Below are 115,343 nucleotides of genomic sequence, written 5' to 3'. Positions count from 1 at the left end.
AAGTTTAGCAAATTCATTTTTCAAATCATTCAGAAGATCCTGCTGTTGTATATTGATTTCCTTTTCTTTACTAAGATTCTGAGCCAATTCCTGAATTTTTGTATTTGAATTCTCCAGATCTGATTTGTTTTTGATATGTAAGAAATTGAGTTCATCATAAGAGCTTCTTGAAACTGTTGAAGATTTCAAAGCAAAATATAAAATAATGGCTCCAATGGCTCCACCAACAATACATCCAATAATTAAATAGGTCATCTCCATTCCTCAAAATTAGGAAAAAAGGCTGGAAGTTAATGCTGAGTGATTAATTTCTACAAACAGTTTCGAATCATTGTTAATGACTCCTCTCATCCTTGGAAAAGTCTTTGCTTCCTTCTTCTGGCTTCCTTTCTTCAATCATAATTCCTATATTTATAGGAAATTTCAGAAATAGTATGAATATCTTATTGGTAGAAGACGATCAAAGAATTAGCAGTTTCCTATTGAAAGGGCTTTCTGAAGCTGGGCATAATATGACGCTTGCAGATTCCGGTGAAAAAGCAAGAGAAATTCTTCATACCTATGATTTTGATATTATATTAATGGATATTATGCTTCCGGGATTGGACGGAATGCAGCTTACCCAGATCATAAGATTTAAAGGAAACTATACTCCCATTTTGGTTTTGAGTGCTTTAAACAGTCCTGATGATAAAATTAAGATGCTGGATCTAGGGGCAGATGATTATTTATCCAAACCATTTCACTTTGAAGAATTGATCTCAAGGATCAAAGCATTAACCAGAAGAAATAAGCTAAGTTACCAGAAAGAAGATCACCAATTGTCTTGTGGCAATATTACGGTTGATACAGATCTTCATAAGGTAACTCAAAATGATAAAGAGATCGAATTTTCTCCTACAGAATATAAACTTTTTACTTTTCTGATGGAGAATAAAAATAAGGTATTGAGCAGAACTCAGATCTTGCACAATGTCTGGGGAATTGATTTTGACAGTGCAACCAATGTAGTAGACGTCTACATTTCGTATGTTCGTAACAAGATTGATGAATCGGAGCAGAAAATTATTCACACCGTAAAAGGGACAGGGTACTTAATTAAAGATTAAAATGACGCTTAGGAACAGGTTTACCCTTATTTCCAGCCTTTCGTTCGGCATCGTTTCTATCATCACATCTGCGGTGATATTTTTTGCTTATTATGACAGTACCAAAATCTTTTATTTTGAGAAACTCAGGAATACAGCTTTGATTTCTGCCATCTATTATCTTGAAAAAGATGAATTACCCAAAGACAGACATGCCCAGATTAAACAGGAATATAAACACCTTATTCAAAATAATCAAGTAGCAGTTTATAATAAGAATAATGAAGTGACGTTTGGGCAGAATCTAAATGATGAGAATATTAAGCCTTCTCATTTACAGGCTGCGAGAAACAATAAAGGCACACAGTTTATGTCTGGTAATCAATTCTACTATGGAATTTTTTATCCGGATAACCAGGGAGACTTTGTGGTTTTTGTAAAATCCCCAAATGACTCATTCCAATCACAGATCTGGAGGCTTTCTATCATCATGCTTTCTGTACTGATTATTGGGCTGCTGGCTATCTATTTCTTGAGCCGTTATCTTTCAAAGGTTGTTTATAAGCCTATTTCAAATGTGGTAGAACGAATTAATAAGGTAGATTATAATAATATTTCTACAGCAATTACCTCCACCAATACCAATGATGAAATTGAAGATCTGATTAAATCTTATAATAAACTATTGGGCAGAATCTCTGAAAATGTTCTGTTGCAGCAAAACTTTATCAACTATGTTTCTCACGAATTTAAAACTCCGTTAGCAGCTATTTCCGGAAATCTTGAAGTTTTTGCTCAAAAAGACCGTACTCCCGAAGAATATAAAAAGGTAGCTAAAGAATCTCTGGATAATGTCTATGAGATTGAAAATATTCTCAACAATCTTTTGCTGATGTCCGGAATGACCAAACTTGAATCTTCCCATCAACAAGTAAGAATAGATGAACTCATCTGGAAGATTTATGAAAAACTGGAACCTAAAGCAAAGGAAAATCAATCCAATATTAAAATCCAGCTTCAGGTCACAAAACCTTCTTTATTAGAATTTCCAGGAAATGAAACACTTCTTTATTTGGCATTATATAATATTGTAGAAAATGCAATCAAATACTCTCATGGGCATCCTGTAGAGATTATTTTATCAGAAAAGAACAATCAACTGAATATTGAAGTGAAAGACCAGGGAAAAGGAATTCCCATAGATGATCTGGCTAAGATTACAGAAACTTTTTACAGAGGAAAGAATGTAGACGGCATTAAAGGAAGTGGTATTGGTCTTTCATTATCAAGAAGTATTTTTGACCATCATCATATTATCATGGATATTGATTCTAAAGTAGATGTGGGGACTAATGTTCTGCTTGTTTTTCCTTCTGTTATTTAATTTCCGGCAGACTTCTCAGATTTTCACAGATGTTTATGGGTAAGTTTTTTACGAAATATAATTGTGTCATTTGTGAAAAGTATTTATGCAATTTGTGTTAAAAAAGATCTGCGTAATCTCCATGATCTACGAGAATCATAGGCAAATCCTAACCTATTCTAATCAAACTCTAATGTTGGCCTAATTGAATTTTAATTTCATTCGAAATTGGCTCTAATATTAGACGGATAGCTTTGTGGTCTTAAAATAAGAGGACCTTGAAGAAGATTTTTTTTACACTATTTTATATTCATTGTTTCAGTTTCTTTTCAGCCCAGATTTCAGATACTCTGAAGATCGGAAGAAAGGAAGCTGAAACCATTTTTCTTGCCAATAATCTTGATCTTATTGCTCAAAAATTAGAAATTTCTCAGGCTGAGGCGAGAGCACTTCAGGCTAAATACTGGCCTAATCCTAAATTAAGCATCAGTGAAGTCAATTTCTGGAGGACTTATGATATTGAAGAGCAGCCTGCACTGATTGGAAACTGGGGGAAGAATACCCAGATTTCTGCTGAAATAGAGCAGGTAATTCAAACCGCAGGAAAGAGAAGAAAAAATATTGAGCTGCAAAAAATAGAAGTAGAGGGAGAAAAATATGAATTACAGGAAGTATTGCGTGAGCTCAAAAAGACTTTAAGGAATTCGATTACTGAAATTCAATACAATCAGGAACAGCAGAAGATTTATCAAGGACAAATTGCATCTATCGAAAAATTAACACGATCCTATAATAATCAATTAATCTTGGGGAATATCAGTAAGGCTGAATATATTCGTTTGAAGGCTCAGGAAATTGAATTCAAGAAAAAGCTTGTTTCTCTGAAGCAGGAAATTGAAGACCAGCAGGCAGAGTTAAAGGCTTTATTGATGATTCCGTCTCACTCTTATCTCGTTATTTCAGATCCCTTTACCATGCCAGAAAAACAGCTCTCAGAAATAGAACTGACGCAATGGATGGAAAAAGCAAAAGAAAACCGTCCGGATATCCTGATCTCTAAAAATAAAGAGAAACAAGCCGCCAAGAATCTGGAAATTCAAAATGCGATGAAAACTCCCGATGTAGCGGTCTCCATTGGCTATGATCGTGGCGGAAATATTATGAAAGACTTTATTGGATTAGGAGTTTCTGTTGATCTTCCCATCTTCGACAGGAATAAAGGAAATATTCAGGAAGCCAGGCTTGAAATTGAAAAGAGCAAAAATGAAACCCGGAAAAATCAGTTGAAATCCGAGAATGAAATTGTTTCCGTTTTCAGGAACTATATCCGTACCCAACAGGTCTCAGAAGAAATTGATGATACCTACGAATCCACACTGGATGGTTTATTGGTGAGTCATGAAAAGAACTTTAGGTTAAGGAATATCAGCATGTTGGAGTATATGGATTTTCTGGATACCTATATCGGCAATAAAATGATTATCCTGGATACTAAAAAAGAGCTTAACCAATACTATGAGAACCTGCAATATGTTGTAGGGCAGGATTTATAGATAACCATTCAGCATAGTCTTAAAAATATATGAACATCTATTTATGAAAATGAACACTACCAAATATATCGCTGCAATTTATGTATCCGCACTGGTAATACTTATAGGCTGCAAAAATGAGAAGCCTGCTAATGAAGCTGACAAAACGTATTGCATCAGCCAAGAATTAAAAAAAGATATTAAACTGGCTAAGGCTGAAATGCTTCCTATTGAAGAAAGCATTACTCTTACCGGAGAGGTGGAAAGCAATTCTGATAAAACAGTTCCTTTTGTAAGCCTTGTGGATGGAGTAGTTACTGATACTTATTTCTCACTTGGAGATTACGTGAGAAAGGGACAGGTGTTGGCTACTGTAAAAAGTACAGCCGTCAATGAAATGCAGGATGATACTCAAACATTACAGGCTCAGCTTGCAGTTGCTAAACGAAAACTATCCTCAGTGGAAGCCATGTATAAAGATGATATTGCCTCTCAGAAAGATCTTCAGGAAGCAAGAGCAGAAGTAACGATTTTACAATCCAATATTTCTAAGACCCAAAAGAATATGCAATTGTATTCTGCGGGTGGAAGTACTCTTCAAATTAAAGCTCCTGCCGACGGATATGTTATCAACAAGAATATTTCTAAAGGGATGCCGGTAACCGCCGGTGGTGACCAGCTTTTTACGATTTCCAACCTGGATAAAGTATGGGTGATGGCCAATGTGTATGCTACCAACATGAGACATGTTTATGTAGATCAGCCTGTAGTCGTGAAAACTTTGGCTTATCCGGATGACAGTTTTTCCGGAAAGATCAATAATATATCCCAGGTTTTTAATGAAAATGAAAGAGTACTGAAAGCCAAGATTATCATGGATAATAATGGAATGAAACTAAGGCCGGGAATGTCCGCTGATGTAGTTTTACCTGTTAATCCGCAAAATAAAAAGGCGTTGGCAATTCCTGCGAAGGCTTTGATCTTCGACAATAATCAAAGCTATGTAGTGGTATACAAAAAAGACTGTGAACTGGAAATAAGACCGGTAACGGAGATTGCTTCAAACAGTCAATATATTTATGTAGAAGGAAATCTGAAACAAGGTGAAAATGTGATTGCTTCCAATGGATTGTTAATTTATGAGAACCTGAAAAACCAATTAAATAATTCTAAGAAGTAATGCGAAAATTTGTACAGAATATAGTTTCCTTCTCTTTGAAAAACTCACTGATTGTTCTTTTAGGAACTTTCATGTTGTTGCTTGGAGGAATCTATTCCTATATACACACTCCAATTGAAGCATTCCCGGATGTTACCAACACAAGGGTAAGGGTAATTACCCAATGGCCGGGAAGAAGTGCAGAAGAAATAGAAAAGTTTGTCACATTGCCGATCTCAAAAGAGATGAATGCTATTCCGAATAAAACTTCGGTACGATCTATTTCTCTTTTCGGATTATCAGTGGTTACCGTGATTTTTGATGATCATGTCAATGATTTTTATGCACAGCAATATGCCTCCAATAAACTGGGAAATGTAAACCTTCCCACCGGAGCAGAATATAGTATAGAACCTCCATCAGGAGCTACCGGTGAGATTTACCGATATATTATCAAGAGTAAATTACCAATAAAAGAAGTGACGGCGATTCAGGATTGGGTGGTTGAAAGAGAATTGCTGGCTGTTCCCGGAGTTGCTGATGTGGTAAGCTTTGGAGGTGAAGAAAAAACATATGAAATTAAAATTAATCCTACGGAATTACACAATTACGACCTTTCCCCCCTGGATGTGTATGAAGCAGTTTCGAAGAGTAATATCAATGTAGGAGGAGATGTTGTAGCAAAAGGAGATCAGGCTTATGTGGTGCGGGGGATTGGTCTTTTAGAGAAGAAGGAGGATATTGAAAATATTCAGATTGAAGTAAAAGGTTCTACCCCTATCCTGGTGAAACACGTTGCTGAAGTTAAAGTGTCGGCAAAACCAAGATTAGGACAAGTAGGATATAACAAAGAGAATGATGTAGTAGAAGGAATTGTTATAATGCTTCGTGGAGAAAATCCAAGTGAAGTAATTGCAAAGCTTAAGGATAGAATAGAACAGTTAAATGGAGGTGAATTACCGGGAGATGTTCAGATTGTTCCGATCATTGACCGCACAGAATTAGTCAATACAACTGTTCATACAGTTTCCAAAAACCTGGTTGAAGGAGTTATTCTGGTTTCCATTATTGTATTTATCTTCCTTTATAACTGGCGAACGACCTTTATTGTGGCATCAGTGATTCCGCTGGCTTTCCTTTTTGCGATTATTATGCTGAAAATTCAGGGACTTCCGGCCAATCTGATTTCCATGGGAGCGCTGGATTTCGGATTACTTCTGGAGGGAACACTCGTCATTGTTGAACATGTATTTGTTGCCCTCGAGCTGAAAGCGAAGAAGATTGGGTTAAAGAGGTTTAATAAAATTTCCAAGCTGGGAATTATCAAAAAAAGCGCAGGAAGTGTGGCAAGTTATATTTTCTTTGCCCTATTAATCCTTATTGTAGCTTTGATGCCGATCTTCTCTTTCCAGAAAGTGGAAGGGAAAATGTTCTCTCCTTTAGCATTTACCTTAGGGTATGCTCTGTTAGGTTCATTGATTCTAAGTTTGACCTATGTTCCGGCAATGTGTAAACTTTTATTAACCAAAAATATTGAGGAGAAAGAAAACTTTATTTCAAGATTCTTCAGGGTGAATATCTATAGAATTTATGAATTCAGTGTTCGTTATAAAAAAGGGTTTATAGTTGGCTTTGTTGCTTTGCTTGCACTTTGTGGATGGAGGTTTTCAAACTATGGTTCAGAATTTTTACCTAAGCTGAATGAAGGAGCCATTTATGTACGTGCCACTCTTCCGAATAGTGTGAATCTGGATGAATCTGTACGTTTGACCAAAGAAATGAAAGAGATTCTCATGAAGTATGATGAAGTGAAATTTGTGATGACCCAAACAGGCCGTCCGAATGACGGAACAGATCCTACCGGATTCTTTAATATTGAATTTAATATCCAGCTGAAACCGGAAAATGAATGGAAGAAAAAAATATCCAAAGATGAACTTCTTGAAGAAATGAGAGTTTCCCTTGAAAAATATCCGGGAATTAATTTTGGATTCAGCCAGCCGATTCAGGATAATGTGGAAGAATATGTGGCAGGAGTGAAAGCTCCGTTGGTTATTAAAATATTCGGGAATGATTTATTTCAACTTGAAAATTATGCCAACCAGGTAGCCAATTCTATTAGAACGGTTCCTGGGATTTCTGATGTGAATGTTTTTAAAAATATTGGTCTCCCAGAACTCAGAATACAGCTTCACGATTCTAAAATGGCAAAATACGGAGTTTCTACAGCAGATGCCCAGGCGGTTATTGAAATGACAATCGGAGGACAGGCCGCTACCAAGTTTTATGAAGAAGAAAGAATGTTTGATGTGATGCTCAGGTTCGAAAAAGAATACCGTGACACTCCGGAAAAGATGGGAAATATCCTGATCCCGACTCAGGATAATAAGAAAGTACCATTGAAGGAAATTGCCACCATTGATTATCATACCGGTCCATCATTTATTTATCGTGAAGGAAATAGCAGATATATTGGTGTAGGATTTAATATTGAAGGTAGAGACCTGGGAAGTACCATTAAAGAAGCAAAAGAAAAAGTAGACAAAGAAGTAAAGCTTCCTAAGAATCATAAAATGACATGGGCTGGTGAATTTGAAAGCAAAGAAAGAGCAGCAAAGCAATTGGCGATGGTGGTTCCTATTTCGCTGGTGCTTATTCTGATGCTCTTATATTTCAACTTTGGAAACGTAAAAGATACCCTGATCTCTTCCATTACCTTAGCTTTTGCATTCATTGGTGGTTTTTTATCCCTGTGGTTTACGGGAACAATCTTTGGAATCTCGGCAGGAATTGGTTTTATTATCCTTTTTGGGGTGGCTACTATTGATGGGATTGTGTTAATTGGAGTGATGAAAGAAAACCTCCAGAACAGAATGTCCCTGAAAGAATCTATTTCAGAAGGAGTAAAAAGCAGAATTCGTCCGGTAGTGATGATTGCATTGATGGGATCTATGGGACTTCTTCCGGCAGCTATGTCTAACGGGATGGGATCTGAAATTCAAAAACCATTAGCGATTATGATTGTAGGCGGATTGATCATCTGTATGCTGCTGTCATTTACCATATTACCAATTGTGTTCTATTATGCTTATCGTAAAAAGCATAAGGAAACAATGTAGTTTCTTTTTATTTGTTCATTATGAGGCCGGGATCCGTGAGGAAGATCCCGGCCTTTTTATTTTGACCTTAAACCGTTTTCGTTGATTCCAGAATTTCAATATTCTTCAAAACATCATTGCTTTCACATTTCTTGAGTTCTTTAAGTAGAGTAGGAGTAAGAATCTTTGGATTCAAGATTTGGGTAGCAACTTTAGCAGCAGCATAATCTACAATATTGATAACAGATTCCTTTAAGAAATTAGGAGTATTTGAAGAAATAACTGCAGTAGCCCAAGAAGTATCTCTGGCTCTGGATATAGCGAAATCCAATACAGTATTGTCTTTCCCATTAGAAAGTTGATCGATGAGGTTCACAGGATAACATATTTTATTCAGAGAATCCTGAACTTTCTGATTAATGGAAGCAATCACATTATTGATATTCTCAAAGTCTTTTTTTAACGGATTAATCTTCCGGTAGGGCATAATGGAAGCTGCGGAAATTCCCAGATCCAGATTGATGTGGGCATTCATCCCTAGAAAAATATGCTGTAGGATAAGAAGATTTTTATTTTTGGAGGCTTCAAAAGCAATATACCAGGAGTTGGTACATTTTTTCCCGTTGCTGTAGTTTTCCCATGCTGTAAGATACCGTTCTGCAAAAGCTAAATCAAGCACAACCATTCTGGGATTATCCTCAAACTTCTTTTGTTGGATTCCTTTTAAAACCTGTGCCGTCATAATCCGGTAAGTACAGGCAAAATATCCGGCTGAGCTTTTGTTTTCTTTGCACCAAAGGATAATTTCATCAAGTTTTTTCAAGACTTCTTCAATGGTTTTCATGGTAGGTTTTATTTACTTAAAGATACAAAAAAAGTGAGCCGGAATGACTCACTGTATACTTTAAACACTAAGGTATTAAAATGGGTTCAGGATCAATAGGATCAATTGGACCAATCACTATAGGCTTGCATCTTGCAGCGGGTTCACATCTTCCTCCCATACATACAAAATTAGTCATAGTAGTTGAGCCATCAGGGCATCTGATCATACCTTCACCAGGGCAGCCCCCAGGACACTCTGGTAGATGTAAATATCCTCCGAATACATCTTTCAGTTCAATTCTTGAAAGTTTTGATACGTTCATTTTTTTCATGGAATTATTTTTTTTGTTAATGGTAAGTTTTTTCTTTTTATTTGACTAAAATAATGAAAATATTTCTTTTTTTTAATCATAGTTGTTTGAGATGTAAATATTTAAGCAAATAAATTGTATATTTATTTCCAATTAATGAGAAATAAAGAGGGATCCGAAAATCTTAAAGAGTAGGAAATTAAAACTAAACTAAATAACTATGAAAAATTTAAAAAACTTAAACAGAAATGAGTTGAAAACTGTTTTAGGAGGCGCAGCAGCTGCGTGCCTAGTACCAGTGGACGGTGGTGGCTGCCCGGCTGGCTATACATTCTGTAGCAATCCTTATTGTTGCTATCCACCAAGAAAACCATTTATTTGTTTCGACTAACAATAAAAAATCCCTCAACTGAGGGATTTTGCTTTATTCTTTAAGGGTTTTCTTTTGAAATTTCATCATGATGTTTCAGGTATAGTGGTAAGGCTGCTGAGCCATACCATGGGAATATCTCATAACTGAAAATTCCTGCCTGAACTGCAGGATCCGTTTTTACCCATTGTTCCGCTTCTTCCTTAGATTTTGTATTGAAAATAAACATTCCACGGTAATTTTCTTTATTCTTTTCCAGGAAAGGACCTGCTACCACAATTTTACCATTATTGGCCAGTTTAGCAATATTTTCCATATGCCCTTTCATTAGAGAGCTCATCTTGGTTTTGTCTTCAATTTTTGCAGTACCTGTTGTTAGCATAACGATGGTATAAGCTTTCATGCCATATTGATCTGCTCCTAATGACATTGCAAGTTCCTGATTGTATTTAGGTTTTTCTGCTTTCTTTTCCTGAGCAGTAGAAAATGCAAAGGCAATTAGAGAGATTATGAATAATGCTTTAGATCCCATAATATTTATTTTTATAAAGATATTAAAACCATAGAATTTTGGGTCAAAAAAATAAAAGCGGCAGTAAAACTGCCGCTTTATTCAAATATTTTGAGAGGTATTACTTCTTAACTGCTTTCAAAGTTTTTACACTTCCATCTTCCATTTGAAGACCAATCAGGTAAAGACCTGAACCTAGATCAGAAAGATTAATTTCATTGCTTGCTTTAAGTGTTTTCAATTGTCTGCCCGCAACATCCGTTACAGTAATTGATTTCACTCCTTTTATGTCAGAAATTTGTAAAATATCTTTAAATGGATTAGGATAGATAGAAATTTCTGCTTTCTTGTTTGCCCCTACTTCAGAAGTTGCTAATGAAGCATCAGTCACAGTAATAGTATAATCTTCTACCTGCCCCTCACTTACGTCAGCACAAGGGTTTGATAATTCTGTCCTTACAGAAGTAGTTGAACTGTTAAATTGATATTTAACCCTCATTCTGGTATTGCCTAAAGCAGCAGTAGCGGGTACAGGAATGTTTTTATTGACCGTAATAGTGCCACCTGTTGCAGCTGCACCCCCTGCAAAATCTGAAGTTACAAAATAAGCTTCTCCCGCATCAGTAAAGCTTCCGTTCTGATTCCAATCTATAAATACCGTAAATCCAAAACGGTTATTGGTTCCTAAACCAGCTCCCTGAAGGGTAATTGGATAAGAAGTTCCTCTGTTAACCGTGGCTACTTTATTGGTGAAATCCTCATGAGCAACTGTTGTTGATGTAGATGCATTGGTCATATTACTTAGTTGAATATTGGATATTGAATATACTCCCATTTTAGCAGCAAGAGGACCACAGTATGGTGCAATAGGATTACTTCCTGTAGTAAAAGATATTTCCTGGCATCCTGTAGCATCACCTAAAGTATTAGTTGGAGTAACTGATGCATAAAGAGTAGTATTTATTGGTAAAAGACTCGAAGATGTTGGCATGAAGGAAGTATTAGCAACAGTTCCTGAATAGATATTTGAACTTCCTGGTGTAGTGCCAATTTTTATTTTATACGATTCAGCACCTGCAACAGCACCCCATGTAATTTGTGGACGAACGGAAACACCTGTTGCCCCGTTTGTAGGGCTACTTATTGTGGTACAGGCTGGAGCCGCAGTTACTTCTTGTTTAATACGTATATTATCTATAAAGCTGAAAAAATCAACAGTACTTCCAGTACTTCCTATAGTTTGTATCCTTAGCATAAAGTTTCCATTTACATTGGCGCTCTCAGGAATTGTTCCGGAAAATGTTGCGCATGTTACTGGAGTGCTGCTAAGTGTAATTGTACTCCCCACAGGAGTGTAAGTGGAACCTCCATCTGTAGAATAAGCTACGGCAATAGTACCTCCTACTGTGCTTGTATTATCATAAGGATCAGTAGTATATGAAAAATCAATATCAATTTTTTTACCATTAGCAGTTATACTGGCTGGTTTAGTGTATACTAAATTAATGGTTCTGCCTGCAAGAGAGGAACCATTCCATGCTTCAGCTCCCATAAATGCTGTGCCATCACATGCCGCTGTGCCTGTATAAACACCTGCTGTACCGGTATACCCTCCAGTAATTGCAAACCCCGGGTAAGTGGGATTTTCAAAGCTTTCCGTAACTAAAATCTGAGCGCTGCCCATTATTGACAATGCTGTGAAACTCAAGAATAGTAATTTTTTCATAAAATAAAGTTTTTGTTTTTCCGAATGTAACAATATTTTATGTAATTAACAAATAATTAAGGATTTTAATAATTGATAATCAGTTGTTTGTTAAATTTGTGCTTTTGTTTAAGAGTTTTTAATACTTTATGTGTAGTTGTGAAAGTATCAAAAATAGTAATAGTGCAGGTGCTTTTTGCTTTACCTGCACTAATGTAATCGAGAGATTATATTTTATTTTTGTATAAGTATCAGAGAAATAGAATGATGATGAGATTTATTCACTATTTTATTTGTATGCTAATCTTTTATTCTTAAAAATTCTTTAGCCAGCTCAATCATCTTGGGATCACCTGTGTATTTTCCATGCTCATCAGAAAGTTTTACGGTTGGGATCCATTCCTTATTAGGAGCTTGTACACCAATCAATTTCATCACAATGTTCATTGGCTTTAATCCTACATCATTGGTCAGATTGGTACCTATTCCAAAAGAGATTCCTATTTTTCCCCTGCAGTAGTTTGTAATTTCCTCTACCTTTTCAAGATTTAAAGCGTCAGAGAAAATAATATATTTAAACATAGGATTGATACCGTTTTTCTGATAATGAGCAATGGTTTTATCTGCAAATTCCAAAGCATCACCACTGTCATGACGTACGCCGTCAAAAAGCTTTGCAAATTTTTTATCAAATTGCTGGAAGAAAACATCTGTTGTATAAGTATCGGAAAGAGCTACTCCAAGGTCTCCTCTGTATACATCCACCCAATGCTCCAACGCCAGTTCATTAGCCATTTTGAAACCGTATTCAGCCGCATGAAACATAAACCATTCGTGAGCATGGGTTCCTATAGGTTTTACACCATACTTCATAGCAAAATGTACATTAGAACTTCCAATAAATGTAGAATCTTTTTTCTGTGTTAAAGCTTCCATAACCAGATTTTGTACCTTATAAGAATGTCTTCTTCTGGTTCCGAACTCTGCAAATGTTACCCCTAATCTGCCTAAAGAATCTGCTTTCTCAAGGGTTTTACTCATCACTACTTCATTAGAGTCTCTTTCCATGTGGTTCATTTCATAATGCAGCTCACTGATTAATGCCAATAAAGGAACCTCCCAAAGGATCGTTCTGTACCAAAGTCCTTCAACAGTCACTGAAAGATCTCCACCTTCCTGACGAATTTTTACTTCAGACGGGTCATAATGATATCCTTCCAGGAAATCCAGATAAGGAAGATCAATATAAGGACATGTTCTAGCCATGAATTTCTTTTCATCCTTAGTAAGCTTTAGTTCAGCCATTTTATTAACAGCCTCTCTTAATGCTGTATCAAAACCTTCCGGGAAATGATGCTTCCCTCTATTGATGAATTCATATTTTACAATAGAACTTGGAAAAAGTTTTACCACAGCATTTTGCATGGTTATTTTATAGAAGTCATTATCCAGAATAGAGTTTAGTCTTACGTCGTTCATAATATGTGTAATTTTAACGCAAATATAAAAATTAAAAATAAAATCGCCTAAATGTAAGGCGATTTTTTTGAAATATTTTGATGATTGTATCCGTTATTTCCCTAAATAGGAATTGTACATCCAAACTTCTTTCTCCTGTTCGGTGATGTAGTCGCTCATCTGAGAGTTGGTACCTTCATCACCAGCCTTATCCGTAATGTCTAAAAGTTCTCTCTGAAGATCAATCACTACTTTGAATGAACTTAGAATTTGTTCAACACTTTTAGTTCCGTCGGTTACTTCTTTGCTTTCTTTGATAGTAGCTACTTTTAAATAGTCCGAGTAGTTGTGTGCAGGTGTTGCACCTAATGTAAGAATCCTCTCTGCAATTTCATCAATTTTTAAAACTAAGCTATTATAAAGCTCTTCAAACTTTGGATGAAGTGTAAAAAACTGATCTCCTTTAATATTCCAGTGAGAACCTCTTGTGTTCTGATAGAATACAGAATAGTTAGCTAAAAGTACATTTAATTTTTCTGCGATTTTCTTACAGTCGGCTTCTTTTAGCCCTATAATACTAGCGTTTTTCATAAATTTATCTTTTTATATATCTCAAAGTTACGAAATATCGTGCCGAAAAGTCCGGGATATCAATAGATGATAACTATAAGAAAATTATTTAAAATAGTTTGGAAGTATCAATATGGGTTATTGTAAAATGATCACAATAATAAAGAGGTAAAGATAATTTTCTGGTTAGATTATTTCATATACTCTATACTTTTTTCAGATCATCGTTTTATGGCAGAGGATGCTTATCTTTGGCACTTTATATTTATTTAAGATGGAAGGGGTCCGAAATATAAGTTTGCGTAGTTTTTTGCTGTCTTCAGCTTTTTTCTTTTCGGTTTGTTTGTTCTATTATATCAATTCCGTTTTGAAAACAGATGGACACTATGTTTATCTCCTGGATGATGCCTATATCCATCTTGCAATGGCCAAGAATTTTGCCTTGTATGATGTCTGGGGAATGACAAGATATCAGTTTTCTTCTACGTCCTCTTCTCCATTGTTCACTTATATATTGAGTGTATTGATTAAGATTTTTGGGAATGATGATCAGATTCCATTGTATTTTAATAGTATTTTTGCTGTCGGAATTCTTTATATTTTCTCCACCTATTATGCTGGTATTTTTAAAGAAGTTAAAAAAACAGTCTTAGCGGTACTTTTTACTGTATTCTTTATTGTACTCCCTATAAATATTCTTTCAGGAATGGAACATGTTTTCCAGATCTTCCTGTTTGCTGTTAATATTTTTTGCTTTTCCCGTTTTAATCAGAATAAACTTGCTGTCTTTGGCTTCTATTTCAGTCTACTGTTAATGGGGGTCGTCCGTTTTGAAAGTATGTTTTATTTTGTAATTCTGGCCTTTATGTTTACCCTTATCAGAAAATGGAAAGAAACATTTTTTGTTTTATTATTGGGTTTCATCCCTATCATAGCATTTTGTATTTTTAATTATCAGCAGGACGGCTATTTTTTTCCTAACTCAGTAGTGGTAAAAGGAACAAAATTGAGTCTTGATTCTCATATTTTAGGACAGCTTAAAGTTATTTTACTGGATAATCTTCTGTTGAATATCAGTTTTTATAAAATAGGAATTTTTCCTATTTTACTATGCATAGTGTTTATTTGCAGAGATCTGAGAACGAAAACGTTAAAAGAAGTATTAAATAGTAATTTCCTGTTAATTGTATTTTCCTTGGTAATGCTGTGTCATGCTATGTTCGCTGATTTAAAAGGACATTTACGATATGAAGCTTATATTCTTACAGGCTTTTGTATGGTGTTAATACCTAGATGTAAAGAGTTGTTCTATAATTTTACGGATTATATTAAAAAAGAAAAGTTAGTGAGTCTATTAATTACTGCTAATGTTTTTCTGATGATCTATAAATGTTGGGCCGCTCATCCTATTATGAACAATGGGGGTAAGAATATTTATGAACAGCAGGTACAGTCTGCGAAATTTTTGAATCAGTTTTATAATACTTCCAAAGTAGTAGCCAATGATATTGGAGCGGTTTGTTATTATACGGATATTCATTTACTGGATATCGCTGGTCTTGGATCTGTAGAAACCATCCAATTTAATGAAAATAAAAGATCGTTTGACCAAAAGTTTGGTGACTTTTTGAGTAAATATTGTCTTGATCACCAATATGATATTGCTGTTGTATATGAAGGATGGCTGCAAGGCTATGTTCCTTCTTATTGGAAAAAAGCAGGGACTTTAAAGATTGAAGATAAGGTAACAGTTGCAAGACTGGAGGTTTCTATATATTCTATCAATGGGAAAAACCTGGAAGAATTGAAACAAAATATTAAAAAGTTTAATTGGAATAAAAATGTTACTGTTACAGTTATAGAATAGGTGTTGTTATGATATTTTTACAATAGTTTTATTTCCCGTTTTATTGATTTCTGTTTCAGATTATTAAAAAATAGATAACAATTTGTTAATGAATCCGGAGATTGCGTTTTCTAGCTTTGCACTCGAAATATAATCTAAAGTAAAAAGCGATGAAGAAGTTTTTCCTGTATTCTATGCTGTTATTATGTATGTTTTCATGCAATAATAATGATGTGGATGCACAAACACAGACACCAACCCTTCCCACAAAACCTGATGCAAAGTACCAAACAAAAAATGTTGTACTTCTGGTAGTTGATGGTCCACGTATTTCTGAAACCTGGGAAGCCGCAAATAAAGAAAATATTCCTAACAGAGTAAGTTTACTGAATCAAGGTGTTTTTATCAGCAATTTTAAAAACAATGGAACTACCAATACAAACCCGGGACATAGTGCGATGTGCTCAGGAGTATATGAGAATATTAAAAACAATGGAACCGAATTACCAGGATTTCCATCCATAATGCAGCAGTGGCTGAAATTCACAGGAGCAGATAAGACAAAAGCATGGGTCATAGCTTCTAAAGATAAACTTGAAGTTTTAAATGATTGTAAACTGGCAGATTGGAAAGGAAAGTTCCAGCCAAGTGTTGACTGTGGAGTAAGCGGAAACGGATCCGGATATCGTGATGATCTTGTTACCATGACGAAAACCAAAGAGGTAATGGCAAAATACAGCCCGAATGTTATGGTCATCAATCTTAAAGATGTAGATTCTTATGGCCATGCTAATAAGTGGACTGAATACATCAAAGCCATTAAAACTACAGACGCTTCCATTAAAGAAATCTGGGATTATATCCAGTCGCTTCCTGCTTATAAAGATAAAACAACATTAATAGTTTCTAACGACCACGGCAGACATATAGATGCTAACGGAGGTTTTGCAGAACATGGAGACGACTGTGCAGGATGCAGACATATTGAGTTCTTTGCAATAGGACCGGATTTTAAAAAGAATGCAATCATCAGCACAGGAAATTATGAGCAAATTGATATTGCAAGTACGATGGCGGAACTTTTAGGAGTTCCTGCACAGTACATGAAAGGAAAAATAATAAAGGATGCCTTTAAATAAAACTTTGATTTTTTGATCCTAACCTCCATTACTTAAAATGTTTCAATAACATAAAAGTAATGGAGGTTTTCGGTGGTTTTGAATGTAAATGAAGAAAAATTCTTGTAAAATAAAATATCATAACTGCTTGTCAATTAAAAAAATATTATTATTTTTGCACCCTAAAATAAAAAGCAATTAAATGCCTACTATTCAACAATTAGTAAGAAAAGGAAGAGCCACGCTTGCCAAGAAGAGCAAATCGGCTGCCCTTGATTCTTGTCCACAAAGACGTGGAGTATGTACGAGAGTATATACTACTACACCTAAGAAACCTAACTCTGCACTTAGAAAAGTAGCAAGGGTAAGACTTTCTAACGGTAAAGAAGTTAACGCCTATATCCCGGGCGAAGGACATAATCTTCAAGAGCACTCGATAGTATTGGTTAGAGGCGGAAGGGTGAAAGACCTACCGGGAGTACGTTACCACATCGTAAGAGGTGCATTAGACACAGCTGGTGTAAATGGAAGAACACAGAGAAGATCTAAGTACGGAGCTAAGAGACCTAAACCAGGACAAGCAGCTGCTGCTCCTGCAAAAGGAAAGAAAAAATAATCATTAAATAAGGTACAGAAGCAATGAGAAAGACAAAAGCGAAAAAAAGACCGTTGTTACCAGATCCGAAATTTAATGATCAATTGGTAACGAGATTCGTAAACAATTTAATGCTAGACGGTAAGAAGTCTATCGCATTCAAAATTTTCTATGATGCATTAGATATCGTAGAAACTAAAAAAGGAGAAACTGAGAAAACAGCCCTTGAAATCTGGAAAGATGCATTAACAAACGTTATGCCTCACGTAGAAGTACGTTCTAGAAGAGTAGGTGGAGCTAACTTCCAGATTCCTATGCCAATCAGAGCTGATAGAAAAATTTCTATGGCAATGAAATGGTTAATTAGCTACTCTAAAAAGAGAAATGATAAGTCTATGGCTTTGAAATTAGCTAATGAAGTGGTAGCTGCTTCAAGAGAAGAAGGTGCTGCTTTCAAAAAGAAATCTGATACTCACAAAATGGCGGAAGCTAACAAAGCTTTCTCACACTTTAAATTCTAATCTGAAATGGGTAGAGATCTTAAATTTACAAGAAACATTGGTATTGCTGCTCACATTGATGCGGGTAAGACTACCACTACTGAAAGGATTTTATTCTATACAGGTGTAAACCACAAAATTGGAGAGGTTCACGATGGTGCTTCTACAATGGACTGGATGGAGCAGGAAGCAGAAAGAGGTATTACTATTACTTCTGCTGCAACTACTTGTTCTTGGAACTTTCCAACAGACCAAGGAAAGCCTCTTGCAGATACTAAGCCTTACCACTTCAACATCATTGATACACCGGGACACGTTGACTTCACTGTAGAAGTAAACAGATCTTTAAGAGTATTAGATGGATTGGTATTCTTATTCTCAGCAGTAGATGGAGTAGAGCCTCAGTCTGAAACAAACTGGAGACTTGCTGACAACTACAAAGTTGCTAGAATGGGATTCGTAAACAAAATGGACAGACAAGGTGCTGACTTCCTTAACGTGGTAAACCAGGTTAAAGAAATGTTAGGATCTAACGCAGTTCCAATCGTTTTACCAATCGGTGCTGAAGAAGATTTCAAAGGAGTTGTAGACTTAATTAAAAACAGAGCGATCATCTGGGATGAAGCTGGACAAGGTGCTACTTTCGAGGTAGTTCCAATTCCTGAAGACATGAAAGATGAAGTTCTTGAATATAGAGAGAAATTAGTAGAAGCTGTTTCTGAATATGACGAAACTTTGATGGAGAAATTCTTCGAAGATCCGGATTCAATTACAGAAGAAGAAATCAATGCTGCATTGAGAGCTGCTACTATCGATTTATCTATTATCCCAATGACTTGTGGTTCTTCATTCAAGAATAAAGGAGTACAGTTTATGTTGGATGCAGTATGTAAATACTTGCCTTCTCCATTGGATAAAGATGATATCAAAGGTACTGACCCAAGAACAGACGCTGAAATTACAAGAAAGCCATCTGTAGATGAGCCTTTCTCTGCTCTAGCATTTAAGATTGCTACTGACCCATTCGTGGGAAGATTAGCATTCTTCAGAGCATACTCTGGAAGACTAGATGCTGGTTCTTATATCTTGAACACTCGTTCAGGAGATAAAGAAAGAATCTCTAGAATCTATCAGATGCACGCTAACAAGCAAAACCCAGTAGAATATATTGAAGCTGGTGATATTGGTGCAGCGGTAGGATTCAAGTCTATCAAAACTGGTGATACAATGTGTGACGAGAAAAACCCAATCGTTCTTGAATCGATGGTTTTCCCTGATCCGGTAATTGGTATCGCTGTTGAGCCTAAAACTAAAGCTGACCAGGATAAAATGGGTAACGCTCTAGCTAAATTGGCTGAAGAAGATCCAACGTTTACAGTAAGAACTGACGAGGCTTCTGGACAAACGATCATCTCTGGTATGGGTGAGCTTCACTTAGATATCATTGTAGACCGTATGAAGAGAGAGTTCAAAGTTGAAGTAAACCAAGGACAACCTCAGGTAGAGTACAAAGAAAACTTAACAAAAGTTGCTCAACACAGAGAAGTTTACAAAAAACAATCTGGTGGTAAAGGTAAATTTGCTGACATTGTATTTGAACTAGGACCTGCAGACGAAGGTAAAGTTGGTTTAGAATTCATCAATGAGATCAAAGGTGGTAACGTTCCTAGAGAATTTGTTCCTGCTATTGAAAAAGGATTTAAAGCTGCAATGAAGAACGGTCCATTGGCTGGTTTCGAAGTTGAAGGTATTAAAGTTACTCTTAAAGATGGATCTTTCCACGCAGTGGATTCTGATGCTCTTTCATTTGAAATGGCTGCTAAATTAGGATTTAAAGAAGCGGGACGTGCTGCTAAGCCAGTAATTATGGAGCCTATTATGAAACTGGAAGTTGTAACTCCGGAAGAATATATGGGTAACATCATTGGTGACCTTAACAAAAGAAGAGGTACAATCAGTGGTCAGGAAGAAAAGAACGGTGCTGTTGTAATCAAAGGTTCAGTTCCACTTTCTGAAATGTTTGGATATGTTACTACTCTAAGAACACTTTCATCAGGAAGAGCTACTTCTTCTATGGAATTAGAGAAGTACCAAGCTACTCCACAAAACGTTGCTGAAGAAATCATAGCTAAAGCAAAAGGTTAATTTTTAAATTAAAGAAATGTCACAAAGAATCAGAATAAAACTAAAATCTTACGATTACAACTTGGTAGACAAGTCTGCTGAGAAAATCGTAAAAACGGTAAAGGCTACTGGTGCTGTTGTAAACGGTCCAATTCCATTACCAACGAATAAGAGAATCTTCACAGTGTTGAGATCTCCGCACGTAAACAAGAAAGCAAGAGAGCAGTTCCAATTATCAGCTCACAAGAGACTAATGGATATCTACTCTTCTTCTTCTAAAACTGTTGATGCTCTAATGAAATTAGAACTTCCTTCAGGTGTAGACGTTGAAATTAAAGTGTGATAACTGCATACTTTGCAATGATTATACAATCCGTTCCTTTTTAGGAACGGATTTTTTTATTTCTATTAATCAATCCTTTCTAATATACATTTGATGTTTGCTTTTTATTATTGATAATGATAGGATAACCGTAAGAACCTATCCTCAATAATCGTATAGCTGTGTTGGAATATTTTTATCAGAATTATAATGATATTGTTGATCTCACATCAAGGGTATTTATAAGGTGACATATCTCACCTTAGTTTATTTATTTAGAATTATTAAAAATAATAATTTTGCAAAAAATTCTTGATGTTTAGAACAGTATCTTTTTCCTTGCTTGTTTTAGGATCAGCTTTCATGAGCGGTCAGAAAACTAAGGACACGTTAAAAAGTAACCATATTAGTGAAGTAGTAATAACGGGTTCCGGGTATGCTCAGAAAATCAAAGACACACCAGCTACGATTTCTGTAATTTCTCAGGCTGATCTTAAAAAAAGAGCGTATAGAGACATTACCGATGCATTGCAGGATGTTCCGGGTGTTTTTGTTACAGGAGGAGGAAGTACAAGTGATTTCTCAATAAGAGGTGCAGAATCTGGCCAGACATTGATCTTAATTGACGGAAAAAGAATCAATACAAGAGAAACAAGACCCAATTCTGACGGTCCAGGTATCGAACAAGGATGGATGCCGCCATTGGAAACTATTGAAAGAATTGAAGTTGTAAAAGGACCCATGTCTTCATTATATGGTTCTGATGCGATGGGTGGCGTAATCAATATTATCACAAAAAAACTTAGTAACGGCTGGAGAGGATCTGTTGGAACAAGTTTAATACAACAGGTACATAAAGAATCTGGAAATACCTACCAGATTGATGGATATGCTGCCGGCTCTTTAGTAAAAAACCTTCTTCAGATGAAAGTGACCGGAAGCTATTCCGACAGAAATGAAGATAAGTTTGTAGGTGGATTTACAGAAAGAGTTATTAAAGCTTTTGGTACAGAATTCAGCCTTACTCCCAACACAAAAAATACCTTTAAGCTAAGCTATGATTATAACCGCCAGGAAAGAAATCAGAATCCTGGTTATTCATTAGGCCCTACAGCAAAAAGTTCACGCAATAATTACGAAAGAAATGTATTGGCATTAAGCCACAAAGGAGATTATTCAAACTTCCATACAAATTCTTATATCCAGTATGATAATACCAACAACCCGAACAGGGATATGAGGTATGAGACTTTAGCAGCGTACAGTCTTAATAATTTCAATATTAAAGAACATGTGATCAGCTTTGGAGCAGAATATAGATATGAGAGACTGAATGATTTGGGTAACAAAATGAAGTCTGAAAATGGAGAAGTGGTAACCCAACTTACCCGTTGGAACTGGTCTGCTTTTGCAGAAGGAAACTGGAGGTTAGTCAATAAACTACATCTGGTTACAGGAGCACGTCTGGATAATGATGAGAATTATGGTTCCAACTTTACACCAAGAGGTTACTTGGTATGGAGTGCTACTGATAACTTTACCTTTAAAGGAGGGGCTTCTTGGGGATATAAAGCTCCAGGTCTAAGAGCTGTAAATCCAGGATGGGGACAGGTAACAGGTGGTGGAACTCAGGATGGAGTAATCATTGGAAATAAAGATCTTAAACCAGAGAAAAGCTTTAACCAGGAGCTAACCGTAATGTTTGAAGATAATAAGAAAGTGATTAACGTAAGTGTAACAGGGTTCAATACAGACTTTAAAAACAAGCTGGTTGAAGTTAGAAAATGTAACAATACCGAAGAATGTAAACAGTTTGAAGCCCTATACAATCATATTTACGATTTTATCTCAACACGAGAAAATCTTGGTAAGGCAAACAGCATGGGGCTCGAAGCCAACCTTGGGGTAAATGTAACAAAGGATATTGTATTAAAAGGTAACTATACCTATACCGATACAAAGATTAAATCTGATGAAATTCCTGCACTTTACAATAAACCCTACGCTAGAATCCCTAAGCATATGGCCAATGTAAACCTATCATGGAAAGCTAATGACAGCTTCGAATTCTGGTCCAGAGGTAACTACAGAAGTGAAAGCCAGCCGGGAGTAAACAGAGGAAAAGCACAGGAATATCCAATTCCATCTTATTTCCTATTAGATTTAGGAACTGTATACAGACTGAATAAACATGTTCGTTTCACATTTGGAGTATATAACCTATTAGATAAAGATATCCGTAATGATACCAGTGATCCTGCTACCAATTTTGGTTTCAGAATTGATGGAATCAGATATCAGTTCGGAGCAAACTATTTCTTTTAAATTCCATGGAAGAGTAAAAAAATGTTGATGAAATATAATAAAGAATGTTCTTACTAAAGAATATGGGAAATGATTTTAGATTTGCAGAGAAAAGCACCTAAGGAGTATTTGTTCAGATTCAAAGTAAGAAATAACGATATTAATACTGGTTTAGAAAGGAGGAATTACTACAGATTCCTTTCTCAAATTTGTATTAACTTTTAATTTATTCATATCAAATTAATTTTGTAAACATTAAGATGGATCAATCATCTTAATGTTTTTTTGTAATATACTCTTCTATCTTTATTTCAATATTTCTTTCCCATGTTCAGGTTAATTTTATACATTTAATATAAAATAATCTGGACTATGGATCATAAGAATAATAATCTCTTTGAAAAATTTTCAAACTGGGCAGTAAAATTTACAGGAAGTCAATATGCTTTTATTGGAGCAACATTTGTAGTAGTGGCTTGGGCAGTGACAGGACCTTTCTTTGATTATTCAGAAACCTGGCAGCTGGTCATTAATACCGGAACTACCATTATTACCTTTCTTATGGTTTTCCTCATTCAAAAAGCTCAGAATAAAGATTCAAAAGCTATACAGATCAAGTTAAATGAAATTATCGCTGCTCATGAGAAAGCCAGCAACAGGATTGTAGATATTGAAGATCTTACGGAGGCAGAATTGGATCAGCTTCACCATTATTATGAAAACCTGGCTCTGTTTGCGAAGAAAGATACAGACATCCATACTTCCCACTCCATAGATGCAGCACAAAGAAATCAGGATTACAAATATGAGTTCTTCAAAAGAAAACATGAAGAATGGCTGCAAAGGCAGGGACAACAAAAAAAGGAATCATAGCGATTCCTTTTTTATTTGAAGTTAATAACATTTTATATAGCTGTTATCTCATAAAATAGCTAAAGTAACTACAGCTTCCCATCAGGCCTTTAGTAGTTTCAGCATCTGAATACTGTGCCTTTAGCTGAGCAAAATAGGTCCTGTATTTTTGATTTTTAAGATTGTCCATCTGCTTTTGGCGGGTATCTTCTTTTTCAGACCATTTCGGATCAGAATAATCAAAATCTTTCGGAGCTTTAGCTTCATACTGGTAATATTTACCTTGCTCGGCACTTGCCATCTGGAACAGGATTCTTGCTTTCTGTTCTTTGTTGTTGGAAAGCGTAAGTGCTTTTTGATAATAATTGATTGCCAGATCAAAATTATCAGGTTCAATATAAGACGTATCTAGGAAGTTTTTATAATAATACTTGTAAGGATTCCCTTTATCATTATTCCAGAAGTAGTATTTCCCACCATTACTATTGTCAATATCCATCACAAACAGCTGGCGGTAATATCCTAGAATGGAAGTATTATACAACAGATTCCCGATAAGCTGGTTTGCTTTTGCTGCCTTTTCATCTTTACCATTTCCAATCTTCTTAAGTTGGATCAGAGCATCAGCTAAGTCCAGTTTATTCATATTGTCTTTGATGAAAGGAAACTCGGTATAGCCCTCAGACTTCATAGATTCAGCATCCGGACTTTGGTAACTTTCCCAAACATTGTGGCCGAAAACTAGACTTGAAATATTATTAAAGCCATTATATTCAGAAGAGGCATATTGTTTTTGGGTAATGGTTTGGCCGCTTTTTTCATTCCAGTCATAGTTTTCTCTTGGAATTCCACCAAACTTCTGTGCCTTTTCATAATATGATTTAGCTTTTTCGAAATCAGCAAGCCTCATGGCTCTATCTCCATAGATGGTACTGAAGAACGCATCAATGTTTCCTACACTATCCATATTTTTGGAAATGATCTGCTGTTCAAACTGAGTTTTATTGGGCTTTCTGTAGAACTCTTCAACACTTTTTACCAGACTTGAGTTTGGATTATATTGAAGGTCAGAAAGCTTATTATTCATCAGGAATGATTTTCCGTCTTCTCCCTGAAGGAAATAGCGGTTGGCCATTACATCTTTTAAGAAATCTGCAGTGGAAGGTGCACTGCCATAATAATCATAATCATTATTGACATTGGCAGTATCTTTTTTTACTTCTTTTTCCACAAAATATTCAGCATAATCCTTCATGAGATGATCTTCAAAAGCGGCATCAACTTTTGGCTGGGAAACAATGTCATTAAGAACTTTCATCCTTTTGATTTCTTCCAAATATTCCGGATTGGTTGTCTTAATGTCATTCAGAATTTCAGTACTTTCCTTATAATCTTTCTTTAAAAACTTAAGATAAGCATCTGCAATCTGCCAGTATTCGTCTTTAGATTTTTCTTTTGCCTTCGAAGTAAATTTTTCAAGGTCATCAAGATAATCTTTGGTATTATCATCATACCCGCTATATCCGGTAGTATAAAAAGGGATTCTATTCGGATTGTTCAGCAGTTCATCATCACTCTGATTAGCTTTTCCATTGCCGGATGCTTCAGATTTTGAACCTCCGAAAAGATTTTTGAAGAACCTTACAATTTTCTGCCAGAAAGATATCTTTTCTTCTTTTACCTCTGTTGTTTGTGTTGCAGATTTATCTTTGGTAGCATCCTTTGAAGTATGGGTTTCAGTATTTCCTCTGTAGACAGATACTCTGCCATAGGCATCAGAAGTGTAATAATAGATAGGAAGGTAGCTTCTTTCCAGTTCATTGATACTTCTTACTGCCATTACTTTTAAGATTTCAGAATCCGGGTTGATGTCAAACATCTTTTCCATAATGGGAATCGGGTTGTTGAAATCTTCATATCCTAAAAGGAAATAGGCCATGTTTTTTTCTTCATTCGTGTTGGCTCTTTTCATAATATTACTGAAAGAAGCAGTATCTGAAAGTTTCATAGAAACAAAAGAAGATTCTTTACGATCTTTACTGTTCATGAATACCTGAAAGAAATTCCAGTTGGCATCACTATTCATTTCCAATCCTCGTTGAGCACCTGCCAATTGGTCTAAAGCCATATAATATACAGTACCCTTTAATTTGATAGGTTCAATATAGCTTTTGAAAGCCTGAAGTGCAGAATCATAGTTTCTGGTATAGTGATTCAAGCGAACCAGTTGGTATCCATAGCGTTGTTTGATCTCAGGATTTCTGGCTGCATTATACAAAGATGTTAAAGCTGCAATTGTTTTATTATAATCAAGAGATGTAGCATTTTTTCTGTTTTCATCCCTATTATAGTAAAACGAATTTTCATTTTCAATATAATTGATACTCATGAAAGGTTCCAGGTACTTAGCCTCAATCAAATAATCAATTCCTTCTTTATATTTCTGGTAAAATCCTGTTCCTAGCTTTTGTAAAAGAGGATGGGTAGGTGATCCATTTTTAAGAGCGTTGAGATCATTCATGCTTAGTTTATAGACTAAGTTTTGAGTTTCGGCATAATTAAGCTGATTATTAAAATATTTCTTCCATGTTTCAATATTATCATCAGGAATCAGTGAGGGATTGTATTCACCGTAGAATCTTGAAGAATAGGTGTGAAGGAAAGGAAGGTAAGACTTGTCCTTAATGATGCTCTGCGTAAAAAGATTGAAGTATTCATAATCCGGATCCGACCACGCACAGGCGTTGGAATTCGTATAGAAAAGAGATACAACCGCAAGTGAAAGAATATACTTTTTCATAGGGTTTGTAGTGTGTTTGAGTTTTTATAGAGTTGTTTTTGTAATTAATGGTGCTGACAGAAAATAGCATAAGTGATTGAATAACTATTCTTTGTCCTAATCTATAGTAGATTTAAAATTTTCGATCTAACACAAATTTACTATCTAATTGATAATAAATGATATTAAAATGCGGTATTTTTTTCTGAAGGAAAACAACCACATCAGTTAATTGTTCTTCCGAGATTTCTTCCACTTTTATTTTGAAACCTTTGTTGAGATAGCTGCCAAAGTAGAACCCGTCTTTCAGTACTTCAGCTTCATGATCGGAGATCTTTTTAAAGTTGGGATTTTCAAGGTCTTTCTTAGACAAAGCATTGATGAGTTTATGCTTGCCGAGATGATTCGTTATAATTCCCCATGAATAGATAGGCAGGGCAACTTCTATTTTCTTAATAGGATAGTCTTCCAGTTTCGAAAGATAGCTTTTCAGAATATTCACATCCAGGATAGAATTTTTGTCTGACTTTTCCAATGGAGAAGAGGTGGAGTAGCACATTAGATACACCTTATTTACAGGTGGAATACCTGTTTGCTTTTTATCCTTGACCTGATGAAGCCGTAAAGTACAGGTAACTTCCTTTCCTGAAATTCTTTTGAGTTCTTTTAAAAATTTAAAATAATCATCCCTTGTGCCAGAAGTCCAGTCACAGTCAATTTGAATTTCATTGTTGATTTTTAAATGATATTCCTCTGCTTTTTTCTGAACCAAATGATGGATGCTCTCCGCGAGGAACTTGATTTCTTCCTGAGTAATCCCAAGTAAAGTTGAATTTGTGATAAAAACCGTAGGGACAATTTGCTTATCGGTCTGAAAACTCTGGTCTTTTGTAATGGCAGCAACAGGCAGAAATTTTTCCCCCGTTTTATCTACATCAAAAAATCTTGTATATAAGTAAGGAACAGTTGCCTGATCTAAAGTTTTCTTCTCTTCCTGATCCAGTTTTAGATTTGTTTTCCAGTAATAAAAGGTGTAAGGGTGGTTCTCTCTCTTACTGCATGAGACAATGAAAAGGAAAACCCATAATATATTTAGTACTTTCATACTTTGGTGCTGTATAATTGATTCATCAAAAGTAAAGATATTTACAGAAAACATTCATCGCGAAATCCCGGGATTTTTTATCCATAAACAAAAACCATTCCCAAAGGAATGGCTGTATTAATATCGTGTTATTCATAGAACTCACTTTCACAAGAACAGGTCTCTTTATCTATACTCTCTCTGGCAGAACAGCAGCCTTCAAGATTTTGAACATTTCCCTTTTCATCTGTAAGGTAGATTTTATTTTTATCAAATTTCACAAAGAAAGTTTCATCATATTTTTTGAACTGTACCTTCATTACCTTATTTGGGGCATATTTCCCAGCATTAATTTCTTCTGTAGTTTCTTTTCCGTTCGCTTGGTTTACCTGAACATACCCAAAGAATACATCACCATTCTTTTTAACATCCAAGTAATAATGAGGAGTACCCGTACCGCTGTATCCCTCCAGAATATCAAAACTTCTATGCCCGGTAAAAGGAACCTTTGCCTGGGCAAGAGTGAAAATGCTGATACATAAGACCACTAAACTGAAAATGTTTTTCATATTTTTTTTCTTCAAATTTAAAAATATATCCTCAATCCTTAAACCGTAAAATCCCGGTAATCGAGTAAGCAATCATCATTAGAATTATCCAACCTTTTTTACTCCTCATTCGTATAGCCATTCCCCTCCACTGGAGGGGTGTCGAAAATTCAAACAATTTTTGACGGGGAGGCTTATTCAATAAACGAAAAACCACTCCAAAAGGAGTGGCTTATCTATAATTTAGGTAATTATTAGCATTAGAAAACAGTAGCAGCCAACTGAATTCTTGCATATTTATTGGAAGGATTCCACATAGCCATCATAGAAACAGGTAAACTGTAATGTTCTGTAATCTTAAGAACTTTTCCTGCTTTTACACCTACGTTGACAATATCGAAGTTGTTTTTTCCATTCCCATACAAAAAGGTGTTGCCATTCAATGAGAATCCTGCCCCTACAAAAGCATCCAGATTTACTTTCTGTCCGCTGATTACTGGGTAACTAGCCTGAATATAGGTAGAGTATCTGTTCTTTTTATAAGTTCCATCAGGTTCCAGAATCACTTCCCCTGCATTAGCCCCTCCATATAACATGATGTCTGCTTCAATATTGATCGGAAATGCGGGTCCAAAAGTATAATTAGTTCTTAAATCAATAATATGAGCTGTTCTTCTTTGTGAATAACTGAAGATGTCATCCGCAGCAACAGCAGTATTGATGTTTCTTGAATTATAAAGATCCCATAATCCAATATAAAAACGTCCGTTAGAATACTGAACGTAATAATTGATCTCTTTGTAATGGGTGTTGTCTTTATCATCTGCAAGAGCAGAGGCTCCCCAGATACCCACCTTCCATTTCTTTTCCGCATCCAAAGCATAAGAAAGATTTCCCATCACAACAGGTTTGTCTGTAATAATCAATCCTCTCCACAAGTGGTTGTTTTGAATGTTTGCGGTAAAATCCAGCCTTCCTTCTTTGGTTTCCTTAGCCTCACTGCTTTCCTGAGAAAATAACCTTCCTGTACCTAATGTAAGCAGGAGGATTCCTTTTAGTATTTTCATCATCTGTATTTTTATTTTAATGTTATGAATAATAACGCAGCAATAACAGCACCTATCACAGGGCCTATCACAGGAATCCACGTATAACTCCAATCACTGCTTCCTTTTACCGGAAGAATAGCATGCATAATTCTTGGAGCAAGATCTCTGGCAGGATTGATGGCATAACCGGTAGTTCCTCCTAGCGAAAGTCCGATTACCCATACTAGGAAAGTTACAGGAATAGCTCCTACGGAACCTAATCCTACTTTTGCACCAGGATCTGCCTGTAGATTAATGCTTGGATCTGAAAAGTGGAAAATAACAAATACCAGTACAAATGTTCCGATAATTTCACTGATAAGGTTCGATGAAACTTTTCGGATAGCAGGACCTGTACTGAAACAAGCCAGTTTTGCTCCTTCGTCTTCCGTAATAGCAAAATGATCCTTATGAAAAAGCCAAACTAAGAATGCTCCCAACATACCTCCAATCATCTGAGCCGCAATATAAGACGGAACCAGATCCCAGGAAAATTTTCCTGCAACAGCTAACCCAATGGTAACAGCCGGATTCAAATGAGCGCCACTTACAGGCCCCGCAACAGTTACCCCTACAAAAACGGCTAATGCCCAGGCAGTGGTAATAACAATCCAACCGGAATTATTTCCTTTGGTATCCTTCAAGACAACATTGGCTACAACACCGTTGCCTAACAAAATTAGAAGCATCGTTCCGATCACTTCTGCGATAAATGGAGTCATATGTGTATTTTTAAGGTCAGTGAATTAATCTTCTATCCAGCTTTGAGCACGGGATACCGCTTTGTTCCATGAATGAACCATGGCGTCTACTTTTTCCTTTTCCAATTGAGGATGGAAATCTTTGTCTACAATCCATTGTTCCTGGATTTCGTCAATATTTTTCCAATATCCTACAGCAAGGCCTGCTAAATAAGCTGCTCCTAATGCTGTTGTTTCTAGTGTTTTTGGTCTTGTGATTTTAAATCCGAAAAGGTCAGACTGTATCTGCATCAACAAGTTGCTTGCTGAAGCACCACCATCTACTCTCAGCTCAAGACTCGCTCTTCCGGAATCTGCTTCCATAGATTTTACAATATCATATACCTGGAATGCAATGCCTTCCAAAGTAGCTCTTGCAATATGGGCGTCAGTCGTACCACGGGTAATTCCTACGATAGTTCCACGAGCGTATTGATCCCAGTGTGGAGCACCTAAACCTGTAAGGGCAGGTACAAAGTAAACACCGCCGTTATCTTCAACAGATGCAGCCAGATTATTCACTTCATCAGAAGAATGAATAAGTTTAAGGCCGTCTCTCAGCCATTGAATAGCAGCACCTCCTACAAATACACTTCCTTCTAAGGCATAGTTAACCTCTCCATTGATTTTCCAGGCAACAGTTGTTAAAAGATTGTTCTTTGAAGAAACAGCTTCTTTACCTGTATTCATTAATAGGAAGCATCCTGTTCCGTAAGTATTTTTTACCATTCCCGGATTGATACACATTTGCCCGAATAAGGCTGCCTGCTGATCTCCTGCAATTCCCGCAATCGGAATTTTGGTAGAAAATAAGGTAGTAGCTGTTTCACCATACACTTCACTGCTTTGCTTTACTTCAGGAAGAATAGCTTTTGGAATATTGAAAAGTTCCAACAGGTCATGATCCCATTCCAATGTATGGATATTCAACAGCATGGTTCTGCTGGCATTTGAAACATCCGTGATAAACATTTTTCCACGGGTTAACTTCCATACAAGCCATGTGTCAACTGTTCCAAAACATAGTTTTCCAGCTTCTGCTTTTTCTCTTGCTCCGTCTACATTGTCAAGAATCCATTTTAATTTGGTTGCAGAGAAATAAGCATCTAATACAAGACCTGTTTTTTCTCTGATGATTTCAGCGTGACCTTGTTCTTTCAGTTCGTCACAATATTTGGAGGTCCTTCTGTCCTGCCATACAATAGCATTATAAATAGGTTCTCCGGTTTCTTTATCCCAAACAATGGTGGTTTCACGTTGGTTGGTAATCCCGATAGCGGCTACTTCCAGACCAGAAATACCTGCTTTAGCAATAATTTCTGCAGCCACGGAGATTTGTGATGACCAAATTTCGTTCGGATCATGTTCTACCCAGCCTGGAATAGGGAAGATCTGTCTGAAGTCTTTTTGAGATAGATATTTGATCTCTCCGCTATGGTTGAATAGAATCGCTCTGGAGGAAGTAGTTCCTTGATCCAAAGCGAGGATTAACTTTTCATTCATATGGTGATTAATTAAGGTTGATAACTTTAGGTGAATAAGGCGTTAGTAAATATCCTTTTGCTAATTCGATGAATTCATTTTCCTGTTGCTGAGCCCATTCTTCAGTATATCCTTTCTCTTCAGCAATAATTCTTGCTACATTATGGGCGCTGTCTATAGCTGCTCTTGCATCCAGGAATAACAGGCGTGCTCTTCTTGCCAGTACATCTTCAATGGTTTCCGCCATTTCGTTTCTCGCTGCCCAAACCACTTCCGCTACGGTGAATGGATGGTCTGGATGTATTTTCTGCGAAAAACGTGGATTGCTTTCTTGTAAAGCTTTTATAGCCGGGATGTCAGATCCGTATACATATAAATGATTGGTTCTGTCTACTTGCTCTGGTTTTACATTTCCATGAATAGACATATTTTCTGTCTTAGAAGTGGTATTGCCCAGTTTGTGCACCTGCATAGCTTTGTCAATAGTATCTTCAGCCATTTTACGGTAAGTAGTCCACTTTCCGCCAATGATGGAAACCAATCCTGTATCGGAAGCAATCACTTTATGGCTTCGGGAAACTTCCTTGGTGTTCTTACTTCCATCCTTCGGAGCAGCAAGAGGACGGAGCCCGGCAAAAACAGATTTTACATCTTCGCGGGTTGGTTTTTTAGACAAGTATTGTCTTGCTGTATTTAAAACGAAACTGATTTCCTCTTCTAAAGCACGAGGTTCAAAGCTCTCACTTTCCAAAAGAGTGTCTGTAGTTCCTACCAATGCTCTGTCATGCCAAGGCACAACAAATAAAACCCTTCCATCAGAAGTTTTTGGGATCATAATAGCATCATCACTTTTCAGGAACGATTTATCTAATACAAGGTGAATTCCCTGGCTTGGTACTACCATTTTGCCATGTTTAGGATTGTTCATGTTAAGGATGTCATTTGTGAAAACACCGGTTGCATTGATGACTACTTTTCCATGAATTTGGTATTGCTGCTTAGTGAACTGATCTTCAGCGACTACACCAATGATTTTATTCTTACCATCTTTTAGAAGATTAACAACCTTTACATAGTTGACAGCACTTCCTCCTTTTTCAATAATGGTCTGGGTTAAGTTGATCGCAAGTCTCGCGTCATCAAACTGTCCGTCTTGGTAAACAACTCCACTTGCTAAGCGATTTTGTTCAATAGTAGGAAGTTTTTCAATGGTTTTTGACTTACTGATATATTTCGTTTTACCCAAACTTAATTTTCCGGCAAGGAAATCATATACCGATAAACCTATTTTATAATAGATTCCGCCCCACCAGGTATAATTAGGGATGATGAAAGATTGATTTTTTACAATATGTGCTGCATTTTTGGCCAACAGACCTCTTTCCTTTAATGCTTCTTTCACTAAGCCTACATCTCCTTGTGCTAAATATCTTACTCCGCCATGTACCAGTTTGGTACTTCTGCTGGAAGTTGCTTTCGCGAAGTCATGAGATTCAAGTAATAAAGTTTTGAATCCTCTGCTTACTGCGTCTAATGCTGAACCTAAACCACTGGCTCCTCCTCCTATGACTATAAAGTCCCATTCTTTTACATTGGTTAATTTACTGAGTTCTTCGTTTCGTTTCATAAATGTTTCGTTTATGTTTCGTTTTCAAATATATAAATTAAAAATGAAAGCAAAAAGAAAATAAATGAAATTTTATAATATCGTATTATTATGATTTATAAGTACCTTTGTTCTTGAAGATGAAATAATTGTATATAGCCTTCTAACAACAATAAAGACCCATATGTGAAAAAAAATCGGTAATTTTGATGAAACCTCTGTGGTAAAAATATAATCTTATATTTAACAGTGATGGAGGGTGCTGGAAGCAATAAAGAAAAAATAAGAAAACAATTGAAGAAACGAATAAAATGGAGAAGCTAATTCCAAGGCAGGATGAAATATTGAAAGAACTGGACGAAAAAGGACATGTTCTTGTTCAGGATCTATGCGAAAAACTGAATGTTTCTTCAGTTACGATACGAAAGGATTTGAACTATCTCGAAAGTTTAGGTCTTCTCTTTAGAAATCACGGAGGAGCAAGTAAGCAGGTAAGGTATGCTTATGAAAAAAATGTGGGAGAGAAAGAAAATATTAATGTAGAAGCAAAACAGGCTATTGCTAAAGCAGCACTTTCATTGATTCAGGAAAACGATTGTATTATTTTGGCATCCGGAACTACCATGCACTACCTGGCAAGAATGTTGCAGAACTTCGGTCCGCTTACGGTCTTAACTTCCTCTTTGAGGGTAGCTATTGAACTTTGTAATAATCCTAATATTAATGTAATTCAGTTAGGAGGTGAGGTGAGAAAAAGCTCAACTTCAATTGTAGGATCTATTTCAGAAGGGATCCTTAAGCAATTTTCCTGTAATAAACTTTTTCTTGGAGTGGATGGCATAGATCCTGAATTTGGGATCAGTACTTCCAATGCTGCAGAAGCCCATCTTAACCAGGTGATGATTGAATGCGCTGATCAGACTGTTATCCTTGCGGATTCATCAAAGCTTAACAAGAAGGGGTTTGGTAAAATAGCTCCATTGGATAAGATAGATTACCTCATAACTGATAATGCTATAACGGATGAAGATAAAACTATATTAGAAGAAGCAGGAGTTAGGGTGCTTAATGGTTGATTATTGTTTCTCAGGCTCATTCATTTCAAGTTCTTTTGCTTTTTTCATATCAGTATTTGCGAGACTGTCTTTTTTTAATACTTTATACAATTCTGCTCTGCTATAATAAGCTTTTTTATATTCCGGGTCAATTTCTATGGCCTTGTTGAAATCTGCTAATGCCTCTTTATGCATTTTTAATTTCATATAAGAACTTCCGCGAAAAAAATAGCTTCCAGTGTTTTGACTATTATCAGCAAGATCCTTATTGAAATCCTGAATTGCCTTTTTGTATTCTCCATTGTGATAATAAAGACCTCCTCTGTTGTTATAAATTCCCGGATCTTTTGGATTCATCTCTATAACTTTGGAAATATCACTAATAGCGTTGCTTAAATCCTTTTTAAGAAAATAAAGATAGCCTCTTACTTTATAGGCTTCTACGTTATCATTATGTGGATTCAATTCTATGGATTTGGATAGGTCTTTAAAAGCTTCATCAAAACGGTTCAGTGCTGTATAAATAGTTCCGCGTCCATAATAGGCTGAGCTATCCTTACCGTTGAGTTCAATTGCTTTATTAATGTCTGCTAGAGCATTCTCTGGTTGGTTTATGGTCATATAATAAGTGCTCCTGTCAATATAGGCTTCTGTATATTGTGGGTTTGCTTCTATAGCCTTCGAAAAATTTTTAAATACTTCTTCCTGATTTTGTTTTTTTTGTATAAACCAGGCCTTTTCCACGGTATGCACTGGCGTATTTGGGATTCATTTCAATGGCTTTGTCATAAGCAATTATACTCTTGTCATATTCTTCATTGTAAGCATAGGCAGTTCCTAAAAGATTATAAATACTATCCGTTGGCTTTAATTGTGTTGCTTCTATCAAACTTTTTATGGAGGCTTTGTAATCCTGTTTCTGAAATGTTTGCCATGCAGATAAGAAAAGCTGTCTTTCTTTTTCATCTTTTGTATCTCCCTGTCCATACATGAATGGAGTAAGGAGAATGTATCCAATAATGATTAATAATTTTTTATTCATGTTTTTGTTTTTTAGGTTGAATATTAAAAAGATTTATACATTCTTTTCATTTTAAAAATATAAAAAAATAATAGATTGAGAATAAAAAATGATAAGTGTTTTCTTTATTTTGAAAATATGAAAATGTCTAAATGATTAAAAATCAAAATATTTTACTCAAAATATTTGTCGGTTACAAAATTATTCATAAATTTGCACACTCATTTTAGGAGCGTAGTGTGCCTATATCAAAAGTAGAAATCACTTCAGACTTCCGGAAAATGAAAAAAAATAAAGGATAAATTTTATTATAATATAAACAATGTCAGGTATTATTGGTAAAAAAATCGGTATGACATCTTTGTTTAACGAAGAAGGGAAAAATATTCCTTGTACAGTTATTCAAGCTGGTCCATGCTCGATTTTACAGGTCAGAACCTTAGAAAACGACGGTTATACAGCTGTGCAGTTAGGTTTCGATGACAAGAGTGAGAAGAACGTTGGTAAAGCGTTAGCTGGCCATTTTAAAAAGGCTGGTTCTGCTCCTAAAGCTAAATTGGTAGAATTCCACGATGGATTCACAGATGCTAAAGTAGGAGAGGAAGTAAATGTTCAACTATTCATCGAAGGTGAATATGTAGACGTAACAGGAACTTCAAAAGGTAAAGGTTTCCAAGGTGTTGTTAAAAGACACGGATTTGGAGGTGTAATGCAGGCAACTCATGGTCAGCACAACAGACTTAGAGCTCCAGGTTCTATCGGTGCTGGATCTGACCCTTCAAGAGTATTCAAAGGGATGAGAATGGCTGGAAGAATGGGAGGTAAGCAGGTAACTGTTCAAAACCTTCAAGTGTTAAAAGTTGATCAAGAACAAAATCTTTTAGTAGTAAAAGGTGCTGTTCCGGGAGCTAAAAATTCTTATGTAATTATCAGAAAATGGAACTAGTAGTATTAAATACATCAGGAAAAGAGACCGGAAGAAAAGTAACTCTAGACGAAACAGTATTCGGAATTGAGCCAAATCAGCACGCGGTTTACTTAGAAGTTAAACAGTACCTTGCTGCACAAAGACAAGGAACTCATAAAGCAAAAGAAAGAAGCGAAATTACTGCTTCTACTAAAAAGCTTAAGAAGCAAAAAGGATCTGGATCTGCTAGATATGGTGATATTAAATCTCCAACTTTCAGAGGTGGAGGTAGAGTATTCGGACCAAAACCAAGAGACTACAGATTCAAATTGAACAAAGCTCTTAAGAGATTAGCTAAAAAATCTGTTTTATCTCAGAAAATGAGAGACAACAGCATCAAAGTTTTAGAAGATATGAGCTTCGCAGCTCCTAAGACTAAAGATTTTATCAATGTATTAAACGCATTGGAACTTAACGGTAAAAAATCTTTATTCGTTCTTCCTGAAGCTAACAAGAATGTGTATTTATCTTCAAGAAACTTACCTAAAGCTAAAGTAATGAACTTCAACGAAATTAGTTCTTACGATTTAGTGAATGCTGGTGAGATCATTTTCTTCGAAGGTGCAGTTGAAAAATTCCAGGAAAATTTAAAGAAATAAGTCATGTCAGTTATTATTAAACCAGTTATTTCAGAAAAGGCTAACTACCTTACAGATTTAAGAGGTACTTATTCTTTCTTAGTGAACCCTAAGGCGAATAAGATCGAGATCAAAAAGGCTGTTGAAGCAGCTTACGGTGTAAAAGTAGCAGACGTTAATACAATGATTTATGCTCCGAAGGTTTCTTCAAAGTACACTAAAAAAGGTCTTCAAGTAGGAAAGACAAACAAATTGAAAAAAGCGGTAATCAAACTTGCTGAAGGTGAGGTTATCGATATTTTTGCTGTAAATTAATTATTAATTATAAATAATAGTAATGTCTGTTAGAAAATTAAAACCTATCACCCCGGGACAGAGATTCAGAATTGTAAACAATTTTGAGGAAATTACTACCAACAAACCAGAGAAGTCTCTAACAGTTGGTATTAAAAAGTCAGGTGGACGTAACCAAACAGGTAAAATGACCATGCGTTACACCGGAGGTGGACACAAAAAGAAATACAGAATTATTGACTTCAAAAGAAACAAAGCAAACGTTGAAGCAACTGTAAAATCTGTAGAATACGATCCAAACAGAACTGCATTTATCGCATTACTTGAGTATGCTGACGGAGAGAAGAGATATATCATCGCTCCAAACGGTATCAAAGTTGATCAGAAAGTAATTTCTGGTGAAAGCGTAGAACCAAATGTAGGGAACGCAATGAAGTTGAAAAACATTCCTTTAGGTACTGTTATTTCTTGTGTTGAAATGAAGCCTGGTCAAGGTGCAATTTTAGCAAGAAGTGCTGGTTCTTCAGCTCAATTAACTTCTAGAGATGGAAAATATGCAATCATCAAATTGCCTTCAGGAGAATCAAGAATGATCCTTACTGAATGTTATGCAATGATTGGATCAGTTTCTAACTCAGACCACCAGTTAACTGTATCAGGTAAGGCTGGTAGAAGCAGATGGTTAGGTAGAAGACCAAGAACAAGAGCGGTTGTAATGAACCCAGTAGATCACCCAATGGGTGGTGGTGAAGGACGTTCTTCAGGAGGTCACCCAAGATCTAGAAACGGTAAACCAGCTAAAGGTTACAAAACTAGAAAGAAAAACAAAGTGTCTAACCGTTACATCGTATCTAAAAGAAAATAATTATGGCAAGATCACTTAAAAAAGGACCGTTCATTCATCATACTTTAGATAAGAAGGTTCAGGCAAATATAGAGTCTGGTAAGAAGACAGTTATCAAAACTTGGTCTAGAGCATCGATGATCTCTCCGGACTTCGTAGGACAAACTATTGCAGTACACAACGGGAAATCTTTTATCCCAGTTTATGTTACAGAAAACATGGTTGGTCACAAGTTAGGCGAATTTTCTCCAACAAGATCTTTCAGAGGTCATGGTGGTAACAAAAACAAAGGAAGCAGATAATCATGGGATCAAGAAAACAAGATAGTTCAATCGCAAGAAAAGAAGCTAACAAAGACGTTGTAAAAGCTTCATTAAATAATTGCCCGTCTTCTCCAAGAAAAATGAGATTAGTTGCTGATATCATTAGAGGAGAGCAGGTAGATAAAGCTCTTTATATCCTAAAATATTCTAAGAAGGATGCATCTAACAAGTTAGAGAAATTACTTCTTTCTGCTATGGCAAACTGGCAGACTAAAAACGAAGGTGCGGATATTGAAGAAGCTAACCTTATCGTTAAAGAAATCTTCGTGGATAGCGCAAGACAATTGAAGAGACTAAGACCAGCTCCACAAGGTAGAGGGTATAGAATCAGAAAAAGATCTAACCACGTTACATTAATCTTAGGTAATAAAGAAAATTAATCAAGGTATGGGACAGAAGACAAATCCAATTGGTAATAGATTAGGTATCATCAGAGGATGGGATTCTAACTGGTTTGGTGGAAACGATTATGGAGACAGAATCGCTGAAGACTACAAAATCAGAAGATACCTTGAGGCTAGATTATCTAAAGGTGGTATTTCAAAAATCTATATTGAAAGAACCCTTAAATTAGTAACAGTTACAATCACTACTGCTAGACCGGGACTTATCATCGGTAAAGGAGGTCAGGAAGTTGATAAATTGAAAGAAGAATTGAAGAAACTTACAGGTAAGGATATTCAAATCAACATCTTCGAAATCAAAAGACCTGAATTAGATGCTGTACTAGTTGCTGATAGTATTTCTAAGCAAATTGAAAACAGAATTTCTTACAGAAGAGCTGTTAAAATGGCAATGGCAAGTACTATGAGAATGGGTGCTGAAGGTATCAAAGTTCAAATCTCTGGTAGATTGAACGGAGCTGAAATGGCAAGATCAGAATCTTTCAAAGAAGGAAGAATTCCATTGTCAACTTTCAGAGCTGATATCGATTACCACTGGGCAGAAGCTCACACTACTTACGGTAGATTAGGAGTGAAAGTTTGGATCATGAAAGGTGAAGTTTACGGTAAAAGAGAACTTTCTCCACTAGTGGGACAACAGAAAAAAGGAGGTCAGTCAGACAGAGGAAACAGAGGAGGAGACAGAGACAACAGAAGACCTAGAAAAAACAACAACAATAACAATAATAATTAAAATTTTAGATTAGAAATTTTGAATTTTAAATTACCGTTACTTTTTTAAAATTAAAAAAAATCTAAAATCTAAAATCTAAAATCTAAAATTTAGAGATTATGTTACAACCAAAAAGAACCAAATTCCGTAGAGTTCACAAGATGAAGATGAAGGGGAATGCCCAAAGAGGTAGTCAACTTGCTTACGGAACTTTTGGGATCAAAGCAACTGAGGGTGCTTGGATCACTGCAAGACAAATTGAAGCTGCTCGTATTGCTGCGACAAGATATATGAAGAGAGAAGGTCAACTATGGATCAAAATCTTCCCAGATAAGCCAATTACTAAGAAACCAGCGGAAGTACGTATGGGTAAAGGTAAAGGTGCTGTTGAATACTGGGTAGCTGTAGTAAAACCAGGTAAAATTATGTTTGAAGTAGGTGGAGTTCCTTACGAAGTTGCGAAAGAAGCTCTTAGACTTGCTGCACAAAAATTACCAGTAGTTACTAAATTCATCGTTGCTAACGATTTTGTTAAACCTTTATAATCTTTGAGTACAATGAAAAATGCTGATATTAAAAATTTAAGCGCGGGTGATATTCAAGCTCAATTAACTGAAGCAAAAGCTCAATATTCTAAATTGAAATTGGCTCATGCAATCAGCCCAATTGAAAACCCGATTCAAATCAAAGATTTGAGAAGAACAATCGCTAGACTAAATACTGAGTTAACTAACAAACAATAATTTCATTTTACAATGGATAGAAATTTAAGAAAAGAAAGAATCGGAGTGGTTTCCAGCAATAAAATGGAAAAAACTATTGTTGTTAGCGAAACTACAAGAGTAAAGCACCCGATGTACGGTAAATTCGTTTTGAAAACGAAAAAATATACTGCACACGACGAGAACAACGAATGCACAGAAGGTGATACAGTTTTGATCCAAGAAACTAGACCTTTGAGCAAAAGCAAGAGATGGAGATTAGTAAGAATCATTGAAAAAGCTAAGTAATAATGTTACAAACAGAATCAAGATTAAAAGTTGCTGATAACACAGGTGCTAAAGAAGTACTAGTTATTAGAGTTCTGGGAGGAACCAGAAGAAGATATGCTTCAGTTGGTGATAAAATCGTTGTTACGATCAAAGATTCTACACCATCAGGAAACGCAAAAAAAGGTCAGGTATCTAAAGCTGTAGTAGTAAGAACTAAAAAAGCAGTAAGAAGAAAAGATGGTTCATACATCAAATTCGACGATAATGCTTGTGTATTACTAAACGCAGCGGGAGAAATGAGAGGAACACGTGTTTTCGGACCGGTTGCTCGTGAGTTGAGAGACAAAGAATATATGAAAATCATTTCATTAGCTCCTGAAGTACTTTAATTTTTAAAATTTTTTAAAGAAATGTCAAAGTTAAAAATAAAAAGAGGAGATAACGTAATCATTACTACTGGTAAGAAAGATATCAAAGGTAAGACTGGTGAAGTTATTGAAGTGATCAAAAAAGAAGGAAGAGACCCAAGAGTAATTGTTGCAGGACTTAACATCATCAAAAAGCACGTTAAGCCTTCAGCTTCAAACCCTCAAGGAGGAATCGTTGAAAGAGAAGCTTCTATCCACATCTCAAACGTAGCTTTAGTTGGTAAAGACGGAAAAGCTATCAAAATCGGTTACAAAATCGAAGGAGATAAGAAAGTAAGAATCAACAAAAAAACGGGTGAAACTTTATAATTTTAAATAACACATGGAATATATAGCAAGACCCAAAAAAGCATATAAAGAGACAATTGTTCCTGCAATGATGGAAGAATTCGGGTATAAGTCAGTAATGCAAGTACCTAAATTAGAGAAAATCGTTGTATCACAAGGTTTAGGTGATGCTACTGCAGACAAAAAAATCATTGATTATGCTGTAGAAGAGCTTACGAATATCACAGGTCAAAAAGCTGTTGGTACGATCTCTAAGAAAGACGAAGCTGCTTTCAAATTGAGAAAAGGTATGCCTGTAGGTGCGAAAGTTACCCTAAGAGGAAACCAAATGTATGAATTCTTAGACAGACTTACTGCTTCTGCTTTGCCTCGTATCAGAGATTTCTCTGGAATCAAAGCTGATGGTTTCGATGGTAGAGGTAACTACAACTTAGGTATTACTGAGCAAATTATCTTCCCTGAAATCGTAATCGACAAAGTGAAAAAAATCCAAGGGATGGACATCACTTTCGTAACTACTGCGAAAACAGATAAAGAAGCTAAAGCATTATTAACTCACTTCGGTTTACCATTTAAAAAGAACTAAGAAATGGCTAAAGAATCAATGAAAGCGCGTGAGCGCAAAAGAGAAGCACTAGTTGCTAAATACGCTGCTAAAAGACAAGCTCTTAAAGAAGCTGGTGATTACGAAGGACTTCAAAAATTGCCTAAAAATGCTTCTCCTGTAAGATTACACAACAGATGTAAATTAACAGGTAGACCAAGAGGATACATGAGAACGTTTGGTATTTCCAGAGTAACTTTCAGAGAAATGGCTAACAACGGTCTTATCCCAGGTGTAAGAAAAGCTAGCTGGTAATAATCACTAGATAAAAAATCGGGACAATTAAGTTGTCAAGATACTAAAGAATAAATATCAGACCGAAGTTTTCTGAAGTCTGATATTTTTCTCTTCAAGTCTTTTCAAAACTGATTGTTCTTTAACCAATAATTTATAAAAGAAAAATGGTAACAGATCCAATTTCAGATTTCCTAACAAGAGTAAGGAACGCACAAAGCGCAGGCCACAAAGTGGTGGAAATTCCTGCATCGAAAATCAAAAAGGAGATTACTAAGATCCTATTTGATCAAGGGTATATCTTAAACTACAAGTTTGAAGATAACGCTGTTCAAGGAGTGATCAAAATCGCTTTAAAGTACGATAAGCAAACTAACAAACCTGCTATTAAGTCTATCCAAAGAGCTTCAAGACCAGGTTTAAGACAGTACAAAGGTTCTACTGAACTTCCAAGAGTACTAAACGGTTTGGGTATTTCTATCATCTCTACTTCTAAAGGAGTAATGACTGACAAGAAAGCTAGAGAAGAGAAAGTAGGCGGTGAAGTAATCTGCTATGTTTATTAATTTTTAATCAGAGGAAAATGTCAAGAATTGGTAAAGCAATTATAACAATTCCAGCTGGAGTTACAATCACTGAAAACAACGGTGTAGTAACTGTAAAAGGAGCAAAAGGAGAACTTTCTCAGGAGCTTACAGCAGGAATTACTATAGAACAAAAAGATGGGGAACTGAACGTAAACAGACCATCTGATACTAAACAACACAAAGCGCTTCACGGTTTATACAGAGCGTTAATCAACAACATGATTGTTGGTGTTAGTGCAGGTTTCGAAAAGAAACTAGAACTAGTAGGGGTAGGATATAGAGCTTCACACGCAGGTCAAAAACTTGAGTTAGCTTTAGGATTCTCTCACGGTATCGTATTAGAACTTCCTAGCGAAGTAAAAGTTGATACATTGACTGAAAAAGGTAAAAACCCAATTATTACTTTAACGTCTCACGACAACCAACTTCTAGGAATGGTAGCTGCAAAGATCCGTTCTTTCAGAAAGCCTGAGCCATACAAAGGAAAAGGTGTAAGATTCGTAGGAGAAATTGTTAGACGTAAAGCTGGTAAATCTGCTTAATAAATTATAAGTATTATGGCATTAAGTAAATTAGAAAAAAGAATAAGAATCAAAAGAAGAGTAAGAGGGAAAATCTCTGGATCTTCTGAATTGCCAAGATTATCTGTATACAAAAGTAATAAGGAAATTTACGCTCAGTTAATCGACGATAAAAATGGTAAAACTTTAGCATCAGCTTCTTCAAGAGAGAAAGGTGTAGACGCTAAAGGTACTAAGACTGAAGTTTCTGCTGCTGTTGGTAAAGCTATTGCTGCTAAAGCTATCGCTGCAGGAATCGAAAGTATTGTATTTGACAGAAACGGTTTCGTTTATCACGGTAGAGTAAAAGCTCTAGCTGATGGAGCGAGAGAAGGTGGACTTAAATTCTAATCATTAAATTTCGGAAAATATGTTAGGACTAGATAATATAGAAAGAGTAAAACCGGGAGGATTAGAATTAAAAGATCGTCTCGTAGCTGTTAACAGAGTAACAAAAGTAACTAAAGGAGGTAGAGCTTTCGGATTTTCTGCTATTGTTGTAGTAGGAAACGAAGAAGGTGTTATCGGTTTTGGTTTAGGAAAATCTAAAGAGGTTGCTTCTGCAATTGCTAAAGCAGTGGAAGACGCTAAGAAAAACCTTGTTAAAGTTCCAGTAATGAACCACACAATTCCTCACCAAACTACTGCTAGATACGGTGGTGCAGATATCTTCTTAAGACCTGCTTCTCACGGTACAGGACTTATTGCAGGTGGTGCGGTAAGAGCGGTATTGGAATCAGCTGGTATTCACGATATCCTTTCAAAATCTAAAGGATCTTCTAACCCTCACAACGTGGTGAAAGCTACTTTCAAAGCGTTATTGGATATCAGAAGACCTGAAGAAATTGCTAGAATGAGAGGAATTTCTCTAAGTAAAGTGTTTAACGGTTAATAATTAAAACAATGGCAACAATTAAAGTAAAGCAAGTAAGAAGCGCTATTGGTAGAACAAAAACCCAAAAGAGAACGCTTGAAGCATTAGGATTAAAAAAACTTCACCAAGTTGTAGAGCACGAAGCTACTCCTTCTATCTTAGGAATGATCGCTGCTGTAGGTCACTTACTTGAAGTTCAAAAATAATTTTATAAAAGAGAAATTAAAATGAATTTAAATAACATACAACCAGCTGCAGGATCTACTTTCAACTCAAAAAGAATTGGTAGAGGTCAGGGTTCTGGAAAAGGAGGTACTTCAACAAAAGGACACAAAGGTCAAAAAGCTAGAGCTGGTTATTCTCAGAAAATCGGTTTCGAAGGTGGACAGATGCCTTTACAAAGAAGACTACCTAAATTCGGATTCAAAAACGTAAACAGAAAAGAGTTTAGAGGTGTGAACCTTGATACTATCCAAACTTTAATCGAGAACAAATCCATCACTGGAGAAATCACGAAAGAAGTTTTAGTAGCAAACGGTATCGTTTCTAAAAACGAATTAGTGAAAATTATGGGTAGAGGAGAATTGAAATCTGCGGTTTCAATCTCTGCTGATAAATTCACGAAATCTGCTGAAGAGCTTATTGCTAAAGCAGGTGGAAAAGCAATTACCTTATAATACTTACTAATGAAAGAATTTATACAAACACTTAAAAATATTTGGAGTCTTAAAGAATTAAGAGATAAAATTCTCTTCACTTTAGGGATTATCCTTGTGTATAGATTCGCATCTTATATCTCACTTCCCGCAATTAACCTTGCAGAGGTGGGAGATCTCTTAGAGCATTATAAAAATCAAGGCGGTAACAAGCAAGGAGCAGGTCTCCTTGGCTTGCTTTCGTCGTTTACGGGGGGGGCTTTCAGCCACGCTTCCGTAATGGCGTTGGGAATCATGCCTTACATTTCTGCTTCTATTATTGTTCAGTTGATGGGGATGGCTATTCCTTATCTTCAGAAGCTTCAGAAAGATGGAGAGTCAGGTAGAAATACATTGAACCAAATTACAAGATGGTTAACGATCGGGGTTTGTCTGGTACAGGCACCTTCTTACTTAACTTCTATTACTCAATTATTCTTACCATATGCTCAGTTCCAATCTGCATATTTTGTAGAACCAAATTCAATCATGTTCTGGTTGCCAAGTATTGTGATCTTGGTAGGTGGTTCAGTGTTTGCAATGTGGTTAGGTGAAAAGATTACCGATAAGGGAATCGGAAATGGTATCTCTATTCTTATTATGGTGGGGATTCTTTCAAGATTACCTGAGGCATTCGTACAGGAGATGGCCGTGCAGAACGGAAAAGGAGGAATGGGATCTATCATGATCCTTATCGAAGTATTATTCTGGATGTTGGTAGTTCTTTTAGCAGTGATTTTATCAGTTGCTGTTAGAAAAATTCCTATTCAGTATGTAAGCAGAGCTCAAGCAAGAGGAGGTGTAAACAAGAATCTTATGCAGGGCGCAAGACAATGGATTCCATTGAAAGTAAATGCTGCTGGTGTAATGCCAATTATCTTTGCTCAGGCATTGATGTTCGTACCAGGATTATTAACAAAATTCGATGAGTCCAACACTTTTCTTGCAGGTTTCAAGAATGTTTTTAGCTGGCAGTACAATGTATTGTTTGCGCTATTAATTATTATCTTCTCGTTTTTCTATACTGCAATTACAATTCCGGTAAACCAAATGGCTGATGATCTAAAGAGAAATGGAGGTTTAGTACCGAAAGTAAGACCCGGAAAAGAGACAGCAGATTACTTAGATGATATTTTATCAAAAATTACCTTGCCAGGTGCAATTTTTTTATCTATCTTTGCAGTCCTTCCAGCAATTGTGCATGGAAGCTTTGTTCAGACAGATGCGTTTGCCCTATTTTTCGGGGGAACGTCACTATTAATTATGGTAGGTGTAATTTTAGATACAGTTCAACAGATTAATACATATCTGCTGAATCATCATTATGATGGCTTAATGCAGTCTAAACTGTCTAGAACGACTGGATATTAATTTATGGCAAAACAAAAACATATTGAACAAGACGGCGTTATAACGGAAGCACTTTCGAACGCTCAGTTCCGCGTAGAACTTGAAAATGGGCATATTCTTATTGCTCATATTTCTGGTAAAATGCGAATGCACTATATTAAACTTTTACCTGGTGATAAGGTAAAACTAGAAATGTCTCCCTATGATTTAACGAAAGGGAGAATCACATTTAGATATTAAAAACATTTAGCCAAATGGAATTCTCATTCCATTTGGCATTTGTAAAAAATAAATACTATCAAAATGAAAGTAAGAGCATCAATTAAAAAAAGAAGCGCTGATTGCAAAATCGTACGCAGAAAAGGTGTACTGTTCGTAATCAACAAGAAGAACCCAAAATTTAAACAAAGACAAGGTTAATTAAATTATGGCGAGAATTGCAGGTATTGATTTACCAAAAAACAAAAGAGGAGTTATCGGTTTAACTTACATCTACGGAGTTGGAAGAAGTACTTCTTCTGAAATCCTTAAAGCTGCCGGTATCAGCGAAGACAAAAAAGTCAACGAATGGAATGACGATGAATTGGCTGCCATCAGAACTTATATCTTAGAAAACGTAAAAGTTGAAGGAGAATTAAGATCTGAAGTGCAATTGAACATCAAGAGATTGATGGACATAGGATGCCAACGAGGAATACGTCACAGACTTGGATTACCTTTAAGAGGCCAGAGAACGAAAAACAACTCTAGAACCCGAAAAGGAAAGAGAAAAACTGTTGCTAACAAGAAAAAAGCTAGTAAATAATCGTTAGGAATTATGGCAAAACAAACTAAAGTAGTTAAGAAAAGAAAAGTAAAAGTTGAAGCTATTGGTGAAGCACATATTCAAGCTTCTTTCAATAACATCATCATTTCTTTAACAAATAAAAACGGAGAGGTTATCTCTTGGGCTTCTGCCGGTAAAATGGGTTTCAGAGGTTCTAAAAAGAATACTCCATTTGCTGCTCAGATGGCAGCTGAAAATTGCTCTGCTGTAGCTCACGAAGCTGGTTTAAGAAGAGTAAAGGTGTTTGTGAAAGGTCCAGGTGCAGGTAGAGAATCTGCTATCAGATCTATCCACAATTCAGGAATTGAAGTTTCAGAAATCGTTGACGTGACGCCTATGCCACACAACGGATGTAGACCACCAAAAAGAAGAAGAGTTTAATTTTTAGAATTTACCCATTATGGCAAGATATATTGGACCTAAAACTAAGATTGCTAGAAAGTTTGGTGCTGCAATCTACGGAGATGATAAGAACTTCGAAAAAAGAAAAAACCAACCGCCAGGACAACACGGTCCTAACAAAAGAAGAGGTGCTAAAAAATCAGAATACGCAGTTCAGTTAGCTGAAAAACAAAAAGCTAAATATACTTACGGTATCTTAGAAAGACAGTTTGCTAACTTATTTGAAAAAGCACACAGAAGCAAAGGAGTAACAGGTGAAGTTCTATTACAACTTTGTGAATCAAGATTGGATAACGTTGTTTTCAGATTAGGTTTTGCTAAAACTAGATCTGGAGCAAGACAATTAGTTTCTCACAGACACATCACTGTGAACGGAGAAATTCTTAATATCCCTTCTTACTTGGTAAAAGCTGGTGATGTAATCGCTGTAAGAGAAAAGTCTAAGTCTCTTGAAGTTGTTACCAATGCATTGGCTTCTAAGTCAAACTATGAGTGGTTACAATTCAACGATGAGAAGAAAGAAGGTACCTTCATTTCTGCTCCTGAAAGAATCCAAATTCCGGAGGACATTAAGGAGAACCTTATCGTCGAACTTTACTCTAAATAATTTTTTAATCAAATTTTTGCTCAACCCAATAATATGGCAATTTTACAATTCATAAAACCCGATAAAGTAATTTTACTTAACTCTGATGAATTTAAAGGTCAATTTGAATTCAGACCTTTAGAACCAGGTTTCGGGCTTACAATCGGTAATGCTTTGAGAAGAGTGTTGCTTTCTTCTCTGGAAGGATACGCTATTTCATCTATCAAAATAGAAGGTGTAGAGCACGAATTTTCAACTATTCCAGGAGTAATCGAAGACGTTACCGAAATTATTCTTAACCTAAAGCAGGTTAGATTAAAAGCTGCAGCAGAAGGCCAGGCTAACGAGCAGGTTGTTGCTAAAGTTTCAGGTCAAACGATTATTACTGCTGGTGATTTAGGAAAATCGATCAACGGATTCGAGGTTTTAAACCCGGATTTAGTGATTTGTAACCTAAATACTGATGTAACTTTCGAAATTACTTTCAATATTGAAAAAGGTAGAGGATATGTTCCTTCAGAACAAAATAAGTCAAACAATGCACCTGTAGGTACTATTGCAATTGACTCTATTTTCACGCCGATCAAGAAAGTACAGTATAGCATTGAAAATTATCGTGTAGAGCAAAAAACAGACTACGAAAAACTTGTATTAGATATAGAAACTGATGGGTCTATCAGCCCTCAGAATGCTTTAACAGAAGCTTCTAAGATATTAATTTATCACTTCATGTTATTCTCTGATGAGAGAATCACTCTTGAAACTGAAGCTGTAAAAGCATCTATCCAATATGACGAAGAGACACTTCATACAAGACAACTACTTAAGTCTAAATTAGCAGATATGGATCTTTCTGTAAGAGCCCTTAACTGTCTGAAAGCAGCTGAAGTAGAAACTCTTGGAGAGCTTGTTTCTTACAGTAAGTCTGATTTGATGAAATTCAGAAATTTTGGTAAAAAATCTTTGACAGAACTAGAAGAATTAGTGCATTCAAAAGGTCTTAACTTCGGTTTCGACGTTGCAAAATATAAGTTAGACGCTGATAAATAATTAATAATGAGACACGGTAAAAAATTCAATCACTTAGGAAGAACAGCTTCTCACAGAAGTGCTTTACTTTCTAATATGGCTTGTTCTCTAATTGAGCATAAAAGAATCAACACTACTGTAGCTAAAGCTAAAGCTTTAAGAGTATATGTTGAGCCTCTATTAACAAAAGCAAAAGAAGATACTACACATAACAGAAGAGTAGTATTCTCTTACCTTCAAAATAAATTTGCGGTTGCTGAATTATTCAGAACTGTAGCTCCTAAAATCGCTGAAAGAAACGGTGGTTATACAAGAATCATTAAGACAGGTTTCAGACCAGGTGATGCTGCTGATATGGCTCTTATCGAATTGGTAGATTTCAACGAGCTTTACAACCCGAATGCAGAGGAGAAAAAAGCTACAAGAAGAAGCAGAAGATCAACTGCTGCACCTAAAAAAGCTGAAGCTGTAGTAGCTGATGCTCCTGCAGTAGAAGAGAAAGTAGAAGAAGCTAAAGCTGACACTACTGAAGAAAAAACTGAAGAATAATATTCATTCAGATATAAATGAAAGCCATCCGGATACGGGTGGCTTTTTTATTGTTTAAAAGCGGATATTAGGTGAAATGAAAACCCTCATTCAAGTTGAGGGTTTTATTGTTTTAGATTTTAGTTCTTTTGAGCGGAATGATATTATTTCCTTGTTCCAGGTGAAGGCTGTCACCTTTTACTTTTGCAGTCATATCATCTTTCTTATAAACAGTTTCATCTCCTTTGGTCTCTGCCTTAGTAAGAACAAATGTTTTTTTATTGCTGGTAATGGTTAGAGTATTTTCTTTCGGATCGTTTTTAAATACTACTTTTACCAATGTTCCATCCATTGCTTTATAGACGAAATCGGTTTTTGCAGTTTTCTGTCCATTAACGTCAACTGTTGATGAACTTTGGCTTACAGAATCAATCTTTCCGCTATGATCAGTAACTACTGTTTCTGTACTATCTGTTTTAATGATACTTTTGTTCCCGCTTTCACTTTTTTTGCAGCTGATTACCGTTAATGTAAGGACAGCGCCAAGGGCTAAAAGACTTTTTTTCATGATTATATTATTTGATATTCAATATGATTTTTACTCTTTAATTTTACAAAAATCATGCCTTACAATATGGTGAATTTTTGTTGTTTTTTACAAAATTAAACCCATTTCTCATTTAATTATACAGAAATTATTTCCGGTTATTAGTAACGGAATCATTACCAATGTACTGCCTGCTTAGATTTGTTAAAATTTATTAAAAAAATAAGGTTTTGAAATAGAAAAATAATTAATTTTAATAGGAATAAAAAACTAACCATAACTCTAAATTCAAACTTTTAATATTACACAAAGGTGTAATTGATTCTCATTTGTTTTCTGTTGAAATTTGTTTCAAATAAAAAAGACATGAGCATTTCTATCGCCATAGTAGAAGACGAAAAGAACTACAACAATGCGTTGAAGAAGGTGATCAATTATCAGCAGGATATGAAAGTTGTTGCTCAGTTCTTTGATGGTAATGATGCCTTAAAAAACCTTCCAGATATTTCTCCCAATGTTGTTATGATGGATATCCAGCTGCAGGATATGCTGGGTATTGAAATCATTGAAAAGCTCAAAAAAGATATGCCCGAAACCCAGTTCATCATGTGTACCAGTTTTGAAGATGATGAAAAGATCTTTAATTCTTTAAAAGCCGGTGCAATGGGATATCTTGTGAAAGGAGAAAGCATGGATAAAATACTTTCTTCTATCAGGGATGTGTATAACGGTGGTGCTCCTATGAGTTTTTCCATTGCCCGGAGAGTCCTTCAGCACTTTGAAAAAAAACTTCCTGAAATTAAAGGCTTCGATGAACTTACATACCGGGAAAAGGAAATTCTTGAATTGCTTTCACAAGGGCTTCTTTACAAAGAAATTGCTGATAAAAAATGTATCAGCATAGATACTGTAAAAAAACATGTTGGAAATATTTACAGAAAACTCCATGTCAATAATAAAGTGGAGGCTATTAATAAATTTAACCATTTTAAAAACTAAGAAATCATGGAAAAGAAACTATTTATTACTCCAAAAATTGGAGAGATATTTAATCAATTTTTAACCAGCTCATTAGAAAGCGACTTTTTTCAAAAGTATGGATTGTTAGACATATTCTTTAATTTTCAAATAGATGAAGAGACAAAAGGAGTGCAAGCAACTAATATTTCAAAATTTGCAGGTTACCCTAGGGATTTTGTCATTAGCAACCTTGATGAAATTGTTAGGAAGAACTTATGGACTTTCAAATTTTTACATATCTATTTCATTTATGAGAATGGAAAAATATCATTGTTATTCATCTTCAATTTTAATGAGAAAAATAAAGTTCCTTTGCAACAAGGTGAAAAAGTTTACGTACTTAGAAATAATATGCTTGAGCCAGTGAAGGATTCAGACTTTGAACAATATAGAAAATGTATTTTAGAGTATTATGTATACTTTAATCAAACTTTTTCTAAACAGGAAATAACAACTTATATTACCTATTCAATGGAAAGAATTTATAAAAATTTTTCAAGTTTAGTTGGTGGAGTACTTCTTATTGGTGGAAGTTCTGATGATGAAATTTTTTATCGCCCTAACATTATGCTAAAAATTGATAAAGCTTGCTGTAAAACAACACTCCAATATTCACCTGATGATCAAGATATGGTTTATTTTGATATAGGAAATATGCATCCATAATGTATTCTTTTCTCTCATTGTTATATCTGATTGTATTATCTCTTGTTGCTTTTTTTTCAATTCTACTATTAATAAAGAAAGGAGGAAAGCAACAGGATTTTCTGTATGCATATCTTTGTATTAGCTTTTCCCTTGAATGTTTGATGTTTTTGATACAGGAATTCTTGAATGATAATTCTGATTTTGGTGTTTTATATAATATTTATATTCTCTTTTGCTGTTACTTTTTTCTGAAGTATTTTAATATGATGCAGAAAAAAGAGTTTATTATATTGAACAAAATCATTTTCTTCTCTTTCCTCATTATTTACATTGTTTTCTTTTACAAAAGTTATAAAGAGGTTAACCAGGTCATAGGGATTTCGTTTGCTTTGGCTTATATTGTATATAGCTTAATATGGCTGTATGGAAAACTAAAATATCCAGATTCAAAAAGTATAACCAGTGATCCCAAATTTTGGATTTCTTGTGCTTTATTATTTTGGGGAGTATTTTTTCTTTTAAGAATTATTCCAAGATATTTATTTGATAAGATGGATGAACAAGTGCTTATTATTTCCCAATCATTTTTTTTTGTAATAAATATTCTTTTTTATTTACTATTTTTTATTAGCCTTATTAAATATTCAAAAAAGCATGAATGAATTACATGAAATAAGACTTACCTACATTATCATCACCATTGTCATGTTGGTATTTGTGATCTTTATTGTTTTTGTTGTTCTTATGTATAATAGAAAGCAACTTTTATATATTAAAGAGCAGCAACTCAAAGAAGCTGAACACCAAAATCAACTGCTCCAAAAAGAACTCGAACAGCAAAGATCTATTGAAAAAGAACGTGAACGTATTTCCCATGATATGCACGACGATCTGGGTGCAGGTATTTCGGCACTGAAACTTCAAGCTGAATTTCTAAAATATAAAATTGAAGACAATGAACTTCAGAATGACATAGATGAATTACTGAAGACCTCAGAGGAAATGAATATTTCTATGCGGGAAATGCTCTGGAGTCTGAACTCGGGAAATGATACATTGGGAAGCTTCACTGATTATGCCATACAGTATACCAGTAATTTTTTAAAGAAAACAAAAATTGTCCTTCATTCAGAATGTGAAGATATTCTTTCTGATACTCCCATTTCTACAGAGTTGAGACGTAATCTTTTTTTATGCTTAAAAGAAGCGGTTAATAATGTGTATAAGCATAGTCAGGCAAATAATTTAAAACTTTCATTTTCTCAAAATCAGAATAATTTTTTTATGAAGATTCAGGATAATGGAATCGGTATTCCCGATAATCAATCAGAAGGAAACGGACTCCGGAATATGAAACGAAGAATGAATGAAGCAGAAGGAGTATGTAAAATTCTATCTAAAAGCTCAGGAACTTGCCTGACTTTTGAAGTAAGACTTTAATTATTATCCAATTTTTATAAACAGCACCATTTTTAATGGTGCTGTTTTGCTTGTATAATCACCCTTTTGTGTAATTGACACATGTGTTTTTTTAGAGTGAACTTTGATGTAATAAAACTTGACTGATATGAAAACTTTAATTAACGACAGTATTGAAGATTTACAGGAAGCTTTAAAGAACAATGCAGATCTTCAGGAGAAGTTTAGAAGCAATCCTGTGGAGGCCATTAAAAATGTAGAAATAAGAAATCCAAAAGAAACAGACTATTGGATTTACAGGATTATTGTGATTATGCTTGGATTGGCTATTATAGCCATTATTGCAGGGCTCATCCTTCTTTCCTTTTGGAGTGACAAACCAGACAGTCAGCTGGTAACCATCTTTGCTACCATTTCATTAGGAGCCATTGGTGCTTTAGCAGGTCTTTTATCTCCTTCCCTTAGAAAATAACCATTAAAAATAATTATCATGCAAACCATTATTGAATATTACATTTTAGATTGGAATATTACATCCTCAAGAGGTAAGATTGTTTTAAAACTCGAAGATGGAGAGCCTAAAGTTTTGGAAAACTTAAATTTTAACGCTTTTACAGCGATTGCACTTGTATTGGCTCATGGGAGCTCAAAATTCGATTCAACTAACCTATCAGTATTTAATTATAAAACATCATGAAAACAATTATTTACCTACTCATTTTAAGTTTGCTTACTTCTTGTAATATCAAGCACCGAGCAACAGTGAAAGAGCTAAAGACCTCAAATTCTAATTATCAAATGTCATATGACGCGATGAGAAGAGGAGCTGTTTTAAATATTGACGAAAAAGGGAAAATTAATAAAATTTTATCTGAAGTACAGCCTGATGCAGCTATAGCAACCACTACTGACCTTACTAATAAACTAGCTGCTCAGATGCCGTCAGGGCAGAGTGTTTCTCTAGAGCAAATCACTAAAATTACAGAAACTCTATCTAAACTTGGCGAAAGAACAGCATCTGTTAATATGCTCAGAGATGCTTTATATAGAATGGAAGAACATTGTATCAATTTTGAGTCACAATGTAAAGGGGAATTGTATTGGCAAAGTTTCCAAGTTGTTGTAAAAGCTATCACAGAGTTACAGAAAGAAGCCGCGAAAACAGCCGAAAGTGAAGCTAAAGAAGAGATGGCAAAAACGCTAAGGGTTCTCACTCCAGAGGAAAGAGCAAAGTATAATATTAATAAATAGTTATTGAGAAATATAAGCTCCAGTATTTTATAGTACTTGGAGCTTTTTATATCATTTTTTTTATGGGAAATATTCAAAGGAGAAGAAAGAAAGTTCTCGGTTTATCATAATATAAATTAACTAAAATTTAACGGCGAATTACTTCAAAAAAATCCAATGAAATACCCCTAAAAGTTAAATTTTGATTAAATTTGTCTAAACTAAAAAAAATAAAAAATGAGTGCAATTTCTTACATAGAAGCAAGACAAATTTTAGATTCCAGAGGTAATCCTACCATTGAAGTGGATGTATTTACAGAAAACGGTGCGATGGGTCGTGCAGCTGTTCCTTCAGGAGCATCTACAGGGGAACATGAAGCTGTAGAATTACGTGACGGAGGTTCAGAATACCAAGGGAAAGGAGTTTTGAAAGCTGTTGAAAATGTAAAAGAAGTAATTGCAGAGAATTTAGTTGGACAGCCTGTTTTTGAACAAAACTATATCGATCAGATTATGATTGAGCTGGATGGTACACCTAACAAAGGAAATTTAGGAGCTAATGCAATTCTAGGAGTTTCTTTAGCTGTAGCAAGAGCTGCTGCTGCTGAGCTTGGAATGCCTCTATACAAATATGTAGGTGGAGTAAATGCAAACACTCTTCCAGTTCCAATGATGAATGTAATTAATGGTGGGTCTCACTCAGATGCTCCTATCGCATTCCAGGAATTCATGATTATGCCGGTAAAAGCAGATTCTTTCTCTCACGCTTTGAGAAAAGGAACAGAAATTTTCCACAATCTTAAATCAATCCTTAAAGGAAGAGGTCTTTCTACTGCAGTAGGAGACGAAGGTGGTTTTGCTCCAACATTCAACGGAACTGAAGATGCGTTGGATACTTTGCTTCAGGCAATCGAAAAAGCAGGTTATAAGCCTGGTGACGACATTATGTTGGCATTAGACTGTGCTGCTTCAGAATTCTACAAAGACGGAACTTACGATTACAGAAAATTCGAAGGAGATAAAGGAGCTCACAGATCAAGAGAAGAGCAGGTTTCTTACCTTGCTGAATTAGCAGCTAAATATCCAATCATCTCTATCGAAGATGGTATGCAGGAAGATGACTGGGAAGGATGGAAAATGTTAACAGATAAAATCGGTGACAGAGTACAGTTAGTAGGAGATGATTTATTTGTAACCAACGTTGACAGATTATCAAGAGGAGTAAAAGAAGGAATTGCCAATTCAATCCTTGTAAAAGTAAACCAGATTGGTTCTCTTTCTGAAACAATGGCTGCTGTACAGATGGCTCAGAACAACAAGTTCACTTCAGTAATGTCTCACAGATCGGGAGAAACTGAAGATTCTACTATTGCTGATCTAGCTGTTGCTATGAACTGTGGTCAGATCAAAACAGGTTCTGCTTCAAGATCAGACAGAATGGCAAAATACAACCAATTGTTGAGAATTGAAGAAGCTCTTGGTGAAACTGCAATTTTCCCAGGATTAGAAGCATTTAAAATAAAAAGATAATTGAATTTATAAATAACGGCAAGCGATAATTTTTGTTTGCCGTATTTTATGGAAAGTGGTATATTTAAAAAAAATAAATAAATAATGTCAGACAACAAAGTAATATTGAATTACGACGGTAATTCATATGAATATCCAATCGTGGATAGTACTATCGGAGACAGAGGGATTGATATTTCGAAATTAAGAGACCAGACAGGTTTGATCACTCTGGATTTAGGTTACAAAAATACAGGAGCTACTATTAGCGACATCACTTACTTAGACGGAGATAAAGGAGAATTATTCTACAGAGGTTATCCAATCGAGCAGATTGCTGAGAAATCTAACTTCACAGAAGTAATGTATCTTTTATTACATGGAGAATTACCTACTCAGGATCAATTTACTTCTTTCGACAATAATATTAAAAAATATAACTTCATCGCAGATGAGATGAAAAAAATCATTGATGTTTTTCCTCGTTCTGCTCACCCTATGGGAGTTTTATCTTCTTTAACTTCTGCTTTGACAGCTTTCAACCCGAAAGCCGTTAACGTAAACTCTAAAGAAGAAATGGATCACGCTGCAGAGTTAATGATTGCTAAGTTCTCTCACCTTTGTGCTTGGACTTACAGAAAAACTCAAGGTTTACCATTAAACCATGGTGATAACAATCTAAACTACGTAGAGAACTTCTACAAAATGGCATTCAGATTACCAAACGCTGATTTCGAAATTGATCCAGTAGTAGTAAATGCTTTAGATAAATTATTAATTCTTCACGCTGACCACGAGCAAAACTGTTCTACTTCTACAGTAAGAATGGTGGGTTCTGCTCACACAGGTCTTTTTGCTTCTATCTCTGCTGGGGTATCTGCACTTTGGGGACCACTTCACGGTGGAGCCAACCAGGCTGTAATCGAAATGCTTGAGCTTATTGAAAAAGATGGTGGTGATGTATCTAAGTATGTTGCTAAGGCTAAAGATAAAGCTGATAACTTCCGTCTAATGGGATTCGGACACAGAGTGTACAAAAACTTCGATCCAAGAGCAAAAATCATCAAGAAAGCTGCTGACGATATCCTTAAAGCATTAGGTATCCAGGATAAAGCTCTAGACATTGCAATGCAGTTAGAAAGAGTAGCCCTTGAAGATGAGTACTTCGTAGAAAGAAAACTATATCCAAACGTAGATTTCTATTCAGGAATCATCTACAGAGCGTTAGGAATTCCTACAGAAATGTTTACAGTAATGTTCGCATTAGGAAGACTTCCAGGATGGATCTCTCAATGGAAAGAAATGAGATTGAAAGGAGACCCAATCGGAAGACCAAGACAGGTTTACCAAGGTGCTCAGGAAAGAAACTATATCGATATCGCAAGCAGATAATATTTGCTTATACAATATCAAAATCCCAAGGCTTGCTTTGGGATTTTTTGTTTTTTGTGATGAGGAGCTATTTCCCGCTATCCACTTTTACTCCTCGCGCCCATGCTGTCCAAAACTTGCTGCGGGGTAACCGTTTCTATCGGGGCTAAGGATATGGGGTATTATAATTACCCGAACAACGTTATCCACAATATTATCCACAACGCTTATTATTCAATAGAAACGGGCTTTAGCCCGTTTAGAAATAAAAGAAATCCATTGGCTTTAGCCAAAACCTAAAAAAAACATTCCATCTGTCTGAAATTCAATCCAATAATTTATTAAATTTACTCTTGTAAAAAGATAAGTTTCGGCTAAAGCCAAATGAATAATATTGATCGATTAAATGGACTTTAGTCGGTTTCTATTGATAGAACAATTGATATTAGAAAAATAAATAAGCCATGACCTTCGGACAACAGTTGCTTTTTTTCTTCAGTGCAGTAGGTGCCTTTAATGGGCTGTTGCTAGGTATTTATCTGCTGTTTGTTAAAAAACTGAAATATCTGCCCAACTTTTTCCTTGGGCTTCTTCTCCTTATGCTAAGTATAAGAGTAGGGATCTCGGTATGTATTTACTTTTATCCGGAATTGCCAAGGATCATTCCACATTTAGGACTCTCTGCATTATTTTTTGCTGGCCCGGCTTTATATTATTACATTAAATCTTCATTTCAGCAGGGAAATTTTGAGTTTAAGAATTGTCGTAAATTATTTGGAATCCTTACATTGATATTAGGAGGTGTTGGCCTATTATACCTATTCTTTCCTTTGACCTGGGATCATTATTTTGGAACCTTTATTTATGCTATCTGGTCTATATTTGTATTTCTTACTGTATACCAGTTTTATTTATATACAAAACATCATATCAGGAGTCCTAACAAATTTGTTCTCCCAGTTCTCATCAGTAATGTAATTATCTTTTTAACCTATCAGTTGGTTTCTACAGGTTGGTTACCGATCTATTGTGCAGGAGGAAGCCTGGTTTTTTCATTCGTTCTGTATGCTAACTTTTTAATTTTATTCAATAAAAAATATTATCAGCTTCCCGTAAAAGACAATAATGGGAGATATTCCAATAAGAAAATTTCAGAAGTGCAGGCGGATAACTTTGTGTCTAGATTAGAAAGATTGATGAATACTGAAGAACTTTATAAAAATCCGAATCTTAAGCTGAGTGATCTTGCCTTCAGAATGAATATTTCTGCCCATCAGCTTTCTCAACTGCTGAATGATAATTTGGGGAAAAGTTTTTCTATTTACATCAATGAGTACAGGATCAGCGAAGCCTGTGAAAAAATAGAAAATGGATCTTACCTGAAAATTGAAGAGATCGGTTATGAAGTAGGATTCAATTCTAAATCTACATTCTTTTCAACATTCAAGAAAATAAAGAATACTACCCCTCTTCTATACAAACAGTCGCAAACCCTTACTGAGCCTAGATTACAGAGTTCAAATTTATAATTTAGTACTGCGGAATTTTAATTCTAAAACCTGATTTTTATAACACGCTAATAATTTTGATCTCATAAAATTTAAAAATTATGATGATCAAATTATGGTTTTTCCTGCTGCTGTTTCTATCAGTTTTTGGAAAAGCACAGGAAGCCACAACGCAGAATGGATCTGATTCTTTAACTCAACAAAAATCTCCAACGACAAATATTTCAGAAGTTGTTATCCAATCTGCACCACGCAGTATTAAATTGAATGATGGAAATTTGACAATGGCTGTTTCTGGAAACAAAGACTTTAAAACTTCAACCCATCTCCTCGACGTATTGAGAAAAACATCTGGAGTTACAGTTGATCTGGAAGGTGGGATTTTTATTGGAGGAAGAGTGTCCCCTGCAATATTCATTGATGGTAAACCTATTGTAATGAGTAATCAGGAGCTGCAAGCTTATTTGAGGTCTTTATCACCGGAAATGGTAGAATCTATTGACGTAAATACCAATCCATCTTCAAAATATGATGCTGAATTTAAAGGGATTATTGATATTAGGCTGAAAAAGAATACCAATTTGGGTTGGAAAGGCAGTTATAATGGAAATTTGTATGCATATAAGTTTAGTTACCGGGAGAATACACTTAACCTTACTTATAACACAGAAAAAGCAGCATACAGCTTGCAGGCAGGATATAACGATGGGATCTCAGTTTACCGATACAATGCATTACAACAGTTGGCTAATACCAATGTTATGAGGACCAGAACGTATCAGGAGGACCAAACAAAGGTCTACAACATTCAGACAGGAGTAGATTTCAGATTGAATGATAAAAATAGGATTGGTCTGAACCTCAGAGGGAATTTCAGAGATTCCGAGCGGATGCGCTCAGGTTCATTATATACTACTGATAAAAGTGAAACGCAGCTTGTTTTTAATACAGAAAATGAAAACCCAACGGATTATTATCAAAACAATTACGGGATTACCACTGATTATTCTTTTCAGGACAAAGGGTTTAAAATAAGTTATCTAGGCAATTATCTCTCAGTAAAAAACAAACAACAAGACGATTTTATTGATAGAGACAAGCCTTCTTCAAAGGTTTTGTCTTATTGGAAATCTGATCTGGTTAACGAGATCAATATTTATGCAGGACAGATTGATGCCTCCCAAAAAATAGGAGATGCGGAGGTAGAAGCGGGGCTTAAATATAGTCATTCAGAAACCCATAACAATATCCGGTATGATACTTTATCTGTGAATAACCAGTTTGTATTTGATCCCGAGAGAAGTAATCTGTTTTCCTACAAAGAGAAAATAATTGCAGGTTATCTGGCGTATAGAAAGAAATTTGGAAAGCTTCAGATCAATGCAGGACTAAGGCTTGAAAATACAAATAGTATTTCTGATGCTGTTACTATAGATTCTATTGTTTCAAGAAATTATCTGGAATGGTTACCATCCTTCAGTGCAAACTATACATTTAATAAATCTAATGAACTTTCGCTCTCCTATAGCAGAAAAATTACAAGACCTATTTTTTCACAGCTTAATCCGTTCCGGTATTACTTCAGTCCTTTGAATTATTGGATAGGTAATCCTTATCTGCAACCCTCTTTTACAAGTCAAATCAAGGCAACTTACCGGTATAAAAACTGGATCACAAGTTTTACGATAGGAAAAGAAAAAGATGTCATGACCCGCTATCCCCTATATAACCCAAAAACCAATGTGCTGGAATATCTGGGAACCAATCTTCCTTACCGTAATTTTGCTGTGCTGGAAACAAGTTTTCCTGTGAAAATTACAAAATGGTGGAGTATGACCAGCCAGATTACGGGGTATTACAATTATGAGTTCAGACCTTACCTTGATCAGGTTTTTACACTGGGTATTTATAACTATGAAATCAGGTCAAATCATGTGTTTACTTTGCCCAAAGGATATACTGTTAATCTATTTGCTAATTATGAATCTAAAACTGGTAACAGTCTTTATATTATCAAACCACGTTATAACATAGATCTATCCATTCAAAAATCCTGGCTGGATAATAAACTGAACACAAAGATCGGCTATAATAATATTTTTGATAGTTATGATCAGAAGTTAGAGTTCAGATATAAACAGATTATCGACAACCAGTTTAGGCATTGGTGGGATAATAGTCGGTTCTTTTTTTCATTAAGCTATAATTTTGGCAGCTCAAAATATCAGGTAAAAGAAGTACAGAGAACAGAAGAGGAGAGTAGAGCAAGATAAGAAAAACCTGCTTGGAAAAGCAGGTTTATTATTTTGATTAAGGACAAACGCAGTTACCACATGTCCAAATTCTGCAGCTTCCATCGTCATTCCACTCACAGCAGTATCTTGGTCTGTTGATACCAATTCCTCCGGTTACTGATTTTTGTTGCTCTCTTCCTAATTTCTGTGCGTTTTTAAGCACTGGATTGTTTTTGTTCATGATTTTGATTTTTTGATGTTAATAGTTAAGTTTTAAACAATATAATTTCATGGAAATTATATCACTAATATAGGAATTTATTTTATTCTAAAAAGAAATTTTTATCATTATGTGTGTGAAATATAATAAGTTGTGCTAAAATCCATTAAGACATATGAATGTTTTTAAATAGAATATGAAGAATCTATCATAGTTCTGTAGTATTAAAATGAAAAATTTTTAAACTGAATTAATTCGTGATCGCATAATAAAAAAAGCCGTTTCAAAATTCATAAAACGGCTTTCTTATTACTTTATGGGCAGCCACATTTGTTACACACCCAAAGGAAACAGGATCCGGTTACATCATCCCACTCACAACATTTTCTGGGGCCGGTAAATTCACCACCAATAATTGATTTTTGTTGGTCTCTTTCTAATTTTCGTGCGTTTTTCAGCACAGATTTTTTCTTGTCCATGACTTTGTTTTTTGATGTTAATAATAAAGTTTTAGCCTATATAATTTCGCGAAAATTATATCACTAATGTAGGATATTAAATTGTAAAAAAATCTATTTTTTTGTCCTTATGTAGATGAAATATAGTAGGTTGTAGACGTTTTTGTGTGCTTTATACTACGGTTTGTTGGATAGGGGGAGAATTTCGCTAAAAGAGGGTACCTAATATGGTTAAATTTGAGACATAAAATAATTCAAAAATTTTCTAGATAGAGACCTTTACTTATATTTGTAGTATTGCATAAATCTTTATGAGACTAAACATTAAAAACGAAACGGGTAGGCTGAAGTCAGTAGTTCTAGGCCAGCCTAATTCATTGGGAGCCATTCCCACGCTAGAGGAAAGTTATGACGCTAAGTCATATTACTCAATCGAACACAACATTTATCCTAAAGAAGAGGATATTATTAATGAAATGAACGCCTTTGAAGCAGTTCTAAAAAAATATGACGTTGAAGTACTGCGCCCAAGCATCATTGAAGATTACAACCAGGTATTTTCAAGAGATGTAGCTTTTGTAATCGATGATAAAATGATTATTTCCAATGTGATTGCAGACAGAGCAGATGAGCAGGAGGCATATAAAAGTGTTTTTGAAAAAGTAGCCTGGAGAAAAATTATTAATCTCCCGGAAACAGCACATATTGAAGGAGGAGATGTTATCGTATGGAATGATTTTATTTTCATCGGAACCTGCTTCAGTGAAGATTACAGAAATTATAAAACGGCAAGAACCAACGAGTATGCCATTGAAATTTTAAAAGAATATTTTCCTAAGAAAAGAATCATTGATCTTGAACTGAAGAAAAATGATAAAGTACCTTTTGAAGGAATTTTACACCTGGATTGTACTTTCAATCCGGTAGGAGAAGATAAATGTATCATCTACAAAAACGGATTCGTAGACGAAAGTGATTATCGCCTTATCATTGATATTTTCGGGGAAGAAAACTGTTTCCACATCAATGATGAAGAAATGTTTGAAATGTTCCCGAATATTTTCTCTATTTCTCCAGATGTTGTCGTTTCAGACAAAGCATTCACCAGAATGAACAATCACCTAAGAGATGTGTGGGGAATGACCGTAGAAGAAATTCCTTATAGAGAAATCTCTAAAATGGGGGGGCTGTTGAGATGCTCTACCATGCCGCTTGTAAGAGAATAGTTGAGTGGTAGAGTTATAGGGTAGGAGAGTTTTAGAGTGGGAGAGTTTTAGTACAATTTTTTAATCTTAAATAAGTAATTATGTCAACGATTAAATTTCATCAGGATCTAAAAGTGTATCAAAAATCTTTTGAGGTTGCACAGCAGATTTATGAACTCTCAAAAGTTTTTCCTAAAGAAGAACTCTATTCTCTTACAGATCAGATACGATGATCATCAAGATCGGTAACAGCTAATGTAAGTGAAGCTTGGGGAAAAAGAAGGTATGAAAAATCCTTTATAGCTAAACTTACAGACTCTGAAGGCGAGGCCGGGGAAACCCAAACATGGAATCAGTTTGCCTATGCCTGCAACTATATCAATGAAGAGCAATTTAACAATTTGCATAATCAGTATAATCAAATAATAAGGATGTTAGTGAATATGATTAATCAGTCAGAAAAATGGTGTTCATTTTCTTCATTCGATACCGAATAGAAGAATTGATAAAACGTACTGACAACTCTCAAACACTCATACACTAACAACCTCAAACTTAAAAGAAATGCAAACAACAGATACAGTATTAATGATAGAACCGATTGCATTCGGTTATAATGCAGAAACAGCAAAAAATAATTACTTTCAGGTAGAGCAGACAGGTTCTGATATTCAGTCAAAAGCTTTAGCAGAATTCAATACCTTCGTTGGAAAACTGAGAGAGAAAGGAATCAATGTGATTACTATAAAAGATACATTAGATCCTCATACCCCGGATTCCATTTTCCCAAATAACTGGGTAAGTTTCCACAAAGATGGAAAAGTGGTTTTATATCCCATGTTCGCATCCAACAGAAGAGTGGAAAGAAGAGATGATATTCTTGAAAGCATCAAAGATCAAGGTTTCGAAATTACTGAAATTGACGATTGGTCATTTCCGGAAACACAAGGTCATTTTCTGGAAGGAACAGGAAGTATGATCTTCGATCACGATAATAAGATTGCTTATGGTTCTGTTTCTTTGAGATTAGATGAAAATTTATTTAGAGAATTCTGTGATAAATATGGATTTACACCAGTAGTTTTTCACTCTTATCAAACTGTAGGTACAGAAAGGCTTCCGATTTACCACACCAATGTTATGATGTGTGTAGCTGATAAATTTGTAGTAATCTGCCTTGATTGTATTGATGATGAGCTGGAAAGAGAAAAAGTAATTGAAACCATCAAGAATTCAGGAAAAGAAATTGTTGAAATTTCAGAAGAGCAAATGCAGCAGTTTGCAGGTAATATGCTTCAGGTTCAAAATAAAGAGAATGAAAAATTCCTTGTAATGAGCCAAACAGCATATAAGTCTTTAAGACCAGAGCAAGTAGCTTCAATTGAAAAATACTGCGAAATTATTTATTCTGATTTAAATACCATTGAAGTAAATGGAGGCGGAAGTGCAAGATGTATGCTTGCAGAAGTTTTTCTTCCAAAAAAATAATATATTTACGAAAAAATTAATTGAACCCATTATCAAATAAAGGTTTACACATTCTTCTGACTTTGGAAACAGAGTCAGAAGATTTGTTATTGGACAGCAAAGGTTTTCTTGCGTTTACAGAAAGTATTCTGAAAACCAAAGAAGTAGAGATTGTAGGAATAACCAATCATATTTTTGAAAACCAGAGTTTTACTTCGGCAGTTTGCCTTAAAGAATCGCATCTCTGTATTCATACGTGGCCGGAATTTAAGCAGCTTACTTTCGATGTTTTTCTTTGTAATTATACCCAGGACAACACCGAAAAAGTAGAGCAGATTGCAGATGAGGTTATTCAATATTTTAAAGCTAATACCATTCAAAAACACAAAATTTACAGATAAAAAATGGATCACATTTGTCCCATTTGCCAAACCCATAATAACGATCTGGCAATAGATTTTGCCATTGAAGAATTTATCTGCAGCGACTGCGATAGCCTCGTTAAAGTAGGAGAGTCTACAAAAAAGAGGATTGTTAAAAAACCTGTGGAAAACGTTGTTTTAGCAGTAGGTCAGAAAGGTTTACTCTATGGTACAGAGTACTGGGTGATTAATATTGTTATTAAAAAATATGGCTCGGATACCTTTTGGCGGGAATACTCATTAAAAGATCCTGCAGGAAATAATGTTTATCTCAGCGAGAGTGATGGACACTGGGTTTTTCTTCGTCCTGTAGATTTTGCCTTTAAAGAGTTCAAATATTACGCTGAAGCAAATGGCAAAAATTACAGATGGTACGAAACCACACCTTGCACAATACATGCTGCCGCCGGTTTTTTTGAAGATAAGCTGTCATTTGGACTGGCTACTTACAAAGAATATGTAAACGGTACTGAAATGATTTCCCGTGAGGAATATGGAAAATCAGTGCAGTTTTTTAAAGGTACTCATATTTCAAGAGCTGAGATTAAAAAAGCATTTGGGGTCAAAGAATTGCCTTACCGTGCCGGAACAGGAATTGTTCAGCCTTTTCTTTTTAATGTAAAACAATGCACCAATATCATGGCTATTGTAGCTTTATTAATATGTATTCTACAATTATATGTGGTCACTTCAAGAAGTAATCAGACCGTCTTTGAACAAAGTATCAATTTCGCAGATGTTACTGATAAGGAAGTAGTGAGCAAAAGCTTTACCCTTTCTGGCGGATCGGCACCGTTAAAAGTACGTGCATTTTCTGCTGTGAATAACTCTTGGGCAAATGTAGGGATTAGTCTTGTGAATGAAAAAAACAACGAAGTAGTTTATGCTTCTAAAGATATTGAGCAATATTCCGGATATGAAGGGGGTGAAAGCTGGAGTGAAGGAAGCCAGACAGAAGATTTCAACTTATGTGGTATTCCCGGCGGAACTTATCATTTCCTGATTTCAGCAGAGAAAGAAGGAGGCACAAAAGATCCGTTCAAATCTGGCTATAGGCCGCAAAATGCTGACTTTTCAATTCTTAAAAATAATGAAGGAGGTTTCTCTCTCAAAAATGATAAAGATCAAACAATCAATACCTATAGTGATATAGAAATTTTGACAAGGGAGATCATACGAAGAACCGATCTTCAGAATACAATACAAGAGACTGGGAAATTAGATTCTATACTTCTCAATATGCCTCAGGAATATAATTATCCTGGAAATTACGACAAAAATCCATCCGTGAATATTAAAGCCACTTGGCTTCCGGTTTCATTCTGGAACTTTGGAATTATTCTGGTTTGTCTTATCATTTTTACCGTAGTGTGCCATTGGCTGAAACGTGTTTTCGAATCAGGCAAATGGAATAATAGTTCCAATTCACCTTATGCTAATCACTAAATCATGGAAAGAATAATCAATTATATCAAAAGCAACTGGCTGTTGTTGGCTATTGGAGGATTTTTTATGACCTGGTTTGTTTATCTTACGTTTACAGGAAACCAATTCTGCGACTGTGCCAAAACAGAAAATTACCGCGACGGAACTACCAGAAGTCATTCCAGGGCAGGATTCTACAGATACTATCACAAATAAAAATTAAAAAACTATGGACAACATTAATCTGATTCCAATATTCAATTCAGTTCTTTATTCATTCTTAGGAATTGCTATTTTATTAATATGCTATTTCATTATTGAAAAACTGACTCCGGAAAAAACATGGCATGAAATTGCTCAAAATAAAAATATAGCACTGGCTATTGTTTTTGGAGCTTTTATCATAGGAATTTCAATGATTATAAGCGCAGCAATTCATGGATAAGAAGAGGATTCCTCTTGAGCTGCTTTTATTGTTTTCTGTATTTGTCATTGCGACATGTGGATTGATCTATGAATTGGTAGCCGGAGCATTGGCAAGTTATCTTTTAGGTGACTCTGTAAAGCAGTTTTCCTTTATCATTGGAGTTTACCTGTTTTCTATGGGAGTAGGCTCCTATCTGGCCAAATTCATTAAGGGAAACCTTATCGACAAGTTTGTCGAAATTGAAATCCTGGTCGGAATTGTTGGCGGGGTAAGCTCAGTTGTACTTTTTGTTTTATTTAATACATTGGCGCATTTTGAAAGCGTTTTATACCTTTTTGTCTTTTTTACAGGATGTTTGGTAGGTGTGGAAATTCCTATCCTTATGAATATTTTGAAAGATAAAGTCCAGTTTAAAGATTTAGTTTCAAACGTATTTGCTTTTGATTATATCGGAGCGTTACTGGCATCTATTCTTTTTCCTTTGGTCTTAATTCCTCAGCTGGGAATTGTAAAGACTCCTTTATTCTTTGGACTCATCAATATTTCTATCGCTATATTTTTATGCTTTTATCTTAAAAAAGAATTATCGAAACCTTTCTCGTTAAAAATAAAATCAATCGCTGCATTTATTTTACTGGTTGGACTTTTCATTTTTTCGGATAAAATTTTGTCTTATTCTGAAGAGAAGCTGTATGGTGAAAATGTTGTTTACACAAAAAGTTCTCCTTACCAAAGAATCGTTCTAACCAGAAATAACCGGGAATTTAGGTTGTATCTGAATAATAACCTGCAGTTTTCCTCTACTGATGAATATCGCTATCACGAAGCTTTAGTGCATCCTGCAATGTCAATGTCAAAAAATGTTGATCATGTTCTTATTCTGGGGGGAGGTGATGGTTTCGCAGTCCGTGAAGTTTTGAAATATAAAGATGTGAAAAAGATCCAGCTTGTTGACCTGGATGGAGAAATGACAGATTTTTTCAAAACCAATGAAACGATGCGAAGGCTGAATCAGAGTTCTTTGTCTAATCCAAAGGTAGAAGTGATCAACAAAGATGCTTATATCTGGGTAAAAGAAAATAAGAAAAAATTTGATGTCATCATTATAGACTTTCCGGATCCGTCCAATTACAGCTTAGGAAAGCTGTATTCTTTGCAGTTTTATAAAGAACTTGAAAGATTGGCTACTCCTGATACTAAAATTGTAGTACAAACCACCTCTCCTTATTTTGCTCCGAAATCTTTCTGGTGCATAGAGAAAACCCTGAATCAGATTTTTCCTTTTACTTCGGCATATCATACCTATGTTCCGTCATTTGGAGAATGGGGTTTTTCAATGGCTTCCTTTGAACCAGTCAATAATAAGGTGTATAGAAGACTTCCTAATCTGAAATATTATGATTATGATTTTTCAAAAATATCATATTTCAGCAAAGACATGAAGGTGAATGAGGTAGAAGTTAACCGTCTGGACAACCAGATACTAGTCCGTTATTTCGATGAAGAGTGGGGAAAAGTTCAGTAGAAAAGATTTCCTGAAAACAGTATTGTTAGGCAGTCTGATGTTACCTTTTCTGCAATATTGCGGAAAGAAGGTAAAGTCTCTAATGCTGAAGATCACGGGAACCAATCATGTCTTAGGACATAAACTATGGGCGAAGGATTTTCCACAATTTACAGAAGTTATCCACACGAAGTACCTTGTGGTGGGCGGGGGAATCTCCGGGCTTTCTGCCTGCAGATTTTTCAGCCAGCATGGAGAGAATGATTATCTTGTGCTTGAAATGGAAGACCATCTGGGAGGAAATTCTTCCAATGGTCAGAACAAGTTTTCAAAATTCCCATTAGGAGCTCATTATCTGCCCTTACCCAATAAAGAAAATAAAGAAATTATAGAATTCCTTACAGAATGTGGTATCTGCCAGGGAATAGAGGAAAATGGAGAACCTATTTTGGATGAATATCAGATGACTTTTCCACAGCAGGAAAGACTGTTCTATAAAAACGCATGGCAGAATGATATTATACCCCAAAAAGGAATTACAACAGAAGTACAAAAAGAGTTTGAACGTTTTTTCAAAATGATGGATGACTTTCGTCAAAAGAAAGATATTCAGGGAAACTATTGGTTTGCCATTCCGGTTCATGATTCCAGCAGAGAAGATGAAGTGATTCAATTGGAAAAAATTCTCTTTAAAGACTGGCTGCAGAAATATGATTTCAAATCTGAAGAACTTCTTTGGGTATTGGACTATTCTTGCAGAGATGATTACGGTTTAGGAATTGACTATGTTTCCACATGGGCTGGAATCCATTATTTTGCAGGCAGGAAAAACAATTGGAGCAAAAAATATGGGGATCAGGTATTCACATGGCCGGAAGGAAATGCAAAGTTAACTCATTATTTATCAAAGTATACAAAAGAAAAATTATTAACTAAGAATTTAGTTTTTGATATTAAAATAGATGATAAGGTCGAAGTTTTAAGTTTTGATAATCTTCAGAAGAAGACCATAAAAACCATTGCAGATAAAGTATTGTTGGCAACCCCACAATTTGTTAATGAAAGAATTTTTAACAACAGAAAGGCTTCATCATTCCATTATGTACCATGGCTTTTGACTACGATTACTCTGAAGAATGAATTTGGAGGAGATGAAGAGCTTGCTTGGGATAATGTAATTTACGGATCATCTGGCTTAGGATATATTTTTGACCAGCATCAGAATGTCAATCAGATTATGGGCGAAAAAGTAATTACTTACTATAAAAGTTTTTCTACCAATGACTGTAAAAAGGCAAGGAAGAAACTGTATTCCATGAAAGAAACTGTACTTAAAAGTTTAGTTTTAGAGGATTTGAAAAAAGCTCATCCGTTAATCGAGGATTTTATCCTTGAAATGCAGTTTCACAAAATAGGACATGCCATGATTGCCCCTACTCCTGATCAGATTTTTGGAGACCATACAAAAGTTGCAAAAGAGCCTATTGATGGTAAAGTTTTCTTCGCTCATTCTGACCTTTCAGGAATCTCTATTTTTGAAGAAGCTTTTTATCAGGGAATGCGAACCGCAGAACAAATGATATAAAATGTAACGGATCAATAGTTCCTATAAATATCCACTTATGAAACAACCTTGGATACATAATGCAAAAACAGACTGGTGGTTTATTTTATCTCCACCGTTTCTGGTGCTGCTGATCATTTTTCTTTTTCAGAAACAGATTCAGAACCTGGAGAACCATTATTCCTTTTATACGTGGCTTTTCCTGATTGTTTTCGTAGATGTAGCACATGTGTATTCCACTTTGTTTAAAACCTATTTTGTAAAGACCGAAGTACAGAAGAGAAAACTGCTGTATTTTGGAGTTCCTACCATAAGTTGGTGCTTGGGAATTGCTTTATTTCAGATGGGCAGCCTTACCTTTTGGTCTGTACTGGCATTGATTGCAGTATTTCATTTTATCCGCCAACAGTACGGTTTTATGAGGATCTATGCTCGTTTTGAGCCGGATAACTGGAGCAAGAAAATAGATGAGGTTGCCGTATATGCTGCCACTGTTTTTCCAATGCTGTATTGGTTTCAGACCCCGCGTGCTTTTACCTGGTTTGTAAATAATGAATTTGACTGGCTTAAAAATTTACCAGATTATATTGGTTTTATCACGGTTTTGTATGTTTTAATTTTAGCAGTTTGGATGATAAAAACTGTGGTTGAATTCATTAAAACCAAGGCGATCAATATTCCTAAAACAGCATTGATCACAGGAACTTATTTGTCCTGGTATTTCGGAATTGTATATTTTAATAATGATCTGCTTTTTACCTTTCTGAATGTAGTTTCTCATGGAATTCCCTATATCGCTTTGATTTATATCCGTGAGATTAAACAAAAAGATGACCGCCAGTTGAACTGGATGCAGGTTTTTAAGCCGTTTTCAGGAATCTTTTTATTTGTAGCTATCATTTTATGTTTAGCCTTACTTGAAGAATTTCTATGGGAAACCTTGGTATGGAATGAACACTTTTCAATGAATCTGAATGTATCAGAAAGCCTGCTTCAGTTTTTAATTCCTTTATTGGTTGTTCCGCAGCTTACTCATTATCTTTTGGATGGATTTATCTGGAGAAGACCGAAAAAAGTTAATTAACTTTGTCTGGAATGTTTAAAATCTAAAAATGAGACAATACTTTTTATCTTTAGCAATACTCCTCGGAATATTAGTAGGTGGGCAGCAGAAAACGTTCTGCAATCCTATCAATATAGATTATGGATATACCCCTTTTGAAGTTTTTTCAAAACAAGGGAAACACCGTGCTACAGCAGACCCTGTAATTGTCAATTTTAAAAATAAATTGTTCCTTTTTTCTACCAATCAGGAAGGATACTGGTATAGTGATAACATGCTGGACTGGAAGTTTATCAAAAGAAAATTTCTCAGAGATAATAAGTATATCCACGATCTCAACGCTCCAGCAGTATGGGCAATGAAAGATACGCTGTATGTGTATGGTTCTACCTGGGAACAGGATTTTCCTATCTGGAAAAGTACAGATCCTACCAAAGACGACTGGAAAATTGCCGTGGATACTTTAAAGGTAGGGGCTTGGGATCCTGCATTCCATTATGATGAAGATAAAAATAAACTCTATTTGTACTGGGGATCCAGCAACGAATGGCCTTTACTGGGAACAGAAGTAAAAGTTAAAACCCTTCAATCCGAAGGCTTTGTAAAACCAATCATCAAACTGAAGCCCGAAGACCATGGATGGGAAAGATTTGGGGAATACAATGATAATGTTTTTCTTCAGCCTTTTGTAGAAGGAGCCTGGATGACCAAACATAATGGAAAATATTATATGCAGTATGGTGCACCGGCGACAGAGTTCAGCGGGTACTCAGACGGAGTATATGTTAGTAAAAACCCTTTAGAAGGCTTCGAATACCAACAGCATAATCCATTCTCTTATAAACCTGGAGGATTTGCAAGAGGAGCCGGGCATGGGGCTACTTTTGAAGATAATTATAAGAACTGGTGGCATGTTTCAACCATTTTTATTTCCACAAAAAATAATTTTGAAAGAAGATTGGGAATATGGCCGGCAGGATTCGATAAAGACGATGTGATGTATACCAATACGGCTTATGGAGATTACCCAACTTATCTTCCGCAGTATGCACAGGGAAAAGATTTTTCAAAAGGCCTTTTTGCCGGATGGATGCTGCTGAATTATAATAAGCCTGTTCAGGTTTCATCCACGTTGGGGAGCTATCAGCCCAACTTTGTCGTAGATGAAGATATTAAGACCTACTGGAGTGCCAAAACTGGGAATTCAGGGGAGTGGTTTCAAACTGATCTTGGGGAAGTATCCACCATCAATGCCATTCAGATTAACTATGCGGATCAGGATGCTGAGTTTATGGGGAAAACCTTAGGAAAAATGCATCAGTACAAAATCTATGGTTCCAATGATGGGAAAAATTGGAAGGTCATTGTGGATAAAAGCAAAAATACAAAAGATGTTCCTCATGATTATATAGAGTTTGAAAAACCATCAACGGCAAGATTCCTTAAAATGGAAAACCTTAAAATGCCTACAGGAAAATTTGCATTGAGCGGTTTCAGGGTATTCGGAAAAGGAGCAGGGGAGAAGCCTAAAAAAGTACAGGGATTTGTACCTCTAAGAGCTGATGCTAAGAAATATGGGGAAAGAAGAAGTATTTGGATGAAGTGGCAGCAAAATCCTGAAGCAGATGGCTATGTAATCTATTGGGGAAAATCTCCTGATAAATTGTACGGAAGCATTATGGTATACGGGAAGAATGAATATTTCTTTACAGGTGCAGACAGAGCAGATGCTTATTATTTTCAGATTGAAGCTTTCAATGCTAATGGAATGTCTGAAAGAACGGAAGTTGTAAAATCTGAATAAGATAATATTTATTTGAGCTTGTAAGATATTGTAAGGAAGTAGGAAGCAGGGAGAGGGAAGTTATTGATGTATAAGAGTAGGGTTATCAACTATTTTTATTAGTTTTATATTTTAGCAATAAGGAATCATTTTCTTTTTCATACAATTAAAGATAAAAAACCTGTTGAAGAATCAACAGGTTTCTGTACAAAATAATTTGATTGAATATGAAGAAAGATAGTTTTATCTGGTTCTGCTTTTGATAGAATCGGATGCCCCTTCAATATCTCTTACCTTTTTCAGCTTTTTATTTCCGAAATTGTAAGTAAGGCTCACTGTTAAGTTTCTTTTATACTGATTCTGGTGGATATAGTTATAGTTCCCGTTGCTTTGGTAATCATCAATTACTACAATATTGGTTCTTAAAACATCATTTACATTCAATGCAAACGTCCAGTCGTTCCAGTTTTTCTTGATGCTAAGATCCAAACTTGATAACCCTCGTAACATACCCAATTCTATCTGCTGTTTATCTATGTAGAAGAAATTTACCCCAAGAAACCACGTTTTCGCTTTATCAAGACGAATGGTATTGTTGGTCTGAATCAAAAGACTGGTAGAATTGATATCATTGACATAAGTTACATAGTTTCCAAACTCATCTTTGAATCGGTCTCCTGTAGTAGGATCCATATCCAGGCTTCCGTTGTTTCTGTTATGTTGAACACCAATGCTGAAGTTGGTTGTCCAGTATTGTTTAAAGAATGATTTTTGAATTCCCACCATAGCAGACATTTCCTGTCGGTCTCCAAAATTCGTTCTGATGTATCTTAAGGCAAGATCTTGGCCCACATCTCCATTTGGTTTCACAGGATATCCCTGTAAAGGAACCTGAGTAATGGCATCTTTAATATAAGAATGGTTTAAAACAACAAAATATGAATTATTATACATATACATCAGCTCCTGATTATAAGTAGAGGAAGCTTTTACAAAAGGATTGTTTTGAGTATAATTATTATCTGTCAGTTTATTTTTTACTGGATTTAATTCCCAAAAGCTGGGTCTTCTCATTCTGCTTGAAAATGAATAGGAGATATTATTCTTATCATTGATTGCATAATTAAGGCTTAGGTAAGGAAGTAGGTTATTGTAATTTCTTTCAATCCTTTTAAGAGCTTCAGCATCTGAAGGTGGATTATCTGATGTTCCTAAACTGTTGGTAATCTCATACCTTGTTCCCAGTTTTCCTGAGAATTTATCCGAGAACTTTTTCTCAGCCGTAATATAAAATCCATAAATGTTTTCATTATAGACAAAATGATTAGGCTTGGGTTCAAATACTGGTGGTGTACCAAAAATATAGGTATCGTTTTTAGTATCGTTATCTGTTTTTGTTTTATTATAATTCCCACCCACAGATATGGTCAGATCATTCTTGAATTTCTGAATGTAATCTACCATTCCTGAGAAATTATTGATGACCTGCGGCAGATCCTGTATCAATTGTGTACTCCATCCTAATACCTCTCTATTGATGTTAGAATTGTACGTCATATTATTGATATATTGGAATTTTTTATAGTTCAGATAAGATGCATTTACATTCAGCTTACTCCCTAAAGAATCAGTTTTTAATTCATAATTTAAGTTCAGTGAGTTATTGTAACTTCTTGCATCCTCTTTGTTTTTAGACCAGGTATATTTGGGATCTTTTTGAGGAGTAATAATCGTATTGAAAAGGTTTACCGTAGAATTATAACTCTTATTGGCCCATGTATTCCATGATAATGCTAAGTTGCTTTTATCATTTAATTGATAGTCTATATTCAGATAGCCTCCAATGTTCTTATTTGGGTCATCAATATCACCAGTAGATTCATTGGATGAACTATCGCTGCTATTTCTAAGAGTATAGGTTTGAGCTTCAATATTCTCACCACCACTGAGGCTGGCACTTATTCCCAGTTTATCTTTTCTGTAATTAGCAGAGAAGCTTGCCTGGCTTGCATTGTATTTGCCTTGAGTATTGGAGAACCTCATGTTTCCGTTAAGACCGTCACTCATTTTTTTCTTTAAAACGATATTGATGATCCCATCCGAAGATTCTACTTGATATTCACTTCCGGGAACTGTAATTACCTCAATTTTCTGAATGTTTTCTGCTGGAGTATTTTTCAGGAACTGAGCCAGCGATTCTGCATCCATATTGGATTTTCTTCCATTGATATAGATAAGGACATTGTTTTTCCCTGCAATCTTTAATGTTTTATCATCAGTAGAAGACAACAGTGGAGTTTGCTTGAGAATATCGAAGGTTGTATTTCCTTTTGCTATAGGCGAAGAAGCAACATCATATACCAGACGGTCACTTTGTTTTTTGAAAACCTGTTTGGTAATGGTAATCCCTTCTATATTTTTAGTTTTTGTCGTGTCAGATTTTTTTTCCTGAGCAAAAGCACAAGTCCCGAATATGACAGCTATTGACAAAAGTATACGTTTCATGTTATTTTTTTTAAGAGTGGTTAAGTGAAATAAGTTTTTATTGATTAGGTTCTTGATCTTACAGCATCGTTGGCTGATTTCATTTCCCTTGCTTTTTTTAGTTTCTGATTTCCGAAATTGTAGGTTACTCCAATACTTATTAATCGTGGATAATTAAAGTTGGTGATATTATTGTATTTCCCGTTAGGCTGTACCCCATTGACTCTGTAGAAACTCTGGTTAAATAAATCGTTACCTTCCGCAACAATAGTCCAGTCACCAATAATTTTCTTCACACTGATATCAAAGCTTTGTCTTACCCCAATTGTACCTCCTTCCATGGCTACTTTGCTTCCGAAAAAGTAATTAACACCCAGAAACCAGTCCTTTTTAGAAGAAAGACGAATAATATTGTTGATGGTTGCAGACATATTGTAGTTTTTAACGTCTACGATATAAGGCTCCAGTTCTTCACTTTCATAAGGTCCAAGTTGAGAAGTTGGATCTTGCCATACTCCGCCGGTGTAAGTAATATATCCTAGATTCACAGAATAGTTGGTGGTCCAGATATCTTTAAACCAGGACTTGTTCATTCCAAGCGTTAGACTGATTTCTCTGTTCTTACCATAATTGGTTCTGATGTATCTCAGGAATCTTATTTTATCCATAAGCATATTACCTGCTTCATCATATATGTAATTACCATTTTCATCCTTTTGCGGAGTAGTTAAAATTCCCTGTAAAGGAAGCAGGTCAGAAGCTGCAGCATCATCTACCATTGTATAACTCAGGTTAGCATAGAATGCATTTTTGTACATATAATTCAATTCCTGATTATAGAACTTAGCTGCAAGTACAAACGGATTATTCTGAGTATAATTGGTAGGAGTGAAATAGGTTCTGGAGGGATTCAGTTCCCAGAATCTTGGTCTTCTGATTCTACTGGAGAATGTGTAACTTAAATTATGATCAGAATTGATAGCATAGTTTAAATTCAGATAAGGAAGCAGGTTATTATAATTTCTCTCAAACCCTGTTTTTCCAAGAATATCTCCGGTACTTCTGGTCATTTCGTAGCGGGCTCCTACTTTCCCGGACAATTTTTCGGTAAGTTTTCTTTCGTAGTTTAAATAAATACCTAGAATATTTTCTTTATAGATGAAATGATTGGTCTGTTTTGGATCCATTACAAACTCATCACCAATTAATTTGTCTTGTCTGGTATCATTATCTGTATTGGTATAATTATAACTCACTCCCATTAACCAGGTTGCTCCTTTAGCTGTTTTTTTCAAATAATCTATATTAGCAGCATAATTATTGATAATTTGAGGGACTGACTGTTGTAAAGCAGAGTATCTCTTTTTATAGGCTTCACTAGAAGGGTCAAGATTAAATGGAATACTTTCATTAAAACTTACTTTATCTCTGTTAAACCACAAATAAGAAACATTGGTAGTAAGTTTGCTGCCTATAGAATCTGTCTTAATCTCATAATTTAAATTGAAAGAATGGTTTCTGGTTTGGGCATCTTCATGATTAACCGTTCTGTCCATCAATACTCCGTTTTGCCAATTCGTCATATCCAGAATAGAATTGAAACTCTTATTATATCTCATATTATAAGAAAGTCCCAGGCTTTGTTTCTTACTGATCTCATAATCAATATTAAACCCGCCGCCAAAGTTTTTATTCGGATCATCATTGGAACCATAAGATTCATTTCTGAAGGTAGGGTCTCCGTTGGAAAGCGTATATCTTTGTCTTTCAGTCCAGCTTCCCATTCTAAAATTAGAATTTCCTGACCATTTTCCCTGTCTGAAGTTGAAAGATCCTCCTGCATTAGGATTGTTGTAATAAGCCTGCTCATTCTGCATTTTCAAAGTCCCGTTATAACCATTGTTTTTGTTCTTCTTCATCACAATATTGATAACCCCTTCTTTAGATTCCACCTGAAATTCACTGCCAGGAACCGTAATCACTTCGATTTTCTGAATATCTTCAGATGGAGTAGACTTTAGCATCTCAATCAATGCCTCAGCATCCATATTACTTTTTTTATTGTTGATGTAAATAACAGCATCAGATTTACCAAGGATTTTAAGCGTTTTGCCATCAATACTGGAAATCATTGGAGTTTGTTTTAAAAGGTTAAAAGTATTAGTACCTTTTGCAATAGGAGAAGCTGCTACATCATACACAAGACGGTCTCCCTGTTTTTTGAAAACTTGTTTCTTGATATTGACTGACTCAATAGCATTTACTTTCAAACTATCTTTTTTCTGTTGAGCGGAGACAAGTCCGCTGAAGAATAGAGCTGCAATGAGAATTTGAGTTTTCATGATTATTATTTTTTAATTAATAGCTTGTATGGTTTGTTATTTTACATTACAAAGATATATAATAAATTCAGTATCATGCAATACAAAGTACTTAAAAATATTTATTATAATATATAACATGTTGATTTACAGTTGGTAAAAATTTAAATTAAAATATTGATTGCTTGACCTTTCTGTATAATAAGACAACTGTAACAATAATTTTGTTACAGTAAAACATGAAATTTTATGAAAAAATAATTTATTCTCTGTCGAATTTCGCCAGTTTTTTATCTACCCATACCGTAGCAAAAGGAAAAAAAGCAGATAATAGGGCGAATACAAAATCTTCATCATCCCAGTTGTAAATCTTTCTGGCAGGAAGACAGAGTAAAAGATAAAGGGTAAAAAATAATCCGTGTAAACTACCAATTACACTAATGAAAATAATAGAATACAGGTTTTCATCATATCGAATCCAGATCATCGCCACACCATATAATAGGACACATGAAATGGCCTCTGCAAGACAAATCTGTTTAAACCATTTAATAAGTTTTTCCTGAGAATATTTTGAGAAGAATTTTTCGATGAAGTCCATTTTTATAAGCATATTTTGAAAGCTAAAAAGTAAGAGACTTTCTCGAACTTCTCATTTTTGCCCTCTAATTTTCTGGTATTGCAAAATTACTTATAAAAGTTACTTCCATCCAAATATTCAAAAACTTCAGGTGGCAGCATAGGCCTTACATTCTTATCATCTTTGATCATATTACGAATTTCTGTAGCAGAAAGTTCGATCACCGGAGCTTTGATCAGAGAGATGTTTTCATGCTGAAGATATTCAGAATCCTTCTTTTCTCCTTCAAATACCCTTGGATAAACAATAATATGATGATTTTTAATCAAAGCATCAGAATTCTTCCACTTGTGAAGGCTGTCCAGATTATCTTCTCCCATAATCAGGCTGAAAGAATACTCCGGATGTTTTTCATGCAGATAAGTAAGCGTATCAATAGTATAACTCGGTTTCGGAAGCGAAAACTCCACATTGGAAGCACGCATATTCGGATAATTTTTCACTGCCAGCTGTACCATATCCAATCGGTTGTGATCCTTCAACAAAGACTTTTTGTCTTTGAACGGATTCTGTGGGCTTACTACAAACCACAGCTCATCCATATCTGAATTTTCCAGAATATAATTAGCCAAAATAAGATGTCCGATATGAATCGGATTAAAAGATCCGAAGAATAGACCGATTTTTTTCATATTTGTTAGACAGGCAGGATAGTATTACAAATGAAACTATCTAATCCCTAAACTTTACGTCTTTAATATTAAGATAATGAGTAACATTGCCTTTCCAGTGATTTTCTTCCAAAGTAAAGGCAAGATCAAAATTTTTATTTTTAAAATCTTCTACAAACTGTCCGAGCTTAAAGCCTACACATTCAATATTTCTTCCTGTAGATTCCTGCTTGATATAGAATTTCAGGTGATTGTTATCTTTACCCATTGTTTTTACATAACCAGAAAGCTTTTGGTTAGATAAAGTAAAAATGGGTTTCATATTGTGAGGCCCAAAAGGAGCTAGTTTTCTATGGAAATTGATGAACTCCCTGTTAATTTCGTCAACGGTAATTTCAGTGTCAATTGAGATAGAAGGTTCTTTTTGATGATCCTGAATTTTTTCAGAAACAATTTGTTCAAATTTTACTTTAAATGCTTCAAACTTATCTTTCTCCATTGAAAGTCCGGCAGCAGCATGATGCCCTCCGAATTTAAGGAAATATTCAGAACATAAATCAAGTGCTTCATGAACATCAAAATCTGAAACAGATCGTGCAGAAGCTACCATTTCCCCATTATTTCCGTCTGTAAATACCAGCGTCGGTTTATAGTAGGTTTCAATAAGTCTTGATGCTACAATTCCAATGACTCCCTTGTTCCATTCAGGATGGTAAACAATGGTGGTATGTTTTGTCTCCTGCTGAGATTCTATAATTTGATTCAGAGCAGAAAGGGTAGAGTTCATGTCCAGTTCACGCCTTTCATCGTTGAGGTTCATGATATCGCTCACAATCTGGTTGGCATGTTTCAGGTTTTCAGAAACCATAAGTTCTACCGCTGCTTTTCCATGGGAAATTCTTCCGGCAGCATTTATTTTAGGAGCAATTTCAAAAACAATATTTGAAATTTCAAAATGAGACAGTTTATCTTCCGGGATTAATAATCTTAATCCAAGGTTTCTTGTTTTTCTAAGGGTTTTCAATCCCATTTTAGCAAGAACTCTGTTTTCTCCGGTCATTGAAACAATATCAGCGGCAATGGAAATAGCCAGAAGATCTGTGAGTTCAAATAGCTCGGCATCCGGAAGTTTATAAATTGTATTAAGTCCCTGGCAAAGCTTAAAACCAACGCCGCAACCGGAAAGTTCCTTGAACGGATAACGGCAGTCACTTCTTTTAGGGTCAAGAACTGCAGCAGCATTAGGAATTTCTTCACCAGGAAGGTGGTGATCACAGATAATAAAATCTATTCCCAGGCTGGAAGCATAATTAATCATATCGAGAGCCTTAATTCCGCAGTCTAAAGCAATGATTAATGAAAAACCATTCTCTTTGGCAAAATCAATTCCCTCTGTAGAAATTCCGTATCCTTCAGAATTTCTGTCCGGAATATAATAATCCAGATATTTTTTCTCAACAATTTTGCTGAGGTAAAGGTACATTAAGGCAACTGCGGTAGTTCCATCCACATCATAGTCACCATATACCAATATCTTTTCACCATTTTCAATTGCAGTGGCAATACGCTCTACAGCTTTTTGCATATCTGCCATTAAAAACGGGTTGTGTATATCGTTAAGGTTTGGTTTGAAAAATTCTCTCGCCTTCTGATAATTGTCAATTCCTCTTAGAACGAGAAGTTTAGATTCAAAAGTACCAAAACCAAGTGACGAACTCAGTCCGTCCACAATTTCCTCATCGGGTTCGGGCTTGTAAATCCATTTTTGACTCATGTTCACAAAAATAAGGAAAAAAAATAGCATTTTGATGGGATAGGGATCTAAGTTTTGACTTAATAATTGTTAAAAATTGATTACCTTCGTGCTCCAAATTTAAATGACTATGAAAAAAATTATCGTATGCCTTACTTTTTTAGGCGCAATGAATTCAATGAATGCACAATTTAATCTCGGAAAAGCTGCCGGGGTTGTTTCAAAAGGTGCAAAAGCTTTAACGTTTACGAACGAAGATGCTATTAAATTGTCCAAAGAATCTGTAGATTGGATGGATAAAAACAATCCTGTAGCAGGACCAAAAGATCCTTATACAGTACGATTGAATAAACTGTTTGGAAAACACAAATCACAAGATGGTCTGAATTTGAACTATAAAGTTTATAAAGTAAAAGATATTAATGCTTTTGCCTGTGCAGACGGAAGTGTACGTGTATTTTCTTCTTTAATGGATATTATGACAGATAACGAATTATTGGCTGTGATTGGCCACGAAATCGGTCACGTTAAAAATGAAGATACAAAAGATGCCATGAAATCTGCCTACTTAAAAGCAGCAGCATTAGATGCAGCATCATCAGCATCCGGTACAGTAGCTACTCTTAATGATAGCCAGATCGGAAAAATGGCAAACGAATTTTTAGATGCTACTCACAGTAAAAAGCAGGAATCTGAAGCAGATACCTATTCTTATGACTTTATGAAAGCTAATAAATATGATGTAGTGGGAGCTTATACCGCTTTCAAGAAATTAGCTTTATTATCGGGAGGAAGTACACAATCTGGTTTTGAAAAAATGTTTAATTCTCACCCGGACAGTGAAAAAAGAGCTCAGGCTATTAAAAAGAGAGCAGAAAAAGACGGATTATGGAAAGATCCGGGAACGGTTGCTCTTCCAACAACGAAACTTACAAAATAATTATTTTATTTATTGTTTAAACGAAAATACCTCAAAGCATTGCTTTGAGGTATTTTTATATTCATTTGATGTATCAGATTAAGAATACATTTTTTCTCTTAATTCTTTTACTTTTTTATCAGCAAGATATTCATCATAAGTCATTTCTCTGTCAATAATTCCGTTAGGAGTCAGTTCAATGATTCTGTTACAGACAGTTGACAACATTTCGTGGTCATGAGATGCCAATAAAAGGTTTCCTTTGAAGTTAGACAATGAGTTGTTCAATGTTGTGATACTTTCAAGGTCTAAGTGGTTGGTAGGCTCATCCAATAAAAGAACGTTAGCTTTCTGAAGCATCATTCTACTGAACATACATCTCATTTTTTCACCTCCAGAAAGTACTTTACAAGATTTCAAAGCTTCATCGCCAGAGAAAAGCATTCTTCCTAGGAATCCTCTTACGAATTCTTCGTGACGCTCTTCATCATTCTTAGTGAATTGTCTCAACCAATCAACCAGGCTTAAATCCTCCTGGAAGAAATTAGTATTATCTAAAGGCATGTGAGACTGGTTTGTCGTAACTCCCCAAGCTACAGTTCCTTTGTCTGCTTCAACATTTCCAGCTAGAATTTCAAAGAATTCAGTGATTGCTAAAGAGTTTTTAGAAAGTACAGCTACTTTATCTCCTTTTTTAAGGTTTAGGTCAATATTAGAGAATAATAACTCGCCGTCTTTTGTTTTTTCAAGACCTTTTACATCAAGAATTTGATCTCCCGCTTCTCTTTCCATTTCAAAAATGATTGCCGGATATCTTCTTGAAGAAGGCTTAATGTCGTCAATGTTTAATTTGTCGATCATTTTCTTTCTTGCAGTAGCCTGTTTAGCTTTAGCAACGTTAGAACTGAATCTAGCGATGAAGTCCTGAAGTTCTTTCTTCTTTTCTTCAGCTTTTTTGTTAGCCTGTGCTCTTTGTCTTGTTGCTAATTGAGATGCCTGATACCAGAAAGAGTAGTTACCTGTATAAAGGTTAAGTTTAGAGTAATCTAAGTCACCAATGTGAGTACATACTGTATCCAAGAAGTGACGGTCGTGAGATACTACAATTACTGTATTTTCGTAATCAGCAAGGAAATCCTCTAACCAAGAAATTGTATCAATGTCAAGGTCGTTGGTAGGCTCATCCAGAATCAATACATCAGGATTACCGAAAAGTGCCTGAGCCAAAAGAACCTTTACTTTGTCTTTGTTCTCAAGTTCACTCATCATCTGCCAGTGCATATCATCACTGATTCCTACGTTAGATAACATGGTTTGTGCATCAGATTCTGCAGTCCATCCACCCATTTCATCATAGATTACACCTAATTCACCTGCTTTAATTCCATCTTCATCGGAGAAATCTTCTTTTGCATATAGCGCATCCATTTCCTCCTTTATCTCAAATAATTTTTTATTACCTCTTAATACAGCCTCAAGAACAGTAAATTGATCGTAAGCAAAGTGGTCCTGCTCTAAAACTGACATTCTTTTCCCTGGTTCCAGAGATACGTGACCTGTTGTAGGATCTTGCTTTCCCGTTAATATTTTAAGGAATGTAGACTTTCCCGCCCCGTTTGCTCCGATGATCCCGTAGCAGTTTCCTTTGGTAAACATAATATTTACCTCGTCAAAAAGAACTCTTTTCCCGAATTGTAAAGATAAGTTAGATACTGTTAACATATAGTTTTGTAAATTTGGCGCAAAAATACGAAAAGAATTTGGGTATTTTGTAATAATATAATAGTCAAGTTTTTAAATGTATGGTATTTTTTATATATTTCATTAACGAAATTTTAAAATAATGAAGATTGAGAAAACAGTTAATATATTAAATAAAAGGGCCCGATTTGAATATGAAATTCTTGAAGAATACGAAGCCGGGATGGTTTTAACAGGTACAGAAATAAAATCTTTACGCTCTTCCAAAGCATCTATCACAGAATCGTTCTGTCAGTTTATTGATGGGGAATTATACATCATCAACATGATGATTGATGAGTATAAATTAGGAACTTTTTACAATCATAAAACAAAAAGGGAACGGAAATTGCTCTTGCACAAAAAAGAATTGCAAAAACTTGAAAAAAAGTTAAAAGATGCAGGGAACACGATTATACCTTTGAAATTATATATCACTGATCGAGGTAAAGCAAAAGTGCTGATAGCGCTGGGTAGAGGGAAAAAGCTTTTCGATAAAAGAGAGGCCATTAAAGATAGAGAAAATAAGCGGAACCTGGACAGAATATTAAAGAAAAGTTAAAAATCATTTGAAAAACTTTGTATATAAAGAAAAATTATATTTATTTTGCATTATCAATTATTTAATCATTTAATTCTATGAAAAATCTAAAATTAGGAATTTCAGCATTGGCGCTTACTGTTGCCTCTACTGTCTTTGCCCAGACTACCAACAATCCGTGGTTGATCGGAGTTGGTGCTCATGCGGAAAACCACAAGGCAGCACAGACAAGTTTCAGTAATACGTTCTCTGCTAATAATCTAACGAAGAGAATGTTCAATTTGAACAACTTCTCTATTACACCTCCATTATCTAAGTTAACAGTTGCTAGAAACGTTGGTAAAGGTTTAGTTATTGACTGGCAGACTTCTGTTGGGAATGTTGAAAACAAAAGATTCAACATGGGGAAAGAATTTTTCCTAATGACAGGTCTTGGTTTCCAAGCTCACGGTGCTGGTCTTTTATGGAACGAAGAGTCTTGGTTTGACCCTTACTTAAGAGTAGGTGCAAACTATTTAAGACATGATTACACTTCTCTTTCTTTCCCAAGAAATGACTACAAAGGTGAATCTGTTCCAAATGGTAAGGATGGTAACGAAAACGGTAAAGCTAACCACTTTACAGTAGCTACAGGTGCTGGTGCTAACTTCTGGGTAACTAAAAACTTCGGTCTTGGTATCCAAGGAGATTATGTATCAACTCCAGGTGATAAATCTACTGTTGCTAACTTCTGGCAAGCTTCTGCTTCTATCTTATTCAGATTCGGAAACAGAGACAGAGATAAGGATGGTATCCTAGACAAAGACGATCTTTGTCCAGATACTCCAGGTTTACCAGAATTCCAAGGATGTCCTGATACTGACGGTGACGGAGTTCCAGATAAAGACGATCAATGTCCAGATGTAGCTGGTCCAGTTGAAAACAACGGTTGTCCTTGGCCAGATACAGACGGTGATGGTGTTATCGACAAAGATGATGCTTGTCCTACTGTTGCAGGTCCTGCTGAAAACAAAGGTTGTCCTTGGCCAGATACAGACGGTGACGGTATCTTAGATAAAGATGATGCTTGTCCTACTGTTCCAGGTCTTCCAGAATACAACGGATGTCCTAAACCTACAAAAGTTATCGCTGATGAAGCTACAGGAGCTCTTAAAGATATCTTGTTCAACTTCAACAAAGCGACTATCAGACCAGAATCTAACGGTAAATTAGATCAAGCTGCTACAATCATTAAGCAATCTAACGACGGTACTTTCTTAGTAACAGGTCACACAGATGCTAAAGGTGCTGCTGCTTACAACTTGAAACTTTCAAGAGAAAGAGCTGCTGCTGTAGTTGCTGCTCTTGAAACAAGAGGTGTTAGCGGAACTCAATTGAAATCTACAGGTGTAGGTTCAAGAGATGCTCAAGTTCCTGCAAAAGCTTCTGACGCTGACAGAATGGTTGACAGAAAAGTAGTTGTTGAAGCTATCAACGGTGCTGCTTGGGATGCACTTAAGAAATCTGATCTAGAAGTAGTAGAGAAGAAGGCTGTAGTGAAAAAAGCTAAAAAAGCTCCAGCTAAGAAAAAAGCTCCAGCTAAAAAGAAAAAATAATTAATTTTTCTAAATAATGAATACCTCCAATTTATTTTGGAGGTATTTTTTTTTTGTAGACTTTTAAGTAATTTTGTTGAAAATTTAAAAATTAAAAATGGGAAGAGCATTTGAATATAGAAAAGCTTCTAAAATGGCCAGATGGGATAAAATGGCCAAAACTTTCTCTAAAATAGGTAAAGATATTGCATTGGCAGTAAAAGCGGGAGGAACAGATCCTGAAGCTAATCCGGCATTGAGAAGATGTATCCAAAATGCTAAAGGGGCAAACATGCCTAAGGATAACGTAGAAAGAGCTATTAAAAAAGCAAGCGGTGCAGATGCTGAAAACTATGAAGAAGTTACATATGAAGGATATGGACAAGGAGGTGTTGCTTTCTTTGTAGAGTGTACTACAAACAATACAACCAGAACGGTAGCGAACGTAAGGGCTATTTTCAATAAGTTTGACGGAAACCTGGGTAAAAATGGTGAGCTTGCATTTATCTTTGATAGAAAAGGTATTTTTACAATCGATTTAGCTCAAGTAAAAATGGAGTGGGATGATTTCGAAATGGAAATGATTGATGGTGGAGCGGAAGATGTAGAAAAGGATGAAGAAGAAGTAATGATTACTACGGCTTTTGAAGATTTTGGATCTTTATCTCACAAATTGGATGAACTTGGAATTGAGGCGAAAAGTGCAGAACTACAAAGAATTCCAAACAATACCAAGGAGGTTAATCTAGAGCAGTTCAAAGCCAATATGAAAATGCTTGAGCGTTTCGAAGATGATGATGATGTGCAAAACGTTTACCACAATATGGAAATCACTGAAGAGTTGATGGACTCTTTATAAAAAATAATATAGCATTCATATACAGTTAACTTTCAATTAGTTTCTTTGTAAAAAACTATGAAACGTCTTAACATGTTTTTGATATCAAAAATAATAGGCGTTCCGTGCGGCAAATATAAAAGCTGAAAAATATACGGATGAAAAGAAACGTTGAGTTAGTTGTCATATCGGATGTTCATTTGGGAACTTATGGATGTAAGGCTAAGGAATTGCTGAGATACCTCAATTCTATCCAGCCTAAAACTTTGGTTTTGAATGGTGATATCATTGATATCTGGCAATTCAAAAAGTCTTACTTCCCTAAACCTCATTTGAAGGTGATCCGAAAGATCCTTTCATTTGCTACCAAGAATACGGATGTTTATTATATTACAGGCAATCACGATGAGATGTTCCGTAAGTTTACCGATTTTGAATTGGGAAAACTTAAAGTCTGTAATAAAATCTGTTTGACTGTTGATCAGAAGAAAACCTGGATTTTTCATGGTGATGTTTTCGATGCATCCGTCCAGCATTCCAAATGGATCGCCAAACTTGGCGGAAAAGGATACGATCTTTTAATTATCATCAATAATGTAGTAAATTGGTTTTTGGAGAAAATGGGTAAAGAAAAATATTCATTTTCAAAAAAGATTAAAAATAATGTGAAGAAAGCGGTAAAGTACATTGGAGATTTTGAACTCACCGCTTCCGAACTGGCCATTGATAACCAATATGACTATGTGGTTTGCGGACATATTCATCAGCCGCAGATTCGGGAAGTTGTTAATAAAAAAGGATCTTGTACTTATCTGAACTCAGGAGATTGGATTGAAAATCTATCCGCTTTAGAATATCATGATAAGGAATGGAAAATTTTTTATTATGATGATCATAAGCATTTGCTGAAAGATGATGAAATTGAGGAAATTCATGAGATAGATAATTCTGAGCTTTTAAAAATCGTAACCAATTTTACCTAATGAAGATCTTGTATGCATTTCAGGGTACCGGCAATGGGCATGTGGCCAGAGCACAGGAGATTATTCCGATACTCAAAAAGTATGCTTCGGTAGATACACTCATTAGTGGTCATCAATCACAGTTAAAGGCTGATTTTGACATTAATTTTCAATATAGGGGTATTTCCCTTCTGTATAATAAAACAGGTGGTTTATCTTATCGAAAAACATTTACCGACAATAAATTCATTGATGCAGCAAAAACTATAAGAAATTTAGAACTTTCTCAATATGATCTTATCATCAATGATTATGAACCTTTAACAGGATGGGCTTCTAAATTGAAGAACCTGCCTATGATTGAGCTTAGTCATCAGGCCTCTATGAGTTTCCCGGAAACACCTAAACCTGAAAAGAAAGATTTTCTGGGAGAAATGATTTTGAAATATTATGTTCCCAGTGAAAGGAAGATCGGCTTCCATTTTGAAAATTATCATCCACAAATCAAAAAACCAGTCATTCGAAAAAAGATCAGAAATCTGAATCCTTACAAAAAAGGATATTATTTGGTTTATCTTCCAAGCTTTGCAGATGAAAATATTATTAAGGTTCTTAGGAAAATTCCGGTAGAGTGGAAAGTATTTTCAAAATATAGTAAAGTACAGGTAAAAGTAAAAAATGTCGAAGTATTCCCTATTGATGAAATTCAATATCTGAAATATTTTGAAGGGTGTGAAGGAATCCTATGCAACGCCGGTTTCGAAACTCCTGCTGAAGCTCTTTTTATGGATAAAAAACTCTTTGTAATTCCAATTCATAACCAGTATGAGCAGGAATGCAATGCTTGTGCTCTGGACAAAATGGGAATTCCTAACTCTAAAGTTTTAAATCTGCAGGAAATTATGGAGTGGGTGGCTTCAGACCATCATTTGGTCGTAGATTATCCGGATAATATTGAAGAAATCCTGGTGAAGGATGTTTTAGCTCTTTAAGAAAATATCATCCACATCATTCATTCTCATCATAACGGCTCTGGCATACGAGCAGTGAGGGTAAACATTCCAGTTGTTTTCTCTTGCAAATTTGATGGCTTCTTCTACTAAATATTTCCCCATTCCCCTTCCTTCAAATTCAGGATGAACCAAAACAAAAGAAATAATCAGTTTTTGATCTTCGGGAAAAATGGTATAGGTTAATCTTCCAACTTCTTTTATTTCATTATTCAGGGTAAGAACTCCGCCGTTTCCGGATCTGTTGTTTTCAAATTTCATGATAAAGGACTTAATTGCTAATAAAGATACGAAAAATTATGAGGACAGCTAAAATGAATTCATTTCAATAGTCTTATCATTCACTATTTACTTGCAAAGCAAAATTGACTATTAATAGTGTATTAATTATCCTTCCCAGTGTAATAATTATAGTCTTTAATAATAACATTAATAAACTGCTTTTCTGTCATTTTTGTAGGATCTATTTCCAGTTTCAGGATGCTTTTGATCTTGTCGGAAAGTTTACTAATGATCTGACGGTCACCAGATTTCACAGCTTTAGTATAATTATCTTTGATGATTCTCATATCATTGTCACTTAATGCAATCACCTGAGGAAATGAAGGTACATAATCATCATTGATATTTTCAAGGATAGTATGAGAAATATTGATATTGTTTTTTAGAGAAATTACTGCTGTTCCGGAAGCAATATCTCCCAAACGCTGATTATTTTTGGAAACAATCATTGAAATTAAGCCTACCACTCCGGCAAAGGATACATCAATGAGTCTGAATACCCAACGGATCATATAATCTCCAAAACTAGCCTGATATCCATCAATCTTTACCACCCTGATTTTCATGAGTTTTTTTCCGGGAGTCTGTCCTTCCATTAAACTTTCCAAAACAAGAGGGTAAATATAGGTAGGGAATGTAAGAATGATATAAATGGCCATTACAGACCAATTATCCAGATTATTCAGCAAATACCCCAAATCCAGTATATTGAAAAACAAATAAAGAATAATGACAATGTAAGCAACCCTTATCAGGAGATCAATGATAAATGCAAGCATTCTTTCTCCAACACTTGCCGTATTGAAGTTAATATTTACATTTTGTGAGGTATTTATCGCGATCTGAGACATATTTTTTATTATTTTAGCCTTACAGTTATGAGAGAAGTTTATTTCATTAAACAAAATAAAGAAAAATGGTTGGGAATAGAACAGGTTATTGATGGGAAAATAAAAAAAAATCCTGATGACCTGTCTTCGTTGTATATTAACCTGATCAACGATCTTTCTTTTGCACAGACTTACTATCCTAAAAGCAATACTACTGTTTATCTGAATCACTTATCTTCCCAGATCTTTCAAAAGATTTATAAAACGAAAAGAGTAGAGGAGAACAGACTCGTGTATTTCTTTAAAACAGAAGTGCCGCTATTGGTGTATCAGTATCGGAGATATCTGTTGTATGCTTTTCTGTTTTTTGTTCTTTTTACTTCGATAGGAGTACTTTCTGCTATTTATGATAAAGATTTTGTGAATATCATTCTTGGAGAAAGCTATGTAAACGAAACCATCGAAAATATCAAAAAGAATAATGCAGTTGGAGTTTACCAGAGCGGAACAACCTGGGGGACAACCATTGGCATCATTTTCAATAATATTCAGGTAGGAGCCAAATTATATATTTACGGAATTGCAGGCGGCGTGGGAACTTTATTTGCACTGCTTTCGAACAGTGTTATGCTGGGCTCTTTCCAGTACTTTTTCTATGATTACGGAGCGTTGAAACAGAGTGCAAGAGGAATCTGGCTCCATGGAGTCTTTGAAATCTTTGCGATGGTAGTAGAAGCGATGTGCGGATTGATTTTAGGAGCCTCTATTCTGTTTCCAAGAACATTTTCAAGATTTAATTCTTTTAAAAAAGGATTTAAAGATTCTTTTAAAATATTTTTAAGTACTGTTCCTTTCACTATTTGTGCCGGAATTATCGAAGGTTATGTGACAAGACATGCTTTAACAATGCCTCTGATCCTGAATCTTATTATTATTCTGGGGTCATTGGCCATTATAGGATTTTACTATTTTGTATATCCTTCAATAGTTAATAAAAAAACTAACAAACACATCCATGATACAATTTTATAAAAAAAGAGATTTTGGAACTTTCATTAGTGATAGTTTCAACTTTTTCAAATTATACGGAAAAAATTATTTTAAAAACTATATCCTGATTAACGGTTTGCTGTTGATTTTAATGGTAACTGTTTTTATTTTCGGATATAAAGAACTTTTTTCTCAGATTTTTGGCTCCAATTTAAATGGAGATTCCTATTATTTTGAACGTTATTTTTCAGAGAATGGCGGGATGCTGATTGGAGTAGGAGTTCTTACCTTTCTGCTTTTTATGATTTTGGCGATTATCAATTATTTGTATCCTGTCTTTTATCTGAAAAGAATTGCGGGTGGAGCAAACAATATAAAGACCGATGAAATTTTAGGTGATTTCAAAAAAAATGCCGGACGAATTGCTAAACTATGCCTGGGAATAACATTTATTGTAGCTCCTTTGTCTTTATTTGTAATAGGATTTTCATACCTTCTGATATTTGTACTTATTGGGATCTTTCTTGTCATGATAGTATATCCTACATTGTTTAATGTGATAACATTTCTGATGTATGATTATTTTAATTCTGACAGAGGCTTCATGGAAAGCTTAAGTTATTCTATTCGTTCCCAGTTTTCCTATCCTAATGGAAGCGAAAAGTCTCCTTATTGGAAATACTGGGGTGGAGCATTTGTAATATTCATCATTACAACCATTGCCAGCTCTGTCTTTACCTATATTCCGATGATTTTTTTCTATGGCTCGGTACTTACCACTTCTCCGGATGGAAATTTTGAGCAAAATCCTTTTACAGGAGCTTTTGGGATTGCTTTTTTTGTATTTTATGGAATTTCAATGCTGCTTTCATTCTTCCTTTCCAACCTTTTGTATGTGAATGCCGGATTGATGTATTATGACAGCAGGACAGATCTTCATCAGAAAATTGAACTTGAAGAAATAGATACGATTGGGATCAATGAATAAGGCTCTTTTTTTCATATTATTTGTATTCTCCTTAAGCTTTATGAAGGCTCAAGATGAAGATTATATGGAAGATTCGCTGTATACAACAGGCCATTATCACAATATGCTGCCGGCAGATTCTGTATTGAAGAAGAATCCAGTTTCAGAAAATGAACTCTACTCCAAAGAATTTAAGAAAGATATTCCGTCGAGATACAAAGGAAATGAGTATGATTATTCGGTATCAAAGCCCAGAGAATCCTTTTGGCAAAAGCTGTTGAGAAAAGTAGACCGTATTTTAAGAAGTATTTTTGGAGAAACGGTTTTTGCAAAATCTTCAGAACTAACAGGGACGCTTATTCGTCTTTTTGCGATTATTCTGGTTGGTTTTCTTCTTTATTTTATCATCAAATATATTCTTGGGAAAGATGGGAACTTTATATTCGGTAAAAAGAATAAAAAGCTGGCTCTGAATGTAGAGGAACTGCATGAAAATATCCATGAAATTAATTTCCCTGAGAGTATTGCGAAATTTGAACTTACAGGAGATTACCGCTCAGCTGTCCGTTATCAGTTCCTATTCATTCTAAAAAAATTAAGTGATAAAAAACTAATTAACTGGAACCCTGAAAAAACCAATAAAGATTATGTAGCAGAAGTAAAAGCTACTCACCTTAAGAGCGAATTCTCTGATCTTTCCTACATTTTCGATTATGTATGGTATGGAGAGTTCAAAATTGATGAACAGAGTTACCAGAAATTTAAAAATCAATACCAGGCATTTAAACCATAACCCGATTAACCATGAATAAGACTTTCAGAATATATGCTGTGATCTTCATCGTTGTGATGGTTATTTTGGCGTTGCTTGAAGTAAATAAAAAAGAGACTACAGATTGGCGTAAAAACTTTGATATTAATGAGAAGTCTCCATTTGGTCTTTTTGTTTTTAATAATGAAGCTAAAGATCTTTTTAAAACACATCTCAAGAAAATTGATCGTGCTCCTTACGAATACTATAGCCAGCAACAAAAAGAAGCTCATAATATTGTCATCATTGAAACGGATATTGATTCCGAGTCCTGGAAGAAAATCATGGATCAGGTATCTAAAGGTTCTGATGCTATGCTGATTATGCATCGTATGCCTAAGGAAGTTGCGGATAGTATTGGGTTTCATAGTTCAGAAATTTCTTTTGAAGAGGAAAATGTGCTGAAGCTTACTGATAAGAAATATCAGAATGATTTTATTCAATTGGATAAATTTCCTTCGGGAAGAGGTTTTTCATTTATCAAACCGGGAATAGAAGTTCTAGGGAAAACAGTAGAAAAGAAAAACACGGACCAGGCTAACTTTATTAAAGTGAAATTTGGAAAAGGAAAATTTTTCATACATAATGAGCCGCTTTTTCTTACTAATTACTATCTATTGAAGCCCGGAAATGTAAAATATGTACAGGATGTATTTTCTTATCTTCAGGATAGAGAAACCATTTGGTTTGTGGATAATAATACCAAAACTTCACGTTTCTTCATGAGGTTTGTATTAGGAAACCCGGCGTTAAAGTATGCATGGTGGATATTCCTAGGTGGGCTCATACTTTTTATTTTCTTTAATGCCAGAAGAAAACAAAGAATTGTACCTGTTATAGAGCCATTGAGAAATACATCATTGGATTTTGTAAAAAGCATTGGAAATCTTTATCTTCAGGAAGGTGATTTTCATGATATGATGGCTAAAAAAGCTCAGTATTTTCTGAATAAAGTAAGAATAGATCTTCTGATTGATACTCAAAACTTAGATGAAGAATTTGCCAAGAAGCTACAGTTGAAAACAGGAAAGCCTACAGACATGATTAATGAAGCCATTAGTCTTATCAAAAGAGCGCAGGATCCATATGCCAGTGTGATGAAAGAAGACCTGACGAGAATCAATAAATTATTAGACGAGATATTAAAATAAGAGTCCCGAAGGGACGATTTAGCCAAAGATAGAACGAAGTCCTATCAAACCCAAAATAAAAAATTATGGAAAATCTTGATAACCCAAACATAGAAAATCAATCTTCTATAAACCTTAATAAAAACGAAGATCAGTTCCAGTCAAGAATTGATATGATTGAGCTTCGTGCAAGTCTTGATAAAGTAAAAGCAGAAATAGGAAAAGTTATTGTAGGACAGGAGAAGATGATAGAACATCTTCTGGCGGCATTACTTTCAAACGGACATGTTCTCATAGAGGGGGTTCCGGGAGTTGCAAAAACAATTACCGCAAAGCTATTAGCAAAAACCATTGATGTAGGTTTCAGCAGAATTCAGTTTACACCGGATTTGATGCCTTCAGATATCCTGGGTACTTCAGTTTTTAGTGTAAAAAACTCTGAATTTGAATTTAAAAAAGGACCTATTTTCTCCAACTTTATATTAATTGATGAGATCAACAGATCGCCTGCGAAAACCCAGGCAGCATTATTTGAAGTAATGGAAGAAAGGCAGATTACGATGGATGGTATCCGTTACATTATGGAAGAGCCGTTCCTTGTAGTAGCTACGCAAAACCCGATAGAGCATGAAGGAACATATAGACTTCCGGAAGCACAGCTAGATCGTTTCTTATTCAAAATTAATGTAGGATATCCAAACCTTGAAGAGGAGATTACGATCATTAAAAATCAGCATGAAAGCAAAAAAGAAGATAAAACAGAAGGTGTAAATCGTGTGATCACAGCAGAGCAGCTGAAAGGATATCAGCATCTGGTAAAGGAAATCATCGTAGAATCCCAGTTGATGGAATATATTGCGAAAATTATTATCAATACCAGAGAAAACCAATTCCTGTATCTGGGAGCATCACCAAGAGCTTCATTGGCACTTCTTACGGCTTCCAAAGCGTTTGCTGCATTGAGAGGAAGAGATTTTGTAACTCCGGAAGATATCAAAGAGGCAAGTTATGCCGTATTAAGACACAGAGTGATCGTTTCTCCTGAAAGAGAAATGGAAGGACTTACTGCCGATGAAATTATCCGTCAAATCTTAGAAGGAATAGAAATTCCGAGATAGGTAGCAGATAATAGGTAGCAGGTGGCAGTCGATAGAGCATAAAGTTTAATTGAAGTACAAAATATTATATATGGCAAATTTTAAAGATCTTTTAGTTTGGCAGAAGTCTATTGATTTTGTTACTGAAATTTATAGAGCAACAGAAACTTTTCCCAAGAACGAATTCTATGGACTAATGTCACAAATAAGAAGAGCAGCAGTTTCTATACCATCCAATATTGCTGAAGGAAATTCAAGAAGAAGTAAGCCTGATTATCTACAATTTTTAAAAATATCAAGAGGAAGTTGTGCAGAAGTGGAAACAGAATTAATAATTTCAAAAAATCTCGAATTTTTAAATGAAGAAGATTATTTAAAATTAAATCAGGAAATTATTGAAATAACCAAAATGTTGAATGGCTTAATTAATTCCCTACAATAATAATGATTTACATAAAGTGAATGAACACCTACCTAAAACCTATAATCTGCAACCTGCCACCTAAACAATGAAAAACTTATACATCAATACCCGTTTCTTCTTTACACTCATTGGAGTGGGGATTCTGTATGTTCTGGCATTTTTCTTTCCGGTGCTGATGTGGGTAGGCCACATTGCATTATTACTCTGCTTTCTTGCAGTGATGGTTGACTATTTGTTGATTTTTAATCAAAAAAATGCTGTGCAGGCACAAAGAATATTACCGGAAAAATTGTCCAATGGCGATGAAAACTTTGTAAAGATTGATATTAAAAATAACTACAGCTTTACAATCAATACTAAGATTATTGATGAAATCCCGTTTCAGTTTCAGAAAAGAGATTTTCTAATTGAAAAGCCAATTAATGCGGGTGCCAACACATTCTTTCAATATAGTTTAGAACCCAAAGAAAGAGGAGAATATCATTTCGGAAGTCTTAATGTGTATGCTTCATCACCTTTAGGGTTTGTTTCGAAAAGATTTAATTTCCAGAAAGATGCAATGCTGCCGTCTTATCCGTCTTTTATCCATCTCAGAAAATATGAGTTGATGGCTTTACAGAGTGAGTTTCTTCTGGGTGGAATCAAAAAGGTAAGAAAACTAGGGCATACTATGGAATTTGAGCAAATCAAAGAGTATGTTCCGGGAGATGATATTAGAACGATTAACTGGAAAGCGACTTCTAAAGCCAATCGCCTGATGGTAAATCAATTTCAGGATGAAAAATCACAGCGTATTTTTATGCTGATTGATAAAGGAAGAACGATGAAGATGCCTTTTAAAGGTCTAAGTCTTTTAGATTATTCAATCAATGCAACCATGGCTCTGTCTCATATTATTCTAAGAAAAGGAGATAGAGCAGGAATGATGACTTTCTCGAAAAAGGCTGAGAATAAAATAGCCGCCGAAAATAAATCCGGGCAGCTTAAGAAAATATCAGAAGCCCTCTATAATATTAAAACAGATTTCTTTGAAAGCGATTTCAATAGATTATACCAGGATATAAAATATTCTATCAATCAGAGAAGTCTCATTCTTTTATTTACCAATTTCGAAACGTTGGACGGATTAAACCGTCAGCTAAAATATCTTCGCGGAATTGCCAAGAACCACTTGCTGGTTGTAGTCTTCTTCAAAAACTCCGAATTGCAGACTCTTATTAACAAGAACCCTGAAAGCATGCAGGAAATCTATGATGAAATTGTAGCTGAAAAATTTGAATTTGAAAAGAAGTTGATTATTCAGGAACTCCGAAAGTATGGTATTTACACAGTATATACTCTTCCTGAGAATTTGAATATCGATGTTATCAATAAATATTTGGAGATAAAAGCCAGAGGAATTTTATAATTTTGCAATAAGCAATAAGCAATAAGCAATAAGCAATAAGCAATAAGCAATAAGCAATAAGCAACAATGAAAATAACACTTAATAGAATAAACGACGACTTTTTATTTGAATGTACAAACGGCCAGGGAAACTCGATCCTTTTAGATAATACCTCTCAGCCGGGTGCTAAAGGAGTTTCTCCAATGGAAAGTGTGCTGATGGCAGTAGCAGGATGCAGTGGAATAGATGTAGTTTCTATTTTAAAGAAGCAGCGTCAGGAAATCAAAAGTTTCCAGGCAGAAGTAGAGGGGGAGAGAGTTCAGGTAGATGATGCTAAACCTTTCAAATCAATTATGGTGAAGTTTCTTTTAGAAGGAGAAATTGATCCAAAGAAAGCTTTAAAGGCTGCAGAATTATCTTTTGAAAAATACTGTTCTGTATCAAAAACATTAGAACCTAATGTAGAAATAGGATACGAAGTATTTGTAAACGGAGAAAAAATTTAAAACTATAGTGAGGCCTTTAAGCCTCATTTTTTATTTGGCGGTGGATGCACGAATAAAATAATTGATGAGTAATATGTCCCCCAAGAGCTATGTACCTCCTATGTGGTTTAAAAATTCTTACGACATTGGCACATAGGCTTCATGCAAAAATATACATACAAAAAAACCGGATGAAATATCCCGGTTTTTTTATTACTCATTATTTATTATTCATTGCTCATTAAAAGGTAAGTCTTGGTTTTATAAGTTTCGCAACAGTAGCCGTCCATCCAGTCTGATGAGAAGCACCTACACCACGTCCATTATCTCCATGGAAGTATTCAAAGAAGGTAATATAGTCTCTGAAATGCTCATCATAATTGAACTTTGGATTTCCCCCATTAAAGGCTCGCTGTCCATGCTCATCTTTTAAGAAGATAGAACAAAGCCTTTTACTGATATTCTGAGCCACTTCATCCAGGTTTTTCTTTTCACCGCTTCCTGTTGGGAATTCTACTTTCAGGCTATTCCCGTAATAATAATGAAAGCGTTGTAAGCTTTCTACAATCAGGAAATTAATCGGGAACCATATAGGGCCACGCCAGTTACTGTTACCGCCAAACATTCTGCTGTCACTTTCCGCGGGAGTATAATACACTACATTTTCATGGCCGTGAACAGAGAATACAAATGGATTTTCCTCATATACTTTAGACATGGCGCGGATTCCGTAAGAGCTTAAGAACTCTTTTTCATCAAGCATTCTCGATAATACTTTTGTCAGCCTGTTCTTGCGAAGGATACTCATCAGGTGTTTTCTTCCCTGGCCTTCTTCATCCCAGTGAGAAACAAGTTTGGTGAGCTCAGGCTTATTTTTTAAAATCCACTCCATTCTGGTTTTGAAGTTCGGCATCTTTTCCAGAAGGCGGTGATCTACAATTTCTACAGCAAATAGAGGGATTAATCCAACAATACTTCTTAAACGTAAAGAAACGCTGTTTCCATTTCCAAGCTGAAGAACATCATAGAAAAAGCCATCTTCTTCATTCCATAGACCTTTCGTTCCTTCACCCAGATTTTCCATAGCTTCTGCGATATAAAGATAATGCTCAAAGAATTTAATGGCCATATCTTCATATACCTGGTAGTATTGGGCCAATTCCATGGCAATGCGCATCATATTCAGGGCATACATTGCCATCCAGCTTGTTCCGTCAGCTTGTTCCAGGTGTTGTCCATCCTCTAACACCATATTTCGGTCAAAGGCTCCGATGTTATCCAACCCAAGGAAACCGCCCCCGAAAATATTTTTTCCGTTTTTATCCTTTCGGTTCACCCACCAGGTAAAATTCAGAAGAAGTTTCTGGAAGACTTTTTCAAGGAATAATAAATCGGGTTTTCCATTATTTTTTTCATCAATCTTAAATACCCTGAAGCACGACCAAGCGTGTACTGGTGGATTTACATCACTCATATTCCATTCATAGGCTGGCAGCTGTCCGTTAGGGTGCATATACCATTCTTTGGTAAGGAGTAAAAGCTGTCCCTTGGCAAATTCAGCATCAATGATAGACAGAGGAACACAGTGAAAAGCGAGATCCCATGTTGCATACCAAGGATATTCCCATTTATCAGGCATGGAAATAATATCCTTATTGTGAAGATGGTTCCATTCTGTATTTCTTACATAGTTGTTAAAATTTCTCGGAGCCTCGAAATTCGGATCCCCTTTCAGCCATTTGCCAATATTGTAATGATAAAACTGCTTATTCCACAGAAGTCCTGCAAAAGCCTGTCTTTGAACATTCCTTTCGTCCTCATTGGTTGTATCATTTTGAACTTCATTATAAAATTCTTCTGCTTCAGCCTGTCTTGTGGTAAAAATCTCATCAAAATTTTCAAAAGGTTCAGCAGTGGCTTCAGGGCAAAGTCTGAATTCAAAGGTTTCACATTGTCCGGCATCAATGAGTTCATCAATTAAAAAAGAAGCTTTTGTTCCTCTTTTTTCAGGGTTTACTGTATTGCTGCGATGAATAATAAAATCATTGATCCCATCTTTGAAATAAGTGTTTTCTGCCTGTGGAGCTCCATACAGCTTTGGGGTATTGGTTTCATTTTCACAGAATACCCTTTGTATATTGTCTTTTCTTGAATAAAACTTCTTAATAGAAATACTGTCGTGCTCAATATTAATACTTCCGTCATAAGAAGCATGCATGTCAGCTTTATAGGTATTGTATCCCCATTTCCAGTTATTTCTGAACCAGACAGTAGGAGCTACTACTATGGGTGCATCTTGTTGGCTTCGGTTACAAACTGTTATTCTGACCAGAATATCATTGTGATCAGCTTTACAGTATTCAATGAAAATATCAAAATAAGCATCGTTATCAAAAATTCCGGTATCAAAAATCTCATATTCCGGTTCCTGTTTGCTGCGTTTTCCGTTTACTGCAACAAGCTCGTCATAAGGAAATTCATTGATTGGATATTTATAAACCATCTTCATATAACTATGAGTAGGTGTATTATCCAGATAATAGAAAATTTCCTTGATATCTTCACCATGGTTCCCTTGAGGATTACTCAAACCAAAGAACCGCTCCTTAACGATTTTATCTCTTTTATTCCAGAATGAAAGAGCAAAACAGAACAGCTGTTTTACATCAGAAATTCCAGCAATACCTTCTTCACCCCAACGGTAGGCATAGCTTTCTGCGTTATTATGATTGGTGTGGTTCCATGCATTCCCGTCCGGGCTATAATCTTCTCTTACATTTCCCCATTGCCGGTTGCTTACATAAGGTCCCCAGTTTTTCCATTTGGTATCTTGTAATCTTTCTTTTTCGGCGATCATATATCATCATTTTTCCATACGAAGGTAGTTTTTTTGAAAAATAATTCCAATTATTTTTGTCTGAAGAATAATTAATATACCCTTGAGATACTAGTATTTAAGGGCTTTTTTAAATATTAAATTAATTTTTTTTTGATTTTAAAAGAAAAGAACTACCTTTGCACCATTCGTTCATTCAAATATTGAAAATGTTATCAAGAAAGGTTGAGGGATTAGACCCTATGAAACCTTAGCAACCCTTTGCGCAAGCAAAGAAGGTGCTACGTTCTACCAAAATTATTTTGGACAGATAACTTACTGAAGTTCTTTTCAGCCATTTCCTGTGGCATTTTCAATTGTATTAAAATATATAATAGAATTGAAAACAGAACTAAACTATATTAATCTTTCGTATCAAACCCATTCCCAAAAGGAATACAATATCTCGTTAAGCTATGAGCTTTTCGGGAAAGACCTGTTTACAGCTCCTGTCATTTTAATCAACCATGCCCTTACCGGAAATTCGAATGTATCCGGAGAAAAAGGCTGGTGGAAACAACTGGTAGGAGAAAATCAAATCATTGATACCAATAAATATACAGTTCTGTGTTTTAATATTCCTGGAAATGGATACGATCATTTTTTAATTGAAGATTATGAAGACTTTACCCCTTCAGATATAGCCAATATCTTTCTGAAAGGGCTGGAAGCTTTACATATTACAAATCTATACGCCATTATTGGAGGCTCTTTGGGTGGGGGAATTGCATGGGAAATGTTAGCAAAACAACCAAAGCTGGCAGAAATTTTTATTCCCATTGCCTGCGATTACAGAACTCATGATTGGCTTCATGCACAATGTATGGTTCAGAAATTTTTATTGAATGATAAAGAAGAACCATTACAAAAAGCAAGAATCCATGCGATGTTGTGCTATAGAACTCCTGAATCACTTAACGACAGATTTCAAAATAAATACAATCAGGACAAGCAACGCCTGGAATCGGAAGACTGGCTGGTTTATCATGGTAACGCATTAAACGAAAGATTTAGTTTACAAGCGTATAAGCTGATGAATCATTTGCTGATGAATATCAATACTGATAAAACAGTTCTGGAGACCATAGAAGCACGAATGCACATGATCTCCGTAGATACAGATTTATTCTTCCCGGCTTCTGAAATCCGAATGTGTTTTGAGAATCTGAAAAAGAAAAAGGAGAATATCTCTTATCACGAGATCCAATCTATACACGGGCATGATGCCTTCCTAATGGAATATCAACAATTAAATAATATCATAAAAAACATTTTATAAGTAATGAAAAATGCTAAAGAAATAAAATTTTTGAAGAATAGATCAATTGTCAAATTTGAAGGAGAAGATTTCTTAGGGGAAATCGGAATTGATGGACGAATTTTTAAAGCGCTTACTTTAGCGCGTATCAGTGTGGGAGTCATTTCTCAGCAAGCTATTGAAAACGGAATCTCTATTCTGGTTCACGAAAATGATGCTGAAAAGGCAGTAGCTTGTCTGATTGATGAATTTGAAGCAGAAAGAAAATCAGGAAAAGTATCTCAAATATATAGTATCAATAATGTTTCTGTAATTGGCTTTGTAGCAGAAGACTCCAATAAGGTTTTTGCAGAACTAGCGAGAAACAATGTTTTCCCATTGCTTTTAAATCAGGTTGCCGGTGAAAATAGAGTAAACATCGTAGTAACTTCTTCACAGGATGAAAAAACAAGAAACATTATAGAATCTGAGATCTTCAAAAAACCGAAGACCGTTCATCTTGCAATTATTGGCCATGGAAATGTAGGAAAAACATTAATTCAGCAAGTCCTTGAATCTTCAGAAGAGATCAAAAGACGTAAAAAAGTAGATCTGAAAGTGGTTGCAGTAGCGAATTCAAAGAAAATAGCATTCAACAAAAAAGGATTCGATCATAATTGGTCTGATGAGGTTTTAACAGCAGAACATTCTTCAGACGTTGAGGAACTGATTAATTTTTCCAACGAAAATCAATTAGAGAATCTGATTGTAGTAGATAATACTGCAAGTAAGGATTTTGTAAAAAATTATCATGCATTAGCTGAAAATGGATTTGACCTTGTTTCTTCCAACAAAATCTTTAACACTCTTCCTATCGAAGAATATAGAAGACTAAGATATACGTTGAGTAAAAACAACAGACGTTATCTGTATGAAACCAATGTAGGAGCTGGTCTTCCGTTAATTGATACCATCAAATTATTACACCTTTCAGGAGAAAATATAACAAGAATCAAAGGAGTATTCTCTGGAACATTGAGCTATGTTTTCAACAACTTCTCTTTGAGAAATGATAAGTTTTCCACAATTATCAACGAAGCTCTTGAAAAAGGATACACAGAACCGGATCCAAGAGAAGATCTGTCAGGAAATGATGTAGCAAGAAAGCTATTGATTTTAGCAAGAGAACTAGACTTGATCAATGAATTCGAAGATATCAATATTCAGAATCTGGTTCCGGAAAGCTTACTTGAAGTTTCAAAATCTGAATTCCTTTCAAGATTAGATGAGCTGGATGAAGAATACCAGAAGATCAAGGAAAATCAGGAGCCTGGTCATGTGCTGAGATATGTAGGAGACTTACATGGAGATTTACAGAAAGACAAAGGCGAGTTGGATGTAAAATTGGTTTCTGTCCCTGCAACATCAGCTTTAGGACAGCTGAAAGGGTCAGATTCCATCTTTGAAATCTATACAGAAAGTTATGGTGAAAATCCAATTGTGATTATGGGAGCCGGAGCCGGAGCACAGGTAACAGCGAGAGGAGTATTCGGGGATATTTTAAGACTAAGTGAAACAAAATAAAATTAATGTAACAATCTAGCCATGTAACAGTTTACCAATGTTGGTTATTGTCATTCTGAGCAAATCGAAGAATCTCATTGTGAAACTGTTAGATTGATACATTGGTAAATTGACAAATTAAAACTATATGGAAAATTTCGAAACATCAGCAATAAGAACCCAGACAGAGAGATCTCAGTTTGATGAGCATTCCACACCATTATACCTTACCTCCAGCTTTATCTTTCAGGATGCTGAAGATATGAGAGCGAGCTTTGCTGAAGAAAAACCCAAAAACCTCTACAGTCGTTTCTCTAATCCGAACGTATCTGAGTTTACCGAAAAGATTGCAAAAATGGAAGGTGCAGAAGCAGGTTATGCCTTTGCAACAGGAATGGCGGCTATTTATTCAACATTTGCAGCTTTGTTAAGTGCCGGAGATCATATCGTAAGCTGTCAGTCGGTTTTCGGATCTACTCACACTTTATTCACAAAGTATTTTCCAAAATGGAATATTGAAACTACCTACTTCAAAGCAGAAGATGCAGAGAATGTAGAACAGTATATTAAACCGAATACAAAGATCTTATATCTTGAAACGCCTACCAATCCGGCAATTGAAATCCTGGATCTGGAGTTTTTCGGACAAATTGCTAAAAAGCATAACCTAATCTTTATTGTAGATAATTGTTTTGCAACACCTTATCTTCAACAGCCAATCAAATATGGTGCAGATGTTGTTGTACATTCTGCAACGAAGTTGATCGATGGACAGGGAAGAGTATTGGGAGGAATTGCAGTAGGAAAAGAAGACCTGATCAGAGAAATCTATCTTTTTGCGAGAAATACAGGACCTGCATTGTCTCCTTTTAACGCATGGGTATTATCAAAAAGTTTGGAGACATTAGCAATCCGTGTAGAAAAACACTGCGAAAATGCATTAAAGGTTGCAGAGTTTTTAGAAAGTCATCCTAATGTTGAATTGGTAAAATACCCATTCCTGAAATCCCATCCAAACTATGAAGTAGCTAAAAAACAGATGAAACTAGGAGGAAATATTGTTGCTTTTGAAATAAAAGGCGGAATAGAAGGCGGAAGAAACTTCCTGGATAAGATCCAAATGTGTTCACTTTCTGCCAACTTAGGGGATACAAGAACGATTGTTACCCATCCGGCATCTACAACCCACTCCAAACTGTCAGACGAAGAAAGAAACGAAGTAGGAATTACAGCAGGATTAGTTCGTTGTTCAGTAGGTTTAGAAAATGTAGACGACATCATCGCAGACTTAAAACAAGCCTTAGATTAATCACAAAGAGCCCCAACGGGGCGATTTAACCCAAGATAGAACGAAGTTCTATCAACCAACTATCAAATTATCATCCTCACTCAACAACTATAAAAGAGATGACAAATATAGAATCACTAAACAAAGCCCTCAAGGAACGCATCCTCGTCCTAGACGGAGCGATGGGAACCATGCTTCAGCGCTACAAGTTTGAAGAAGAAGACTATCGTGGTGAACGTTTCAAAGACTGGGAACATCCGGTAAAAGGAAATAATGACCTGCTTTCCCTTACACAGCCACAGGCGATTGAAGAAGTTCATAAGAAATACCTGGAAGCAGGAGCTGATATCATTGAAACCAATACATTCTCAGGAACTACCATTGCGATGGCAGATTATCACATGGAAGAGCTGGTATACGACCTGAACTATGAGTCTGCAAAAATTGCCAGAAAAGCGTGTGATGAATACACTGCTAAGACTCCGGATAAACCAAGATTCGTAGCAGGATCTATTGGCCCAACCAACAGAACGGCAAGTTTAAGCCCGGATGTGAATGACCCTGGTTACAGAGCCATAACGTTTGAAGAACTGAGAGTGGCTTACAAACAGCAATGTGAAGCATTATTAGACGGAGGTTCAGATATCCTGTTGGTAGAAACCATCTTTGATACTCTTAATGCTAAAGCAGCTTTGTTTGCGATTGATGAACTTCAGGAAGAAAGAGGAATTAAAATCCCAATCATGGTTTCAGGAACCATTACCGATGCTTCAGGAAGAACTTTGAGCGGACAGACTGCTGAAGCCTTTTTGATCTCTGTTTCTCATTTGAATTTGTTAAGTGTTGGTTTTAACTGCGCTTTAGGAGCAGATCAGTTAACACCTTACCTGGAAACATTGGCTCATAATTCAGAATTCTATGTTTCAGCTTACCCGAATGCAGGATTGCCGAATGCCTTCGGAAAATATGATGAAACGCCGGAAGATATGGCCAGACAGATCAAAGAATATGCAGAAAAAGGATTGATTAACATTATTGGCGGATGCTGCGGTACTACGCCCGAGCATATCAAAGCGATTGCGGAGCTGGTAGAAAAATATGAGCCAAGAAAATTGAAGGAATTTGTGTGATTAGATAGATTTTTTTAATTAAAATCAAGAATGAAGGCTGGGTTATAAATATTATCTTTAAATAAATCACAAAATTTAATATAATGGAAAAGCCGAGTTACTTAAAAGATTTAGATGATGCCAAGCTATTTAATGAACTGAGAAAGAAAGTGAACCAAAGGGTAGAAGCGATTCCTGAAAACAGGGATATCTATATTCGGATCAAAGCAGTTTTTCTCCCACTGATCTATATTGGTTTATATTTCTTCGCAGTGTTGAATGCCGAAAGACATTGGGTGTATATCCTGAGTTTTATTTTAATGGGAATTTCTCTGGTTTTAATTTATTTAAATCTGATCCATGAAGCCGCACACAATAATATCTTTAAAAGTAAAAAGCTGAATGGAGTGGTGTTGCACATTTTTGATTTCGTAGGAGCGAATTCCTATATCTGGAAGAAAAGGCATATCGCAAGTCATCATGCCTATCCGAATGTGGATGGTTGGGATACTGATATTGAGCAGAGTGGTTTGTTGTTAATAGTGCCTTGGATTAAGGCAAAAGGAGTTCAGAAGTATCAGCATAAGTTTTTCTTTTTAGTATATCCGTTGTATTTGTTCAATTGGATGTTCATAAGAGACTTTAGGGACTTCTTTGACAAGGAAAGAGTGATTTTGAAAACCCAGGGGAGAATACCTGTCGTTGAAAAAGTAAAAATGGTGAGTTATAAGCTGTTTTACTTTTTTTATCAAATCGTAGTTCCGATTGTGTTCTTTAAAGTATCAATTGGGCTGGCTTTAGGGGCTTGGTTTTTACAGGTGATTGCAGCAAGCATTTTTGCACTGTTTGTTTTATTACCGCTGCATCCGCTTCCAGACAACGCTTTTCCAAGGTTGAATAAAGATAATGGTCTCCCATTCAGCTGGCTTCATCACCAGTTTGAGGTGACCAATGATTTAAAAGAAAATAATTGGTTGGTAAGAAATGTATTAGGGAACTTTAATTTCCATGTGGCCCATCACCTTTTCCCCAATTACAGTTATATGTATTACAATGAGATCACAGAAGAGATAGAAGAATTTGCTAAAGAACATGGCTTGGCATATAAAAGGTTTCCTCTGTTCACGGCTTTAGGCAAGCACAGAGATCTATTGAGGCAGAATGCAAATAATGCCTACTATATTTTAGAAGAATAAAATGAAATATTTAAGATTATCAGGCCTTGAGCCTCTTATCATAACACCGGAAAGTAATTTCATCAATGTGGGTGAAAGAACTAATGTTGCCGGTTCCAAAAAGTTTTTAAGACTCATCAAAGAGGAAAAATTCTCTGAAGCATTAGATATTGCCCGCCACCAGGTAGAAGGAGGGGCACAAATTCTTGATGTCAACTTTGATGACGGTTTGATCGATGGAAAAGCATCGATGATTAAATTTCTGAACTTAATCGCATCAGAACCAGATATTGCAAGAATTCCAATCATGGTAGACTCTTCCAAATGGGAAATTCTGGAAGCAGGTCTTCAGGTAGCACAGGGAAAATGTGTGGTTAACTCTATCAGCTTAAAAGAAGGTGAAGAAGAATTTATCAAACACGCCAAAGCTATCAAAAGATATGGAGCTGCAGTTATTGTAATGGCATTTGATGAGGTAGGGCAGGCAGACAATCTTGAACGAAGAATTGAAATCTCAAAACGTTCTTATGATATCCTGGTTAACCAGATAGGATTCCCGGCAGAAGATATTATTTTCGACTTAAATATCTTTCCTGTAGCTACCGGAATGGATGAGCACAGAAAAAATGCCATCGATTTTATCGAAGCGACACGCTGGGTAAGACAAAATCTTCCTTATGCATCTGTGAGTGGGGGAGTGAGTAATGTATCCTTTTCATTCCGTGGAAATGATACCGTAAGAGAAGCAATGCACTCTGTATTTCTTTACCACGCCATTCAAGCTGGGATGAATATCGGTATTGTAAACCCTGCGATGCTGGAAGTTTACGATGAGATTAATAAGGAACTGCTGGAGCTTGTAGAAGATGTAATCCTTGACAGAAGAGAAGATGCTACAGAAAGGCTTCTGGATTATTCTGAAAAACATAAATCAGTCAAAAAAGAAAAGACTGAAGACCTTGAGTGGAGAAATAATCCGTTACAGGAAAGGATTACTTATGCTTTGGTAAAAGGAATTGACCGTTTTATTGAAGAAGACGTAGAAGAAGCAAGATTATTGGCAGAAAGACCACTTCATGTTATTGAAATTAATCTGATGACAGGAATGGGAGTAGTAGGAGACTTATTCGGAAGCGGAAAAATGTTCCTGCCACAGGTCGTAAAGTCTGCAAGGGTAATGAAAAAAGCAGTTGCCTATTTACAGCCCTTTATTGAAGCTGAAAAAGACGGATCAAGACCAGCTAACGGAAAAATTCTGATGGCAACTGTAAAAGGTGATGTTCATGATATTGGAAAAAACATCGTAAGTGTAGTTTTAGGGTGTAACAATTATGAAATTGTTGACCTGGGGGTGATGGTTCCAGCTGAAAAGATTATTCAGACTGCTATTGCTGAAAAAGTAGATGTCATCGGATTAAGCGGTTTGATTACACCGAGTTTGGACGAAATGGTATACATCGCATCGGAATTAGAAAGGCAAAATCTAGATTTTCCATTATTAATTGGTGGAGCAACGACTTCAAAGGCACACACCGCAGTGAAAATCGATTTAAAATATAAAAATGCAGTAGTTCACGTTAACGATGCTTCAAGAGCCGTAAACGTAGTAAGTTCATTATTGGGAGACCGAAATAAAGAATATGTTTCTGATCTGAAGAATGATTATTCTGATTTCAGAGAGAAATTCCTGAACAGACAAGTGGATAAAGATTATGTTTCTATTGAAGAAGCCAGAGAAAATCGCTTCAAAGTAGATTGGGAAAACGAAGAAATTTTCACACCAAATAATCTAGGAATAACGGTAATCGAAAATCAGGATTTGAGAGAATTGTTACCTTTCATCGACTGGTCACCATTCTTCAGAAGCTGGGATCTCCACGGAAAATATCCAAATATCTTAGAAGATAAGGTTGTGGGAGTACAAGCGAAGGAACTGTTCAAAGATGCACAGGTTATTTTAAAGAGAATTCTGGATGAAAAACTATTGACCGCAAAAGCAATATTCGGAATCTTCAAAGCGAACTCCAACGAATCAGATGATATTCTGATTTTTGATGAAAATAATAATGAACAGGCTAAGTTTTTAACCCTAAGACAGCAGGCTCAAAGGTCAAAAGGAAAAGATTATCTAGCATTAAGCGACTTCATTGCTCCACAAAGTTCGGGAAAGACAGACTATATGGGTGCATTTTGTGTAACCACAGGTTTCGGTACGGATGAGCTAGCTGAAGAATATGAAAAAGCCAATGATGATTACAATGCGATCATGGTAAAAGCACTGGCAGACCGTTTTGCAGAAGCTTATGCAGAATTTTTACATAAAAAAGTAAGAACAGAATATTGGGGATACGCCGTTCAGGAAGAATTAAGCAATGAAGAACTGATTGCTGAAAAATATAAAGGAATCCGTCCAGCTCCGGGATATCCTGCTTGTCCTGACCACTTGGAAAAGAAAACCATCTGGGATCTTTTAAAAGTAGAAGAAAATACAGGCGTTTTCCTTACTGAAAGCTTAGCCATGTTCCCGACAGCATCTGTTTCAGGATATTATTTCGGAAGCCCGCATGCCAAATATTTCGGATTAGGAAAAATTACAGAAGACCAGCTTAAGGATTATGCTGACAGAAGAAGCTGTAGCATCCAGGAAGCGAAAAAATGGTTGTCACCAAATTTAGCAGATTAAAATTGATATGAAGATAACAGAACACATTAAAAACGCAAATGGAAAAACCTTATTCTCCTTAGAAGTGGTTCCTCCACAAAAGGGAATTGGTATTGAGGATCTATACACAAATATAGATCCGTTGATGGAATTCAAGCCTCCATTCATTGATGTTACTACTTCAAGAGAAGAATATATTTATTTAGATAAGGGAAATGGACTAATGGAGCGCCGTATCACAAGAATGCGCCCTGGAACTCTTGGGATTTGTGCAGCCATTCAGCATAAATACAATGTAGATACCGTACCACACTTATTATGCGGAGGTTTTACCAAGGAAGAAACAGAATATCTTTTAGTAGACTGTATGTATCTTGGGATTGATAATGTGATGGCATTAAGAGGAGATGCAATGAAAGGACATCAGTATTTTGAACCTACTCAAGGCGGTCATACCAGTGCCATGGATCTTGTGAACCAAATTAATAATCTGGGAAGAGGAAAATACCTTCACAACGAAGAACAGATTTGTGATGAACTGAATAAATTCTGCATCGGAGTAGCAGGCTATCCTGAGAAACATATGGAAGCACCTTCTATGAATTATGACCTGAAATGGCTGAAACAAAAAGTAGATGCCGGAGCAGATTATATTGTAACTCAAATGTTCTTTGACAATAAGAAATACATTGAGTTTGTACAAAAGGCAAGAGAAATGGGAATTACAGTACCTATCATTCCAGGAATAAAACCGATTGCTACCAAAAAACATCTGAAAATTTTGCCACAGGTTTTCAAAATAGATCTTCCAGAAGAATTGATCAATGAAGTGGAGAACGCAAAAAATAATGATGCAGTTAAGCAGATCGGAATAGAATGGGCCATTGCCCAGTGCAAAGAACTTCTGGATTTCGGAGTTCCTGTTTTACACTTTTACTCTATGGGGAAAAGTGATAATATTAAAAAAATAGCAGGAGAATTATTTTAAAAAAAAATCTGAAAATTATACTAATGTTTGAATATTTAAAGGAATAGGATCAGAATAATTAATTAATATTGTTGTTTTTTTTATTTAACTAACTGATATTTAGTTAAATAGGTGAGGTGTTAGATAATTTAAAATATTATTTTTTATTGTATTTTCGTCACAAACATAAAAAAACAACAATATTATGAAAAAAATTTTCCTTTTATTTTGTATCCCATCATTGACTTGTACTGCATTTGGACAGGTTGGGATAGGAATAGCTAATCCTCAGGCCACATTAGACATTATCGCCAAAAACAGTACAGGGACTTCGTCTGGTGTAGATGGTCTTTTAATTCCAAGACTAGACCGTGCAAGAGCACAAAACATGACCGGAATTTCAACTTCTACTTTGGTTTATATAAACAATATAACCACAGGTATGCAAGTCGGAAAAACAGTAAATGTGGATGAAGAAGGCTATTATTACTATAATGGAACAATATGGGTAAAGCTGCATAATCCAGCAAATAATTCATTTGTTTCAACTAATATTTATAGTGCAAACGGAAGCCTTTCAGGAAATAGAATTGTCACACAAAATGCAAATACTCTGTCATTTACAGGAACAGCTGTAAATGCCTTTTCAGTGGATGGGACTACCTTTTCAGTAGATGCATCCAACAAAAGAGTGGGTATAGGAACCATTAGCCCACAGAGAATATTTCATGTCAATACAAATTCGGCACCGGTAAGATTAGAAAGCCTGGCAACTTTACCTGTGGGTACAGCTTCAACCGGCTTGGTGATTGATAATAATGGCGATGTTTTCAAGAACAATACAATTTCCGCAGAAGGGCAGATTTTGAGAATAGGACTCAATGCAAATACATATAATATAAATACAGAAGCCTCATTAAGATTCAATTCACATGATACCTCGGCTGAGATGGGCAATGCGCCTAATTCAGCTCCCAATTTCATTAATACAATTGTGGGGCTTAATATAAATGCAGGTGTTACTGTTGGAGCGGGGCAGGGAGCACCATCCAGGACCACAGATCAGATTTTACTTCAACCGGGAATTTATAAGGTGCAGGTTAGGCTTATAGGGACTTTTGGCTCTGTAAGTTCTTCAAATAGTGTCTTTCTAAAAAGTATTGTTAATAATAGTGAATATTCATTTACAAATTTTACAGTGAATTCCAACCAGATCACAACTTTCTTTTTTGATGATTACATTAATATAACAGGAACAGCACAGCCTCTTGACTTTACGATCTCTCCATCAGTAAATAATTTTACAACAATAGCGAGTGCCAGTCCAGGGACAGGAAATTCTTACCGAAGTCTGATCATGATACAAAGATTAAGATAATAATGAAATAATAAGCCCCTGTTAATAAACATAACCGGGGCTTTAATTTTTAGTACTTTCTTTGGAAGACAGACCTTTTTTTAGCTTCTCTTTATTTGTGGTTGAGAATATTAAATTTTTTATAGTAGGAATTTATAATATTTGATGCCTTTCAAACTCCCTATTCCGATCAAATAAATATCTATAGGTCGCCAGTTTTCTCGTCACAGTAGTATCAAGTGTTTCCGCAATCTTAATCATTTTTGGGTTAAAATCACCAATCCACTGAAGTTCAGTAATTGTAAAATCTGTATGCTTTCTCAAATGCTGAGTGCCTTCCCAGATCATATAGCCATCAATTCCTTTTCTTTGCCATTCAGGAACTACACCAAAAACAAGCCCAACCATTTTTTCATTCTTCTTAAATCGTTTTAAAAACAAAAATTTAAGTTTTTCCCAAACTCCAAACTTTCCGTTGAGGTATTTAAACCACTGGTTGAGGTCCGGAAGATTGATCCACATGGCAATAGGTTGATCATTCTCATAGACAAACCATGAGATATGTTCATTCATAATAGGTTTCATGGTATTGAACATTTTCAGAACCTTGCCTTCTTCCAATTGTTTTCCCTCCCCATGGGCGGCCCATGCTTTATTATAAACCTCCGTAAAGTCTTTAGCAAATTTAGGCAGGTTATTCTTTTTCATGGGTTGTGCAGAGATGGCCGGATTTCTCCTGTTTTTCTCATGAGCAATAGTGAAAATCCGTGAAACTTCCGCAAATATGGGTCTTGTAAAGCAAAGCTGTTCAAAGTAAATCTGAAACCCATAATTTTCAAAAAGATCTTTATAATAAGGAAAGTTATAGTTCATGCCATACAACGGTTCTATAAAACCCTCAATCAAAAGTCCCCAGAACTTATCCCTCTCTCCGAAATTGATAGGACCGTCCATCGCTTCCATCCCTCTTTTCTGAAGCCAGTTTTTACAATGATCAAAAATGAAATTAGCTGTTTCCTGGTCGTTTATACAGTCAAAAAAACCAATTCCTCCAGTTGGCTGTTTTTGTTCGTAACAGTTATTGACAAAAACAGCTACCTTTCCAACCATCTTATGGTCTTTTTTAAATAAAAATCTTTTACATTCACCATTCCTGAAGAACTTATTCTTTTCAGGATCAAAAATCTCCTCAATATGTTGATCTAATGGGCGGATATAATTCTTGTCGTGTTGGTAAAGCTGTGCGGGAAATTTCAGAAATTCCCTTTTGTGATGTTGGTTTTGTACTTCTTCGACAATAATCATATAGTTTTAATCAGAGCAGGTTATAAAAGATAATGATTTTCACTCCATTTGAAATAGATGAAACAATATTATCCGTATTTTTGCTGCAAAATAATAAAAATGGTTGATTTTACTGATAACGACGATGATATTTTCACTGGAAAAGAACATACGCCTATAAGGGAAGATGCTTTTGATAAATCGCCACAGGAAAAAATAGAAAAAATTACTGAGCTTTTTGGAGAGATTATGGAAACCCTAGGTCTTGATATGACTGATGATTCCCTGAAAGATTCCCCAAAGCGTGTTGCCAAAATGTATGTGAACGAAATTTTCGGAGGCCTTCTTCCGGAAAACAAACCGGGCATTTCTACATTCTCTAATAAATATAAATACCGCCAAATGTTGGTGGAAAAAGATATCACAGTATATTCTTTTTGTGAACACCACTTTTTACCCATTATAGGAAGAGCACACGTTGCATATATTTCCAATGGAGAAGTGATTGGTCTTTCAAAGATTAACAGAATTGTGGATTACTATGCAAAAAGACCACAAGTTCAAGAAAGACTGACCATGCAGATCGTAGAAGCTCTGAAAGAAGCACTGGGAACAAAAAATGTAGCATGTATCATTGATGCCAAACACCTTTGTGTAAACTGTAGAGGAATTAAAGATACTGCAAGTTCTACCATCACAGCAGAACTAAGCGGAATCTTCAGAACCAATCCAATTACAAGACAGGAATTCTTACATTATGTAGGAAGCCATGCAAAACTAGATTAATCAATGAACTACCAGATCCTTAAAAATATTATAGATGCAGAACTTCAGAGGTTCCAGGCAATTTCTGAAGAAGAATGGAATTACAAATCAACACCCGAAAAATGGTCAAAAAAAGAAATTATTGGCCATCTTTGTGACAGTGCTTTTACAAATATCCGTAGATTTGTAGTCACTCAATATAAAGAGAACGAGAATATCGTATACGATCAGAACGCTTGGGTAAAGGCTCAGAACTATCAGAATGTTCCCACAACAGAGTTAATTAACCTTTGGAAAGCTTTAAACTATCAGGTTGTTCACATTGTAGAAAATATTCCTGATGAAGCATTACAGAAAACTTGTGATACCACCAAAACAGAATCTCAGGTTTTCAGTCTGGAGTTTATCATTAAGGATTATGTAGACCATTTGCAGCATCATTTAGAATCGATTTAATTATGATAAAATTTAAAAAGGTTTCACATAAAATTTTTATCACAACAATTATTTGTTGTGACAGATTTTTATTTTAACTAATTTTTGAATCTTAAAACTATTGAATCTTTTAATAAAAAATAAATGCAACTAAAAATATACAACTCGCTTACAGCGGAAAAAGAAATATTCAAACCCATCTTAGAAGGAAATGTAGGAATGTATGTCTGCGGACCTACAGTGTACAGCAATGTGCATTTAGGGAATGTAAGAACTTTCCTTTCTTTTGATTTTATCTATCGTACCCTAATGCATTTAGGCTACAAAGTAAGATATGTAAGAAACATTACTGATGCCGGACACCTTACTGATGACGGAGATGTAAATAACGACAGATTTGTGAAGCAAACCAGACTGGAAAAACTGGAACCAATGGAAATCGTACAAAAGTACACTGTGGATTTCCATAAAGTCTTAGAAATGTTCAATCTGCTTCCTCCGAATATCGAACCTACAGCAACCGGTCACATTGTAGAACAGATCGAGCTTACTCAAAAATTAATTGATACAGGCTTCGCTTACGAAAGCAATGGTTCAGTATACTTCGATGTTTTAGAATACAATAAAAGAGGGTTAAACTACGGTGAACTTTCAAAACGTAATATAGAAGAGCTTTTTGCAAACACCCGTGATCTTGACGGACAAGGGGAGAAAAAGAATCCACAAGATTTTGCTCTTTGGAAAAAAGCATCTCCAGCGCACATTATGAGGTGGAACTCTCCTTGGGGAGAAGGTTTTCCAGGATGGCACCTTGAGTGTACTGCTATGAGTACTAAATATTTAGGTGAAACTTTTGACATCCACGGAGGAGGAATGGACTTGAAATTCCCACACCATGAATGTGAAATTGCTCAAGGAAAAGCCTGCAATGGAGCTGCACCGGTACATTATTGGATGCACGCCAACATGTTGACGATGAATTCTCAGCGTATGAGTAAATCTACAGGAAATTATATTCTTCCAATGCAATTGGTAACAGGTGATAATGATTTCTTTGAAAAGTCTTTCCATCCATCAATTGTTCGTTTCTGCTTCCTGCAGGCACATTACAGAAGTGTCTTAGATATTTCTAACGATGCAATGATCGCCAGCGAAAAAGGATTTATCAGATTGATGGAAGCTGTGAAAGTATTGAATTCTATTACTCCGGACGACACAAAACAATCTGCATTCAGCCTTACAGAATGGAAAAACAAATGTTATGAAGCATTAACAGATGATTTCAACTCTCCAATTCTGATCGCTCATTTGTTTGAAGCCGTAAAATACATTTTCGCTTTAAATGACAGCAAAGAAACAATCTCAACAGCAGATCTTGAAGATTTAAAGTCAACATTGAATGCCTTTATCTTTGACGTGCTAGGATTGCAGACTATAGAGGAAAACAATAATGAAAAATTGGATCAGACTCTAAAAGTTTTAATCGAATTGAGAAACCAGGCAAGAAAATCCAAAAACTTCGAACTTTCAGACCAGATCAGAGATAAACTGCTAGCTGAAGGTATAGAATTAAAAGACGGAAGAGACGGAACATCTTACGTTCTGAATTAAAAATATAAACTCCGGTTTTACAATCATTCCGTAAGGACCTTATTATAAAGGATTCTTACGGAATTTTTTTATTTCTTTTTTCTCCCTTTCCCTTTCCACTATTATTCACGGTTTATTTTTCCAATCTTTCCAATTTTTTAGGAGCTTTTTCCCGCTATCCACTCATACTCCTCACACTGAGCTGGCCACCCTCAAACCCTCCTCCTCTCCAACTCTTGTTGCGGGGTACCCGTTTCTATCGGGGCTAGGGTAGGGGACGGATTTATAAATGATGAGTAATAGGTAATAGGTAATAGGTAATAGGTAATAGGTAATAGGTAATAGGTTGGCATCAATTAATATGATCATGATTATCCATATGGGTCGGCTTCCATTATTCCCATCCTTTGGAGGGGGTGTCAAAAATTCTTTGAATTTTTGACGGGGTGGTAACCCTGTCATTTCTTCTCTATGAAAATCTGTGTCATTTGTGGGGAAAAATAATAAACACCAACTTTTAATCTTTATTTCTTTCCTGTACAGTCCTATTTAATACCACAGATTGTATTGTCGCTCTATTTCTAATACTTTACTATCCTGTATGGATCTCAACAAGGCTGCTCCATATAAATAAAGCATCCACCATAATCAATCTAGTTTTTATACTACAGCCAAAACCTATTCAAGCTTTTTTTCGAAAGCCACCATCATATTATATAATGTATAGCTTTCATTATTCATATATATAAAATGCATATTATACAGCGTTTAAAACGACATTCTACAGTATTCAAAAACAACTCTAATATTGTGGATAAGTATAAAATAGTACATAAATATAAATAAACCAATATGTTATCTATAATACTTATCCACAAATGTAATACTGATGTAAACTTTATGTTAAATAAAGTTGCGGGGGATGTAAGAAGTCTCTATCTTTGCCCCACTGAAAACGAGAGTATCAGTAAGCGCAGAAGGGCCTTTAGATGGGCAGAAACAGTAAGATCTACTAAGATAACAAACGAAAAAAAAACTTTTAATTTTTATCCAATA

General features: G+C 35.5%; 119 protein-coding genes, 1 pseudogene and 1 riboswitch (1 of these 121 running past the window's edge). Of the genes and pseudogenes, 91 read left to right on the top strand and 29 right to left on the bottom strand.

From position 1 onward, the window contains the following. Nucleotides 1-261, bottom strand: partial view of a DNA recombination protein RmuC gene (locus tag AC3HD6_RS05375; protein WP_488895418.1) — the beginning only. 1,233 nt of this gene lie to the left of the window's left edge; only the first 261 of its 1,494 coding nucleotides appear in the window; it begins with the start codon at nt 259-261; its stop codon lies beyond the left edge, outside the window. A 173-nt stretch (nt 262-434) separates the two neighbouring features. Between AC3HD6_RS05375 and AC3HD6_RS05370 the strand changes: the two genes are divergently transcribed. The 5 genes from AC3HD6_RS05370 to AC3HD6_RS05350 all read left to right on the top strand — a co-directional run bounded on the left by AC3HD6_RS05370 (nt 435) and on the right by AC3HD6_RS05350 (nt 8,261). Beyond that, nucleotides 435-1,109 (top strand): response regulator transcription factor, encoded by a 675-nt coding sequence (locus AC3HD6_RS05370; RefSeq protein ID WP_488895417.1) that lies wholly within the window; start codon nt 435-437, stop codon nt 1,107-1,109. 1 nt (nt 1,110) lies between these two features. Next, entirely contained in the window at nt 1,111-2,472 is a 1,362-nt protein-coding gene (locus tag AC3HD6_RS05365) for a HAMP domain-containing sensor histidine kinase (RefSeq protein ID WP_488895416.1), read from the top strand. A gap of 257 nt (nt 2,473-2,729) precedes the next feature. After that, nucleotides 2,730-4,004, top strand: a complete 1,275-nt coding sequence (locus AC3HD6_RS05360; RefSeq protein WP_488895415.1) for a TolC family protein — start codon at nt 2,730-2,732, stop codon at nt 4,002-4,004. A 43-nt stretch (nt 4,005-4,047) separates the two neighbouring features. Next, nucleotides 4,048-5,163 (top strand): efflux RND transporter periplasmic adaptor subunit, encoded by a 1,116-nt coding sequence (locus AC3HD6_RS05355; protein ID WP_488895414.1) that lies wholly within the window; start codon nt 4,048-4,050, stop codon nt 5,161-5,163. Beyond that, nucleotides 5,163-8,261 carry an efflux RND transporter permease subunit gene (locus AC3HD6_RS05350; RefSeq protein ID WP_488895413.1) on the top strand — a complete coding sequence of 1,033 codons (3,099 nt, stop codon included), beginning with the start codon at nt 5,163-5,165 and terminating at the stop codon, nt 8,259-8,261. The genes AC3HD6_RS05355 and AC3HD6_RS05350 overlap by 1 nt, the downstream gene beginning before the upstream one ends. A gap of 67 nt (nt 8,262-8,328) precedes the next feature. Here the strand turns inward: AC3HD6_RS05350 and AC3HD6_RS05345 are convergent, their stop codons facing one another. Then, a complete protein-coding gene (locus tag AC3HD6_RS05345) occupies nt 8,329-9,084 on the bottom strand; it encodes a DUF5995 family protein (RefSeq protein ID WP_488895412.1) in 756 nt (251 codons plus the stop codon). 67 nt (nt 9,085-9,151) lie between these two features. Then, nucleotides 9,152-9,388: a hypothetical protein gene (locus AC3HD6_RS05340; RefSeq protein ID WP_488895411.1), complete on the bottom strand. Its 237-nt coding sequence runs from the start codon at nt 9,386-9,388 to the stop codon at nt 9,152-9,154. A gap of 208 nt (nt 9,389-9,596) precedes the next feature. On the opposite strand from AC3HD6_RS05340, the gene AC3HD6_RS05335 reads away from it, so the two are divergent. After that, nucleotides 9,597-9,767 (top strand): bacteriocin-like protein, encoded by a 171-nt coding sequence (locus tag AC3HD6_RS05335; protein ID WP_488895410.1) that lies wholly within the window; start codon nt 9,597-9,599, stop codon nt 9,765-9,767. Nucleotides 9,768-9,807: 40 nt separating this feature from the next. Here AC3HD6_RS05335 and AC3HD6_RS05330 read toward each other — a convergent pair whose 3' ends face one another. The 4 genes from AC3HD6_RS05330 to AC3HD6_RS05315 all read right to left on the bottom strand — a co-directional run bounded on the left by AC3HD6_RS05330 (nt 9,808) and on the right by AC3HD6_RS05315 (nt 14,011). After that, nucleotides 9,808-10,278, bottom strand: coding sequence for a YciI family protein (locus AC3HD6_RS05330; RefSeq protein ID WP_488895409.1), 471 nt, complete (start codon nt 10,276-10,278; stop codon nt 9,808-9,810). Between the two features lie 100 nt (nt 10,279-10,378). After that, nucleotides 10,379-11,983 (bottom strand): GEVED domain-containing protein, encoded by a 1,605-nt coding sequence (locus AC3HD6_RS05325; protein ID WP_488895408.1) that lies wholly within the window; start codon nt 11,981-11,983, stop codon nt 10,379-10,381. 279 nt (nt 11,984-12,262) lie between these two features. Continuing rightward, a complete protein-coding gene (pncB, locus tag AC3HD6_RS05320) occupies nt 12,263-13,441 on the bottom strand; it encodes a nicotinate phosphoribosyltransferase (protein ID WP_488895407.1) in 1,179 nt (392 codons plus the stop codon). 93 nt (nt 13,442-13,534) lie between these two features. Next, nucleotides 13,535-14,011, bottom strand: coding sequence for a Dps family protein (locus AC3HD6_RS05315; RefSeq protein WP_488895406.1), 477 nt, complete (start codon nt 14,009-14,011; stop codon nt 13,535-13,537). Between the two features lie 346 nt (nt 14,012-14,357). Between AC3HD6_RS05315 and AC3HD6_RS05310 the strand changes: the two genes are divergently transcribed. The 8 genes from AC3HD6_RS05310 to AC3HD6_RS05275 all read left to right on the top strand — a co-directional run bounded on the left by AC3HD6_RS05310 (nt 14,358) and on the right by AC3HD6_RS05275 (nt 23,672). Next, entirely contained in the window at nt 14,358-15,857 is a 1,500-nt protein-coding gene (locus AC3HD6_RS05310) for a DUF8728 domain-containing protein (protein ID WP_488895405.1), read from the top strand. Between the two features lie 149 nt (nt 15,858-16,006). After that, on the top strand, nt 16,007-16,975 hold the full coding sequence (locus AC3HD6_RS05305) for an alkaline phosphatase family protein (RefSeq protein ID WP_488895404.1): 969 nt from the start codon (nt 16,007-16,009) through the stop codon (nt 16,973-16,975). A gap of 181 nt (nt 16,976-17,156) precedes the next feature. Next, nucleotides 17,157-17,570: a 30S ribosomal protein S12 gene (gene rpsL / locus AC3HD6_RS05300; RefSeq protein WP_002983146.1), complete on the top strand. Its 414-nt coding sequence runs from the start codon at nt 17,157-17,159 to the stop codon at nt 17,568-17,570. A gap of 23 nt (nt 17,571-17,593) precedes the next feature. After that, nucleotides 17,594-18,070: a 30S ribosomal protein S7 gene (rpsG, locus tag AC3HD6_RS05295; protein WP_034677991.1), complete on the top strand. Its 477-nt coding sequence runs from the start codon at nt 17,594-17,596 to the stop codon at nt 18,068-18,070. Nucleotides 18,071-18,076: 6 nt separating this feature from the next. Further along, on the top strand, nt 18,077-20,194 hold the full coding sequence (fusA, locus tag AC3HD6_RS05290; RefSeq protein ID WP_079240231.1) for an elongation factor G: 2,118 nt from the start codon (nt 18,077-18,079) through the stop codon (nt 20,192-20,194). Nucleotides 20,195-20,210: 16 nt separating this feature from the next. Further along, nucleotides 20,211-20,516: a 30S ribosomal protein S10 gene (gene rpsJ, locus AC3HD6_RS05285; protein ID WP_002661363.1), complete on the top strand. Its 306-nt coding sequence runs from the start codon at nt 20,211-20,213 to the stop codon at nt 20,514-20,516. 294 nt (nt 20,517-20,810) lie between these two features. After that, the gene (locus tag AC3HD6_RS05280; RefSeq protein ID WP_488895403.1) at nt 20,811-22,820 is read left to right on the top strand and encodes a TonB-dependent receptor domain-containing protein; all 2,010 of its coding nucleotides are present in this window, start codon (nt 20,811-20,813) and stop codon (nt 22,818-22,820) included. Between the two features lie 351 nt (nt 22,821-23,171). Next, a complete protein-coding gene (locus AC3HD6_RS05275; protein WP_488895402.1) occupies nt 23,172-23,672 on the top strand; it encodes a low affinity iron permease family protein in 501 nt (166 codons plus the stop codon). 43 nt (nt 23,673-23,715) lie between these two features. On the opposite strand, the gene AC3HD6_RS05270 is transcribed toward AC3HD6_RS05275, so the two are convergent. The 7 genes from AC3HD6_RS05270 to AC3HD6_RS05240 all read right to left on the bottom strand — a co-directional run bounded on the left by AC3HD6_RS05270 (nt 23,716) and on the right by AC3HD6_RS05240 (nt 32,999). Then, nucleotides 23,716-26,451, bottom strand: a complete 2,736-nt coding sequence (locus AC3HD6_RS05270) for a hypothetical protein (RefSeq protein ID WP_488895401.1) — start codon at nt 26,449-26,451, stop codon at nt 23,716-23,718. Nucleotides 26,452-26,563: 112 nt separating this feature from the next. Then, on the bottom strand, nt 26,564-27,535 hold the full coding sequence (locus AC3HD6_RS05265) for a hypothetical protein (RefSeq protein ID WP_488895400.1): 972 nt from the start codon (nt 27,533-27,535) through the stop codon (nt 26,564-26,566). Between the two features lie 128 nt (nt 27,536-27,663). After that, nucleotides 27,664-28,083: a hypothetical protein gene (locus tag AC3HD6_RS05260; protein WP_488895399.1), complete on the bottom strand. Its 420-nt coding sequence runs from the start codon at nt 28,081-28,083 to the stop codon at nt 27,664-27,666. A gap of 239 nt (nt 28,084-28,322) precedes the next feature. Beyond that, nucleotides 28,323-29,129, bottom strand: coding sequence for a hypothetical protein (locus AC3HD6_RS05255; RefSeq protein ID WP_488895938.1), 807 nt, complete (start codon nt 29,127-29,129; stop codon nt 28,323-28,325). 11 nt (nt 29,130-29,140) lie between these two features. Continuing rightward, nucleotides 29,141-29,872 (bottom strand): MIP/aquaporin family protein, encoded by a 732-nt coding sequence (locus tag AC3HD6_RS05250; RefSeq protein ID WP_488895398.1) that lies wholly within the window; start codon nt 29,870-29,872, stop codon nt 29,141-29,143. Between the two features lie 24 nt (nt 29,873-29,896). Further along, nucleotides 29,897-31,393: a glycerol kinase GlpK gene (glpK, locus tag AC3HD6_RS05245; RefSeq protein ID WP_488895397.1), complete on the bottom strand. Its 1,497-nt coding sequence runs from the start codon at nt 31,391-31,393 to the stop codon at nt 29,897-29,899. 7 nt (nt 31,394-31,400) lie between these two features. Further along, nucleotides 31,401-32,999: a glycerol-3-phosphate dehydrogenase/oxidase gene (locus tag AC3HD6_RS05240; protein ID WP_488895396.1), complete on the bottom strand. Its 1,599-nt coding sequence runs from the start codon at nt 32,997-32,999 to the stop codon at nt 31,401-31,403. A gap of 290 nt (nt 33,000-33,289) precedes the next feature. Between AC3HD6_RS05240 and AC3HD6_RS05235 the strand changes: the two genes are divergently transcribed. Beyond that, nucleotides 33,290-34,054, top strand: a complete 765-nt coding sequence (locus AC3HD6_RS05235) for a DeoR/GlpR family DNA-binding transcription regulator (RefSeq protein WP_488895395.1) — start codon at nt 33,290-33,292, stop codon at nt 34,052-34,054. Here the strand turns inward: AC3HD6_RS05235 and AC3HD6_RS05230 are convergent, their stop codons facing one another. Then, complete coding sequence (locus tag AC3HD6_RS05230; protein WP_488895394.1) at nt 34,055-34,777, bottom strand: tetratricopeptide repeat protein; 723 nt, start codon at nt 34,775-34,777, stop codon at nt 34,055-34,057. It lies immediately after the preceding gene. Next, nucleotides 34,725-35,075 (bottom strand): tetratricopeptide repeat protein, encoded by a 351-nt coding sequence (locus AC3HD6_RS05225; protein ID WP_488895393.1) that lies wholly within the window; start codon nt 35,073-35,075, stop codon nt 34,725-34,727. The genes AC3HD6_RS05230 and AC3HD6_RS05225 overlap by 53 nt, the downstream gene beginning before the upstream one ends. Before the next feature lie 301 nt (nt 35,076-35,376). On the opposite strand from AC3HD6_RS05225, the gene rplC reads away from it, so the two are divergent. From rplC to rplQ, 28 genes are all read left to right on the top strand, one after another. Next, complete coding sequence (gene rplC / locus AC3HD6_RS05220) at nt 35,377-36,000, top strand: 50S ribosomal protein L3 (protein WP_068940275.1); 624 nt, start codon at nt 35,377-35,379, stop codon at nt 35,998-36,000. Continuing rightward, nucleotides 35,991-36,620 (top strand): 50S ribosomal protein L4, encoded by a 630-nt coding sequence (rplD, locus tag AC3HD6_RS05215; protein WP_129057717.1) that lies wholly within the window; start codon nt 35,991-35,993, stop codon nt 36,618-36,620. Before rplC ends, rplD begins: the two co-directional genes overlap by 10 nt. Before the next feature lie 3 nt (nt 36,621-36,623). Further along, the gene (gene rplW, locus AC3HD6_RS05210) at nt 36,624-36,914 is read left to right on the top strand and encodes a 50S ribosomal protein L23 (RefSeq protein WP_045491154.1); all 291 of its coding nucleotides are present in this window, start codon (nt 36,624-36,626) and stop codon (nt 36,912-36,914) included. Between the two features lie 22 nt (nt 36,915-36,936). Continuing rightward, nucleotides 36,937-37,758, top strand: coding sequence for a 50S ribosomal protein L2 (gene rplB, locus AC3HD6_RS05205; protein WP_047422407.1), 822 nt, complete (start codon nt 36,937-36,939; stop codon nt 37,756-37,758). Between the two features lie 2 nt (nt 37,759-37,760). Continuing rightward, a complete protein-coding gene (rpsS, locus tag AC3HD6_RS05200) occupies nt 37,761-38,039 on the top strand; it encodes a 30S ribosomal protein S19 (protein WP_002983209.1) in 279 nt (92 codons plus the stop codon). 2 nt (nt 38,040-38,041) lie between these two features. Then, on the top strand, nt 38,042-38,440 hold the full coding sequence (gene rplV, locus AC3HD6_RS05195) for a 50S ribosomal protein L22 (RefSeq protein ID WP_047096818.1): 399 nt from the start codon (nt 38,042-38,044) through the stop codon (nt 38,438-38,440). Nucleotides 38,441-38,447: 7 nt separating this feature from the next. Further along, entirely contained in the window at nt 38,448-39,197 is a 750-nt protein-coding gene (rpsC, locus tag AC3HD6_RS05190) for a 30S ribosomal protein S3 (RefSeq protein ID WP_034694675.1), read from the top strand. A 98-nt stretch (nt 39,198-39,295) separates the two neighbouring features. Beyond that, nucleotides 39,296-39,721 carry a 50S ribosomal protein L16 gene (gene rplP, locus AC3HD6_RS05185; RefSeq protein WP_002983219.1) on the top strand — a complete coding sequence of 142 codons (426 nt, stop codon included), beginning with the start codon at nt 39,296-39,298 and terminating at the stop codon, nt 39,719-39,721. A 12-nt stretch (nt 39,722-39,733) separates the two neighbouring features. After that, a complete protein-coding gene (gene rpmC, locus AC3HD6_RS05180) occupies nt 39,734-39,919 on the top strand; it encodes a 50S ribosomal protein L29 (protein ID WP_027371716.1) in 186 nt (61 codons plus the stop codon). A 12-nt stretch (nt 39,920-39,931) separates the two neighbouring features. Next, nucleotides 39,932-40,186 (top strand): 30S ribosomal protein S17, encoded by a 255-nt coding sequence (gene rpsQ / locus AC3HD6_RS05175; RefSeq protein WP_027371715.1) that lies wholly within the window; start codon nt 39,932-39,934, stop codon nt 40,184-40,186. 2 nt (nt 40,187-40,188) lie between these two features. Further along, entirely contained in the window at nt 40,189-40,557 is a 369-nt protein-coding gene (gene rplN, locus AC3HD6_RS05170) for a 50S ribosomal protein L14 (protein ID WP_002983226.1), read from the top strand. Nucleotides 40,558-40,578: 21 nt separating this feature from the next. Then, the gene (gene rplX, locus AC3HD6_RS05165; protein WP_047096816.1) at nt 40,579-40,905 is read left to right on the top strand and encodes a 50S ribosomal protein L24; all 327 of its coding nucleotides are present in this window, start codon (nt 40,579-40,581) and stop codon (nt 40,903-40,905) included. Nucleotides 40,906-40,918: 13 nt separating this feature from the next. Continuing rightward, nucleotides 40,919-41,470, top strand: a complete 552-nt coding sequence (rplE, locus tag AC3HD6_RS05160; RefSeq protein WP_034694682.1) for a 50S ribosomal protein L5 — start codon at nt 40,919-40,921, stop codon at nt 41,468-41,470. A gap of 3 nt (nt 41,471-41,473) precedes the next feature. Further along, nucleotides 41,474-41,743 (top strand): 30S ribosomal protein S14, encoded by a 270-nt coding sequence (rpsN, locus tag AC3HD6_RS05155; protein WP_002983233.1) that lies wholly within the window; start codon nt 41,474-41,476, stop codon nt 41,741-41,743. 146 nt (nt 41,744-41,889) lie between these two features. Then, nucleotides 41,890-42,288 (top strand): 30S ribosomal protein S8, encoded by a 399-nt coding sequence (gene rpsH / locus AC3HD6_RS05150; protein WP_034694686.1) that lies wholly within the window; start codon nt 41,890-41,892, stop codon nt 42,286-42,288. A 17-nt stretch (nt 42,289-42,305) separates the two neighbouring features. Beyond that, nucleotides 42,306-42,851 carry a 50S ribosomal protein L6 gene (rplF, locus tag AC3HD6_RS05145; protein ID WP_160139505.1) on the top strand — a complete coding sequence of 182 codons (546 nt, stop codon included), beginning with the start codon at nt 42,306-42,308 and terminating at the stop codon, nt 42,849-42,851. Between the two features lie 15 nt (nt 42,852-42,866). After that, nucleotides 42,867-43,220 (top strand): 50S ribosomal protein L18, encoded by a 354-nt coding sequence (rplR, locus tag AC3HD6_RS05140; RefSeq protein ID WP_034694689.1) that lies wholly within the window; start codon nt 42,867-42,869, stop codon nt 43,218-43,220. Between the two features lie 19 nt (nt 43,221-43,239). Beyond that, on the top strand, nt 43,240-43,761 hold the full coding sequence (gene rpsE / locus AC3HD6_RS05135; RefSeq protein ID WP_002983245.1) for a 30S ribosomal protein S5: 522 nt from the start codon (nt 43,240-43,242) through the stop codon (nt 43,759-43,761). 11 nt (nt 43,762-43,772) lie between these two features. Then, nucleotides 43,773-43,949, top strand: coding sequence for a 50S ribosomal protein L30 (gene rpmD, locus AC3HD6_RS05130; protein ID WP_027371710.1), 177 nt, complete (start codon nt 43,773-43,775; stop codon nt 43,947-43,949). Nucleotides 43,950-43,970: 21 nt separating this feature from the next. Further along, a complete protein-coding gene (gene rplO / locus AC3HD6_RS05125) occupies nt 43,971-44,420 on the top strand; it encodes a 50S ribosomal protein L15 (protein ID WP_047096813.1) in 450 nt (149 codons plus the stop codon). Nucleotides 44,421-44,429: 9 nt separating this feature from the next. Beyond that, complete coding sequence (gene secY, locus AC3HD6_RS05120) at nt 44,430-45,809, top strand: preprotein translocase subunit SecY (RefSeq protein ID WP_045491124.1); 1,380 nt, start codon at nt 44,430-44,432, stop codon at nt 45,807-45,809. Nucleotides 45,810-45,812: 3 nt separating this feature from the next. Continuing rightward, the gene (gene infA / locus AC3HD6_RS05115) at nt 45,813-46,028 is read left to right on the top strand and encodes a translation initiation factor IF-1 (RefSeq protein WP_034684855.1); all 216 of its coding nucleotides are present in this window, start codon (nt 45,813-45,815) and stop codon (nt 46,026-46,028) included. A 63-nt stretch (nt 46,029-46,091) separates the two neighbouring features. Next, complete coding sequence (gene rpmJ / locus AC3HD6_RS05110) at nt 46,092-46,208, top strand: 50S ribosomal protein L36 (protein ID WP_007839480.1); 117 nt, start codon at nt 46,092-46,094, stop codon at nt 46,206-46,208. Between the two features lie 7 nt (nt 46,209-46,215). Beyond that, nucleotides 46,216-46,593 carry a 30S ribosomal protein S13 gene (gene rpsM, locus AC3HD6_RS05105; RefSeq protein ID WP_034694696.1) on the top strand — a complete coding sequence of 126 codons (378 nt, stop codon included), beginning with the start codon at nt 46,216-46,218 and terminating at the stop codon, nt 46,591-46,593. Nucleotides 46,594-46,605: 12 nt separating this feature from the next. Continuing rightward, nucleotides 46,606-46,995 (top strand): 30S ribosomal protein S11, encoded by a 390-nt coding sequence (gene rpsK / locus AC3HD6_RS05100; RefSeq protein WP_034694697.1) that lies wholly within the window; start codon nt 46,606-46,608, stop codon nt 46,993-46,995. A gap of 19 nt (nt 46,996-47,014) precedes the next feature. Beyond that, on the top strand, nt 47,015-47,623 hold the full coding sequence (rpsD, locus tag AC3HD6_RS05095) for a 30S ribosomal protein S4 (RefSeq protein ID WP_068940270.1): 609 nt from the start codon (nt 47,015-47,017) through the stop codon (nt 47,621-47,623). Nucleotides 47,624-47,656: 33 nt separating this feature from the next. Continuing rightward, a complete protein-coding gene (locus AC3HD6_RS05090) occupies nt 47,657-48,652 on the top strand; it encodes a DNA-directed RNA polymerase subunit alpha (RefSeq protein WP_065400328.1) in 996 nt (331 codons plus the stop codon). A gap of 6 nt (nt 48,653-48,658) precedes the next feature. Beyond that, the gene (rplQ, locus tag AC3HD6_RS05085; RefSeq protein WP_068940268.1) at nt 48,659-49,180 is read left to right on the top strand and encodes a 50S ribosomal protein L17; all 522 of its coding nucleotides are present in this window, start codon (nt 48,659-48,661) and stop codon (nt 49,178-49,180) included. A gap of 112 nt (nt 49,181-49,292) precedes the next feature. Here rplQ and AC3HD6_RS05080 read toward each other — a convergent pair whose 3' ends face one another. Continuing rightward, nucleotides 49,293-49,727 carry a hypothetical protein gene (locus AC3HD6_RS05080; protein WP_488895392.1) on the bottom strand — a complete coding sequence of 145 codons (435 nt, stop codon included), beginning with the start codon at nt 49,725-49,727 and terminating at the stop codon, nt 49,293-49,295. Between the two features lie 345 nt (nt 49,728-50,072). On the opposite strand from AC3HD6_RS05080, the gene AC3HD6_RS05075 reads away from it, so the two are divergent. The 11 genes from AC3HD6_RS05075 (at nt 50,073) to AC3HD6_RS05025 (ending at nt 60,684) form a co-directional block, all read left to right on the top strand. After that, on the top strand, nt 50,073-50,705 hold the full coding sequence (locus tag AC3HD6_RS05075; protein ID WP_488895391.1) for a response regulator: 633 nt from the start codon (nt 50,073-50,075) through the stop codon (nt 50,703-50,705). Nucleotides 50,706-50,711: 6 nt separating this feature from the next. Continuing rightward, on the top strand, nt 50,712-51,392 hold the full coding sequence (locus AC3HD6_RS05070) for a hypothetical protein (RefSeq protein WP_488895390.1): 681 nt from the start codon (nt 50,712-50,714) through the stop codon (nt 51,390-51,392). A 636-nt stretch (nt 51,393-52,028) separates the two neighbouring features. Continuing rightward, nucleotides 52,029-52,814 carry a sensor histidine kinase gene (locus tag AC3HD6_RS05065; protein WP_488895389.1) on the top strand — a complete coding sequence of 262 codons (786 nt, stop codon included), beginning with the start codon at nt 52,029-52,031 and terminating at the stop codon, nt 52,812-52,814. Between the two features lie 127 nt (nt 52,815-52,941). Next, on the top strand, nt 52,942-53,265 hold the full coding sequence (locus AC3HD6_RS05060; RefSeq protein WP_488895388.1) for a hypothetical protein: 324 nt from the start codon (nt 52,942-52,944) through the stop codon (nt 53,263-53,265). An 18-nt stretch (nt 53,266-53,283) separates the two neighbouring features. Continuing rightward, nucleotides 53,284-53,490, top strand: coding sequence for a hypothetical protein (locus AC3HD6_RS05055; RefSeq protein WP_488895387.1), 207 nt, complete (start codon nt 53,284-53,286; stop codon nt 53,488-53,490). Beyond that, nucleotides 53,487-54,044, top strand: a complete 558-nt coding sequence (locus AC3HD6_RS05050; RefSeq protein ID WP_488895386.1) for a hypothetical protein — start codon at nt 53,487-53,489, stop codon at nt 54,042-54,044. The genes AC3HD6_RS05055 and AC3HD6_RS05050 overlap by 4 nt, the downstream gene beginning before the upstream one ends. Nucleotides 54,045-54,260: 216 nt before the next feature. Next, a complete protein-coding gene (gene eno, locus AC3HD6_RS05045) occupies nt 54,261-55,553 on the top strand; it encodes a phosphopyruvate hydratase (protein ID WP_045491082.1) in 1,293 nt (430 codons plus the stop codon). 84 nt (nt 55,554-55,637) lie between these two features. Continuing rightward, nucleotides 55,638-56,924: a citrate synthase gene (locus AC3HD6_RS05040; RefSeq protein ID WP_309434739.1), complete on the top strand. Its 1,287-nt coding sequence runs from the start codon at nt 55,638-55,640 to the stop codon at nt 56,922-56,924. A 102-nt stretch (nt 56,925-57,026) separates the two neighbouring features. Beyond that, nucleotides 57,027-57,203, top strand: a complete 177-nt coding sequence (locus AC3HD6_RS05035) for a hypothetical protein (RefSeq protein ID WP_488895385.1) — start codon at nt 57,027-57,029, stop codon at nt 57,201-57,203. Nucleotides 57,204-57,367: 164 nt separating this feature from the next. Further along, a complete protein-coding gene (locus AC3HD6_RS05030) occupies nt 57,368-58,432 on the top strand; it encodes a helix-turn-helix domain-containing protein (RefSeq protein ID WP_488895384.1) in 1,065 nt (354 codons plus the stop codon). Between the two features lie 80 nt (nt 58,433-58,512). Further along, complete coding sequence (locus tag AC3HD6_RS05025; RefSeq protein WP_488895383.1) at nt 58,513-60,684, top strand: outer membrane beta-barrel protein; 2,172 nt, start codon at nt 58,513-58,515, stop codon at nt 60,682-60,684. A gap of 37 nt (nt 60,685-60,721) precedes the next feature. On the opposite strand, the gene AC3HD6_RS05020 is transcribed toward AC3HD6_RS05025, so the two are convergent. After that, the gene (locus tag AC3HD6_RS05020; protein ID WP_171817581.1) at nt 60,722-60,886 is read right to left on the bottom strand and encodes a hypothetical protein; all 165 of its coding nucleotides are present in this window, start codon (nt 60,884-60,886) and stop codon (nt 60,722-60,724) included. Between the two features lie 293 nt (nt 60,887-61,179). Next, on the bottom strand, nt 61,180-61,344 hold the full coding sequence (locus AC3HD6_RS05015) for a hypothetical protein (RefSeq protein ID WP_488895382.1): 165 nt from the start codon (nt 61,342-61,344) through the stop codon (nt 61,180-61,182). A 290-nt stretch (nt 61,345-61,634) separates the two neighbouring features. Here AC3HD6_RS05015 and AC3HD6_RS05010 point away from each other — a divergent pair, with 290 nt between their 5' ends. The 11 genes and pseudogenes from AC3HD6_RS05010 (at nt 61,635) to AC3HD6_RS04960 (ending at nt 72,204) form a co-directional block, all read left to right on the top strand. Then, a complete protein-coding gene (locus AC3HD6_RS05010) occupies nt 61,635-62,549 on the top strand; it encodes a dimethylarginine dimethylaminohydrolase family protein (RefSeq protein ID WP_488895381.1) in 915 nt (304 codons plus the stop codon). Nucleotides 62,550-62,629: 80 nt separating this feature from the next. Then, nucleotides 62,630-63,025 (top strand): annotated as a pseudogene (locus tag AC3HD6_RS05005) (four helix bundle protein). Nucleotides 63,026-63,092: 67 nt separating this feature from the next. Further along, a complete protein-coding gene (ctlX, locus tag AC3HD6_RS05000; protein ID WP_488895380.1) occupies nt 63,093-64,016 on the top strand; it encodes a citrulline utilization hydrolase CtlX in 924 nt (307 codons plus the stop codon). 20 nt (nt 64,017-64,036) lie between these two features. Further along, a complete protein-coding gene (locus AC3HD6_RS04995; RefSeq protein WP_488895379.1) occupies nt 64,037-64,396 on the top strand; it encodes an S-adenosylmethionine decarboxylase family protein in 360 nt (119 codons plus the stop codon). 3 nt (nt 64,397-64,399) lie between these two features. Beyond that, the gene (locus AC3HD6_RS04990; protein WP_488895378.1) at nt 64,400-65,863 is read left to right on the top strand and encodes a DUF4178 domain-containing protein; all 1,464 of its coding nucleotides are present in this window, start codon (nt 64,400-64,402) and stop codon (nt 65,861-65,863) included. 3 nt (nt 65,864-65,866) lie between these two features. After that, a complete protein-coding gene (locus AC3HD6_RS04985; protein WP_488895377.1) occupies nt 65,867-66,058 on the top strand; it encodes a hypothetical protein in 192 nt (63 codons plus the stop codon). Nucleotides 66,059-66,071: 13 nt separating this feature from the next. Next, entirely contained in the window at nt 66,072-66,287 is a 216-nt protein-coding gene (locus tag AC3HD6_RS04980; protein ID WP_065396003.1) for a DUF350 domain-containing protein, read from the top strand. Next, nucleotides 66,280-67,794, top strand: coding sequence for a polyamine aminopropyltransferase (locus AC3HD6_RS04975; RefSeq protein ID WP_488895376.1), 1,515 nt, complete (start codon nt 66,280-66,282; stop codon nt 67,792-67,794). Before AC3HD6_RS04980 ends, AC3HD6_RS04975 begins: the two co-directional genes overlap by 8 nt. Next, the gene (locus AC3HD6_RS04970; protein WP_488895375.1) at nt 67,769-69,358 is read left to right on the top strand and encodes an NAD(P)-binding protein; all 1,590 of its coding nucleotides are present in this window, start codon (nt 67,769-67,771) and stop codon (nt 69,356-69,358) included. Before AC3HD6_RS04975 ends, AC3HD6_RS04970 begins: the two co-directional genes overlap by 26 nt. A gap of 37 nt (nt 69,359-69,395) precedes the next feature. Then, entirely contained in the window at nt 69,396-70,421 is a 1,026-nt protein-coding gene (locus AC3HD6_RS04965; RefSeq protein ID WP_488895374.1) for a hypothetical protein, read from the top strand. A gap of 28 nt (nt 70,422-70,449) precedes the next feature. Next, nucleotides 70,450-72,204 (top strand): discoidin domain-containing protein, encoded by a 1,755-nt coding sequence (locus AC3HD6_RS04960; RefSeq protein WP_488895373.1) that lies wholly within the window; start codon nt 70,450-70,452, stop codon nt 72,202-72,204. Nucleotides 72,205-72,426: 222 nt separating this feature from the next. On the opposite strand, the gene AC3HD6_RS04955 is transcribed toward AC3HD6_RS04960, so the two are convergent. The 5 genes from AC3HD6_RS04955 to recJ form a co-directional block, all read right to left on the bottom strand. Further along, complete coding sequence (locus AC3HD6_RS04955; RefSeq protein ID WP_488895372.1) at nt 72,427-74,688, bottom strand: TonB-dependent receptor domain-containing protein; 2,262 nt, start codon at nt 74,686-74,688, stop codon at nt 72,427-72,429. Nucleotides 74,689-74,732: 44 nt separating this feature from the next. Continuing rightward, a complete protein-coding gene (locus tag AC3HD6_RS04950) occupies nt 74,733-77,009 on the bottom strand; it encodes a TonB-dependent receptor domain-containing protein (RefSeq protein WP_488895371.1) in 2,277 nt (758 codons plus the stop codon). Between the two features lie 241 nt (nt 77,010-77,250). Continuing rightward, nucleotides 77,251-77,589: a DUF3817 domain-containing protein gene (locus AC3HD6_RS04945; RefSeq protein ID WP_488895937.1), complete on the bottom strand. Its 339-nt coding sequence runs from the start codon at nt 77,587-77,589 to the stop codon at nt 77,251-77,253. Between the two features lie 86 nt (nt 77,590-77,675). Further along, nucleotides 77,676-78,260, bottom strand: a complete 585-nt coding sequence (gene nadD / locus AC3HD6_RS04940) for a nicotinate (nicotinamide) nucleotide adenylyltransferase (RefSeq protein WP_488895370.1) — start codon at nt 78,258-78,260, stop codon at nt 77,676-77,678. 40 nt (nt 78,261-78,300) lie between these two features. Next, complete coding sequence (recJ, locus tag AC3HD6_RS04935) at nt 78,301-80,013, bottom strand: single-stranded-DNA-specific exonuclease RecJ (RefSeq protein ID WP_488895369.1); 1,713 nt, start codon at nt 80,011-80,013, stop codon at nt 78,301-78,303. A 109-nt stretch (nt 80,014-80,122) separates the two neighbouring features. Between recJ and AC3HD6_RS04930 the strand changes: the two genes are divergently transcribed. Then, nucleotides 80,123-80,932, top strand: coding sequence for a M48 family metallopeptidase (locus tag AC3HD6_RS04930; RefSeq protein ID WP_488895368.1), 810 nt, complete (start codon nt 80,123-80,125; stop codon nt 80,930-80,932). Between the two features lie 78 nt (nt 80,933-81,010). Here the strand turns inward: AC3HD6_RS04930 and AC3HD6_RS04925 are convergent, their stop codons facing one another. Then, the gene (locus tag AC3HD6_RS04925) at nt 81,011-82,633 is read right to left on the bottom strand and encodes an ABC-F family ATP-binding cassette domain-containing protein (protein WP_065395941.1); all 1,623 of its coding nucleotides are present in this window, start codon (nt 82,631-82,633) and stop codon (nt 81,011-81,013) included. Between the two features lie 121 nt (nt 82,634-82,754). Here AC3HD6_RS04925 and smpB point away from each other — a divergent pair, with 121 nt between their 5' ends. From smpB to AC3HD6_RS04900, 5 genes are all read left to right on the top strand, one after another. Further along, on the top strand, nt 82,755-83,213 hold the full coding sequence (gene smpB / locus AC3HD6_RS04920) for an SsrA-binding protein SmpB (protein WP_047427948.1): 459 nt from the start codon (nt 82,755-82,757) through the stop codon (nt 83,211-83,213). A gap of 77 nt (nt 83,214-83,290) precedes the next feature. Next, nucleotides 83,291-84,787: an OmpA family protein gene (locus AC3HD6_RS04915; RefSeq protein WP_488895367.1), complete on the top strand. Its 1,497-nt coding sequence runs from the start codon at nt 83,291-83,293 to the stop codon at nt 84,785-84,787. A 97-nt stretch (nt 84,788-84,884) separates the two neighbouring features. Further along, complete coding sequence (locus tag AC3HD6_RS04910) at nt 84,885-85,625, top strand: YebC/PmpR family DNA-binding transcriptional regulator (protein ID WP_068940215.1); 741 nt, start codon at nt 84,885-84,887, stop codon at nt 85,623-85,625. A 137-nt stretch (nt 85,626-85,762) separates the two neighbouring features. Further along, on the top strand, nt 85,763-86,587 hold the full coding sequence (locus AC3HD6_RS04905) for a UDP-2,3-diacylglucosamine diphosphatase (protein WP_488895366.1): 825 nt from the start codon (nt 85,763-85,765) through the stop codon (nt 86,585-86,587). Next, nucleotides 86,587-87,558, top strand: a complete 972-nt coding sequence (locus AC3HD6_RS04900; RefSeq protein WP_488895365.1) for a glycosyltransferase family protein — start codon at nt 86,587-86,589, stop codon at nt 87,556-87,558. Before AC3HD6_RS04905 ends, AC3HD6_RS04900 begins: the two co-directional genes overlap by 1 nt. Here AC3HD6_RS04900 and AC3HD6_RS04895 read toward each other — a convergent pair. Together AC3HD6_RS04895 and AC3HD6_RS04890 are read right to left on the bottom strand one after the other, a co-directional pair. Next, nucleotides 87,547-87,837 (bottom strand): GNAT family N-acetyltransferase, encoded by a 291-nt coding sequence (locus tag AC3HD6_RS04895; RefSeq protein WP_068940209.1) that lies wholly within the window; start codon nt 87,835-87,837, stop codon nt 87,547-87,549. The genes AC3HD6_RS04900 and AC3HD6_RS04895 overlap by 12 nt on opposite strands. A 122-nt stretch (nt 87,838-87,959) precedes the next feature. Further along, on the bottom strand, nt 87,960-88,709 hold the full coding sequence (locus AC3HD6_RS04890) for an RDD family protein (RefSeq protein ID WP_488895364.1): 750 nt from the start codon (nt 88,707-88,709) through the stop codon (nt 87,960-87,962). Nucleotides 88,710-88,736: 27 nt separating this feature from the next. Here AC3HD6_RS04890 and AC3HD6_RS04885 point away from each other — a divergent pair, with 27 nt between their 5' ends. The 8 genes from AC3HD6_RS04885 (at nt 88,737) to AC3HD6_RS04850 (ending at nt 96,001) form a co-directional block, all read left to right on the top strand. Then, entirely contained in the window at nt 88,737-89,720 is a 984-nt protein-coding gene (locus AC3HD6_RS04885; protein WP_488895363.1) for a stage II sporulation protein M, read from the top strand. Further along, the gene (locus tag AC3HD6_RS04880) at nt 89,704-90,666 is read left to right on the top strand and encodes a DUF4013 domain-containing protein (protein ID WP_488895362.1); all 963 of its coding nucleotides are present in this window, start codon (nt 89,704-89,706) and stop codon (nt 90,664-90,666) included. Before AC3HD6_RS04885 ends, AC3HD6_RS04880 begins: the two co-directional genes overlap by 17 nt. Nucleotides 90,667-90,706: 40 nt before the next feature. Further along, nucleotides 90,707-91,438 (top strand): DUF4129 domain-containing protein, encoded by a 732-nt coding sequence (locus AC3HD6_RS04875; RefSeq protein ID WP_488895361.1) that lies wholly within the window; start codon nt 90,707-90,709, stop codon nt 91,436-91,438. A gap of 11 nt (nt 91,439-91,449) precedes the next feature. Next, a complete protein-coding gene (locus AC3HD6_RS04870) occupies nt 91,450-92,607 on the top strand; it encodes a hypothetical protein (RefSeq protein ID WP_488895360.1) in 1,158 nt (385 codons plus the stop codon). A 65-nt stretch (nt 92,608-92,672) separates the two neighbouring features. Beyond that, entirely contained in the window at nt 92,673-93,704 is a 1,032-nt protein-coding gene (locus tag AC3HD6_RS04865) for an AAA family ATPase (protein WP_488895359.1), read from the top strand. 70 nt (nt 93,705-93,774) lie between these two features. Then, complete coding sequence (locus AC3HD6_RS04860) at nt 93,775-94,125, top strand: four helix bundle protein (RefSeq protein WP_488895358.1); 351 nt, start codon at nt 93,775-93,777, stop codon at nt 94,123-94,125. 67 nt (nt 94,126-94,192) lie between these two features. Further along, a complete protein-coding gene (locus tag AC3HD6_RS04855; protein ID WP_488895357.1) occupies nt 94,193-95,515 on the top strand; it encodes a DUF58 domain-containing protein in 1,323 nt (440 codons plus the stop codon). Between the two features lie 66 nt (nt 95,516-95,581). After that, nucleotides 95,582-96,001, top strand: coding sequence for an OsmC family protein (locus tag AC3HD6_RS04850; RefSeq protein WP_347217964.1), 420 nt, complete (start codon nt 95,582-95,584; stop codon nt 95,999-96,001). A 220-nt stretch (nt 96,002-96,221) separates the two neighbouring features. Here the strand turns inward: AC3HD6_RS04850 and AC3HD6_RS04845 are convergent, their stop codons facing one another. Next, nucleotides 96,222-98,837, bottom strand: coding sequence for an MGH1-like glycoside hydrolase domain-containing protein (locus AC3HD6_RS04845; protein ID WP_488895356.1), 2,616 nt, complete (start codon nt 98,835-98,837; stop codon nt 96,222-96,224). A 188-nt stretch (nt 98,838-99,025) separates the two neighbouring features. Then, a riboswitch (SAM riboswitch) is annotated at nt 99,026-99,133 on the top strand. Nucleotides 99,134-99,195: 62 nt separating this feature from the next. Between AC3HD6_RS04845 and AC3HD6_RS04840 the strand changes: the two genes are divergently transcribed. The 8 genes from AC3HD6_RS04840 (at nt 99,196) to AC3HD6_RS04805 (ending at nt 110,234) form a co-directional block, all read left to right on the top strand. After that, nucleotides 99,196-100,134, top strand: coding sequence for an alpha/beta fold hydrolase (locus AC3HD6_RS04840; protein ID WP_488895355.1), 939 nt, complete (start codon nt 99,196-99,198; stop codon nt 100,132-100,134). A gap of 30 nt (nt 100,135-100,164) precedes the next feature. Then, the gene (locus AC3HD6_RS04835; protein WP_488895354.1) at nt 100,165-101,676 is read left to right on the top strand and encodes an ACT domain-containing protein; all 1,512 of its coding nucleotides are present in this window, start codon (nt 100,165-100,167) and stop codon (nt 101,674-101,676) included. 127 nt (nt 101,677-101,803) lie between these two features. Further along, nucleotides 101,804-102,964 carry an O-succinylhomoserine sulfhydrylase gene (locus AC3HD6_RS04830; protein ID WP_347217440.1) on the top strand — a complete coding sequence of 387 codons (1,161 nt, stop codon included), beginning with the start codon at nt 101,804-101,806 and terminating at the stop codon, nt 102,962-102,964. A gap of 98 nt (nt 102,965-103,062) precedes the next feature. Further along, the gene (locus AC3HD6_RS04825) at nt 103,063-104,073 is read left to right on the top strand and encodes a homocysteine S-methyltransferase family protein (RefSeq protein ID WP_068940187.1); all 1,011 of its coding nucleotides are present in this window, start codon (nt 103,063-103,065) and stop codon (nt 104,071-104,073) included. Nucleotides 104,074-104,156: 83 nt separating this feature from the next. Continuing rightward, nucleotides 104,157-105,248, top strand: coding sequence for a fatty acid desaturase family protein (locus tag AC3HD6_RS04820; RefSeq protein WP_488895353.1), 1,092 nt, complete (start codon nt 104,157-104,159; stop codon nt 105,246-105,248). Between the two features lies 1 nt (nt 105,249). Further along, nucleotides 105,250-107,910 (top strand): methionine synthase, encoded by a 2,661-nt coding sequence (gene metH / locus AC3HD6_RS04815; protein ID WP_488895352.1) that lies wholly within the window; start codon nt 105,250-105,252, stop codon nt 107,908-107,910. A 7-nt stretch (nt 107,911-107,917) separates the two neighbouring features. Further along, complete coding sequence (metF, locus tag AC3HD6_RS04810; protein WP_488895351.1) at nt 107,918-108,877, top strand: methylenetetrahydrofolate reductase [NAD(P)H]; 960 nt, start codon at nt 107,918-107,920, stop codon at nt 108,875-108,877. A 184-nt stretch (nt 108,878-109,061) separates the two neighbouring features. Continuing rightward, entirely contained in the window at nt 109,062-110,234 is a 1,173-nt protein-coding gene (locus tag AC3HD6_RS04805) for a hypothetical protein (protein ID WP_488895350.1), read from the top strand. A gap of 132 nt (nt 110,235-110,366) precedes the next feature. On the opposite strand, the gene AC3HD6_RS04800 is transcribed toward AC3HD6_RS04805, so the two are convergent. Next, nucleotides 110,367-111,518, bottom strand: coding sequence for a hypothetical protein (locus AC3HD6_RS04800; RefSeq protein WP_488895349.1), 1,152 nt, complete (start codon nt 111,516-111,518; stop codon nt 110,367-110,369). Nucleotides 111,519-111,617: 99 nt separating this feature from the next. On the opposite strand from AC3HD6_RS04800, the gene folE reads away from it, so the two are divergent. The 4 genes from folE to AC3HD6_RS04780 form a co-directional block, all read left to right on the top strand. Further along, complete coding sequence (gene folE, locus AC3HD6_RS04795) at nt 111,618-112,283, top strand: GTP cyclohydrolase I FolE (RefSeq protein ID WP_045490962.1); 666 nt, start codon at nt 111,618-111,620, stop codon at nt 112,281-112,283. A gap of 3 nt (nt 112,284-112,286) precedes the next feature. Further along, nucleotides 112,287-112,718 carry a DinB family protein gene (locus AC3HD6_RS04790; RefSeq protein WP_488895348.1) on the top strand — a complete coding sequence of 144 codons (432 nt, stop codon included), beginning with the start codon at nt 112,287-112,289 and terminating at the stop codon, nt 112,716-112,718. A 123-nt stretch (nt 112,719-112,841) separates the two neighbouring features. Beyond that, nucleotides 112,842-114,308: a cysteine--tRNA ligase gene (gene cysS / locus AC3HD6_RS04785; protein WP_488895347.1), complete on the top strand. Its 1,467-nt coding sequence runs from the start codon at nt 112,842-112,844 to the stop codon at nt 114,306-114,308. Between the two features lie 831 nt (nt 114,309-115,139). Beyond that, a partial coding sequence (locus AC3HD6_RS04780; RefSeq protein ID WP_488895346.1) for a hypothetical protein occupies nt 115,140-115,343 on the top strand: 204 nt, incomplete at its 3' end.

It is taken from the genome of Chryseobacterium sp. II3a (genome assembly GCF_057815135.1).
Note: the sequence above shows the minus strand (reverse complement) of the source record. Positions and strands in the feature narration are given on the sequence as shown.

Coding starts and splice junctions, on each gene's coding strand:
- AC3HD6_RS05040 (WP_309434739.1), top strand. CDS start 55,638: ATGTCAGACAACAAAGTAATATTGAATTACGACGGTAATTCATATGAA.
- AC3HD6_RS05030 (WP_488895384.1), top strand. CDS start 57,368: ATGACCTTCGGACAACAGTTGCTTTTTTTCTTCAGTGCAGTAGGTGCC.
- rplO (WP_047096813.1), top strand. CDS start 43,971: ATGAATTTAAATAACATACAACCAGCTGCAGGATCTACTTTCAACTCA.
- rplR (WP_034694689.1), top strand. CDS start 42,867: ATGGCATTAAGTAAATTAGAAAAAAGAATAAGAATCAAAAGAAGAGTA.
- rpsM (WP_034694696.1), top strand. CDS start 46,216: ATGGCGAGAATTGCAGGTATTGATTTACCAAAAAACAAAAGAGGAGTT.
- rpsG (WP_034677991.1), top strand. CDS start 17,594: ATGAGAAAGACAAAAGCGAAAAAAAGACCGTTGTTACCAGATCCGAAA.
- AC3HD6_RS05055 (WP_488895387.1), top strand. CDS start 53,284: ATGCAAACCATTATTGAATATTACATTTTAGATTGGAATATTACATCC.
- AC3HD6_RS04900 (WP_488895365.1), top strand. CDS start 86,587: ATGAAGATCTTGTATGCATTTCAGGGTACCGGCAATGGGCATGTGGCC.
- AC3HD6_RS05020 (WP_171817581.1), bottom strand. CDS start 60,886: ATGAACAAAAACAATCCAGTGCTTAAAAACGCACAGAAATTAGGAAGA.
- AC3HD6_RS04955 (WP_488895372.1), bottom strand. CDS start 74,688: ATGAAACGTATACTTTTGTCAATAGCTGTCATATTCGGGACTTGTGCT.
- AC3HD6_RS04875 (WP_488895361.1), top strand. CDS start 90,707: ATGAAGGCTCAAGATGAAGATTATATGGAAGATTCGCTGTATACAACA.
- AC3HD6_RS04865 (WP_488895359.1), top strand. CDS start 92,673: ATGGAAAATCTTGATAACCCAAACATAGAAAATCAATCTTCTATAAAC.
- AC3HD6_RS04915 (WP_488895367.1), top strand. CDS start 83,291: ATGAAAAATCTAAAATTAGGAATTTCAGCATTGGCGCTTACTGTTGCC.
- AC3HD6_RS05050 (WP_488895386.1), top strand. CDS start 53,487: ATGAAAACAATTATTTACCTACTCATTTTAAGTTTGCTTACTTCTTGT.
- AC3HD6_RS04975 (WP_488895376.1), top strand. CDS start 66,280: ATGGATAAGAAGAGGATTCCTCTTGAGCTGCTTTTATTGTTTTCTGTA.
- AC3HD6_RS04950 (WP_488895371.1), bottom strand. CDS start 77,009: ATGAAAACTCAAATTCTCATTGCAGCTCTATTCTTCAGCGGACTTGTC.
- cysS (WP_488895347.1), top strand. CDS start 112,842: ATGCAACTAAAAATATACAACTCGCTTACAGCGGAAAAAGAAATATTC.
- rpmJ (WP_007839480.1), top strand. CDS start 46,092: ATGAAAGTAAGAGCATCAATTAAAAAAAGAAGCGCTGATTGCAAAATC.
- AC3HD6_RS05365 (WP_488895416.1), top strand. CDS start 1,111: ATGACGCTTAGGAACAGGTTTACCCTTATTTCCAGCCTTTCGTTCGGC.
- secY (WP_045491124.1), top strand. CDS start 44,430: ATGAAAGAATTTATACAAACACTTAAAAATATTTGGAGTCTTAAAGAA.
- AC3HD6_RS04905 (WP_488895366.1), top strand. CDS start 85,763: ATGAAAAGAAACGTTGAGTTAGTTGTCATATCGGATGTTCATTTGGGA.
- rplF (WP_160139505.1), top strand. CDS start 42,306: ATGTCAAGAATTGGTAAAGCAATTATAACAATTCCAGCTGGAGTTACA.
- AC3HD6_RS05240 (WP_488895396.1), bottom strand. CDS start 32,999: ATGAAACGAAACGAAGAACTCAGTAAATTAACCAATGTAAAAGAATGG.
- metH (WP_488895352.1), top strand. CDS start 105,250: ATGAAATATTTAAGATTATCAGGCCTTGAGCCTCTTATCATAACACCG.
- fusA (WP_079240231.1), top strand. CDS start 18,077: ATGGGTAGAGATCTTAAATTTACAAGAAACATTGGTATTGCTGCTCAC.
- AC3HD6_RS05235 (WP_488895395.1), top strand. CDS start 33,290: ATGGAGAAGCTAATTCCAAGGCAGGATGAAATATTGAAAGAACTGGAC.
- AC3HD6_RS04960 (WP_488895373.1), top strand. CDS start 70,450: ATGAGACAATACTTTTTATCTTTAGCAATACTCCTCGGAATATTAGTA.
- AC3HD6_RS04830 (WP_347217440.1), top strand. CDS start 101,804: ATGGAAAATTTCGAAACATCAGCAATAAGAACCCAGACAGAGAGATCT.
- AC3HD6_RS05280 (WP_488895403.1), top strand. CDS start 20,811: ATGTTTAGAACAGTATCTTTTTCCTTGCTTGTTTTAGGATCAGCTTTC.
- AC3HD6_RS04805 (WP_488895350.1), top strand. CDS start 109,062: ATGAAAAAAATTTTCCTTTTATTTTGTATCCCATCATTGACTTGTACT.
- AC3HD6_RS05355 (WP_488895414.1), top strand. CDS start 4,048: ATGAAAATGAACACTACCAAATATATCGCTGCAATTTATGTATCCGCA.
- AC3HD6_RS05350 (WP_488895413.1), top strand. CDS start 5,163: ATGCGAAAATTTGTACAGAATATAGTTTCCTTCTCTTTGAAAAACTCA.
- AC3HD6_RS04910 (WP_068940215.1), top strand. CDS start 84,885: ATGGGAAGAGCATTTGAATATAGAAAAGCTTCTAAAATGGCCAGATGG.
- rpsJ (WP_002661363.1), top strand. CDS start 20,211: ATGTCACAAAGAATCAGAATAAAACTAAAATCTTACGATTACAACTTG.
- AC3HD6_RS05260 (WP_488895399.1), bottom strand. CDS start 28,083: ATGAAAAACATTTTCAGTTTAGTGGTCTTATGTATCAGCATTTTCACT.
- AC3HD6_RS04985 (WP_488895377.1), top strand. CDS start 65,867: ATGGAAAGAATAATCAATTATATCAAAAGCAACTGGCTGTTGTTGGCT.
- rplD (WP_129057717.1), top strand. CDS start 35,991: ATGGAACTAGTAGTATTAAATACATCAGGAAAAGAGACCGGAAGAAAA.
- metF (WP_488895351.1), top strand. CDS start 107,918: ATGAAGATAACAGAACACATTAAAAACGCAAATGGAAAAACCTTATTC.
- AC3HD6_RS04925 (WP_065395941.1), bottom strand. CDS start 82,633: ATGTTAACAGTATCTAACTTATCTTTACAATTCGGGAAAAGAGTTCTT.
- AC3HD6_RS05010 (WP_488895381.1), top strand. CDS start 61,635: ATGAGACTAAACATTAAAAACGAAACGGGTAGGCTGAAGTCAGTAGTT.
- ctlX (WP_488895380.1), top strand. CDS start 63,093: ATGCAAACAACAGATACAGTATTAATGATAGAACCGATTGCATTCGGT.
- AC3HD6_RS04870 (WP_488895360.1), top strand. CDS start 91,450: ATGAATAAGACTTTCAGAATATATGCTGTGATCTTCATCGTTGTGATG.
- rplN (WP_002983226.1), top strand. CDS start 40,189: ATGTTACAAACAGAATCAAGATTAAAAGTTGCTGATAACACAGGTGCT.
- rpsS (WP_002983209.1), top strand. CDS start 37,761: ATGGCAAGATCACTTAAAAAAGGACCGTTCATTCATCATACTTTAGAT.
- rpsH (WP_034694686.1), top strand. CDS start 41,890: ATGGTAACAGATCCAATTTCAGATTTCCTAACAAGAGTAAGGAACGCA.
- glpK (WP_488895397.1), bottom strand. CDS start 31,393: ATGAATGAAAAGTTAATCCTCGCTTTGGATCAAGGAACTACTTCCTCC.
- AC3HD6_RS05250 (WP_488895398.1), bottom strand. CDS start 29,872: ATGACTCCATTTATCGCAGAAGTGATCGGAACGATGCTTCTAATTTTG.
- AC3HD6_RS05335 (WP_488895410.1), top strand. CDS start 9,597: ATGAAAAATTTAAAAAACTTAAACAGAAATGAGTTGAAAACTGTTTTA.
- AC3HD6_RS05325 (WP_488895408.1), bottom strand. CDS start 11,983: ATGAAAAAATTACTATTCTTGAGTTTCACAGCATTGTCAATAATGGGC.
- AC3HD6_RS04890 (WP_488895364.1), bottom strand. CDS start 88,709: ATGTCTCAGATCGCGATAAATACCTCACAAAATGTAAATATTAACTTC.
- AC3HD6_RS04945 (WP_488895937.1), bottom strand. CDS start 77,589: ATGGACTTCATCGAAAAATTCTTCTCAAAATATTCTCAGGAAAAACTT.
- rplX (WP_047096816.1), top strand. CDS start 40,579: ATGTCAAAGTTAAAAATAAAAAGAGGAGATAACGTAATCATTACTACT.
- AC3HD6_RS04820 (WP_488895353.1), top strand. CDS start 104,157: ATGGAAAAGCCGAGTTACTTAAAAGATTTAGATGATGCCAAGCTATTT.
- rplP (WP_002983219.1), top strand. CDS start 39,296: ATGTTACAACCAAAAAGAACCAAATTCCGTAGAGTTCACAAGATGAAG.
- AC3HD6_RS05265 (WP_488895400.1), bottom strand. CDS start 27,535: ATGAAAGTACTAAATATATTATGGGTTTTCCTTTTCATTGTCTCATGC.
- smpB (WP_047427948.1), top strand. CDS start 82,755: ATGAAGATTGAGAAAACAGTTAATATATTAAATAAAAGGGCCCGATTT.
- AC3HD6_RS04885 (WP_488895363.1), top strand. CDS start 88,737: ATGAGAGAAGTTTATTTCATTAAACAAAATAAAGAAAAATGGTTGGGA.
- AC3HD6_RS05275 (WP_488895402.1), top strand. CDS start 23,172: ATGGATCATAAGAATAATAATCTCTTTGAAAAATTTTCAAACTGGGCA.
- AC3HD6_RS05270 (WP_488895401.1), bottom strand. CDS start 26,451: ATGAAAAAGTATATTCTTTCACTTGCGGTTGTATCTCTTTTCTATACG.
- rplQ (WP_068940268.1), top strand. CDS start 48,659: ATGAGACACGGTAAAAAATTCAATCACTTAGGAAGAACAGCTTCTCAC.
- AC3HD6_RS05225 (WP_488895393.1), bottom strand. CDS start 35,075: ATGAATAAAAAATTATTAATCATTATTGGATACATTCTCCTTACTCCA.
- rpsL (WP_002983146.1), top strand. CDS start 17,157: ATGCCTACTATTCAACAATTAGTAAGAAAAGGAAGAGCCACGCTTGCC.
- AC3HD6_RS05330 (WP_488895409.1), bottom strand. CDS start 10,278: ATGGGATCTAAAGCATTATTCATAATCTCTCTAATTGCCTTTGCATTT.
- folE (WP_045490962.1), top strand. CDS start 111,618: ATGGTTGATTTTACTGATAACGACGATGATATTTTCACTGGAAAAGAA.
- rpmD (WP_027371710.1), top strand. CDS start 43,773: ATGGCAACAATTAAAGTAAAGCAAGTAAGAAGCGCTATTGGTAGAACA.
- AC3HD6_RS05345 (WP_488895412.1), bottom strand. CDS start 9,084: ATGAAAACCATTGAAGAAGTCTTGAAAAAACTTGATGAAATTATCCTT.
- AC3HD6_RS05015 (WP_488895382.1), bottom strand. CDS start 61,344: ATGGACAAGAAAAAATCTGTGCTGAAAAACGCACGAAAATTAGAAAGA.
- rpsD (WP_068940270.1), top strand. CDS start 47,015: ATGGCAAGATATATTGGACCTAAAACTAAGATTGCTAGAAAGTTTGGT.
- eno (WP_045491082.1), top strand. CDS start 54,261: ATGAGTGCAATTTCTTACATAGAAGCAAGACAAATTTTAGATTCCAGA.
- nadD (WP_488895370.1), bottom strand. CDS start 78,260: ATGAAAAAAATCGGTCTATTCTTCGGATCTTTTAATCCGATTCATATC.
- AC3HD6_RS04790 (WP_488895348.1), top strand. CDS start 112,287: ATGAACTACCAGATCCTTAAAAATATTATAGATGCAGAACTTCAGAGG.
- AC3HD6_RS05035 (WP_488895385.1), top strand. CDS start 57,027: ATGCTGTCCAAAACTTGCTGCGGGGTAACCGTTTCTATCGGGGCTAAG.
- AC3HD6_RS05090 (WP_065400328.1), top strand. CDS start 47,657: ATGGCAATTTTACAATTCATAAAACCCGATAAAGTAATTTTACTTAAC.
- AC3HD6_RS04965 (WP_488895374.1), top strand. CDS start 69,396: ATGAAACAACCTTGGATACATAATGCAAAAACAGACTGGTGGTTTATT.
- AC3HD6_RS04970 (WP_488895375.1), top strand. CDS start 67,769: ATGAAGAGTGGGGAAAAGTTCAGTAGAAAAGATTTCCTGAAAACAGTA.
- AC3HD6_RS05025 (WP_488895383.1), top strand. CDS start 58,513: ATGATGATCAAATTATGGTTTTTCCTGCTGCTGTTTCTATCAGTTTTT.
- rpmC (WP_027371716.1), top strand. CDS start 39,734: ATGAAAAATGCTGATATTAAAAATTTAAGCGCGGGTGATATTCAAGCT.
- AC3HD6_RS04800 (WP_488895349.1), bottom strand. CDS start 111,518: ATGATTATTGTCGAAGAAGTACAAAACCAACATCACAAAAGGGAATTT.
- pncB (WP_488895407.1), bottom strand. CDS start 13,441: ATGAACGACGTAAGACTAAACTCTATTCTGGATAATGACTTCTATAAA.
- AC3HD6_RS04895 (WP_068940209.1), bottom strand. CDS start 87,837: ATGAAATTTGAAAACAACAGATCCGGAAACGGCGGAGTTCTTACCCTG.
- AC3HD6_RS05305 (WP_488895404.1), top strand. CDS start 16,007: ATGAAGAAGTTTTTCCTGTATTCTATGCTGTTATTATGTATGTTTTCA.
- rplV (WP_047096818.1), top strand. CDS start 38,042: ATGGGATCAAGAAAACAAGATAGTTCAATCGCAAGAAAAGAAGCTAAC.
- AC3HD6_RS04930 (WP_488895368.1), top strand. CDS start 80,123: ATGAAAAAAATTATCGTATGCCTTACTTTTTTAGGCGCAATGAATTCA.
- AC3HD6_RS05340 (WP_488895411.1), bottom strand. CDS start 9,388: ATGAACGTATCAAAACTTTCAAGAATTGAACTGAAAGATGTATTCGGA.
- rpsN (WP_002983233.1), top strand. CDS start 41,474: ATGGCTAAAGAATCAATGAAAGCGCGTGAGCGCAAAAGAGAAGCACTA.
- AC3HD6_RS05065 (WP_488895389.1), top strand. CDS start 52,029: ATGAATGAATTACATGAAATAAGACTTACCTACATTATCATCACCATT.
- AC3HD6_RS04990 (WP_488895378.1), top strand. CDS start 64,400: ATGGATCACATTTGTCCCATTTGCCAAACCCATAATAACGATCTGGCA.
- AC3HD6_RS05070 (WP_488895390.1), top strand. CDS start 50,712: ATGGAAAAGAAACTATTTATTACTCCAAAAATTGGAGAGATATTTAAT.
- AC3HD6_RS04880 (WP_488895362.1), top strand. CDS start 89,704: ATGATACAATTTTATAAAAAAAGAGATTTTGGAACTTTCATTAGTGAT.
- rplC (WP_068940275.1), top strand. CDS start 35,377: ATGTCAGGTATTATTGGTAAAAAAATCGGTATGACATCTTTGTTTAAC.
- rpsQ (WP_027371715.1), top strand. CDS start 39,932: ATGGATAGAAATTTAAGAAAAGAAAGAATCGGAGTGGTTTCCAGCAAT.
- rplE (WP_034694682.1), top strand. CDS start 40,919: ATGGAATATATAGCAAGACCCAAAAAAGCATATAAAGAGACAATTGTT.
- rplB (WP_047422407.1), top strand. CDS start 36,937: ATGTCTGTTAGAAAATTAAAACCTATCACCCCGGGACAGAGATTCAGA.
- rpsC (WP_034694675.1), top strand. CDS start 38,448: ATGGGACAGAAGACAAATCCAATTGGTAATAGATTAGGTATCATCAGA.
- rpsK (WP_034694697.1), top strand. CDS start 46,606: ATGGCAAAACAAACTAAAGTAGTTAAGAAAAGAAAAGTAAAAGTTGAA.
- AC3HD6_RS04850 (WP_347217964.1), top strand. CDS start 95,582: ATGAAAATAACACTTAATAGAATAAACGACGACTTTTTATTTGAATGT.
- rpsE (WP_002983245.1), top strand. CDS start 43,240: ATGTTAGGACTAGATAATATAGAAAGAGTAAAACCGGGAGGATTAGAA.
- AC3HD6_RS05255 (WP_488895938.1), bottom strand. CDS start 29,129: ATGAAAATACTAAAAGGAATCCTCCTGCTTACATTAGGTACAGGAAGG.
- AC3HD6_RS05080 (WP_488895392.1), bottom strand. CDS start 49,727: ATGAAAAAAAGTCTTTTAGCCCTTGGCGCTGTCCTTACATTAACGGTA.
- AC3HD6_RS04855 (WP_488895357.1), top strand. CDS start 94,193: ATGAAAAACTTATACATCAATACCCGTTTCTTCTTTACACTCATTGGA.
- AC3HD6_RS04980 (WP_065396003.1), top strand. CDS start 66,072: ATGGACAACATTAATCTGATTCCAATATTCAATTCAGTTCTTTATTCA.
- rplW (WP_045491154.1), top strand. CDS start 36,624: ATGTCAGTTATTATTAAACCAGTTATTTCAGAAAAGGCTAACTACCTT.
- AC3HD6_RS05315 (WP_488895406.1), bottom strand. CDS start 14,011: ATGAAAAACGCTAGTATTATAGGGCTAAAAGAAGCCGACTGTAAGAAA.
- AC3HD6_RS05075 (WP_488895391.1), top strand. CDS start 50,073: ATGAGCATTTCTATCGCCATAGTAGAAGACGAAAAGAACTACAACAAT.
- AC3HD6_RS04860 (WP_488895358.1), top strand. CDS start 93,775: ATGGCAAATTTTAAAGATCTTTTAGTTTGGCAGAAGTCTATTGATTTT.
- infA (WP_034684855.1), top strand. CDS start 45,813: ATGGCAAAACAAAAACATATTGAACAAGACGGCGTTATAACGGAAGCA.
- recJ (WP_488895369.1), bottom strand. CDS start 80,013: ATGAGTCAAAAATGGATTTACAAGCCCGAACCCGATGAGGAAATTGTG.
- AC3HD6_RS05370 (WP_488895417.1), top strand. CDS start 435: ATGAATATCTTATTGGTAGAAGACGATCAAAGAATTAGCAGTTTCCTA.
- AC3HD6_RS04845 (WP_488895356.1), bottom strand. CDS start 98,837: ATGATCGCCGAAAAAGAAAGATTACAAGATACCAAATGGAAAAACTGG.
- AC3HD6_RS05060 (WP_488895388.1), top strand. CDS start 52,942: ATGAAAACTTTAATTAACGACAGTATTGAAGATTTACAGGAAGCTTTA.
- AC3HD6_RS04825 (WP_068940187.1), top strand. CDS start 103,063: ATGACAAATATAGAATCACTAAACAAAGCCCTCAAGGAACGCATCCTC.